General features: G+C 42.2%; 102 protein-coding genes, 1 pseudogene and 1 riboswitch (2 of these 104 only partly in view). Of the genes and pseudogenes, 48 read left to right on the top strand and 55 right to left on the bottom strand.

Annotation, left to right across the window (positions count from 1 at the left end):
• Both NVS78_RS07870 and purB read right to left on the bottom strand, forming a co-directional pair.
• Positions 1-950: the 5' portion of an ABC transporter ATP-binding protein gene (locus NVS78_RS07870; RefSeq protein ID WP_286358697.1), read on the bottom strand. The gene continues 874 nt to the left of window position 1, outside the view; only the first 950 of its 1,824 coding nucleotides appear in the window; the start codon lies at positions 948-950; its stop codon lies off the left edge, out of view.
• Positions 951-994: 44 nt separating this feature from the next.
• A complete protein-coding gene (gene purB, locus NVS78_RS07875) occupies positions 995-2,332 on the bottom strand; it encodes an adenylosuccinate lyase (protein ID WP_286358698.1) in 1,338 nt (445 codons plus the stop codon).
• A gap of 156 nt (positions 2,333-2,488) precedes the next feature.
• On the opposite strand from purB, the gene NVS78_RS07880 reads away from it, so the two are divergent.
• Positions 2,489-3,283, top strand: coding sequence for an EI24 domain-containing protein (locus NVS78_RS07880; RefSeq protein ID WP_286358699.1), 795 nt, complete (start codon positions 2,489-2,491; stop codon positions 3,281-3,283).
• Positions 3,284-3,308: 25 nt separating this feature from the next.
• On the top strand, positions 3,309-4,697 hold the full coding sequence (locus NVS78_RS07885; protein WP_434802126.1) for an NfeD family protein: 1,389 nt from the start codon (positions 3,309-3,311) through the stop codon (positions 4,695-4,697).
• A 355-nt stretch (positions 4,698-5,052) separates the two neighbouring features.
• On the opposite strand, the gene NVS78_RS07890 is transcribed toward NVS78_RS07885, so the two are convergent.
• Together NVS78_RS07890 and NVS78_RS07895 are read right to left on the bottom strand one after the other, a co-directional pair.
• Complete coding sequence (locus tag NVS78_RS07890; protein ID WP_286358701.1) at positions 5,053-6,003, bottom strand: 3-oxoacyl-ACP synthase III family protein; 951 nt, start codon at positions 6,001-6,003, stop codon at positions 5,053-5,055.
• A gap of 9 nt (positions 6,004-6,012) precedes the next feature.
• The gene (locus NVS78_RS07895; protein WP_286358702.1) at positions 6,013-6,555 is read right to left on the bottom strand and encodes a TetR/AcrR family transcriptional regulator; all 543 of its coding nucleotides are present in this window, start codon (positions 6,553-6,555) and stop codon (positions 6,013-6,015) included.
• A 268-nt stretch (positions 6,556-6,823) separates the two neighbouring features.
• On the opposite strand from NVS78_RS07895, the gene NVS78_RS07900 reads away from it, so the two are divergent.
• The 5 genes from NVS78_RS07900 to NVS78_RS07920 all read left to right on the top strand — a co-directional run bounded on the left by NVS78_RS07900 (position 6,824) and on the right by NVS78_RS07920 (position 11,551).
• Positions 6,824-7,753 (top strand): YitT family protein, encoded by a 930-nt coding sequence (locus tag NVS78_RS07900; RefSeq protein ID WP_286358703.1) that lies wholly within the window; start codon positions 6,824-6,826, stop codon positions 7,751-7,753.
• A gap of 235 nt (positions 7,754-7,988) precedes the next feature.
• The gene (locus NVS78_RS07905; RefSeq protein WP_286358704.1) at positions 7,989-9,203 is read left to right on the top strand and encodes a hypothetical protein; all 1,215 of its coding nucleotides are present in this window, start codon (positions 7,989-7,991) and stop codon (positions 9,201-9,203) included.
• Complete coding sequence (locus tag NVS78_RS07910) at positions 9,200-9,685, top strand: RNA polymerase sigma factor (RefSeq protein WP_286358705.1); 486 nt, start codon at positions 9,200-9,202, stop codon at positions 9,683-9,685. Before NVS78_RS07905 ends, NVS78_RS07910 begins: the two co-directional genes overlap by 4 nt.
• 10 nt (positions 9,686-9,695) lie before the next feature.
• Positions 9,696-10,625, top strand: coding sequence for a hypothetical protein (locus NVS78_RS07915; protein ID WP_286358706.1), 930 nt, complete (start codon positions 9,696-9,698; stop codon positions 10,623-10,625).
• A gap of 35 nt (positions 10,626-10,660) precedes the next feature.
• Positions 10,661-11,551 carry an outer membrane beta-barrel protein gene (locus NVS78_RS07920; protein WP_286358707.1) on the top strand — a complete coding sequence of 297 codons (891 nt, stop codon included), beginning with the start codon at positions 10,661-10,663 and terminating at the stop codon, positions 11,549-11,551.
• 38 nt (positions 11,552-11,589) lie between these two features.
• Here NVS78_RS07920 and hydF read toward each other — a convergent pair whose 3' ends face one another.
• Together hydF and NVS78_RS07930 are read right to left on the bottom strand one after the other, a co-directional pair.
• The gene (gene hydF / locus NVS78_RS07925; RefSeq protein WP_286358708.1) at positions 11,590-12,795 is read right to left on the bottom strand and encodes a [FeFe] hydrogenase H-cluster maturation GTPase HydF; all 1,206 of its coding nucleotides are present in this window, start codon (positions 12,793-12,795) and stop codon (positions 11,590-11,592) included.
• Positions 12,796-12,801: 6 nt separating this feature from the next.
• On the bottom strand, positions 12,802-13,953 hold the full coding sequence (locus NVS78_RS07930) for a sigma-54-dependent transcriptional regulator (RefSeq protein WP_270516614.1): 1,152 nt from the start codon (positions 13,951-13,953) through the stop codon (positions 12,802-12,804).
• Between the two features lie 232 nt (positions 13,954-14,185).
• Between NVS78_RS07930 and NVS78_RS07935 the strand changes: the two genes are divergently transcribed.
• The 4 genes from NVS78_RS07935 (at position 14,186) to NVS78_RS07950 (ending at position 20,555) form a co-directional block, all read left to right on the top strand.
• A complete protein-coding gene (locus NVS78_RS07935) occupies positions 14,186-16,375 on the top strand; it encodes a patatin-like phospholipase family protein (protein ID WP_286358709.1) in 2,190 nt (729 codons plus the stop codon).
• A gap of 9 nt (positions 16,376-16,384) precedes the next feature.
• A complete protein-coding gene (locus tag NVS78_RS07940; protein WP_286358710.1) occupies positions 16,385-17,374 on the top strand; it encodes an FAD:protein FMN transferase in 990 nt (329 codons plus the stop codon).
• Between the two features lie 21 nt (positions 17,375-17,395).
• Positions 17,396-19,291, top strand: coding sequence for a BamA/TamA family outer membrane protein (locus tag NVS78_RS07945; RefSeq protein WP_286358711.1), 1,896 nt, complete (start codon positions 17,396-17,398; stop codon positions 19,289-19,291).
• A gap of 130 nt (positions 19,292-19,421) precedes the next feature.
• Positions 19,422-20,555, top strand: a complete 1,134-nt coding sequence (locus NVS78_RS07950) for a cation:proton antiporter domain-containing protein (RefSeq protein WP_286358712.1) — start codon at positions 19,422-19,424, stop codon at positions 20,553-20,555.
• A 171-nt stretch (positions 20,556-20,726) separates the two neighbouring features.
• On the opposite strand, the gene NVS78_RS07955 is transcribed toward NVS78_RS07950, so the two are convergent.
• From NVS78_RS07955 to NVS78_RS07980, 6 genes are read right to left on the bottom strand one after another with little or no spacing between them, the layout of a single operon-like run.
• Complete coding sequence (locus NVS78_RS07955) at positions 20,727-21,974, bottom strand: efflux RND transporter periplasmic adaptor subunit (RefSeq protein ID WP_286358713.1); 1,248 nt, start codon at positions 21,972-21,974, stop codon at positions 20,727-20,729.
• A 2-nt stretch (positions 21,975-21,976) separates the two neighbouring features.
• Positions 21,977-23,044, bottom strand: a complete 1,068-nt coding sequence (locus tag NVS78_RS07960) for a TolC family protein (RefSeq protein ID WP_286358714.1) — start codon at positions 23,042-23,044, stop codon at positions 21,977-21,979.
• 27 nt (positions 23,045-23,071) lie between these two features.
• Positions 23,072-23,452 (bottom strand): hypothetical protein, encoded by a 381-nt coding sequence (locus NVS78_RS07965; protein WP_286358715.1) that lies wholly within the window; start codon positions 23,450-23,452, stop codon positions 23,072-23,074.
• Between the two features lie 14 nt (positions 23,453-23,466).
• Positions 23,467-24,627, bottom strand: coding sequence for an ABC transporter permease (locus NVS78_RS07970; protein WP_286358716.1), 1,161 nt, complete (start codon positions 24,625-24,627; stop codon positions 23,467-23,469).
• Entirely contained in the window at positions 24,624-25,850 is a 1,227-nt protein-coding gene (locus tag NVS78_RS07975; protein ID WP_286358717.1) for an ABC transporter permease, read from the bottom strand. The genes NVS78_RS07970 and NVS78_RS07975 overlap by 4 nt, the downstream gene beginning before the upstream one ends.
• Complete coding sequence (locus NVS78_RS07980) at positions 25,847-26,509, bottom strand: ABC transporter ATP-binding protein (RefSeq protein ID WP_286358718.1); 663 nt, start codon at positions 26,507-26,509, stop codon at positions 25,847-25,849. The genes NVS78_RS07975 and NVS78_RS07980 overlap by 4 nt, the downstream gene beginning before the upstream one ends.
• Before the next feature lie 144 nt (positions 26,510-26,653).
• Here NVS78_RS07980 and NVS78_RS07985 point away from each other — a divergent pair, with 144 nt between their 5' ends.
• Together NVS78_RS07985 and NVS78_RS07990 are read left to right on the top strand one after the other, a co-directional pair.
• A complete protein-coding gene (locus NVS78_RS07985; RefSeq protein ID WP_286358719.1) occupies positions 26,654-27,892 on the top strand; it encodes a sensor histidine kinase in 1,239 nt (412 codons plus the stop codon).
• A 91-nt stretch (positions 27,893-27,983) separates the two neighbouring features.
• Entirely contained in the window at positions 27,984-28,679 is a 696-nt protein-coding gene (locus NVS78_RS07990) for a response regulator transcription factor (RefSeq protein ID WP_286358720.1), read from the top strand.
• Here the strand turns inward: NVS78_RS07990 and NVS78_RS07995 are convergent.
• Entirely contained in the window at positions 28,673-28,942 is a 270-nt protein-coding gene (locus NVS78_RS07995; protein ID WP_286358721.1) for a hypothetical protein, read from the bottom strand. The two genes, NVS78_RS07990 and NVS78_RS07995, sit on opposite strands and share 7 nt — an antisense overlap.
• Before the next feature lie 11 nt (positions 28,943-28,953).
• Entirely contained in the window at positions 28,954-31,302 is a 2,349-nt protein-coding gene (locus tag NVS78_RS08000; protein ID WP_286358722.1) for a transglycosylase domain-containing protein, read from the bottom strand.
• A 210-nt stretch (positions 31,303-31,512) separates the two neighbouring features.
• Here NVS78_RS08000 and NVS78_RS08005 point away from each other — a divergent pair, with 210 nt between their 5' ends.
• On the top strand, positions 31,513-32,085 hold the full coding sequence (locus NVS78_RS08005) for an adenylate kinase (RefSeq protein ID WP_286358723.1): 573 nt from the start codon (positions 31,513-31,515) through the stop codon (positions 32,083-32,085).
• Positions 32,086-32,348: 263 nt separating this feature from the next.
• Complete coding sequence (locus NVS78_RS08010; RefSeq protein ID WP_052634698.1) at positions 32,349-33,386, top strand: hypothetical protein; 1,038 nt, start codon at positions 32,349-32,351, stop codon at positions 33,384-33,386.
• A 57-nt stretch (positions 33,387-33,443) separates the two neighbouring features.
• Here the strand turns inward: NVS78_RS08010 and NVS78_RS08015 are convergent, their stop codons facing one another.
• Positions 33,444-34,541 carry an MFS transporter gene (locus NVS78_RS08015; RefSeq protein ID WP_286358991.1) on the bottom strand — a complete coding sequence of 366 codons (1,098 nt, stop codon included), beginning with the start codon at positions 34,539-34,541 and terminating at the stop codon, positions 33,444-33,446.
• Positions 34,542-34,832: 291 nt separating this feature from the next.
• Here NVS78_RS08015 and NVS78_RS08020 point away from each other — a divergent pair, with 291 nt between their 5' ends.
• Complete coding sequence (locus NVS78_RS08020; RefSeq protein WP_041503815.1) at positions 34,833-35,741, top strand: phosphate acyltransferase; 909 nt, start codon at positions 34,833-34,835, stop codon at positions 35,739-35,741.
• Positions 35,742-35,820: 79 nt separating this feature from the next.
• On the opposite strand, the gene NVS78_RS08025 is transcribed toward NVS78_RS08020, so the two are convergent.
• Complete coding sequence (locus tag NVS78_RS08025; protein WP_041503814.1) at positions 35,821-36,258, bottom strand: peptidylprolyl isomerase; 438 nt, start codon at positions 36,256-36,258, stop codon at positions 35,821-35,823.
• A gap of 168 nt (positions 36,259-36,426) precedes the next feature.
• On the opposite strand from NVS78_RS08025, the gene NVS78_RS08030 reads away from it, so the two are divergent.
• The 5 genes from NVS78_RS08030 to uvrA all read left to right on the top strand — a co-directional run bounded on the left by NVS78_RS08030 (position 36,427) and on the right by uvrA (position 41,921).
• Positions 36,427-37,683 carry a 4Fe-4S binding protein gene (locus NVS78_RS08030; protein WP_286358724.1) on the top strand — a complete coding sequence of 419 codons (1,257 nt, stop codon included), beginning with the start codon at positions 36,427-36,429 and terminating at the stop codon, positions 37,681-37,683.
• A 100-nt stretch (positions 37,684-37,783) separates the two neighbouring features.
• Positions 37,784-38,026, top strand: coding sequence for a 50S ribosomal protein L28 (rpmB, locus tag NVS78_RS08035; protein WP_286358725.1), 243 nt, complete (start codon positions 37,784-37,786; stop codon positions 38,024-38,026).
• Between the two features lie 11 nt (positions 38,027-38,037).
• Entirely contained in the window at positions 38,038-38,226 is a 189-nt protein-coding gene (gene rpmG / locus NVS78_RS08040) for a 50S ribosomal protein L33 (protein ID WP_041503811.1), read from the top strand.
• A 6-nt stretch (positions 38,227-38,232) separates the two neighbouring features.
• Positions 38,233-38,385 (top strand): DUF4295 domain-containing protein, encoded by a 153-nt coding sequence (locus NVS78_RS08045; protein WP_082027486.1) that lies wholly within the window; start codon positions 38,233-38,235, stop codon positions 38,383-38,385.
• 695 nt (positions 38,386-39,080) lie between these two features.
• A complete protein-coding gene (gene uvrA / locus NVS78_RS08050) occupies positions 39,081-41,921 on the top strand; it encodes an excinuclease ABC subunit UvrA (RefSeq protein WP_286358726.1) in 2,841 nt (946 codons plus the stop codon).
• A 124-nt stretch (positions 41,922-42,045) separates the two neighbouring features.
• On the opposite strand, the gene NVS78_RS08055 is transcribed toward uvrA, so the two are convergent.
• Entirely contained in the window at positions 42,046-42,306 is a 261-nt protein-coding gene (locus tag NVS78_RS08055; RefSeq protein WP_286358727.1) for a hypothetical protein, read from the bottom strand.
• Between the two features lie 257 nt (positions 42,307-42,563).
• Here NVS78_RS08055 and NVS78_RS08060 point away from each other — a divergent pair, with 257 nt between their 5' ends.
• Together NVS78_RS08060 and NVS78_RS08065 are read left to right on the top strand one after the other, a co-directional pair.
• Entirely contained in the window at positions 42,564-43,076 is a 513-nt protein-coding gene (locus NVS78_RS08060; RefSeq protein ID WP_286358728.1) for a GNAT family N-acetyltransferase, read from the top strand.
• Positions 43,073-43,588, top strand: a complete 516-nt coding sequence (locus NVS78_RS08065) for a GNAT family N-acetyltransferase (RefSeq protein WP_286358729.1) — start codon at positions 43,073-43,075, stop codon at positions 43,586-43,588. Before NVS78_RS08060 ends, NVS78_RS08065 begins: the two co-directional genes overlap by 4 nt.
• 36 nt (positions 43,589-43,624) lie before the next feature.
• Here the strand turns inward: NVS78_RS08065 and NVS78_RS08070 are convergent, their stop codons facing one another.
• From NVS78_RS08070 to NVS78_RS08120, 11 genes are all read right to left on the bottom strand, one after another.
• A complete protein-coding gene (locus tag NVS78_RS08070; RefSeq protein WP_286358730.1) occupies positions 43,625-44,392 on the bottom strand; it encodes a TIGR03915 family putative DNA repair protein in 768 nt (255 codons plus the stop codon).
• A gap of 3 nt (positions 44,393-44,395) precedes the next feature.
• Positions 44,396-45,655 carry a putative DNA modification/repair radical SAM protein gene (locus tag NVS78_RS08075; RefSeq protein ID WP_286358731.1) on the bottom strand — a complete coding sequence of 420 codons (1,260 nt, stop codon included), beginning with the start codon at positions 45,653-45,655 and terminating at the stop codon, positions 44,396-44,398.
• A 412-nt stretch (positions 45,656-46,067) separates the two neighbouring features.
• Positions 46,068-46,712, bottom strand: a complete 645-nt coding sequence (locus tag NVS78_RS08080) for a SagB/ThcOx family dehydrogenase (RefSeq protein ID WP_434802127.1) — start codon at positions 46,710-46,712, stop codon at positions 46,068-46,070.
• Positions 46,713-46,728: 16 nt separating this feature from the next.
• Entirely contained in the window at positions 46,729-47,496 is a 768-nt protein-coding gene (locus NVS78_RS08085) for a sulfite exporter TauE/SafE family protein (protein WP_286358732.1), read from the bottom strand.
• Positions 47,497-47,595: 99 nt separating this feature from the next.
• On the bottom strand, positions 47,596-48,549 hold the full coding sequence (gene metF / locus NVS78_RS08090; protein WP_286358733.1) for a methylenetetrahydrofolate reductase [NAD(P)H]: 954 nt from the start codon (positions 48,547-48,549) through the stop codon (positions 47,596-47,598).
• A gap of 120 nt (positions 48,550-48,669) precedes the next feature.
• Positions 48,670-52,191: a methionine synthase gene (gene metH, locus NVS78_RS08095; protein ID WP_286358734.1), complete on the bottom strand. Its 3,522-nt coding sequence runs from the start codon at positions 52,189-52,191 to the stop codon at positions 48,670-48,672.
• Between the two features lie 181 nt (positions 52,192-52,372).
• Positions 52,373-53,131, bottom strand: coding sequence for a UPF0280 family protein (locus tag NVS78_RS08100; protein ID WP_286358735.1), 759 nt, complete (start codon positions 53,129-53,131; stop codon positions 52,373-52,375).
• A gap of 2 nt (positions 53,132-53,133) precedes the next feature.
• A complete protein-coding gene (locus NVS78_RS08105; protein WP_286358736.1) occupies positions 53,134-53,550 on the bottom strand; it encodes an NIL domain-containing protein in 417 nt (138 codons plus the stop codon).
• A 28-nt stretch (positions 53,551-53,578) separates the two neighbouring features.
• Positions 53,579-54,721: a homocysteine biosynthesis protein gene (locus NVS78_RS08110; protein ID WP_286358737.1), complete on the bottom strand. Its 1,143-nt coding sequence runs from the start codon at positions 54,719-54,721 to the stop codon at positions 53,579-53,581.
• A gap of 322 nt (positions 54,722-55,043) precedes the next feature.
• Positions 55,044-55,146, bottom strand: a riboswitch (SAM riboswitch).
• Between the two features lie 235 nt (positions 55,147-55,381).
• Positions 55,382-55,951 carry a porin family protein gene (locus tag NVS78_RS08115; RefSeq protein WP_286358738.1) on the bottom strand — a complete coding sequence of 190 codons (570 nt, stop codon included), beginning with the start codon at positions 55,949-55,951 and terminating at the stop codon, positions 55,382-55,384.
• A gap of 50 nt (positions 55,952-56,001) precedes the next feature.
• Complete coding sequence (locus tag NVS78_RS08120; protein WP_286358739.1) at positions 56,002-56,766, bottom strand: RNA methyltransferase; 765 nt, start codon at positions 56,764-56,766, stop codon at positions 56,002-56,004.
• Between the two features lie 56 nt (positions 56,767-56,822).
• Between NVS78_RS08120 and tamL the strand changes: the two genes are divergently transcribed.
• The 4 genes from tamL to NVS78_RS08140 are packed head-to-tail and all read left to right on the top strand — an operon-like array spanning position 56,823 to position 61,551.
• Positions 56,823-59,144, top strand: a complete 2,322-nt coding sequence (gene tamL, locus NVS78_RS08125; protein WP_289623360.1) for a translocation and assembly module lipoprotein TamL — start codon at positions 56,823-56,825, stop codon at positions 59,142-59,144.
• Positions 59,145-59,180: 36 nt separating this feature from the next.
• Positions 59,181-60,128 (top strand): sensor histidine kinase, encoded by a 948-nt coding sequence (locus NVS78_RS08130; RefSeq protein WP_286358741.1) that lies wholly within the window; start codon positions 59,181-59,183, stop codon positions 60,126-60,128.
• A 4-nt stretch (positions 60,129-60,132) separates the two neighbouring features.
• Positions 60,133-60,783 carry a response regulator transcription factor gene (locus tag NVS78_RS08135; protein ID WP_286358742.1) on the top strand — a complete coding sequence of 217 codons (651 nt, stop codon included), beginning with the start codon at positions 60,133-60,135 and terminating at the stop codon, positions 60,781-60,783.
• A 36-nt stretch (positions 60,784-60,819) separates the two neighbouring features.
• Positions 60,820-61,551: a nucleotidyltransferase family protein gene (locus NVS78_RS08140; protein WP_286358743.1), complete on the top strand. Its 732-nt coding sequence runs from the start codon at positions 60,820-60,822 to the stop codon at positions 61,549-61,551.
• Here the strand turns inward: NVS78_RS08140 and NVS78_RS08145 are convergent.
• The 8 genes from NVS78_RS08145 to NVS78_RS08180 form a co-directional block, all read right to left on the bottom strand.
• The gene (locus NVS78_RS08145; RefSeq protein ID WP_052649366.1) at positions 61,525-61,914 is read right to left on the bottom strand and encodes a DUF6146 family protein; all 390 of its coding nucleotides are present in this window, start codon (positions 61,912-61,914) and stop codon (positions 61,525-61,527) included. The two genes, NVS78_RS08140 and NVS78_RS08145, sit on opposite strands and share 27 nt — an antisense overlap.
• A 116-nt stretch (positions 61,915-62,030) precedes the next feature.
• Complete coding sequence (locus NVS78_RS08150) at positions 62,031-62,408, bottom strand: RidA family protein (protein ID WP_286358744.1); 378 nt, start codon at positions 62,406-62,408, stop codon at positions 62,031-62,033.
• Between the two features lie 124 nt (positions 62,409-62,532).
• Entirely contained in the window at positions 62,533-63,105 is a 573-nt protein-coding gene (gene rbr / locus NVS78_RS08155; protein WP_286358745.1) for a rubrerythrin, read from the bottom strand.
• Positions 63,106-63,298: 193 nt separating this feature from the next.
• A complete protein-coding gene (locus NVS78_RS08160) occupies positions 63,299-64,801 on the bottom strand; it encodes a potassium/proton antiporter (protein ID WP_286358746.1) in 1,503 nt (500 codons plus the stop codon).
• Between the two features lie 12 nt (positions 64,802-64,813).
• Positions 64,814-66,085: a DEAD/DEAH box helicase gene (locus NVS78_RS08165; protein WP_286358747.1), complete on the bottom strand. Its 1,272-nt coding sequence runs from the start codon at positions 66,083-66,085 to the stop codon at positions 64,814-64,816.
• Positions 66,086-66,233: 148 nt separating this feature from the next.
• Positions 66,234-67,634 (bottom strand): alanine/glycine:cation symporter family protein, encoded by a 1,401-nt coding sequence (locus tag NVS78_RS08170; RefSeq protein ID WP_286358748.1) that lies wholly within the window; start codon positions 67,632-67,634, stop codon positions 66,234-66,236.
• A gap of 92 nt (positions 67,635-67,726) precedes the next feature.
• Positions 67,727-68,269: an HD domain-containing protein gene (locus NVS78_RS08175; protein ID WP_286358749.1), complete on the bottom strand. Its 543-nt coding sequence runs from the start codon at positions 68,267-68,269 to the stop codon at positions 67,727-67,729.
• A gap of 53 nt (positions 68,270-68,322) precedes the next feature.
• Positions 68,323-69,009: a superoxide dismutase gene (locus NVS78_RS08180; protein ID WP_286358750.1), complete on the bottom strand. Its 687-nt coding sequence runs from the start codon at positions 69,007-69,009 to the stop codon at positions 68,323-68,325.
• Between the two features lie 181 nt (positions 69,010-69,190).
• Between NVS78_RS08180 and NVS78_RS08185 the strand changes: the two genes are divergently transcribed.
• Genes NVS78_RS08185 through NVS78_RS08195 form a run of 3 tightly spaced genes read left to right on the top strand, consistent with a single transcriptional unit; the run spans position 69,191 to position 70,145 of the window.
• A complete protein-coding gene (locus NVS78_RS08185) occupies positions 69,191-69,472 on the top strand; it encodes a YtxH domain-containing protein (RefSeq protein ID WP_041503788.1) in 282 nt (93 codons plus the stop codon).
• A gap of 6 nt (positions 69,473-69,478) precedes the next feature.
• Complete coding sequence (locus tag NVS78_RS08190) at positions 69,479-69,874, top strand: phage holin family protein (RefSeq protein WP_286358751.1); 396 nt, start codon at positions 69,479-69,481, stop codon at positions 69,872-69,874.
• Complete coding sequence (locus tag NVS78_RS08195; RefSeq protein ID WP_286358752.1) at positions 69,831-70,145, top strand: hypothetical protein; 315 nt, start codon at positions 69,831-69,833, stop codon at positions 70,143-70,145. The genes NVS78_RS08190 and NVS78_RS08195 overlap by 44 nt, the downstream gene beginning before the upstream one ends.
• Before the next feature lie 13 nt (positions 70,146-70,158).
• Here the strand turns inward: NVS78_RS08195 and NVS78_RS08200 are convergent, their stop codons facing one another.
• Positions 70,159-73,356, bottom strand: a complete 3,198-nt coding sequence (locus NVS78_RS08200) for an ATP-binding protein (RefSeq protein ID WP_286358753.1) — start codon at positions 73,354-73,356, stop codon at positions 70,159-70,161.
• 154 nt (positions 73,357-73,510) lie between these two features.
• Here NVS78_RS08200 and NVS78_RS08205 point away from each other — a divergent pair, with 154 nt between their 5' ends.
• Positions 73,511-74,866 (top strand): MATE family efflux transporter, encoded by a 1,356-nt coding sequence (locus NVS78_RS08205; RefSeq protein WP_286358754.1) that lies wholly within the window; start codon positions 73,511-73,513, stop codon positions 74,864-74,866.
• Between the two features lie 186 nt (positions 74,867-75,052).
• On the opposite strand, the gene NVS78_RS08210 is transcribed toward NVS78_RS08205, so the two are convergent.
• The 6 genes and pseudogenes from NVS78_RS08210 to NVS78_RS08240 form a co-directional block, all read right to left on the bottom strand.
• Positions 75,053-75,655, bottom strand: a complete 603-nt coding sequence (locus NVS78_RS08210; RefSeq protein WP_041504947.1) for a response regulator transcription factor — start codon at positions 75,653-75,655, stop codon at positions 75,053-75,055.
• Positions 75,636-76,343 carry a hemerythrin domain-containing protein gene (locus tag NVS78_RS08215; protein ID WP_286358755.1) on the bottom strand — a complete coding sequence of 236 codons (708 nt, stop codon included), beginning with the start codon at positions 76,341-76,343 and terminating at the stop codon, positions 75,636-75,638. The genes NVS78_RS08210 and NVS78_RS08215 overlap by 20 nt, the downstream gene beginning before the upstream one ends.
• A 189-nt stretch (positions 76,344-76,532) precedes the next feature.
• Positions 76,533-76,847, bottom strand: coding sequence for a hypothetical protein (locus tag NVS78_RS08220; protein ID WP_052634689.1), 315 nt, complete (start codon positions 76,845-76,847; stop codon positions 76,533-76,535).
• Between the two features lie 85 nt (positions 76,848-76,932).
• Entirely contained in the window at positions 76,933-77,304 is a 372-nt protein-coding gene (locus NVS78_RS08225) for a hypothetical protein (protein WP_286358756.1), read from the bottom strand.
• A 77-nt stretch (positions 77,305-77,381) separates the two neighbouring features.
• Positions 77,382-77,869 (bottom strand): annotated as a pseudogene (locus NVS78_RS14195) (YbhB/YbcL family Raf kinase inhibitor-like protein).
• Between the two features lie 148 nt (positions 77,870-78,017).
• Complete coding sequence (locus NVS78_RS08240) at positions 78,018-79,514, bottom strand: IMP dehydrogenase (protein ID WP_286358758.1); 1,497 nt, start codon at positions 79,512-79,514, stop codon at positions 78,018-78,020.
• Positions 79,515-79,682: 168 nt separating this feature from the next.
• On the opposite strand from NVS78_RS08240, the gene lgt reads away from it, so the two are divergent.
• A complete protein-coding gene (lgt, locus tag NVS78_RS08245; protein WP_286358759.1) occupies positions 79,683-80,516 on the top strand; it encodes a prolipoprotein diacylglyceryl transferase in 834 nt (277 codons plus the stop codon).
• Here lgt and NVS78_RS08250 read toward each other — a convergent pair.
• Positions 80,513-81,511 (bottom strand): PCMD domain-containing protein, encoded by a 999-nt coding sequence (locus NVS78_RS08250; RefSeq protein ID WP_286358760.1) that lies wholly within the window; start codon positions 81,509-81,511, stop codon positions 80,513-80,515. The two genes, lgt and NVS78_RS08250, sit on opposite strands and share 4 nt — an antisense overlap.
• 362 nt (positions 81,512-81,873) lie before the next feature.
• Between NVS78_RS08250 and NVS78_RS08255 the strand changes: the two genes are divergently transcribed.
• A complete protein-coding gene (locus tag NVS78_RS08255) occupies positions 81,874-82,941 on the top strand; it encodes an NAD(P)H-dependent flavin oxidoreductase (RefSeq protein WP_041503776.1) in 1,068 nt (355 codons plus the stop codon).
• Positions 82,942-83,113: 172 nt separating this feature from the next.
• Positions 83,114-83,686, top strand: a complete 573-nt coding sequence (locus NVS78_RS08260; protein WP_286358761.1) for a flavin reductase family protein — start codon at positions 83,114-83,116, stop codon at positions 83,684-83,686.
• A gap of 1 nt (position 83,687) precedes the next feature.
• Here NVS78_RS08260 and NVS78_RS08265 read toward each other — a convergent pair whose 3' ends face one another.
• Positions 83,688-84,956, bottom strand: coding sequence for a uracil-xanthine permease family protein (locus tag NVS78_RS08265; RefSeq protein ID WP_286358762.1), 1,269 nt, complete (start codon positions 84,954-84,956; stop codon positions 83,688-83,690).
• A 150-nt stretch (positions 84,957-85,106) separates the two neighbouring features.
• On the opposite strand from NVS78_RS08265, the gene cas6 reads away from it, so the two are divergent.
• Positions 85,107-85,886: a CRISPR-associated endoribonuclease Cas6 gene (gene cas6 / locus NVS78_RS08270; RefSeq protein ID WP_286358763.1), complete on the top strand. Its 780-nt coding sequence runs from the start codon at positions 85,107-85,109 to the stop codon at positions 85,884-85,886.
• Here the strand turns inward: cas6 and NVS78_RS08275 are convergent, their stop codons facing one another.
• Positions 85,887-86,582, bottom strand: coding sequence for a phosphatase PAP2 family protein (locus NVS78_RS08275; protein ID WP_286358764.1), 696 nt, complete (start codon positions 86,580-86,582; stop codon positions 85,887-85,889).
• A 51-nt stretch (positions 86,583-86,633) separates the two neighbouring features.
• Positions 86,634-87,080: a thioredoxin family protein gene (locus NVS78_RS08280; protein ID WP_286358765.1), complete on the bottom strand. Its 447-nt coding sequence runs from the start codon at positions 87,078-87,080 to the stop codon at positions 86,634-86,636.
• 149 nt (positions 87,081-87,229) lie between these two features.
• Here NVS78_RS08280 and ispE point away from each other — a divergent pair, with 149 nt between their 5' ends.
• A complete protein-coding gene (ispE, locus tag NVS78_RS08285) occupies positions 87,230-88,045 on the top strand; it encodes a 4-(cytidine 5'-diphospho)-2-C-methyl-D-erythritol kinase (protein ID WP_286358766.1) in 816 nt (271 codons plus the stop codon).
• Between the two features lie 82 nt (positions 88,046-88,127).
• Here the strand turns inward: ispE and NVS78_RS08290 are convergent, their stop codons facing one another.
• The 4 genes from NVS78_RS08290 to bcp form a co-directional block, all read right to left on the bottom strand.
• Positions 88,128-88,676 (bottom strand): HdeD family acid-resistance protein, encoded by a 549-nt coding sequence (locus NVS78_RS08290; protein WP_286358767.1) that lies wholly within the window; start codon positions 88,674-88,676, stop codon positions 88,128-88,130.
• Positions 88,677-88,784: 108 nt separating this feature from the next.
• The gene (gene dpp5 / locus NVS78_RS08295) at positions 88,785-90,863 is read right to left on the bottom strand and encodes a dipeptidyl-peptidase Dpp5 (RefSeq protein WP_286358768.1); all 2,079 of its coding nucleotides are present in this window, start codon (positions 90,861-90,863) and stop codon (positions 88,785-88,787) included.
• A gap of 64 nt (positions 90,864-90,927) precedes the next feature.
• Positions 90,928-91,947 carry a recombinase RecA gene (gene recA / locus NVS78_RS08300; protein WP_286358769.1) on the bottom strand — a complete coding sequence of 340 codons (1,020 nt, stop codon included), beginning with the start codon at positions 91,945-91,947 and terminating at the stop codon, positions 90,928-90,930.
• A 41-nt stretch (positions 91,948-91,988) separates the two neighbouring features.
• Positions 91,989-92,459, bottom strand: coding sequence for a thioredoxin-dependent thiol peroxidase (gene bcp, locus NVS78_RS08305; protein ID WP_286358770.1), 471 nt, complete (start codon positions 92,457-92,459; stop codon positions 91,989-91,991).
• A gap of 261 nt (positions 92,460-92,720) precedes the next feature.
• Here bcp and NVS78_RS08310 point away from each other — a divergent pair, with 261 nt between their 5' ends.
• The 5 genes from NVS78_RS08310 to NVS78_RS08330 are packed head-to-tail and all read left to right on the top strand — an operon-like array spanning position 92,721 to position 95,431.
• Positions 92,721-93,032 (top strand): DUF4491 family protein, encoded by a 312-nt coding sequence (locus NVS78_RS08310; protein WP_286358771.1) that lies wholly within the window; start codon positions 92,721-92,723, stop codon positions 93,030-93,032.
• A 14-nt stretch (positions 93,033-93,046) separates the two neighbouring features.
• Positions 93,047-93,463: a PaaI family thioesterase gene (locus tag NVS78_RS08315; protein ID WP_286358772.1), complete on the top strand. Its 417-nt coding sequence runs from the start codon at positions 93,047-93,049 to the stop codon at positions 93,461-93,463.
• Positions 93,463-94,512, top strand: coding sequence for a winged helix DNA-binding domain-containing protein (locus tag NVS78_RS08320; protein WP_286358994.1), 1,050 nt, complete (start codon positions 93,463-93,465; stop codon positions 94,510-94,512). The genes NVS78_RS08315 and NVS78_RS08320 overlap by 1 nt, the downstream gene beginning before the upstream one ends.
• Positions 94,513-94,523: 11 nt before the next feature.
• Entirely contained in the window at positions 94,524-95,123 is a 600-nt protein-coding gene (locus NVS78_RS08325; protein ID WP_286358773.1) for a hypothetical protein, read from the top strand.
• A complete protein-coding gene (locus tag NVS78_RS08330) occupies positions 95,123-95,431 on the top strand; it encodes a nitrous oxide-stimulated promoter family protein (RefSeq protein ID WP_286358774.1) in 309 nt (102 codons plus the stop codon). The genes NVS78_RS08325 and NVS78_RS08330 overlap by 1 nt, the downstream gene beginning before the upstream one ends.
• Before the next feature lies 1 nt (position 95,432).
• Here the strand turns inward: NVS78_RS08330 and NVS78_RS08335 are convergent, their stop codons facing one another.
• On the bottom strand, positions 95,433-98,114 hold the full coding sequence (locus NVS78_RS08335) for a MutS-related protein (RefSeq protein ID WP_286358775.1): 2,682 nt from the start codon (positions 98,112-98,114) through the stop codon (positions 95,433-95,435).
• Between the two features lie 454 nt (positions 98,115-98,568).
• Between NVS78_RS08335 and abc-f the strand changes: the two genes are divergently transcribed.
• The 4 genes from abc-f to NVS78_RS08355 all read left to right on the top strand — a co-directional run bounded on the left by abc-f (position 98,569) and on the right by NVS78_RS08355 (position 105,409).
• A complete protein-coding gene (gene abc-f, locus NVS78_RS08340) occupies positions 98,569-100,155 on the top strand; it encodes a ribosomal protection-like ABC-F family protein (protein ID WP_286358776.1) in 1,587 nt (528 codons plus the stop codon).
• 260 nt (positions 100,156-100,415) lie between these two features.
• Positions 100,416-102,191, top strand: coding sequence for a DNA methyltransferase (locus NVS78_RS08345; protein WP_286358777.1), 1,776 nt, complete (start codon positions 100,416-100,418; stop codon positions 102,189-102,191).
• 3 nt (positions 102,192-102,194) lie between these two features.
• Positions 102,195-104,936 carry a DEAD/DEAH box helicase family protein gene (locus NVS78_RS08350; protein ID WP_286358778.1) on the top strand — a complete coding sequence of 914 codons (2,742 nt, stop codon included), beginning with the start codon at positions 102,195-102,197 and terminating at the stop codon, positions 104,934-104,936.
• A gap of 14 nt (positions 104,937-104,950) precedes the next feature.
• Positions 104,951-105,409 carry a GNAT family N-acetyltransferase gene (locus NVS78_RS08355; RefSeq protein ID WP_286358779.1) on the top strand — a complete coding sequence of 153 codons (459 nt, stop codon included), beginning with the start codon at positions 104,951-104,953 and terminating at the stop codon, positions 105,407-105,409.
• A 141-nt stretch (positions 105,410-105,550) separates the two neighbouring features.
• Here the strand turns inward: NVS78_RS08355 and uvrB are convergent, their stop codons facing one another.
• From uvrB to NVS78_RS08370, 3 genes are all read right to left on the bottom strand, one after another.
• A complete protein-coding gene (uvrB, locus tag NVS78_RS08360) occupies positions 105,551-107,557 on the bottom strand; it encodes an excinuclease ABC subunit UvrB (RefSeq protein ID WP_286358780.1) in 2,007 nt (668 codons plus the stop codon).
• Between the two features lie 18 nt (positions 107,558-107,575).
• Positions 107,576-107,953, bottom strand: coding sequence for a thioesterase family protein (locus NVS78_RS08365; protein ID WP_286358781.1), 378 nt, complete (start codon positions 107,951-107,953; stop codon positions 107,576-107,578).
• Between the two features lie 319 nt (positions 107,954-108,272).
• Positions 108,273-109,850: a peptide chain release factor 3 gene (locus tag NVS78_RS08370; RefSeq protein ID WP_286358782.1), complete on the bottom strand. Its 1,578-nt coding sequence runs from the start codon at positions 109,848-109,850 to the stop codon at positions 108,273-108,275.
• 277 nt (positions 109,851-110,127) lie between these two features.
• Between NVS78_RS08370 and nfo the strand changes: the two genes are divergently transcribed.
• From nfo to NVS78_RS08385, 3 genes are all read left to right on the top strand, one after another.
• A complete protein-coding gene (gene nfo, locus NVS78_RS08375) occupies positions 110,128-110,976 on the top strand; it encodes a deoxyribonuclease IV (RefSeq protein ID WP_286358783.1) in 849 nt (282 codons plus the stop codon).
• 148 nt (positions 110,977-111,124) lie between these two features.
• On the top strand, positions 111,125-112,348 hold the full coding sequence (locus NVS78_RS08380) for a metallophosphoesterase family protein (protein WP_286358784.1): 1,224 nt from the start codon (positions 111,125-111,127) through the stop codon (positions 112,346-112,348).
• 21 nt (positions 112,349-112,369) lie between these two features.
• Positions 112,370-115,343, top strand: partial view of an AAA family ATPase gene (locus tag NVS78_RS08385; protein WP_286358785.1) — the 5' portion only. Its footprint extends 98 nt past the window's final position; only the first 2,974 of its 3,072 coding nucleotides appear in the window; its start codon is at positions 112,370-112,372; the stop codon falls past the right edge of the window.

Below are 115,343 nucleotides of genomic sequence, written 5' to 3' on the forward strand. Positions count from 1 at the left end.
AATAAGGCGATATAGGCGATAAAGGCTTCTGCATCTAAGGCTCCCCGGTGCTCTAATACCAATGATCCCCCGAACCAAAGGACGATAACAATGACAATGGTACCTAAAAATTCGCTGACCGGATGGGCTAACGACCGGCGGCGCATCAACCGGTTTTGGATGCGACGGTAGGACTCGTTCTCTTCCGAGAATTTGCTTTTCATTTTTTTCTCTGCACTGAAGGCCTTGATGATACGTAATCCCGATAAGGTCTCTTCCATTAATGATAATATTTCTCCCATTTTGTTTTGTCCTTCCCAGGAGTGACGCTTGAGATTCTTACCGATTTTACCGATCAATCCTCCCATGATAGGGAGTAAAACAAAGACAAATAGAGTCAATTGCCAACTCATGATCAGCATGGTTGTTAGGTATACTATAATCAGAATGGGACTTTGAAAAAGCATATCCAAAGAGCTCATCACGGAAGCTTCCACCTCTTGCACGTCTCCCGTCATACGGGAGATGATATCCCCTTTACGTTCTTCCGAGAAAAAAGGCAGAGGCAGGGATAATATTTTGCTGTAAATTTTACGGCGAATGTCTCTCACGACACCGTTTCGGATATAGATCAATTCGTAGGCTGCCAAATAAGCAAATCCGGTTTTTAGAGCAGTCGCTATTACGGCGAGAAGACCGACAAAAATCAAGGTCGTCGAAGGGCCGAAGGCGTGTTTGATTTGCGTGATATAATAATAGAAATTATTACTGACGGCCTCTTTGGTGAGCGCATACGGAACAAGCTCGTGTACGTCCTTTTGATTGTCGAAAATAATTCCCAATACCGGCATAAGCATAGCGATAGCCAGACTACCGAAAAGGGCATGCAGGAAATTGAAAAGAATACTTTTAGTCAGCTTCAGTTTATAGGGAGGAATAAACCTTTTGAATATAGTGAGTAGATCGTGCATAATTACGGAGTTATATATTACCGGATTCAATCCGGTAATATGATTCAGATTCCTGTATAATTCGAAGGAGTGATTCGTTTTAGCTTCTCTTTCAATTCCGGAGATACCTCTAAGGTATCGATAAATTCGGCAATCGATTGTTGTGTCACCTTACTATTCGTTCGCGTCAGGGTTTTCAGTGTTTCATAAGGGTTCGGATAGGCTTCGCGGCGCAAAATCGTTTGTATGGCTTCAGCAACGACCGCCCAGTTTTCCTCCAGATCGGCTTCTATGGCCGTCTGGTTGATAATCAGTTTGTTCAATCCTTTAAGGGTGGATTTGAACGCGATAACCGTGTGGGCTAACGGAACACCGATATTCCGAAGGACGGTGGAGTCGGTCAGGTCCCGTTGTAAACGGGAAATCGGTAATTTATTGCTCAGGTGATCCAGTATGGCGTTGGAGATTCCCAGATTCCCTTCCGAATTTTCAAAATCGATAGGATTCACCTTATGAGGCATGGCCGACGATCCGACTTCTCCTGCTTTTATGCGTTGTTTGAAATAAGCCATAGAGATATAGGTCCAGAAATCCCGGTCCAGATCAATGACGATATTATTGAGTCGTCTCAAATTATCGCACACGGCAGCGAAATTATCGTAGTTTGAAATTTGAGTTGTATATTGTTCTCTTTCTATTTTCAATTTTCTGGTCAGGAATGAATTGCCGAACTCCGTCCAATTGATTTCGGGGTAAGCGATGTGGTGGGCATTGAAATTGCCGGTAGCTCCTCCGAATTTTCCCGAACAAGCGATTTTTTTCAGCAGATCCAGTTGTTTGGTCAGACGATAAACAAATACTTTGATCTCTTTTCCCAAACGGGTAGGAGATGCCGGTTGACCGTGCGTTTTGGCTAACATGGGAATCTCTTTCCACTCTTCGGACAGCTCTTCCAGTTTGGCGATCAGTTCGTCAATCAAAGGATAATAAATATCGTGTACGGCGTCCCTGAATGAACAGGGAACGGCGGTATTGTTAATGTCCTGGGAGGTCAATCCGAAGTGAATGAATTCTTTATAATGTTGTAAATGGAGTTCATCGAATTTGGATTTGATAAAGTACTCCACGGCTTTCACGTCGTGATTGGTTACTTTCTCGATCTCTTTGATTTGTTCCGCGTCTTTAACGGTAAAATTAAGGTATATCTCTTTTAGATTATCGAATAACGTGTGATCAAAGTCTTTTAATTGGGGAAGAGGGAGTTCGCATAAAGCGATGAAATATTCGATCTCGACCATTACTCTGTAGCGAATTAAAGCGCTTTCAGAAAAATAGTTTGCCAATCCTTCTACTTTATCTCTATATCTTCCGTCAATAGGTGAAATCGCTGTTAATGATTGCATAGTATAATTTATTTTTTAAATGAACACATCTGTAATGGAATTGAGGAAAAACTCTTGAATGCAAAAGTATAAAAAAATGGGAATTGTTGCTTGAAAATAGAGAATAATCAAAAAAATAGCATAGATTTACGGTAGTTTTTTAAGGATTTTGAGCGTATGGCTTTTTTTCAAGGGTTATGGTTCGGTATAAAAAGTTACGGCGAAGCGGGACGTATATTATTTAGCCGTCCGTTCCGTTGGTTTATGGTTTTTCCTTTGGTAGCGGCCTTTGTTTTATTTCTTATCGGAAACTATTTTGCGGTCTCTTGGGGGGAGAGTTTATCTGATGTTGTACAACGGCAAGTTACCGCTTGGATTGCCGGAATTTCCTGGTTGGACTGGTTGAACAAAGGGGTCGGTTTTATCATTCGCTTTTTGATCCGGGTGTTCTATTTCTTTTTGTTTGCTGTCTGGGGAGGGTATATCGTCATGGTAGTGATGTCTCCGGTGTATTCCTGGTTATCGGAACGTGTCGAGTCCCGCCTTTCCGGAGTTCGTTATTCTTTTAGCTTTAAACAATTGCTATGGGAAATCGGGAGGGGAATATGGGTTGCCGTGAGGTGCATGTTGTTTCAAACCGTGTTGATGCTCTTTTTGTTTTTCGGGTCGTTTCTTCCCGTGATCGGTTTGGTTACTCCCGTTTTGACCTTCATCGTGTCCGCTTATTTTTATGGTTTTGCCTTTATGGATTACGCGATTGAGCGGAAGCGTTTCAAGGTAAGAGAGAGTATGTGTTATATGAGACAAAATGCCGGGGTCGTTATCGGGATCGGGGCTATTTTTGCATTATCGTTGGCGATTCCTTTTTTACGGGTGCTCGCTTGCAGTATAGTTTCTATGTTTTCCGTGGTTGCAGGGACCGTTGTGGTTGAAGAGTATATAAATACTGGAAATCGAATAAAAGGCAGGTAGCCTATTTTGAAATTTATAATAATAAATGATGAGAAAATTCGTATTGATTATCGGTTTGTTGTGTTGGTTCTTTTCCGGTATGGCAGAAGAAAAGAAGAGTATCATTTTTAAAGTGGATATAAAGGATGAGATCGGGCCGGGTGTATGGCGGTTGGTAAAGCGTTCCTACGAAGAGGCGGACAAAGCGAATGCCGATCATATGTTGATACACATGAACACCTATGGCGGAATGGTTGTTTATGCCGATTCGCTGCGGAGCCTGATACTGAATGATAAGCGTCCGAGCTGGGTTTTTATAGATAATAATGCGGCTTCGGCTGGAGCTTTGATTGCGTTGGCTTGCGACCGGATATACATGCGGGAAGGTGCTAATATCGGGGCAGCTACGGTTGTAAATCAAACGGGGGAGGCTATGCCCGATAAGTATCAGTCTTATATGCGTTCCATGATTCGTTCAACGGCTCAGGCACACGGTATGGATACGATTGTGAACGGAGGGGATACGGTCGTGCGTTGGAAACGGGATCCCCGGATCGCGGAAGCTATGGTGGACGAACGGATTGCGATAAAGGGGGTAACCGATAGCGGTAAGATTGTGACTTTTACTCCTCACGAGGCGATAAGATTCGGTTTTTGCGACGGGATTGCGGAGAGCGTAAGCGAGGTCGTTAGGAGCGAGGGAATATCCGATTACGAGATAAAGGAGTATCACGCGACGGGAATGGACAAATTGATCGGTTTTCTGATTCATCCGATCGTGCAGGGTATTCTGATTATGATCATTATCGGAGGAATCTATTTCGAATTGCAGACTCCGGGAGTCGGTTTCCCTTTGGTAGCGGCTTTGACGGCCTGTGTACTCTATTTTGCTCCTTTGTATTTGGAGGGATTTGCCAATAACATCGAACTGATCCTGTTCGTGGTCGGGGTGATCCTGCTTTTGACTGAGATTTTTGTCATTCCCGGGTTCGGAGTTACCGGAATATCGGGGATCGTCTGCATAATAGCCTCTTTGGTATTGGCCGGGATCGATGACGTATCATTTGATTTTTTCCATGATTTCATTCGTGCGATTATTCGTTCCATCTTTTTTGTCATAAGCTGTTCTTTGATCTCCTTGTTCGGTAGTATATGGTTGAGTCGTAAATTATTTGCTTCCCGGAGGTTGGGATGGTCTTTACAGGCCGAAGAGACGACGGATTCCGGGTTTGTCGGGGTGGATATGACGGCGAAACAGGAGTTGGGTAAGGAGGGCATAGCCGAAACCGATTTGCGTCCGGCGGGTAAGGTGTCTGTCGACGGTGAGCAATACGATGCAGTTTCCAATTTGGGGATGTATATCCCTAAGGGGAACCGGGTAAAGGTCGTAAAATACCAGGCAGGACAGCTTTACGTGGAGTCGGTGAAAGAATAAATTTTCCTTGTCTTTTTTTATTTTCACATCATACTGTTTCAATCCTTCGCGAGTCATGAAGATAATTGAAAATAATACCGGAAATTAATTTTTTTATATCTAAAACGGATAACCGATGAAAACGAATCGGCAAGAACATCCGTTTTAGATGCTGTGTTGGATGATGAAGCGGGAGTTTTTGTTTGTTGCGACAGCTTATTTTCGATCGTCGATACTTTATTGAAATTTGCGAAGAGGAATTCGATAATGGAGGAGATAATCCGTAGTTTTACTCCTTTAAGAAAAGCTCTGAATTGAAATACAAAAACGAGGTTCTACGGAAACCTCGTTTTTTTTTGATTAACGGTATTTAAAATCAAAATTGCAGTAAAACGGCACCGCAGGAGTATCCTCCGCCGAAAACGGTAAGGGCGACGAGATCACCGGTTTGAACCCGGTGCAGGTTTTGGGACAGGGCGATGGCGCAGCTCGGACATCCCGTGTTACCGATCTCTTCTATATTGGAGAGGATACGCTCTTCAGGAAAATCTATTTGACGGGCGATGCTATTCATGATCCGTTTATTGGCCTGATGGGGAGAGATAAAAGCCAGATCGCTTATCTTCTTTCCCTGGCTGGATACTATCTCTTGGAGAGACTCTATCATATAATGGCAGGCGTTGATGAACACGTCTCTTCCTTCCGGCATGCCGATGCCCCCGTGCCGGGGCCGGAGGTAAACGGCCGTGTCGGCTTTGCTTATATCTCCCATACCGCAGGTATATATATTCAATATCTTTGCATCTTTCCGGTTATAATTATTGGGGGAGATGGCGATGGCAACGGCTCCGTCTCCCCAAAGATGACCGCTTTGAGGACAGTTTTCGTTACTATATGCCGTGTTGTGCTCGGAAGCGATAATCAGGGCCTTGGATGCTTTCTTCATGGCGAAGTAGCCTTCTGCTATTTCCATAGCGTTGATAAAAGAGGAACAAGCGGCAGTAACGCTTAGACACCTGGCATTGTGTATTTTAAATTCCCTCTGTACCATATGGGCTGCTGTGGCTACCGTATCATAGGGTGAATACGTGGCGGCAACGATCAGGTCGACCTCTTCAATCGAGTAAGGAAGGGTTCGTTGTAGGTTCCTGACGGCTTCAATCGCCATGGTGTTCGTGTTCTCCTCCGCGTTTGCCTTGCTTCGGTTTTTTATCCCTGTTCGAGTATAAATCCACTCGTCGTCCAAACCGTTTACAGGTTTGAAATAAGAGTTGGGAACTCTTTCCGTAGGTATATAATGTGCAAAATTGTTGATAAATAATTCCATGTAAAATAATTATTTCTTTATGATACCGTAAAATAGAATACGAGTATATTCATTAATAATCTGATCTATAGGTTCATGTTCATATCTTCGGATAAAACCGAATTCGAGACTTTTAAGAACGGGTTGTAAAAAAGCGGCGAATGTTTTCGAATCGCTAACGTTAAAAATTTCACTTTGAACCCCTTCCTTAAAAATATCTTCTAATAATTCCAGCTCCTTTGCATCTATATTTTTCCTTAAAATTTCAATTCGACTGTTGTTATATAAAAATGTTTTTTTGATATATTCACTATTACACATTAATTCGGCGATCAAATGAAATCTTTCTTTAATATATAACTTTAGTCTTTTATCGGCTGGCAAGGCCGTTGCTGTTGCCTTTATCAACTTTTGATGAATCATTTCTATTTTTTGATCGACAATCTGATTGAAAATATCCTCTTTGCACTTGTAATAAGTGTATAGCGTGCGGCGACTGATTTTAGCGGCACTTGCAATATCTTTCATTGTTGTTCGATAAAAACTTAATTCTGCGAACAACTTCTGTGCCACGTCAATGATTCTTGCTTGAGTTATTTGTAATCTCGATCTCAATTAATACACACTTTTGATAATGTGTGCAATTATAGCTCTTTTTTCGAAGATATAAATAAAAAAATGGGGAAATATTATTTTTCTATTTGAGATAAATTCCTTACAAGGTATGACAAAAGTCATGTTTTTGTAGCATTTCGCCTCCTATATTCGCGGCCTGATTTAGAAGGCGCTGTTTTTTACAGGCCGTGATGTTTGTAGTAGTATAATTAAATTAAAAATTCGAATGACATTTTCGTTGATGAAAGAAAAACCTTTCACGAAAGAATGGTTTAAAACGTATGCTTTGTTAGTCGGCGGAGCATTTGTTTTGGCATTGGGATACAGTTGTTTTATGGCTCCTTACAAGATTGTCCCGGGGGGAATATACGGTATTACCATCGTATTGCAGCATATGTGGGGATTCCCGATCGGTATGGCGGCACTCTGTTTTAATCTGCCGTTGAGTCTGTTGGGGATGAAAGTTTTAGGACCGCAGTTTGGTGTTAAAACGTTTGTTTGTTTTATTTTGGTGGCTGTATTTGCCGACAGTATACCGGCTATACTTTTAACGTTGATGGGAGAGCCTATTCCGATTAACGGATTGTTGGATCCGTTTAAATTGGGAGATGAAGTTCTGTTAGCTTGTATTTTCGGCGGTGTCGTTATGGGAGTAGGAGTGGGAATGATATTGAAAACCAGGGCCTCGAGCGGAGGTACGGATGTGCTTTCGAATATATTGCACAAATGGACGCATCAGCCGTTAGGACAACTTCAGATGACCGTGGACTCCTGTATTGTCGTGTTCGGTTTCCTGATGTTTCAGGATTGGAAGGTACCGATGTATTCCTGGTTAGCTATATTTCTGATGGGTAAAACGATAGACGTCGTGTTGCAAGGATTTGCGAATGAAAAGACCTTTTTTATTATATCGGATAAGGTAGAAGATATCCGTCATTTTATTCTGACCGATATCAAACGAGGGGGATCGATCGTTCCGATTCAGGGAATGTATAACCGGACGGAAAAAGAGATGATCATGACTATGGTTAACCGTCGTGAAATGGCGACTCTGCAACGGGCTATTTACCAAATCGATCCGAATGCTTTTGTGACGATTTTGGATGCGAAAGAGATATTGGGAAAAGGATTTAAGAAATTGAATTCCGAGTCGTAAAGTTTTTGTAAAAAATTAATAATCAGTATATAAACGTCGTTTTTCCATAAAAAACGACGTTTCTTTTTTATTTAGGTTCATCTCGTGCGTTCCGGATAATCCGTTTGGAGGCTTGTTGTGTCTGGTATAAATGATCGGATCACTCCTGTACGGATTTTGTTTTAGTTAAAATTATTTTTTGCTTGTAACTATTCACGATATTTGTCCGTCATAGGGTTGAATTAAAATAAAGCGTATGATGAAATCAGGAGTATTGATCGTATTATTCGTCTGTATGTGGCAAGGGATACGGGCCGGAGTGAATGAGGTGAGAATATTCGGGGAGGTTACCACGGTAACCAATAGAAAGGTTGTGGGATATATTTCTTGGGGGAAAAGTAACTTATATTGGGTGGATTTATTCACGGCTATGAAAATAAATAATCCGTATACCTCTTATTTTAGAGGAAAAGATTCTGTTTTATTAAAAAACGAGGTCCATGCGGAGCCGGGGATTCATATTTTCTCTTGCCGTTTTGGTAATATAAAAAGTATTCGTCCGACAGCTACCGATCGAATTGAATTGCAAATAAAAAATGGAGATATCATCGAGTTACAAAAAGGTTCATTGCATGATATAGGAGAGGATATTGGGATTGAGAAAAAGAACGGAGAGTTCGAAATTCTTTCTTGGGAATTGATAAGTGAGATTAAATTCTACGCGGCTCCGGAAGATTTTTCGGCTCCCCGGGATGTGCCTATTGCCGGTATTGTAGCGACTCCATATGGAAAATTTAAGGGAATCGTCCGGTGGAATAGAGATAAAAATTCTTTAAGACAGACTATTAGCGGGGTAATTGGAGAGTATGGCGCAAGAGTCGCTTTTTCCAATGTCGTGTCTGTTCGAAAAACGGGTTCGGTAAGTATCGTAAGTTTAAAAAGTGGCAGGGAGATAAGTATGTGGGGGGAAGGTGATGTGAATGATGAAAATAGGGGAATTTTTATCAATATGGCATCTGTAGGACAAGTACGCGTGGAGTGGCCTGATTTCGTCTCTTTTGAAACGGTTGCTTTGGAAGATATAAAACAAATGGAATATGAGGATTTCTCGGAACCTGTTCGATTGAGAGGAAGTGTAAAAGATCGTGACGGTAGGATAATAGAGGGGATTTTGGTGTATGATTTGGACGAAGCGATGGATTTTGAATTATTGGAAGGGAGGAATGGGAATACGGTTTATGCGTTGCCTTTTCGTTATGTGAAAAAGATTGAGCCGAAAAATTATGAATACACTTGGGTGGAGTTAAAGAACGGGATAAAATTGATCTTGGGAAAATATAGCGATGTGAATGCTAATAATGAAGGTGTGTTACTTTTCAGAAAAGGAGAGAAACCGGACTATTTTCGCTGGCGAATGATAAAGCAGATTGATTTTTGGGGAAGCGATATACCTGAAATGAAGATGAAATGACAAGAGTAGAGTATAATCGATCGGTAGATGATATCTCGGATGGTTTGTTCCGTTTTCTTTATAAGGCATGTCGTTCGAAGGAGATGGCGCAGGATATCGTGCAGGACAGTTTCCTGAAATTATGGGAAATGCTATCTGTGATTGAAAAGAGTAAGGCGAAATCGTTTCTTTATACTACGGCTTACCACCGAATGATAGACCTTCTTCGGCGAGAATATAAATATGGCGATATTGAAGAGATCGATAGTCGGTTTTCGGAAGAGAGTAATAATCCGCCCGATTTACAGGATGTGTTGGATTCGGCGTTGGCGAAACTACCTACCATACAAAAGACCGTGGTGTTATTGCGGGATTACGAATCCTATTCTTATCAAGAGATTGCGGAGATTACGGGATTGAACGAGACGCAGGTGAAAGTATATATATTTCGAGCCAGAGCCTATATGAAAGAGTTTATCCGTAGACCTGATTTGGTAATTTAAGGAGGGAGATATGATAACAAAAGAGAATTACGAGAGTTACTTTATTGACTACCTGGAGGGCCTATTGCCGGAGGCATTACAAGAAGAATTGGACGATTTTTTGTTCAGGCACCCGGATTTACGCGAGCAGATGGAGGGAATAGAACAGGCAAGATTAACGCCTCCTTTGTTAAAATGGGAGAAAAAATCTGCCTTGAAACAAGAGAATCGGAACGGGAGGATGGATTATTATGCTATTGCTGTTTCCGAGAATGTTTTAACTGAGGATGAACGGAAAAGGGTAGAGAAGGAGATGGGTGAAGAGAAGTTTCGTGAGGTGGCGGCTGTTTATTCTCGATTAAAAATGATTCCAGATCTCTCTATCCGTTATCCGGAAAAGAGAAATTTATACCGGTGGTCCGGGTGGCTGTACGGAGTGGTGCGTTACGGGGGTGTTGCTGCCCTTGTAGTGATCCTGTTCGGGATTATATTCTATTGGATGGGAGAGGATAAAGCGAGAGAAAGTCACTCTTCTCCGATTGTTGCTCGTTTAGAGAGTAGAGAAATTGCGCATAAAGCGCCTGCTATACCGGCTATACTTAAAGATAATTCCTTGGCAAAGCCCGAAGCGACGGTTCCCGTCAGGTATTTGCAGAAGCGGACCCCTCCATTTGTCGATAAACCGATACAAACTGTTCAGCGGATTGTGGCCATGTCGACAATTCCGGCTGATGGAGATATGGCTATCGGCCGGGAGATCATTTTGATCCCTAAAGCGGATTTGCAGGCGATGAAACCTGAGATTACCTTCGATCGAATTGCAGAACGGGACAAAAAAGACTACGCGTTGACACCGGATTTGAAAATTGAGGATAATTTTCTGTCTAACTTGATTCGGGCGGGAAAAGACTGGAAGGAACGTTTCAAGGATAAGGATCGGAAAGAGTATGTTTTGTGGTAGATAACACGATTATAAATAAGATAAAAATTTGAATTATGAAACTGATAATTATTGTCTGTGTGTTTTTGTTGGAGTGTATTACGGCTTCTGCTCAAAAAGATTCCGTTGTGATACGTGATTCCTGGCATAAAAGAGATTCGGTTAAAGAGAGAAGTCAATCCAACGATTCGATCGGGAAAGAGGAGGAGATGATCGTCTGGGATACACTCGTAAGGCGTCCCAAAGAGAGTGTTCGGATCTTTGGAACGACCTATGAAATAGAGATGTTTGATGATAATCAAAATGACAATTCTCGTTTTACCGGGCATTGGAGAGGGTTTTATTTCGGGTTTGTAAATTTTGGGAATACCGATTATTCCGAATACGGAGGGGATCGTTTTCTGACGTTGGATTGGGCCAATTCTTTTACGATACAATTTAATCTTTCTCAGTTTTCATTGCCGGTGAATTTGAATTTCGGTTTTGTTACCGGTTTGGGTTTAGAGTACCAGCGCTTGCGTTTTGACCGTAACATTACCCTGCATAAGGATGAAATGGGGCAGTTACAACCCCTTCCTCTATCGGAGTTAGGAATCGATCGTCCCAAGAGAAGTACATTTAAAATTTTATACTTGACTTTGCCTATCCTTATGGAGTATCAATACCGTCTGAAAAATAAAAATATATTTTACGTGTCTACCGGATTTATGGGGGGACTTCGGCTTCACTCCAAGACTAAAATCGTTTATAAAAGCGATAAGGGAAATAAACGGATACGAAAAGATTCGGGAAGTTACGGAATGGCTCCGGTTAAGGTGGACTATGTGTTGAGAATGGGTTTCCGGGGGATCAGTCTCTGGGGCGGTTATACTTTGACTCATCTGTTTAATGCCTCTACGGCTCCCGGGGTTCACCCGTACTCCATCGGATTTGGTTTTATATTATAATTGTAGCGATTCTTTCATATTAAAAATCGGGAAGTTTTTCAATTTCCCGATTTTTTAAATACCTCTATGGCCCGGTTAAAGATACCGTGCAGGTAGGCGATGGTCATGCCGTAATTACTGACCGGTATTCCAGCGTCGATGGCGGGTTGAAGTCTGTTTTTTAATTGTTTACCGGTAATCATGCATCCTCCGCATTGGATGACCATGGCGTAGTCCGTGACCGGCCGAGCGATGTTATCCAATCCCACGATAAAATCAAAGGTAAATGTTTTACCGGTATATGTTTGTAGCCAGTGCGGGATTTTATGGCGTCCGATATCCTCGCAGGAGACATGGTGAGAGCAGGATTCCAGCATGAGTATGCGGTCTCCTTCTTTCAGATTCTCAATTTGTCCCGTTCCTTGCAAGTAAGCTTCGAATTGCCCCTTATGTCGGGCTAAGACTATACTGAAACTGGTCAGGGGAATCTCTTCGGGTACGATGGCTGCTACTTTTTTAAAAACCTGGCTGTCTGCGATGGCTAATCGGGGACGTATCCCTGTTTTTTGTAGAAAAGTGGCTATCTCCTCGGGTTGCAAAACAATGCTTGTACAGTGGTTGTCCAAGATATCCCGGATCATTTGTACTTGCGGTAAGATTAAACGTCCGGCCGGAGCTTCGGAGTCGATAGGTGTTATCAATAAAACGACATCTCCAGGGGAGAGTAAATCCCCGATTAAGGATTCCGGTCCTTGCTGTTGACTTTTCCATACCTCTTTCAATGCTTCGATAACGCGATGATTTTGTCGGGAAAGCGTGGAAAAATCAATAACAGGGCAGCGATATGCTTTTACTAATTTGTTTTCAAGTGCGGGAAGCAGGGATTCTTCATCACTTTTGTTATGGAGAATGATAAAAGGTATTTCTAACTTTTGTAAATCGTTGATTAACGACTCTTCTTCCTGTCCGAATCGGTTATGGGCGATTACGACTATGGCGATATCGGCTTGAGTAATCGCGTTTCGGGTTTTTTCTACTCTTTTTTTTCCGAGTTCTCCGGAATCGTCAATTCCTGCCGTATCCATAAAAATAACGGAGGCGAAGTCCGGAATTTCATAACTTCTTTTAACCGTATCGGTTGTGGTTCCTGCAATTTCAGAAACAATAGCTATCTCTTGTCCCGTTAACAGGTTAATGAGAGAACTTTTCCCATTATTTCTGCGTCCTAACAGGACGATATGTAGTTTATTTTCTTTTCCCATCATGTTTTATTACCTATACATCTCAACATCTTCTTTGGTAATGGTCTGACCGCATAAAATGATCAAACGTTCTACGACATTGCGTAGTTCCCGGATATTACCCGTCCAATCGCATCCTTTTAAGGCTTTTATGGCATCCGGGGTAAGCGTTTTGGTGGCAATACCCATTTCCGAACAGATCTCACTGATAAAATAATTGGTTAAGGGCTCGATATCTTCGATTCTTTGGTTCAACGGCGGAACGTCTATGATAATGACACTGAGGCGGTGGTACAGGTCTTCCCGGAAATTTCCTTTTTCAATTTCCTGCTTCAGATTCTTATTGGTAGCGGCAATTACCCGTACATCTACATTGATATCCGTGTCTCCTCCGACCCGTGTGATCTTTTGTTCTTGCAGGGCACGTAGTACTTTTGCTTGGGCACTTAAGCCCATATCTCCTATTTCGTCCAGGAACAGGGTTCCCTCGTTAGCAAGTTCAAACTTTCCCTTTTTTTGTTTAATGGCAGAAGTGAAGGCTCCTTTTTCGTGTCCGAATAATTCGCTTTCGATCAATTCGGAGGGAATTGCGGCACAGTTGACCTCGACAAAGGCGTTATTCCGGCGATTACTGAGTTCATGGAGTTGACGGGCAACCAGTTCTTTTCCGGAGCCGTTCGGGCCGGTAATTAAAATCCGTGCATCCGAAACGGCTACTTTCTCGATCATCGAGCGAACATGATTGAGAGCTTCGGAATTTCCGATCATCTCGTATTTTTTACTGACTTTATTTTTCAGCGTTTTGGTCTCGTGTATGAGCTGATGCTTGTCGGTCGCATTTTTGATTGTGATCAGTAGACGGTTCAGATCCAGAGGTTTCTCGATAAAATCATAAGCGCCTTTTTTAATCGCCTCGATGGCTGTGTCTATCGTACCGTGTCCAGAGATCATGATAACAGGGGTATCGACGGAAAATTCCTTGATGCGTTCCAATACCTCTATCCCTTCCATCTTCGGCATTTTAATATCACAAAAAACGATGTCCGGTTTTTCCGATTTCACGGTTACCAGTCCTTCCATGCCGTTTTCTGCTAAAAGAACTTCATGTCCTTCATACAGTAATATGTCTTTCATTGAATTCCGAATGCTACGTTCGTCATCAATTACCAATATCTTTGTCATATTTTTCGTTATTTTTTCCACAGTCTTGGCAAAAATAACGAAATAAAACGAATCGTCGGTAAAAGCCTTTTTATTTTATTGTAAAAATGTAAGGATAAATGTTTACAGGTAGATTTAATTTATGAGTGATGGAATGTTTTTTAACCGGGTACGATGGTGAATTCAGGAGAAATAACTACATTTGGGAAGATTGAACGGAGGGGTAATGGAAGGCTGAATTAAAAATGTTTCTATGAGACGATTGTTATTGTTGCTTATCGTTTTTTTTGTTGTAATGGATGGGAATGCCCAGCGTAAAAAGGTGGGTTTGGTATTGAGTGGGGGTGGTGCTAAAGGTGTGGCTCATATTGGGGTGCTGAAAGTGTTGGAAGAGGCCGGGATACCGATAGATTATATTGCGGGAACGAGTATGGGGGCTATCGTGGGAGCGTTATATGCCATCGGGTACGATGCTCATATCATGGATAGTTTGGTACGGAAGCAAGATTGGATTTTTTTATTGAGTGATAAGGTATATCGTTATAATTTGCCTTTTTCTGAGAAGGAGGTAAATGAAAAGTATTTGATTTCGATTCCGATTAACAATAACCGGGAGATAAAAATGCCTTCTGGTTTTATTAGCGGGCAAAATATTTATAATCTTTTTTCCGATTTGACGATCGGTTATCATGATTCGTTGAATTTTGATCGGTTACCGATCCCTTTTGCCTGTGTTGCCAGTAATTTGGTGGACGGTAAGGAAGTTGTTCTGGATAGAGGTAGTTTGCCCTTATCTATGCGGGCAAGTATGGCTATTCCCGGCGTTTTTGCCCCGGTACTTAAAAATGGTATGGTATTGGTTGACGGTGGAATCTCCAATAATTTTCCGGCAGATTTGGCTAAGCGAATGGGAGCAGATATTTTGATAGGAGTGGATGTACAAGCCGAGTTGAGGGATGCTAAAGGGTTGGAATCTGTAACGGGTATTATCGATCAAATGACCTCTTTTTTGGGAATTCAAAAGTATGAAGAGAACAAGAAGTTATTGAACGTGTATATAAAACCGGATGTGGCTCCTTATTCGGCGGCGAGTTTCTCCCGGGAGGCTATCGATACGTTGATCATGCGCGGGGAACGGGTCGCCAGAAGTCAGTGGGATGAGTTGATTGCATTGAAGAAAGAGATAGGAATAGGGGAAGAGGCAAAGGAGGAAAAAGAGATAGAGAATAAATTACTTGAAAGCGATACGATTTGGGTGAATCGGATCATCATTAAAGGTATTGATGAACGGGATGAAAAATGGCTGAAGAGAAAAATACGATTGAAAAATTATACCCGTATTACTACGCGTGATATACATCAGGCTATTGCGGAGTTATACGGGACGGGAGCGTTCGCTCATGTCAGTTACCGTATAACCGATGCTCCCAACTGTAATTTGGAATTGATTCTGAAGGAAAAATCCATGAGTTCGTTGAATCTCGGATTCCGTTTCGATACGGAAGAGATGGCGGCTATTTTATTGAATACGACCATCAGCCACCGGACCTTGAGAGGTTCTCGTCTCTCTTTAACCGGTCGGCTGAGTAAAAACCCGTACGTACAATTGGATTACTCTTTAGGGAATACTTTTTTAAGACGTTTTAATATTTCCTATATGTTTAAATACAATGATTTGAACATATATGTAAAAGGAAAGAAAACAGATAATATAACTTATACGTTTCATCGGGGAGATTTGAGCATTTCGGATATCTATTTTAAGAATTTAAAGTTTCAATTGGGGTTGCGGTATGAATATTTTGATTATGACGCCTTTTTGTACGCGGATCGGGAGCATAACATAAACGTGGAACCGGAAGGATTTTTCATTTATTACGGGCTGGCTCACGTCGAGACTTTTGATAAGCGCTATTATCCCACGAGAGGGAGTTCTTTAAAGGTGGATTACTCTTTTTACACGGATAATTTTGTGACTTATAATGGTGGGACTCCTTTCTCCGCTTTGGGGTTTGATTTTACTTCGGTTATTTCAATTACTCGACGGGTAAAGATGTTACCTTCTATTTATGGTCGGATTTTGATAGGAAAGAATGTTGCTTATCCCTATATGAATGCCATGGGGGGAGAAGTTGCCGGAAGATATGTCGCGCAGCAATTGCCTTTTTATGGAATACAAAACTTGGAGCAATTCGAAAATTCGCTTGTCGTGGCTAAACTGCATTTCAGGTATCGTTTGGGAATGAATCATTATGTTTCTTTGATTGGAAATTATGCCAAGCAAAAAGATAATTTCTTTGATATTTTGAGTGGTGATGATGTATGGGGTGGCGGGGCCGGTTATTCTTATGACAGCATCGTGGGACCTATAGATGTCACTTTTAGTTTGTCGAACTGGACGAAAAAATTAGGTTTTTACTTTAGTTTAGGATATTATTTTTAATTGAATAAAATGAGGAACTGGATATTGATTGTCGGATTCCTGATGGTTGTCGTCGGTTGTCGTCATCAGGAATATAAATTTATGGAGGGGAAAATATACGGGACTTATTATTCTATCTCTTACGAGAGTGTGCTGAATTACGATACTGTTATCATAAAAGAGATGGAACGGGTAAATTATTCTCTTTCTATGTTTAACCCTCATTCCGTGATTGCGAAGGTCAATCGCGAAGAAAGCGATCAGGTCGATTCGCTTTTTGTCAGGATGTTTATTCAAGCTCGAAAAGTGTATGATGCGACGGAAGGAGCCTTTGATATTACCGTGGCTCCGTTATCCAATGCTTGGGGATTTGGATTTAAGAATGAGCGTTTGCCTTCGGCAGAGAAAGTGGATTCTTTATTGCAATATATCGGAATGAATAAGTTGACTTTGAATGGCATGCAGCTTATAAAGGCCATAGAGGGGGTACAACTTGATGCAAGTTCTATCGCTAAAGGATTAGGAGTCGATTTGGTGGCCGATTTTTTAGATAAAAAAGGAGTAAAGAATTACATGGTCGATATCGGGGGGGAGATCCGGGTACGGGGAATAAGCAGTAAAAAGCGTGCCTGGAGGATAGGGATAGACAAACCCGTGGATGATGTGAGTGCTTCCACGAGGGAATTACAGGCGGTGGTCGCCATAGAGGGGGGAGCTTTGGCAACCTCTGGCAATTATAGAAACTTTTATGTGGTAGACGGGAAAAAATATGCCCACACGATCAATCCGAAAACGGGTTATCCGGTTCAACGGGATATATTGAGTTCTTCCGTGTATGCCCCTACCTGTATGGAGGCGGATGCTTATGCTACGGCTTTTATGGTTTTAGGGAAAGAAAAAGCTCAAAAAATTATAGAAGAAGATACAAAATTGGAAGCTTGTTTCGTATATTTGGACGATAGGGGAAAACAAGAGGTATGGATGTCCGATGGGTTTAAAAAATTGATCGTCTCGGAGTAAATTTTCAGAGAAAAAGGAGTAATGGTTAAGATTCTGATTTTGGTGTTAGTGTGTGTAGTGGTCGTGGGGCAAGGTCATGCACAACCTTCGTCGGAAAATGTTCGTGTGGAGAAAAGGATTTCGCGGGATACAATCGTGGAGAGCGGTGTGTTTCAGCCGGACAGTCTGATTCGGGATACGCTTCGCTACGAGTATACGAAAATAAAGAATGCGGCTTATCGTTGGAAATGGACGAAAGAGTTGTATAAAATGATTTTTGTTAATCCCAAAAAATATAATATCGATGTTGTACAATCGGAAAATAGCGAGGATCGGTATAAGAAGTACAAGGGGAAAAAAATTCGGGAGATTGATGTTAAGATTCTTCCGCCATTCGGGACGAGTGTCAGGGACACGATATACGAACGGGATAGTTTGGATTGGTTGCGAATGATGGGTAATAATGTACACCAGAAAACTTCGGAACGGATCGTGAAGAAACAGTTGACGGTAAAACCGGGCATGACGGTAGATCCTTTCGAGTTAGTAGAGAATGAAGTTTTATTAAAACGTCTTTCTAATATCGACGATGTTTTAATCGAGATAGAGGAGATACCGGGAGATACCGATGAGGTGGATTTGTTGGTTATCTGTAAAGATGAATTTTCTTGGACGGGAGAGGTTTGGAGTAATTTTTTAAATGCGGCGGATATCGGTATAGAGAGTAAAAATTTGTTTAGAAGGGGACATCAGGTACATTATCGGGCCAGCTACCGGGGGCGGAAAGAACAGCGTTGGGGTAACCTTATCGAGTATCAGGTTGATAATTTGTTTTCTACCCGGGTGGATTTTTATGGCAGTTATGAGAATACTTATGTCCGGGATATGTTGACCCTCTCTTTGAATAGATCTTTTCAAACCTCTCGCACAAAGTGGGCGGGAGGTGTCGGTTATAGTCGGGTATACTCTTCGTCGACTTTGGTAGACCGGGATATTACGAAGCCTGTGGAGTTATTCAATTATCGCTTGTTCGATACGTGGGTGGGGAGATCTTTTTATTTGGGAGAAAAATACAGTTTTACTCGTAATCTTTATTTGACCGGTCGATATATGGGAACGCAATTTGTCAATCGACCGATTGTGACCAGCGATTCAAATTCTTACTATTATAACCGAAGTACTTTTATCGGGGCAATCGCTTTCATGAAATTGAAATATTTTAAAGCTAATCTGATTTATGATTTCGGTCGGACGGAGGATATTCCTTCCGGTTTGTATGGAGCTTTGCTTTATGGATACGAGAGAGGCGATTTTACAAAAAACGGTTATATAGGAACGGAGTGGTATTATTCCTGGTTTAATAAATATACGAATCGTTTTTACGCGTTTCATGCGGCTTTGGGATCCTTCATGGATGGGTATGATTTTGAAAGTGGAGTTTTTAAATTAGGAGCCAGTTATTTCAGTCGATTGTATCACTTGTCCAAACACCGTCTGCGTTTTTACAGCAGTATGGAGTATGTGAAAGGAATCAAGCGAAGCAACGATGATTACATCTATTTCGAGGATAGTAAGATTACAGGTTTTGATGCCGATACGTTACGAGGAAATCAAAGGCTTTCTGGTTCTCTATCGGCAACGCTTTTTTTGCCTTATATTAAGCGGGGATTCCGTGCTTCGCTTACCGGTTTCGTCGATGCCGGCGCTTTGGCAGAAGGAAATAAATCCATTTTGAAAGCTCAGACTTATTGGGCAGTCGGGGTTAGCGTGAATTTGCGGAACGATAATTTGATATTTAAAAATGTGAGTATTCGTTTAACCTATTATCCTAAGGTTCCACCCGGTTTTCACTCTTTTGATGTAGATATTTCCAGTCGACGTAGAACCGGATTTTTCGATTACCGTATATCTAAACCGGAGACTATTAAATATGAATAGCTAATGTTTAAGTTTTATCAATATTTGTTATTTATATTTTTAGACTCTACTGTTTTTTAATTATCGGCTTACGTGGAGGATTTCATTATCTTCGCGTGGGTTTAGAGGAATTATGTAATATATTGACCGGATGAAGAAAGTTTTTTTGTTTTCTGTTTTTTTGTTGTGTGGTTTATTGCTTTCCCAGGTGTTACCTTCGGAGATGGGGGCGACATATGGGATAGTATCAGGAGTGTCCAAATGGCTCATGTTTATATGCCTTGCTTTTATCATGATCAATGTTGGACGGGAGTTCGAGTTAGATAAAACTAGATGGAAATCTTATACTGCCGATTATTTTATTGCGATGGCTACGGCTGCTGTTCCTTGGATTTTTATTGCTATCTATTATATCTTTTTTCTTGATTCCGGTTTATCCTGGGATAAAAATTTATTGATCAGTCGATTTGCAGCTCCGACTTCTGCCGGAATTTTGTTTACCATGTTAGCGGCTGCCGGTTTAAAACAAGAATGGATTTACAAAAAGACACAGGTATTGGCTATTTTCGACGATTTGGATACCATATTGTTGATGATTCCTTTACAGATATTGATGATTGGTTTTAGATGGCAATTGTTTGTTATCGTATTGGTCGTTTGTCTTCTGTTGATTTTCGGCTGGAAAAAGTTGAGTTCTTTGGATATTCCGCAATCCTGGAGAGCGATCGTGATCTATTCCGTTTGTATTGTGGCCGCTTTTGAAAGTATCTATTTGTTGACGAAGTATTGGATGGGGCAGGATGGAGCCATTCATATCGAGGTTCTATTACCGGCTTTTGTGTTAGGAATGGTAATGAAAGCCGTACATCATACCTCTGTTATCGAGGTGCGAGTTTCCAGTTTTATCTCTTATCTTTTTATGTTCTTGGTAGGGTTGAGTACGCCGTTGTTCATAGGATTGGATACGAGTGGAGAGGCTATGCCGGGTTGGGGAATGCTGATTTTTCATGTAGTCGTTGTTACTTTCCTTTCCAACCTGGGGAAGATGTTCCCTTTGTTTTTCTATCGTGACCGGAATATATTGGAACGTTTGGCTCTTTCCGTGGGAATGTTTACCCGGGGAGAGGTCGGTGCCGGGATCATCGTTATTGCTATGGGCTATCAATTAGGCGGACCGGCGTTGATTATCTCTATTCTCAGTTTGGTACTGAATCTTGTATTGACAGGATTCTTTGTCGTGGCGGTAAAATATCTATCCCAGAGAGTGTATGGAGTTAGAGAATAACAATATAGGGATTTAGTGATTCTGGGATTTTGTGATTCTGTGATTTACGATTTAAAGATGGCAATATTGGAATTTTAATCATAAATCGTAAATCATAAATTAATTGCAGATTCTGTGATTCAAAATCAATCACTCAATCATCTAATCGTTTAATCTCTGAATTATCGGTTGTCAGTTTTTGATGCGGATTTTTTTGTCGTTTTGGTAGCGGGACATATCCGATACGATGACTTGCTCTCCGGTTGCCAGCCCGTTGATGACTTCGATTTGTTCGAAACTGCCTTCTCCCAATATCACTTTCTTTTTGATTGCCTTCCCCTCTGAAACAATCCATAAATCGTATTCTCCCGGACCTATATAGTACGATCCGTTTCCGATCCGCAGAACCTCTTCTTTGAGGGCATGGGTGACATAGGTATCTACCTTTAGGCCGGAACGTAGTTTAGGATGATTGTTTTCCGCGAGTAAAACGGAGAATTTGATCATGCCGTTTTTTACGGATGGAGTGACATTGCTTACGGTACCGGAGAGTTTATCGCTTCCTATTTTTACGGTAACCCGATTTCCTGAATTGATTTTATCGGCATATCCGTCGGCTATTTCGGCTTCTATTTTGAAACGGGTAAGATCGGAAATGATGGCTACGTCCGAACCTTGATTGACGGAAGAACCGACCTGATCATTGATCCAGGTTAAGGTAGCGGAATGCGGCGCTCGTATTTGGGCTTCGCCCAAGGTCTTGAACATCAAATCGATGTTTTTTCGGGCAATTTTATAGTCTAACTCCAAAGATTTGATCTCGGCTTCCGAAGTCCGTTGTTGATTGGCGAATTTGCGTTTGAATTGTTCTAACTGCATCTGCTTGACTTTGTAGTCTAATTCCGTCTGTCGGACTTTGTCGGCGGTGCTGGCCCCTATACTGTCCAAGTATTTTTCGTTGTACAACATTACCTCCGATCGTTTGAGCTGCATCTCGTCAATTGCTATCTGCATTTGCATTTCAGAGAGTTGGTTTTCAAAGGTCGCTTTCTGGAGTTCCAATTTATTTCTTTTCATTTGAAGTTCTTCCTGTTTGGTTTCGTATTCCGTTTTTATGGTTTCCAGATCGAGTTTTAGCAAGGCTTCTCCCTTTGTTACCTTTTCTCCCGCTTTTTTATATACTTCCAGAATTTTGGAAGATACGGGGGAGGTAATAACCTGTTCTTCTTGAGAGACTATTTTTCCAACGGCATAGACCGATATCTCTAAGGGGCCTTTATCGACGGAATATACCCGTATATTTTTAGCTGCAATGCCGGGTTGAAACAAATACATCAGAGAATAAAAGCCTATCCCGGTAAAAAAGGAGATTACGATGATCTGCAGTATCCGTTTTTGTTTTCGTCGTTTTTTTATTTCGGGTGAAATTGCTCTGTCCATGATTAGAAATTTAAGGTTTTAAATTCGTCGTAGGTAATCTCTTTATTTAATTCAAAATCAAAAAGGGTCAATTGCCTGAGGGTATAAAATTGAGTCCAAGAAGAGGATAGTTGATGGATGTAATTGCGTTTAGCATTATCCCTTTCTACTTGGGCCGCGTTAATGTCCAGTACGCTTATTTGTCCCATCACGAAGGTTTCGTATGCTGTTTTATAGCGTTGCTGGGCTATGGTATCGGCCAACTGGACAATTTCATTTAGTCGTCTTTGTTCCTGGTATTGCCTGACGATGGTAATTACGTTTTGTTCGAAATTCAGTCTTGATTGCTGTACCTCGTTTTTCGTAATCTCTTCCCGGGAGCGAGCCATTTCGATCTTGCCTTTTCGTTTTCCCCAGTTTAGAATGGGGATGCTGATCCCTAAACTGACAGCTTCCCGGTTTTGGAGATTTTGATACGTTCTTTTGAAAGTCGTATTGCTTCCAGTATATCCGATTGTCGCGTATATGTCTGCCTGAAAACCGCTTTCTGCTTTTGCTTGGGCTATTTGTTGCTTGGCCTCCAATAATCGGCAAACAATATCATAACGGAATGGATTATTTTTATTTGCTATTTCCATTACCCTTTCTATGGAAATCTCGATATCTGGACATGCGGCAGGAATTTCCGGTTTAATATCGATTTGTTCGTTATAGCCGAGGTAGTTGCGAAGAGCGAACATTTTTTGTTCATACTCCTGCTGGGTCTGTATCAATGCGGAGGAAGCATTCAGTTGATTCAGTTTTAATTGCAATAGTTCGTTATCCGAAATAAGCCCCATGTTTTTTTTACTTGAGGCAATCTTTACTAATTTAGAGGAGTGTTCCAGATTTTGCTGGGCAATATCCACGTTTATTAAGGCTAACAAAAGATTGAAATAATGATTGATTGTTTGAATCGCTACCTTTTCCATCTCTACCGCAAATTGTTGTTTGGCCTGTTTGAATCTTTCCGGTTCAATGCGTTTATCCCATTTTAACGGATGAGAAGAGAGCAGGGGCTGATTTAAAGAGATACTGATGGGAATACTCATATAATTGGTCTTTTTTTCTCCGTCTAATTAATCTACTCTCTCTAATTCGGATTGAAGGGAGATACGCCCTCCGGTCAATGGAATATTCTGAGAGATAGACAACGAGAGCTGCTCGGACAGGGAATTGTTGGAAATAAAGGTATGGCTGCCGTCTTCTTTTAAGTAACTTGATAAGGTACGGTTAAAACTCGGAAAAGTACCTTTCAGCGTGATATTAGGTAATAGATCTGCTTTAAAATTCCGGTATTGCCAGTACGCAGCCTGAAATCGGTTTCTAACAATCATAGCATCAGTAGATTGGCTCTTTGCTAACTCTATGGCTTCGGATAAAGAGATTACCTTGGTTTCCTTTTGTCCCATGGAAGAGAGACAAAGGAAACCGAATAATACGGTCCATATTGTTTTCATAGTATCAGATGTTGTTATTCATAATGTAAGGTTTCCGCGGGATTTATTTGACTCACCGTATAAGCCGGATACCAAGCACTGAATAAGGCAAATGTTAACATGATGCATACCGTGATTCCCATGGCGAACAAATTGCCCGGGGTAAAATCCGAGATATAGCAGAAGAGGATTAAACCGGGTAACATAGCTAAACACGTGATAACCAAACTCTCCATAATTACGAGATAGATCATTCGGAAACGAGTGGATCCTATCGCCATGCGTAGTGCGTATTCGGATTTTCGTTTTCGAGAATAGGCCCAAAACAAGCCGAAAGTGCCGATAAAAGCGAAGACCAAAAGAAAAAGGGTCGGAATAGCCTGTAACGAGACCGATATGATCGTTTCTAATATTTCACCTATTTTCCATTGTTCGATCCGGTCTATTGTCGGGGTGTCAAGAGGATCTGGGAACTCTTTCCGAAACTCTTTATATAAATCCTGAACGTATGTATCGATATCGCTATCTATGATTTTAACATCGAATCCGCCGAAACTTACATTTTGTTTATCGTTTATCGGCAAGACGATTGTCGGGGTCGAAGGGGTAAAAGGATTGTTTTTAATCCCGGAAATGACCCCCGTGACGGTATAGGTATAGTTACCGTACTGGATTTTTTTCCCGATAGGATGCTTTAGACCTGACTCTTCCAAGAATTGCCGGCTAACGATCAAAGGTAGGCTTCCGTCTTCCGGAAAATTGCCGGAAAACCATTCTCCTTCTTCTATTTGGGGCTGATAGACGGCCAGACCGTTTTTGTCGGACCTATAGATCTTGGTGAGTATTTTGCGGTTGTCCACGACGACAGAGTCTCTCTTTGTGAATTGTCCTCCGTTTAAATAAGGGGTTAAATCTCCGTGTGATATGATACTGGAGGGATATTTTTGTCTCATCTTCGCAACGAGACTTTGTATCTTTTCGCCCACCTCCTCCGGAGAGTGGTTGTTTGTGTTGTTCAACCAAAAGATAATGGTGTTTTCCGTATTTAAGTTTCCGGGAGATAAGTAGAGACGGACTTTCTCGCTAAAAGAAAGAATACAGATAGTCAGAATGATAAAAACTAAAATCTGTTCGATGAAAATTCCCGTGTAGTGCTTTCTTTGATTCCAGATTAATTTAAGGATATGTGCGATCATTTTTTACCTCCTTTCAGCGTTTCTGCTATATTACGTTGTGTAATCATATAAGCCGGTAGGCCTCCGGCAAGAAAACTAAAGACGATGGACAAGGGTAGTACTTGAAATAAAACGATGTTTATTTTCAATTCAGGAAACAGAATGCTTCCTTCACAGACGAAAGCCGTTAACAGAGTGCTATTGATAGCATTGAAAATAGGGTATACAATCAATACACCCCATAGTGTTCCCGTTAACACGAGAAGAATATTTTCAGTCATGATTTGTAGGAAAGCGGACATTTTTCCGGCTCCCATGGCTCTTCTGATGCCGATTTCTTCCGAGCGGTTTGCCGTATTGGCGATGTTAAGGGTAATGATATTTACTGCCGGAATAACCAATAGAAGAAGAATCATGAGGTAATACTCATAATCCATGCCTGTTATGCCTTTACTGTTTGTTCTACCGTTTAGTACCGTGTTAAAATCTTCGGGGTAAATTTCGATTTCCCGGTTTCGTTCTTTATTATAGGCAACAAAAGCGTTGGCCACGTTTTTACGCATTTGGGATTCCGGCATCTCCCGCGGAAACATAATGTAAAGGTCATAAGATCGGGTTCTGTTGGGCCAAAAATGGTTGAATGTATAAGGAGCCCAGATCGTGGCGACCGGGTTCACGACGATGAAAGAGAAATCTTTCACAACTCCGATGACTTTGTAAGTTATCCCTTGTGCTTCCATCGTTTGATTTAGGGCAGAACCGTTTTTGAAATAGAGTTTGGCGCAACTCTCGGTAATGACTGCCACGGGAGTCTGGAGTTCTTTTTCCGTGAAAGGACGTCCTTCTATGAATTGAAATTGATAAATGTTCCAAAAATCATGATTCACATAGTTTATATAGTTTGATTTTAACTGATCGTTGATCAGAAGATTCAACGGCTGTCCCTGAATAAAAGAATACGTCTCGTATCCTTTCACGTGTTTCATGATATTCGGAATCTCTTCTTGCGTGAAATATCCCAGGTATCGACCTTGGTGATCTTTTTTCCAGCAGGAGATCATGACGGTACGATCGACATTGATACCCGGAGGCGTGTTATTGAGAAAGGTATTTCCGAATTGCAATATGATCGTTACAAAAATAAAAGTTAGTGCCGTACCTAATATGCAAAATAAGGCATAGACCTTGTTTTGTCCTATATTATAGAGCGCCGACTTCAGGTATAGGGCTATTTTCTTTTTCATATGATTTTACCGTCGGAAAATTGAACAATACGATTGGTTTTTTGAGCGATCTTTTCATCGTGAGTAACCATAACGATAGTCATACCGTCCTGATTTAATTGTGTAAGTATATCTATGATTTCAGTCCCCATCTTACTGTCGAGATTGCCCGTGGGTTCATCGGCGAGTAAAATTTCCGGTCCGCCGATCAGTGCTCTCGCGATGGCAACCCGTTGACATTGTCCTCCGGATAATTGGGTAGGAAAATGTTTTAATCGATGGGATAACCCGACTTTTTCCAATACTTCCATGGCTTTTTTTCGTCTTTCCGAAGAGGTTGTACCGTTGCGGTAGAGTAAGGGAAGTTCGACGTTATCCAACACGTTCAGAGCTTGGATCAGATGGAAATTTTGAAAGACAAATCCCAACTTCCGGTTTCTGAGTTTCGCTTTCACCTTATCGGATAGCCCTGTCGTTTCCACCTTTTCAATCAGCAATTGACCGCGGGTAGGATTATCAAGTAAACCGATAATATTCAATAACGTGCTCTTACCGCAACCGGAAGGTCCCATAATGGAAACAAACTCTCCTTTTTCAATGGAAAGGTTTACGTTTTCAAGGGCTTGCGTTTCGACCTCTTTTGTCCTGTAAATTTTATTAATATCGACGAGGGTGATCATAACCTCATTTTTTATGTATTTATTATTCTTTATCTTTGTTCCGGGAGAGATAGTGGTTATCTCCGGTACAAATGTGCGGTATTTTTTCGGATAGTCCGGTAAAACAATATAGTAAGAGTGTAGTAAATTTTTAAAAAGGGTAGGATGGTTATTAAAAAATTGTTCGGAACGATAGGTGGAATCGTGCTCGTTATGTTGTTTCTGCTTATGGTGAATCAAGCTATTATTTGTCACCGTTTGTATCGGGCCGAAAGACTGCATTGGGGGAGGGAGGTAACGGATATTCTGACGGAAAATATGGATTCGCTCGTTTGTGTTATTAATAAACAAGTTCCTACTGAAGCTTGCCGTTATTCGGAGCAGACGGAGGCAACGTTTTTTTTCTCTTCTTTGGATCGTTTGGTAAGAGAAGAATTGCCGGAAGATTTGAAGGGAGTGGAATTTTATTATGTAGCTAAAAAATTAGCGGGAGGGCTCATATCGTTTTTTCCCGATGTGAAAAAGGATACGGCGAATAAGATAGCTACTCCTGCTTTTTTATCTAAAGAGGGGGAGATATTTAGGATCTATTTTGATCTGCCTTTGGCTCTGTTTGGGGAGCGCTTCTGGCAGCAATTGGGAAGTATTTTTATTTCGTTTTTATTATTGTTGTTTCTTTTGGCTGGAATTGTTTATCTGAATCGACGGCAAAGAAAATTGGTTTCTTTGCAGGAGGGAATGATGCAACAAATTGTTCATGACTTTAATACTCCTTTGAATAGCGTGAGTACCTTACTTGAGTTACTTCGGGAAAATACGAAAGGGATTGTTTCGGAAGGGGAACGGAAAAAATACGACCTTATGGAGTCGGAAATGAACAATATGCGACGAGCCAGTACCTCTTTATTAAGTTCTTTGAGTCAGATTTGCGATGCCGATATCGAAAAGAAAATGTTCGATTTGAGAGAAGGGATCTTTTTGTTAATAAAGGAGCAACAATGGGCGAACAGGAATAAGAAGGAGGTACGTATGGAGCTGGATTATCGTATACCCGTTCCTATGATTTACGCTTCCCCCGTTCATCTGTTTTGTGTCATTCGGAATCTTTTGGATAATGCGGTAAAATATTCGGATGAGATCGTCGATGTTACTATACAATGCTATGTGAAAGGCAATGGAATCGTGATCGCCGTTTCGGATAAGGGAAAGGGAATACCTAAAAAATGGCAGAAAAAGGTGTTCATGAAGTATTACCGAGGAGAGGATCGCAAAAGACGGGTAAAGGGATTTGGTTTAGGATTGGCTTATGTGAAGAGAATCGTGAAAGCACATGGGGGAAAGATAGGGTTGGAGAGTACACCGGGAGAGGGATCCGTGTTCAGTATTTATTTGAATGAATGGTAAATAAGCAATTGTAGTAAGATTGTAGCAATTTCACTTCTTATAAAAAAGAATTTCTATTTTTGTCCGGAATATTCTGTTTAAATGGAAAGTTATGGAGAAGAGATGGAGAATGCTGTACGCGGAAGATGATTTGGTAGCGGCCGTTGCTTATACCGAGGTTTTTGAAAAAGCGGGATTTGAAATACATATGGTTCGGGATGGGGATGAAGCTTGGGAGGTTTATCTGAGTGCGGATTGGGATATTTTGGTGTTGGATATGGACTTACCTGGCAAAGACGGGTATGAATTGATTAAATTGATTCGAGAAAGAGGAGATGTCGTGCCTATTGTTATTTTGAGCTCCTTAAATCATTATAATGCGTTGTACGAAGGGGCAGATGAATATTTGGTGAAAGGAATGCGCGTGGAAGAGATCTGGGCCAGGTTGAATAAGACTATCGAACATGCCAGACATAAAAAATCATCGAAAGAATTAAGTATATGTGCCATTTCGTCTCGGACGACCTTTGACCACATGACTCGTCTGTTGTCCATATCCGGGGAGGAGTATAAATTAAAGGCCACCGAGAGTCGGGTATTGCGTTTACTTTCTATGCGTTTGAACGAATTATGCCCCAAACAGGAGATGTGTGAGAATATTTGGGGAGTACATAACGAAACCAAAGAGCGGGAGTTGGCACGCTATATTTCAACGTTAAGGAAAATTCTTTCGGTCGATTCTTTTGTTGCGATAGAGAACGACTATGCCGACGGTTACCGTTTGACCGTTAAGGAAAAACGTCATTGACGTCTTCTGAACCGACCGACTAAAGCGTAGATCCTCCACCATAAGTAAGCGATAAGGAGTACCGTGAGGGAGTAATTAACCCACGCATTTACGCGTATATAACGATTGAACATATAGAATACGCCTTTTACCGTATTCCAGGGATTGATTCCGGCCCAGCTGAAACGTATGTCGGCTGGAGAGGTAATCATGGATATGATACTAAAAGTGATGATCAAAACCAGTAGAGCGATAAGAATGGTTATTTTATTTTTATTCTTCATGGGATAGGGAATTAATTCTTATTTTTCTTTTTAAACAAATTGCCGATGCGTCGGAAAAATCCTTTTTTCTCTTTTGGGGGCGTAATCGTATCGTTTCTTTTTATTTTTTCAATTTTTTGATTGGCAATCCTTTCCAAGATGTTCATGTGATCTTTGAATATAGGCTTTTCCAGTTCTTCTTTTTTATACAATACAGGCATGGGAAAACTCGTTTTTTCCCAGTAGGCATATGTATTGCTCTTCAGACATTTTTGCATGAACAAGCCGAAAATGGGTAGAGCCATATTCGCTCCCTGGCCTAACGCGATAGAATTGAAGTGAATTTGGGCGTTATTGGCTCCGACCCGGATACCCACGACAATCCGCGGATTGTAACCGATAAACCATCCGTCCGCTTGATTTTGAGTCGTACCTGTTTTTCCGGCGATAGCCATGCTTAATCCGTAGTTTGTAATTAGTCTTCTTCCCGTTCCTTCCCGAATGACGTCCGAAAGCATATAAGACATCAATCGGGCTTCCTCTGCCGATATGACTTCTTCCTTTTCCGGTTCGGGGGCTTTGTAAATAAGACGTCCTTCACGGTCTTTGATCTCCTGTAAATAATAGGGAGTAACTCGTGTTCCGTTGTTCGCGTAACATATATAAGGCAAAATCATTTCGTTAAGTGGGATATTCGCTGTTCCGAGTGCAATGGATGGGACGGACGGAAGATCGCTTGTTATACCGAGTCGGTGGGCGTGCCGGATGGTATTCTCTATACCTGTTTGTAGCAGAACTTCAACGGCAATGGTATTGATGGATTGGCTCAGTGCTCCTTTTAACGTGTAGAAACCTCCGTATTCATTATTGGAGTTACGGGGTGTCCAATTGTCGTAAGCCGGGTAACTTTTCTGTTCGTTTTTATAGTAAGCGTCTATTTGTGCCCCCTGATGGACGGCAGCGCTATATACGACCGGTTTAAAAACGGAACCCACCTGCCGTGGGGCGAGTACCTGATCATACTGGAAATACTTAAAGTTCAATCCTCCTATCCATACTTTGATTTTACCGCTTCGAGGCTCTACGGCGATGACTCCCGGGTGCAGAAATTTTAAATAATGTTTTATGGAATCGATCGGCGAGATCTCCATCTTCGTTTCACCCTGGTATGTACTGTAAATAATCGTGGGTCTTTTTTTACCCATCTCTTTTAAAATCTCCTTTTCGGATAATCCCTGTTGTCGGAGGGATTGATATATTTTGCTTTGTCGGATGGCATTGTCCAGCACCGATTTATCTTTGTACCAGGGCTCTTGCTTTTCCCAATGGGTATAAAAATCATTTTGAAGTTTTTTCATATGTTGCAGAACGGCTTCTTCGGCGTAACGTTGCATCTCCGCGTCTAACGTGGTTGTGATTGTTAAACCGTCCTTGTAAAGATCGTAAGAGGTTCCGTATGTCTCGTTGTATTTTTTGATGATTTGAGCTGCATCTTGTCTGATACGTTCCCGTAGATAAGGGGCAGGTCCGGAATAATGGTTAATGGGTCTGTACTCCAGTTCCAATTTTTCTTTCTTAAAGTTATTTCCTTCTTGTTCAGTAAGATAATCGTATTTAACCATCTGATTGATCACCGTGTTGCGACGTTGTAAGGCTCTTTCGGGATGGAGACGGGGATTGTAGTAGGAGGGTCCCTTTAACATCCCGATCAATGTTGCGGCTTCCGGGAGCGTTAGATGCATTGCTGTTGTTGAAAAGTATTTTTGAGCGGCACTTTCAATACCGAAAGTATCCTCTCCGAAAGAGACGGTGTTTAAATAAAGGGTCAGTATCTCGTCTTTTGAATACAATTTTTCCAGGCGATGAGCTGTAATAATCTCTTTGATTTTGATGACGGGAAGCATAAAACGGCTTTTGGTGTCTCTCGGGAATAGGTTTTTGGCTAATTGTTGACTGAGGGTGCTGCCCCCGCCCGAGCTGCGGTCTCCCAATAGCAGAGTTTTGACGACTACCCTTAACATGCTGATTTTATCAAAACCGTGATGTTCGTAAAAACGAACATCTTCCGTGGCAATCAATGCATTGATCGCGTACGGGGATATGCTGTCAAACATGATGTTCGTTCGGTTTTCGATGTAGTATTTGCCTAATAACTCTCCGTCGTCGCTATACAACGACGAAGCTTCATAATTTCGGATTGCTCGTAAATCCCGGTAATCCGGAATCTTTCCCCAAGTTCCGAAATAGACGCAACAGATAAATAAAGCTAATGACATTCCGCAAAATAGAAAGGCAAGAAAAATATTTTTGAGGAAACGAGCTGAATTGTTTTTCTTTTTTTTGGGTGGCGTTGTTTTGCGCTTTACTTTTTGAGGGCTCATATCTCTTTATTTTTGCGAACAAAATTACGAAAAAAAAGCTATCTGCAAGGTAGTTTGCAGTGGTAAATGTTTTGTTTTGTCATTACTTGTTTTGTTTAGAAATTAATACTAAAATATTTCCGAAATCGTGTTCGGTAATTTAGATTAAAGTATACCTTTGTACACGGTAAATTATGTTGTAATCGATTAATATATTAATAAATTATTATCATGTTAAATATTGCTTTGTTTGGCCCTCCGGGTGCAGGTAAAGGAACTCAGGCAAAAAAGATGGTGGAAAAATACAATTTGGCCCATCTTTCGACGGGGGATATGATCCGTAAAGAGATTGCCGCTGGCTCGGAATTCGGTAAAATGGCTGCCGGAATTATTAATAAGGGAGAGTTGTTATCCGATGAGTTTGTGGTAGCGTTGATCGAGAATAGCATCGCTCATATTGATGGAGTGAACGGATTCTTGTTCGATGGTTTTCCTCGTACGGTAGCGCAAGCTGAGATTTTGGACCAGATGTTGGTTAAGACGGGGCACCCTTTGAATGCATTGATCAGCATAGAAGTGCCTCACGAAGAGTTAATGCGTCGGATGCTGGAAAGGGCGAAGATAGAGGGACGTGCCGATGATAACGAGACGGTGATTGAAAATCGTTTCAGGGAATATCAGGCAAAGACGTTACCCGTTGCGGATCATTATAAAGCATTAAAAAAATGTTATTCCGTAGATGGTCATGGAACCGTCGAGGAGGTGTTTAAATCATTGACGGAAATCATTGAAAAGATAAAATAGAGAAAAAAGATTTTCTTGTAAATCGACCGTAAATTCATTTTACGGTCGATTTTTTTCGTTCCTATGGTAAATCAGGTCGTTGGAAATAAATAGTTATATCATTTTTTATGAAAAAATGATAATTCTTATGGTAAGAAGTACCTCTGTGAAAATAAATTTAATTACCTTTGTATTTGTATAAATTTATGCTATATAGGATATAAAAGGATTTCTTTGTGTGAAAATTTTTTTTGTCAAAATTTATTGTTTTAACGGCTAAATCTATGAAGAAGAATTTGTTCTTGCTATGCTTGATGATACTATCGATATCCTGTATTAAGGAAAAAAATATGGGGTCTAAAACTTCTCCCCAAGATATTGATGTCAATCATTTTATTACAAGCGAATCTTATGAGGTTCCGGTTAGAGAGGGACATGTTACTGTGGTGAAGTGTTCAGGTGTGACGATTGCGGAAGCCAATACTCCGATGACTATATGGGTTCCTAAACAGTCTCGGGCTAAAACGGGCAGTATATCCACTTCTTTTGTGCCTGATAACCAATATCCTAATTTTACCGAGAATAAATCCCAAATGTTTCAAGTGATTTGTTTCGAGGATTCCAAGAATGCGGATTATGATTATAACGATCTGGTGATTCATGTCCGTTATCAAACGAAAGGTTCTATTTTTGCTTTCGGAGTGCAACCGGTAGCTCTCGGTTCTACGAAACCGATAAAGTTGGGATGTGTCGTGTATAAGGGTGAGAAGCAGGTGTTTAAAGGATTAATTACTCCCGTGGGGGCGGATTGTCGTTCTCAGTATTTCAAATCTCAAGAAGGGTTCATCAATACGGTTGGAACGACGAGCAATCAAAAAGGGGAAAAAAATGGTTATCTGGGGTCGACCATACGGAACTGGGATATATCTAAAATTGAAGGCAGTGGGCTTATGCGGGTTGAGTGGTATATTGAGGTGGATGGCGGTACGGAGTTGTACGCGATTTCGACCGATTATTTGAGTCAGTCATTTGATAAAAACGGATTACCTTACGGTTTGGTAATAACAACTACCGGAAGCGAATATACGGCGGAAGAAGGATATGTATGTGGTTATGATTGGTTTAATTATCCGAAGGAAGCTAAACATATTAAGGATGTTTATCCTGAGATATGGGTGTGGTTGACGACCGATAGTGTTTATGATTTTGCCAGTATTTACGATGGCCACAATCCGCCGAGAAATGCTTTTCCCGCGAGTGATCTGGGGTTATTTGAAGCCAAAAGTTTCGATATGACAGATGAAAAGTATAGAGTAAAATAGAAAGGAAGACGATAGAGAGAATCCCTCCCCTGGAAAAACAAAAATTCCGGGGGATTTTTATTTTTTATAATGCCATTCGAGAATAAGAAATAAGAGGCCTGGGATAAAGATAATAGCGGCAGTGGTTTGTAAGGCCACGGAGAGAGAGTAAGCATCGTTAAGCCATCCGACAAGTGGAGCTATGGCTGCAAATAGGAGACGAATTACAAAATTGCGGATAGAGAGTACCGTTGCTCTCATTTCAGAGAAGGTGATTTGATTGATATACCCTTTCAGTATAGGGGTAGCGAGTCCTCGTACGATGTAAAACAGGAAGAGAAAAACGAGGGCGGTATAATCGATACGCAATGAAACGGCTACATAGCCTCCCACGATGAAAAAGAGGATGAAAGCATACATTTTACGTGTTCCGATGTACCTATCCAGTTGATCTGAATAGAGGGCTGCTATACCCACCGTGAGATTGAGTACCGTCCAGATAATTCCGAACCAAGAAGTCGGGGTAGCGAGTTCGATCAACAGGGGTTGAACGAACCAGGCCATGGTTAAAGTTGCCGCCCCGATGACTCCGGAGAACAGGATGTTGTAGCAGAGTTGTCGATTCGTGAATAGGGAGTATCGTATGATTTTTGAAATGTTGGAAAGAGAGTTCGTGATTCTGGTTTTAGCGGCGTATTCGGTAAGAGAGAATGCCGCCGGAATCCCGATAAAAGCGACAAGAGATTGAGCGTAAAAAGGAAAGCGTAGGGAGTAGGCTGCCAATAAACCGCTGAAGATACCCGCGAAGGCCTCCGAAAAATTGCCGATCATCGTTACTCGTCCTTCATATTTCAAATAGGATTCTTCTTTTCTATAATGAATCATCGTGTCGTATAGCAGGGCCGAGTCCGCTCCCGATACGAGACTTTGGCCGAACCCAAGCATGATTTCAGCCATGAAAAAAGCTGAAAACGTATCGGAAAAAGAGTAGCAGCTGAATCCACCGAATCCTAAAATGCTACCTGCAATCAAACAGTTGCGTCTTCCCCAAACATCCGCAAGGTAACCTGTCGGAATTTCCAAGGAAACCATAGCGATTGAATAGATGCTTTTAAGAGTAAAAATATCCGTCATATCCAAACCGCAATCCTTGTAAAACAGCACGATGGCAGGCATGACAAGGGTAAACCATTTGGAGATTTTAATGAGGTAAAGAGCGATTATATTTCGTTTGAACGACACGTTACGATGCACTTCTTTTATTTCATCACAAAGGTATTTTTTTATTGTGAAATTTGAATTTGGGGGACGCAGAATTTAAAAAGAAAACTCCTGATGGTCGGGAATCGTTTCCGTATTTTCAATTTCTTATTAAAATGCTTTTTTTTGTTTCTGTTTCTCGTAAAAAGAGTTACTTTTGCTTCCAAATTAGAAAAATACATTCACAGAACTAAAATTTTATAAGTTATGGCAATAACTAAGATTGATGACATTTACGAATTATTGAAGGGTAATACCCGGAAGAAACGGTTGGTTGTAGCTTTTGCTAATGATAGCCACTCTATCGAAGCCGTTCATAAGGCAGTTGAAATGGGAATTGTTGAGGCTACGTTGTGTGGTGACGAAAACGAAATTAAAAAGGTATGTACAGAGCACGGATATGATATTTCACAATTTAAAATTGTTCACGAACCGGTAGATACGAAGGCTGCTGCCTTGGCCGTAAAGATGGTGCGGGATAAAGAAGCTGATATTATCATGAAAGGGTTGGTAAGTACGGATAAGTATATGCGTGCTATTCTAAACAAAGATTGTGGATTATTACCTCCGAAAGCAACGTTGTCTCATGTGGCAGTTATGGAGTGTCCGAATTATCATAAGCTATTGATCGCGAGTGATGCCGCTATCATACCGGCTCCGGATATGAATCAAAAATTGGCTATCGTGAAATACGTGAGTCAGATTGCCAACGCGTTGGGAATAGCTCGTCCGAAAGTAGCCTTGATTTCCGCAACCGAGCAGGTTTTGCCTAAGGTGGAATCGACTATGGATGCTGCCGTGATTGCAAAGATGGGAGAGAGGGGGCAATTAGGAAATATCGATATAGACGGACCTTTGGCATTGGATGTCGCTATCGATAAAGAGGCTGCTCAGATAAAGAAGATTACTTCTCCCGTAGCCGGAGAGGCCGATTGTTTGGTTTTCCCGAACATTGAGGCTGGTAATGTATTTTACAAAACCAATACTAAATTGGCAAATGCCCGTCAGGGAGCGATCTTGGTAGGTGCTACCGCTCCGAGCGTACTTTCATCCCGGGGAGATAGTGTGGATGCTAAATTGAATTCCATCGCTTTGGCTGCTATTTTTGCAAAATAAGTGAGGTGCTGATCGATATAAGTAAATAGCCGAAGTCTCTTACGAACTTCGGCTATTTGATTTATTTAAAAACAACTAACTATTCCTCGATGATTACGATTTTAGTGATCACGTCTCGGGGACGAATGGCATCGATCACCTCCAATCCCTCGTACACTTTCCCGAAACAGGTATGTTTTCTATCCAGGTGTGCAGTATTTTGGCGGTTGCAACAGATGAAAAATTGAGATCCGCCGGTGTCCCGTCCTGCGTGGGCCATGGATAAAACTCCCCGGTCGTGGTATTGATTATCCCCATCAAGTTCACATTTAATCGTGTACCCCGGTCCTCCGGCACCCGTACCATCCGGACACCCTCCTTGAATGACAAAATTAGGAATTACCCGATGGAATGTCAATCCGTCGTAGAACCCGGATTTGGCCAATTTCACAAAATTGGCGACGGTATTCGGGGCGTCTTTTTCATAAAAACGAACTTTCATAACTCCTTTTTCTGTGTGTATTTCTGCTCTGTACATACGTAAATTAAGTTTGATTTTTCATGACAAAAGTAGAGGAATAAAAAGAGGCTCGCAAATCTATTTCGGTATTTAACTCTTAGAATGGCATCTTATCGAATTTTCATTTTTACCGGGAAAAACGGAATAGAAAATTAGTTATTTTTGTGCCGAAAAGTAAGTTGAATTATGGAAGTGAGAAGAAATATTGAAGTTTTTGTGGCGAAATTGCCCCGGATTATTTTATTATGTGTGGTGCTGTTTTTAATTTCTCGCAATTTTAAAGAAGAAAAAAAAATAAATAACGGTTCGAGAGAAGAGAAACAAGAGATTCGGATTCCGGAAGATTCCATACGAAAATATTTTCCTCGTTATACGGGATTGGAACGAATCTCCCCGGTGGAATACGACGTAAAAGAGGGAGAGAAAGAAGTGGGGAAACTAATACTGACCACGCCCGTTGCGGATGATTTGATCGGGTATGCCGGCCCGGTACCTTTATTTTTAGCTGTATCCGACGAAGGTATCGTATCAGGGTTGACTTTATTGGAGAATAGTGAATCCCGAGGTTTTGTGAGACGTTTGGAGAAAAGAGGTTTTTTTGATAGTTGGAATGGGAAGCGGATAGAAGAGGTAGGAAAAATGGAGGTTGAAGCCGTTAGTGGTGCGACCTTAACCAGTGAGGCCGTTCGAATGGGGATCAAGAGAGCCGTGGGAGAATATTTGAATGAACAGGATCATCGGGGAAATGGCAACGTGTTGACTTTATTGCGTCATGTGTTAGGAGGCGTGGTAGTGCTCTTGGCTATCGTCAGTTTGTTTCGGGGAGCAAGCATGAAAAAATACAGATCGGCTTTACAAGTTGCGTCTATTTTAATACTTGGTTTTTGGAGCGGTAGCTTTATATCTTTAGAACTATTATACGGTTGGTTGCTGAATGGAATTCCGTGGGGGGTACGCGTGTTGCTGCCGGTAATTGCGTTGTTAGCGGTGATATGCCCGCTATTTTTTAATCGCTCTTATTATTGTGCTTATCTATGTCCTTTCGGGGCTGCACAGGAATTAATGGGGAAGGTACGGAGAAAAAAAATAGCCTTCGGGAGAAGAGTGAAAAAGGTTTTAAAATATACCCGGATTACATTCTTTTTGGGTATTATGGGCTTATTGTTGTGGGGTATTCCATTGGATTTAACCTCTCTTGAACCGTTTTCTGCTTTTCTGGTATCGGTCGCATCAGGAGGAATGATCGCTTTTGCACTGACTTGTCTGTTAATTTCAGTCTTCATTAGCCGTCCTTGGTGTAACTATTTTTGTCCTACGGGGGAATTTTTGGATATTTTAAGGCGAACCCCGGGAAAAGAAGAGGGGAAACGGCGAAGGGAAACGTGGCAGGAATGGTTGTCTATCACTGTTTTCTTGCTTCTTTTATGGTTTGTATTAAGCTAAGAAAAAAAATAGAAACTTTTTTATCGAAACATTTGATAGTTTGAATAAAAAGTGCGTTATTTGCATCCTGTTTGGAAAGCGTTTATAAAAATATTGAGAGATGTCAAGAATTTGTCAAATAACCGGAAAAAAGGCGATGGTTGGTAACCATGTATCTCACTCTAAAAGAAGAGTTAAGAGAACATTCGCGATCAACTTGTTTCAGAGAAATTTTTATTGGCCGGAAGAGGATAGATGGATACGTTTAAATGTATCTGCTGCCGGATTGCGCCTGATCAACAAGAAAGGCTTGAGCCATTGTTTGAGAGAGGCTACTGCCAATGGTTTAATTAAGAACATATAAAATTAAAAGAAATGGCAAAGAAAAGCAAAGGTAACAGAATACAGGTGATTCTGGAGTGTACCGAGCAGAAAGAATCCGGGGTTCCGGGAATGTCTCGTTATATCACTACCAAGAATAGAAAAAATACCACCGAGAGATTGGAATTACGTAAGTATAATCCCTATTTGAAAAGAGTAACTTTACACAGAGAAATAAAATAATAGACTATGGCAAAGAAGGTTGTTGCAACATTAAAGACAGGAGATGGTCGGGGATTTGCAAAAGTTATCAAAATGGTAAAGTCTCCCAAAACCGGTGCATACACGTTCAAAGAACAAATGGTTCCTAATGAACAAGTAAAAGATTTTTTAAAGAAATAAATCTTTGTGATTAATATATAAAAAAGAGCATTCGTAAGGATGCTCTTTTTTGTTGACGGAATGAAAATAGCTTGTCTGTGTTTTTTTATGAAAAAGTTGTGAAATTAATTTGAGGTATAGGAATAATACTTTTGATGAGAAATATTTGGTGTTTATAATCAGTTAGTTATTAGTCGGTAAGAAAAAAAAGAGTGTTTTTCTTCATTTTTTTCCCTTGAAGCTGTAACCTTTAGCGCTTCGATTCCGTTAAAGATGGTATATTAGATGATGATATAAGACTTATGATTTATTTTTAGCTGTTATTAGATTGAATCATCTAGCATAAGAGAGGGGATAGCTTTGACGGAGGTTTAAGCTGATTTTCCGATTGAGTTCTTGAAAATACTGAAATATATACCGCGGGACACCACGCACACACACCACACACACAGACGCACGCACACACATACAACATCTTTTCGTCAGTCCCATTATATTTCATTTCGAGAGGAAACGGAAAATCCCTCCCATTTTTTATTTCCCATAAATATAGAAATCTTTCATTTATTTACGATTAGGCAGTCAAAAAACATTGCGATCGAATGATTCATTTAAAATTTACGATCTACAATTTAGAATTGTCAATTATCACTTATTCTTTTCCTTTTTCAATTGTTTCCTGTATTTTTGTAAGTTATTTATATTGGAGAGCAAGTATGGGATATAAAGAAGAAGGCGAGAATATAGTTATATATGGAGCGCGGGAACATAATTTGAAGAATATAGATGTAGTGATTCCCCGTAATAAATTGACGGTAGTGACAGGCTTGAGTGGGAGTGGCAAGTCTTCCTTGGCTTTTGATACGATATACGCGGAGGGACAACGGCGTTACCTGGAAACTTTTTCTGCCTATGCCCGCCGTTTTTTGGGCGGGATGGAACGTCCCGACGTGGATAAGATAACGGGATTGAGTCCGGTTATCTCTATCGAACAAAAGACAACCAACAAGAATCCCCGCTCTACTGTGGGGACGACTACTGAAATATACGACTTCTTCCGGTTGTTATTTGCCCGGGCGGGAGTAGCTTATTCTTATGCCACCGGTAGCAAGATGGTAAAATATACGGATGAGCGGATTCTGGAATTGTTGCAGCAGGATTTTGCCGGTAAAAGAATTCTTTTATTGGCTCCGGTGGTGAAGGGACGTAAAGGACACTATAAAGAACTATTCGAGAATTTAAGGAAAAAGGGATTTATTTCTGCACGAGTGGACGGGAAGATTATGGAGATTCTTCCGGGAATGAGTGTGGACCGTTATAAAATTCATGATATCGAGATCGTTGTCGATAAAATCGTTATGCAGGATGTCGACTTGAAGCGCCTGAAGGCTTCCGTGGCGACAGCAATGAAAAATGGAAAAGGAGTCATGACGGTGAAGGACAATGAAAGTGACGAATTAAAATATTATAGTCGTCATTTAATGTGTCCTGACACGGGAATTTCTTATAAAGATCCGGCTCCCCACACGTTTTCTTTTAATTCTCCTCATGGTGCTTGTAAAAAGTGCAAAGGCTTAGGGTATATTAATTCTGTTGCGATAGAGAAGATTATACCTGATGATTCGTTGTCTATCTACGCCGGGGGGATATTGCCTTTGGGAAAATATAAAGGATCTTTGATATTTTATCAAATCGATACGATTTTAAAAAAACATGGTGCGGATATAAAACAACCGATTCGCGAGCTTCCAGAGGAGGCTTTGACTGATATATTGTACGGCTATCCTGGACAGTTCCGTTTGGAAAATACGGAAATAGGAGTCTCTTCCAATTTTTTAACCACCTACGAGGGTATTTTAAAATACGTCACGATACAGGAGGAGAATGCCACCTCTAAAAAAGCAAATAAATGGGCAGAGCAGTTTATTTCGGTAACGACTTGTGATGTTTGTAACGGTCAGCGTTTAAATCAGGAGGCTTTGCATTTTTATATCGGCGGGAAGAATATATCCGAGTTGGCCAATATGGAATTGGATGATTTGTACGTTTGGGCATGTAATGTTGAACGACACCTGGAATTAAAACAAAAACAGATTGCCGGAGAGATATTGAAGGAGATACGGACTCGTTTGAAGTTTATGTTGGATGTCGGGTTGGAATATCTTTCTTTAAACCGTCAGTCGATGACTCTTTCCGGAGGAGAGTCCCAGCGTATTCGATTGGCTACACAGATCGGATCTCAGCTGGTAAATGTACTTTATATATTGGATGAGCCCAGTATCGGCTTGCATCAGAAAGATAACAGGAAATTGATTCGTTCCTTGCAAGAGCTGCGGGATGCGGGAAATTCGGTGATCGTGGTGGAACATGACAAAGAGATGATGGAAAATGCCGATTATATTGTGGATTTGGGACCTAAAGCCGGAAGAAAGGGGGGGGAGATTATGGCGATAGGTACATTCGATGATATTAGGAGGAGCAGTAGCCTGACGGCTCAGTATCTAAAGGGTATTAGAGAGATTACCGTACCGTCTGAACGTCGGCAGGGAAACGGGAAAAAGATCAGTCTGAAAGGGTGTACCGGAAATAATTTAAAGAATGTGGATGTCGATTTCCCTTTAGGGAAGCTGATCTGCGTTACCGGGGTAAGCGGTAGCGGAAAGTCCTCTTTGGTGAACGGAACACTTCATCCCATTTTGAGTGCTTATTTTTATTATTCGTTAGCAGAGCCTTTGCCTTATTGTGCTATTGATGGCATAGAGAATATAGATAAAGTCGTGGTGGTAGACCAAAGTCCGTTAGGAAAAAGCCCCCGATCTAATCCGGCGACCTACACGGGTATTTTCACCGATATCCGTAAAATATTCGAAAAATTGCCGGAGTCTCAAATCCGGGGATATACGGCGGGCCGCTTCTCGTTTAATGTGAGTGGTGGGCGTTGTGAAGCTTGCAAGGGTGCCGGGGTAAAAACGATAGAGATGAATTTTTTACCGGATGTTTACGTGCATTGTGATGAATGCGATGGAAAACGGTATAATAAGGAGACTTTAGAGGTGCGTTATAAAGGGAAGTCTATCGGGGATGTATTGAATATGACCATCAATATGGCGGTGGAATTTTTTGAGAATTTGCCTCATTTGCAGGCCAAATTGAAGGTATTGCAAGATGTCGGTTTGGGATATGTTCAGATCGGACAACCTTGTACTACGTTAAGCGGTGGTGAATCGCAACGAATAAAATTAGCGGCGGAGCTGTCTAAAAAAGAGACGGGAAATACGTTGTATATATTGGATGAGCCGACGACAGGCCTGCATTTTGAGGATGTAAATATTTTGTTGGGAGTATTGCAGAAATTAGTGGATAAAGGAAATACCGTGATTGTGATCGAGCATAATCTCGATGTAATAAAGGTTGCCGATTATTTGATTGATATGGGGCCCGGCGGGGGAAAAAACGGGGGAAAAGTGGTGGTTACGGGGACCCCGGAAGAGGTGGCCTTAAGCCCGGACTCCGTGACAGCTCCTTTTTTGCGGAAAGAACTACATGGTAAGGATTAACTATTAAAAAATTAAGCGATTCTGTGATTTTAGATTTCGTGCTTGGGTGATTATTTGCTAATAACCTAATCACGGTATCACTGAGTCATAGAATTATATTCTGATTCGCAATTTACAATGGATGCTAGTACCTGGGATTGACAATCAGATCGAGGGTAAATCCATCGATGTATCGGTTTAATTCATCTTCGGCTTTTTCAAGCGAATCAACTCCCCATCCGGGTTGTGTATAGTCGTGGTCTCCGTATTTTTTGTACCAGTGACTCAATATAACACCGTAATGGTTTTCGTCTCGTTTTAAAATCTTGGCTTTGATTTTATGGGTAAGGTCTTCCACCGTATATTCGAATTCCTTTATTACCTCGGCTTTTTCTATCTTAAGCATAATTCTTGTTTTATTTAGGTGATCCGTAATTTTTTATTTGTCGGTCTTATGAATGACCGCTTTGATAAAATATACGCTTTGGAACTTTTAAACGTTTCGTTTTGTTTGTTTATTTTCAAGCGGAATGAAAATTATTCTCCGATACGAAGCTTATATTTAAAAAGTCATATATATTTGTGATTCAATGGGAATTTTGCATATTTGAATGTTCCGGATACAAAAGTGTTTCCAGTGATAAGAATCTATATGAAAATACGATGGTAAGAATCAGACAGGAAGAAGAGAAAGACTTTGCAAAGATTTATGATTTGGTAGAAGAAGCTTTTAAAACGGCAAAGGTTTCCGACGGGGACGAGCAGGATTTTGTCGACCGTTTGCGGGCGGGAGATCATTATATCCCGGAGTTGGCTTTTGTGGCGGAAGAGAGCGATCGATTGGTGGGGCATATTATGTTGACCCGTTGTCGGGTTATGATGAAGGAGGGGACTTTTGATGCTCTTTTGTTGGCTCCGCTTGCTGTCGTTTTAGAGTATCGTAACCGGGGTGTGGGAGCAGATTTAGTTAAAGAGGCACTCCGTTCCGCAAAGGAAAAAGGACATAAGGCTGTATTTTTGACGGGAGATCCTGTTTATTATGGTCGATTTGGTTTTAAATCCGTGGCGAATTACGGGATTGGTTGTGCGGAGGAGATTCCTTTGGAATATGTATTGGCCTGTGAGTTGATTCCGGGGAGTTTGGAACATGTGGATGGTAAATTGAGTTGGGAATGAATAAAAGGTATGAATTGAGGCCATGGAGCTTATCCGATTGCCGGTCGCTGGCCGAATATGCCAATAATATACATGTATGGAATAATTTGCGGGATAGTTTTCCATCCCCTTACACGGAGGAGGATGCACGGGTGTATATAGCAAATACCTTGACGAAAGATTGTGTTCAGGATTTTGCTATCATTGTTGATGGGAAAGCAGTTGGGGGTATAGGTTTTATTCCGCAGGTCGATGTGGAGCGATACAGTGCGGAAATCGGATATTGGTTAGGAGAACCTTATTGGGGATGCGGAATTATGAGCAAGGCGGTGTCCGAGGTTGTGGAGTATGTATTTGCCACGACGGAATTGGTTCGATTATACGCTTCTGTTTTTAAATCTAATCCGGCTTCCCGAAAAGTTCTGGAAAAATGTGGTTTTCGGTTGGTGGGAATTATGCATAAAGCGGTTCGGAAAAATGACCGATGGGTGGATATGTGTTGTTACGAGATTCTTAAGTCTTCGGAGAAGTGAGCCCGGAAGAACGATCCCCGGTACGGAATGAGTGATTTAGGATTGTTTTTCCGTGAGGTATTTCCAGAAACGGGCAGGTAGATTCTTACGATGGAGCTTGGGATTCAATCGTTCTTTAATCGTGATCGATTGAAAGTACTCCCTCCAAAGACGTTGGATCAGTTTTTCGTCCCGGTCCATTGATTTTTCATCCAGTATTCCTGTGATCAGATGATATTCTTTGGTATCGAAACGTACTTCGGTAACAGTAGTTAAATCATAATAGTAACCGTATTCTCTTTTCAGATCGTAGATCAGCCATCTTTGATCGGAAAAACGGTCTTGAAGGTGTTTTAAGGTTAATGAGAGTACGTTATAGAGCGGTTTTAAGGCTGCAAAGAAAGTGCCGTCTGCGGCTTTTTGAAATCGTAAAAATTGAATGACCCGGAGACGTTCGTTGTTTACTTTTTTAGCATTTTGGGTTATTTGCAATACATCCGGGTCTCCGAAGTTTAATTCGATGGAAACGGGTGCATCGATTGTTTTACATATATAGCGGAATAGTAAAAGATCGATTTCCGGTAGTTCGGACAACCAGTTCATGACTAATGTCGATAGGGCGGGTGCTGAGAGTTTTTTTAGGAGGGCGTTCCATACCCGGTTACTTCTTTTCTCATCGGTAACGACAGTGTAAGTCTCGTCGTAAAACAGGGGTAGGGATTCGACTTCTCCTTTTAGCATATCGGGGAACGAATGTCTGCTGTAGGCATCGAATACGGCGGTAAGAAGACCTTCGAATGTTTTATCGTATATATAAATAACCATCGTTTAATACTGAAAGGGGATTACCAGTTGACGATCGTCTATTTTACGGTTGGATGGCCGGGTTAAAATACGTCGTACGGTTTCCGGTTGCATTTCATGAATGGTCTGCATCGGTAATTCGTGGCAGGTAATAAAATACTGGGCCTTTTTCATCACGACTCCGATTTGTTTCAAGTGGGTGGCACCCAGTCGGGAGTGGCGTCGTGCCGTGATAATCATTTGAGCCGATTTTACTCCTAAGCCGGGAACCCGGAGTAACATTTCATAGTCGGCCCGGTTGATGTCGATAGGGAATACTTCCGGATGACGTAAAGCCCACGATAGTTTGGGATCAACTTCCAGATCCAGGTCAGGATAGGCATCGTTGACGATCTCGTTAACGGAGAAGTGGTAGAAACGAAGCAGCCAGTCGGCTTGATACAGACGATTCTCCCGTACCAATGGAGGCTGTTTTAACATGGGGAGACGACTATCGTAACTGTTTACGGGGACATATCCCGAATAATACACTCTTTTCATCGTGGGACGTTTGTACAAGGCGGAAGAGAGATAGAGGATATCTTTGTCGCTGTCGTCTGTTGCTCCGATAATCATTTGCGTACTTTGTCCGGCCGGGGCAAAATGCGGCGCATGGCGAAATTTTTTTCGTTCTTCCGCGTGCTGGAGTACTCCCTGCTGGATATAGCGCATGGGAGTGAAGACACTTTGAAAATCTTTTTCCGGGGCTATAATCTTCAGACTCTCTTCTTTCGGGATCTCGATATTTACACTTAACCTATCGGCATAGAGACCGGCTTCGTTTACCAGTTCCCGACTGGCACCCGGGATACTTTTCAGATGAATATACCCGTTGAATCGGTATTTTTGTCTCAGATCCTTGACTACTCTCACCAGGCGTTCCATGGTGTAATCGGGATTACGGACGACTCCCGAACTAAGAAAAAGTCCTTCAATATAGTTTCTCCGGTAAAATTCTATCGTTAGATTCACAAGCTCCGTGACGGAAAAAGTGGCCCTTTTCAAATCGTTGCTGCGACGATTGATGCAATAAGCGCAGTCGTACATGCAATTATTCGTCAACATGATCTTCAATAGAGAGATACAGCGTCCGTCTTCCGCAAAACTATGACATATCCCCCAACCTTCGGCACTTCCGATCTCTCCTTTTTTGTGCGAGCGGGAGGTACCGCTGGATGCGCAGGATACATCGTATTTGGCAGATTCTGCCAGTATTTTTAGTTTTTCGAGAACACTTTCCTCCATAATAACGGTTTTCTATCTCCGGTTGATCTTTTACAAAGATAAATGCTTACCGTTATTTCGGTAGATAAAAAGGAAGAATTAACGTTAAAATAACCCACAGGGACGGGTACAATGTGCTATTTAATTGTAAATTTTAGATTGACAATTGTAGAGTAAAAAATTCTGAGATTAGGAGATTGAGTGATTTTGTGATTGGATAGTCATAAATTGTGACCATAAACCTAAAGGGAAGGGGAGAGGCATAAATAATGAACAGCGAACTGATAATTATAAATTGTGGATTAAAAGAATTCAACGATTTTGTGAATGGGATTGTAAAACACCTTGATAGCACTTAGGGACGGGGCAAAAGTGCTATCAAGGTGCGTTTGATTATTCGATTGCTATATCTGCAATCGTTAATCTACAATTGTCATTTCTTTTGGGGATATCCTACCGGGTTATTCATCAGAAGCAGTTGATGCTCCTTTAAGTTGAGGACTTTTTTCAATTTATCTTTGTCCATAGAGGCCCGGGGAACCGTAACCAAGTTGTTGGCTGCACAGAACAGATTGATATTTTGTGAAACGATTCCGGCATCCATAGCTGCCATTAACCGGACTTGTTCGTTATCGCCCATTCCGAAGCGGGAGATATCCGAAACCAAGATAAGGGAAACGGGAGCTGTCTGGACGAAATCCTGCTGGCCTCCGACTGCGGCCCGATGATCTCCTTCTGCTACGGGTTTTAAACTGTTTTTTTCCGCATCGTATAGATAAATTCCCTCGGGAAGGCAAACATAGATATCGACATCTTGTTTATTAAGGGCCGATGGGGCGGTACGTTTTTTTGAATCCGGTCTGTTGATGCCATTCGCGGCCCATAAAAGATCGCTTAAATCCTGAGTGCTTAACGGCTTATTAGAAAATTCCCTGACAGATTCCCGATCGTTCAAAGCTTGCATTAGGCTTGCTCCTCTTGTTTTATTCGGAGCATTTAGTTTAATCTCTTTCATGTTTTGAGCATTTAGCGTGTTAGTCATGAATAAAATACCGATAAAAAAAAGATAATGTTTCATGCTTTAAGGTTTTTAGTTAGGTAAAATAAAGCCGGATGGCCACAATAATTAAAATAACAAGTAGGAAATATCGAATGTACTTCGCTCCCCATTTTATGCTGAAACGGACTCCGAGCCAAGCACCGAGCATATTTCCACAAGCAAGTATCAGTCCTGTTTTCAGATCGACTAATCCATAATAGAAAAAAATACCCAAGGCTATAATGGTATAAAATAGAACGATAAATAATTTGATCGCGTTGGCTTTTATTAGATCGTAACCGCATCCTAATACCAATCCCGCCAATAGAAAGAAGCCAATTCCAATCTGAATAAAACCTCCGTATATCCCGATGATAAAAAATACCAGATGGCGCAACCAGGGGTTTTTTACTTTTGCCCGTTCCGCGTTGGCTTTTACCCAGGAATTAGGATCCAACCATATCATAAAAAACATAACGATCAATAGCCCGGCAATTACTTTGCGGAATATCTCTTCATTGATATCCACGGCAATGAAGGCTCCGACAATACTACCTATGGCTACTGGCAATACAAGCTTCGAATCGGTTTTAAAGTCGAGTATCTTTTTATGTTTAAAGCTACCTACGGATACGATGTTTTGTAATAGAATGGCGACACGGTTTGTCGCATTGGCTACGTTAGCCGGTAATCCAATGAAAATTAAGAATGGAACCACTAACATGGAGCCTCCCCCGGCGAAGGTATTGATAAACCCTGCTGCCGTACCGAGTAAAATAGTAATCAAAGCTTCCGTCAGACTCATGATCATCGTATTTGCCATACAAAGTTAGGATTTTCCGGGGAAAAGAATTAATAATTCGAGGGTATTATCAGGTAGGTTTGAATCTAAAGAGAAATCGAAAGTTTTATTCGAACGGTATTAAAAGACCCGTTTGACAATTTCTTGAATATTGTCCGATTTTCCCATGGTATAGTAGTGTACCGCCGGTGCTCCTTGTCGGATCAGTTCCTGGCTTTGGGCAATACACCATTCGATACCTACCCGGTAGACCTCTTTATTCGAACGACATCGCCGGATGGCTCGTTCTAACTCTTCCGGAATATCGAGATTGAAAGAGCGGGGGAGGTTTTCCAAGTGTTTAAAGGAGGAGATCGGCTTTAGTCCCGGGATAATGGGCACCGAGATGCCGATAGCCCGGCATTTTTCGACAAAAGAGAAATAGTTGTCGTTATCGAAAAACATTTGCGTAACAATGTAATCCGCTCCAGCGTCTACTTTTCGCTTGAGGTTTTCGATATCACTGACCGGATTAGGTGCTTCGTAATGTTTTTCAGGATAGCCTGCCACACCGATGCAAAAATTGGTGGGGACGGCATCGGTAAGCGTGTCGTCCAAGTATTTCCCTTGATTCATCCTTGCGATTTGTTCTACCAGTTCGCAACTGTATTTATGTCCGTCTTCTTCGGGGGTAAAATGGCGTTGTCCGGAAACAGGATCTCCCCGTAGAGCCATAACATTTTCAATATCGAGAAAATTTAAATCGATCAAATCGTTCTCGATCGAATGACGGGTAGCTCCCCCGCATACGATATGAGGGACGACTTCCACGGGATAGCGTTTCATAATGGCTGCGGATAAAGCAACTGATCCCGGGCGTTTGGTGACTGTTACCTTCACGATGGAACCGTCAGCTCGTTCCCGGTATTCTTGCTCGTCCCGGTGAAAGGTTATGTTGATAAAAGGTGGAGCGAATTTTATCAATGGTTCAATGGCTTCGTATATTCGGTGTATGTCTCCGCCTCTGAGAGGAGGTACCAGTTCAAAAGAAAATATCGGGCGGTCGGATTTTTGGAGTATATCGATGACTTTCATGGTCGTATCATTTAAGGGTTGAGATGTCCCTTTGGAAGTAATCTTACATTTTTCATTCGTAAGATCGCTTCTCAAAAGAACTCAAAATAGATTACGTTACGTTGCTTTCTTTTTATACGTTTATCTGTTCAATAATTTTTTGCCTTCTTCGAGTGAGATCCCTCTACGTCGGCAATAGTCCGCGAACTGATCGTCTCCGATTTTACCGATACTGAAATAACGGGCTTCGGGATGGGCGATCAGTAATCCGCACAGACTTGTCGTGGGGGTTATGGCATACGAAGAGGTCAGGTGAACTCCGATCTCTTCGGTTGCATTCAGTAGTTCGAACACATCTTTTTTTAGCGAGTGGTCGGGGCAAGCCGGGTAACCGAATGCGGGGCGAATCACATGTAATCCTTCGTTGAGTTGTTCCTGCATCCATTCCGCGCAGGCTTCTGCGATTCGTGCGGCCAGACTTTCCCGCAGCAATTGCTCGAACTCGCGACACGAACAGGAGGGATGTAAATCGGCCACCTTCAAACAGAAGAGTCCGATACTGTTTTTCCCCTCGGCTTTAGGCGTAATAAAATCGGCGAGGGAGATGCATTCGCTTCGCGGGGCCTGTTGGCGTAGCATCGGGAGACGATGTCCACCGTCTAAAACAATGTCGTCGTTTTCCGAATAGGCATCGTAAAAGCGTGCGATTAGGGAGATATCAAACTCTTTTTTAACGATAATTTCTTCCAACATCTTCATGGCTGCCTCGTAGGTTTTTTCAGCCTCTTCATTGGTAAATAGGATTTCGGGATATTTCCCTTTGAACCCCCAGAAATGAAAGAAAGGGGTCCAATCGATGCGGTTGACGAAATTTTCCACGTTTATGTGTTTTCCGGTCAAATGGTGTTCTCCGAATTCCGGTGGAGGATAAGAGTTCCTGTCAAAGAGCGGAGCTTTTCCTCTGGCCTCCTGCAAAGATAGTAACGGGGCGGATTTCGAATTATAGTGCTGTCGTATCTCTTCCTGCTTTTCTTTAATTTTTGCTATTGTTTTCTCCTTATCTTTTAGGAGTTGTTTTAGGATGGTTACCGTGCGGGAGGCGTCTCCGCCTTCCGTAACGCAATAATCGTATAAAGGTGCTAATTTCACCGCCGTGTGTACCGATGAGGTAGTTGCTCCCCCGACGATTAGCGGTATTTCCAATTGCTCTTTTTGCAATAGCTTGCATAACTCTTCCATCTCTCCAAGGGAAGGCGTGATCAATCCGCTAACCCCGATAAAATCGGCTTTTTCCCGTTTGGCAGCTTCCACGATGGTAGGGTGATCGATCATAACTCCCAGATCGATCACATCGATGTTGTTGCAGGAGAGTACGGTATGTACAATATTTTTACCGATATCGTGTACGTCTCCTTTTACTGTCGCGAGTATAATCTTAGGTTTCCTTGCGGATACCCGGGTATTATTCGTGTTGTAACGCTCGATTTCCGGTTGCAAACGGGCGACGGCCTCTTTCATAACTTTGGCGGATTTTACGACTTGGGGTAAAAACATTTTACCTTCCCCGAATAATTGGCCTACCCGTTCCATTCCGTTCATCAAGGGTTTCTCTATAATTTCTATCGGAGAAGTATAGCAACCGATAGCCTCTTGAAGGTCTTCTTGTAAATAGTCGGTAATTCCTTTACTTAAGGCATAGGCCAAGCGATCTTCTAATGAATGGGAACGCCACTCTTTTGCTTCGTGCTGTTTGATTGTCGTGTCTGACATTTTGTACTTCTCCGCAATGGAAATCAGGTTTTCTGTGGCTTCCGGTTTCCGGTTTAGTATCACGTCTTCTACTGCGTTTAAAAGTTCCGGCTCGATCTCGTCGTATACCCGTAACAACGAGGGATTGACAATCGCCATATCCAATCCTGCTTGAACGGCATGGTAAAGGAAGACCGAATGCATGGCTTCCCGGATCGGATTGTTTCCACGAAAGGAGAAAGAAAGATTGGATATTCCTCCGGAAGTATGAGCTCCTCTTAGATGATCTTTTATCCATCGTACCGCTCGGATGAAATCTACCGCGTAGTTGTTGTGTTCCTCTACTCCGGTTCCGATAGCTAAAACATTGACATCAAAGATAATATCTTCGGGAGGAAATTGTAGTTGTCGTGTTAATAAACGAAATGCTCGGTCTGCGATAGTAATTTTCCGTTCGAAGGTGGTGGCCTGTCCGGCCTCATCGAAAGCCATAACAACGACTGCCGCACCCAAGCGGTGTATTTCCCTTGCTTTGGTTAAAAACTCGGTTTCTCCCTCTTTCAGACTGATAGAATTGACAATGCATTTCCCTTGAGCATTCTTTAATCCGGCCAGAAGAGTATACCAATCCGAAGAGTCAATCATAAAAGCAGCTTTGGCGACATCCGGTTCGTTACCGATGATTCGAACGAAACGTTCCATCTCGGTAACACTGTCGAGTAGAGCATCATCCATGTTGATATCGATCACGGAGGCTCCGTCGGCGATTTGCTCACGGGCGATAGAAGCGGCTTCCTGGTATTTTTTCTCCCGGATAAGGCGGGCAAAGCGGGCCGATCCGGCCACATTCGTACGTTCGCCGATATTGGTAAAATTAGTTTTGGATACATCGATCGTGACGGAATCCAACCCGCTAACCTTAAGGAGGGGATGTACTAATGGCGGTTTTCTGGGAGGAACTGTTCCCAGTGCAGTGGCGATAGCCCGGATATGCTGCGGGGTGGTTCCGCAACATCCACCTGCAATATTGATTAGCCCTTCTTCTGCCATTTTTCGGAGTTGCTTGGCTGTATAGTCCGGCGATTCGTCATACTCACCCGTTTCGTTCGGTAGGCCTGCATTCGGATAAACACTCAGGAAACAGGGAATCTTGTTGGCCATTTCCTTTAAAAAAAGATGCAGGTCTTTTGCCCCGAAAGAGCAATTCAATCCGAAGCTTAGGATCGGGTAGTGGGAGAGTGCGATGAAGAGAGCTTCTATGGTTTGTCCGGTTAAGGTTCGTCCACTGCGATCGTTTACGGTAGCTGAAAGCATGACCGGAAGTTTACTCCCTTTTTCTTCTTGTACTTTCTTGATGGCATAAAGTGCTGCTTTGGCATTTAATCCGTCGTATATGGTTTCGACCAATAGCAAATGTACACCACCGTCAACGAGTCCTCGTACCTGGATCTCATAAGCGGCTGCTAAGGTATCAAAATCGATACTCCGGAATTCGGGTTGTTCGGGATCAGGCGATAGCGTTAAGGATTTTGAAGTAGGACCGATACTTCCGGCAACGTAAATTTTCCGTTCCGTGTGGTTCTTTGCCACCTCGACCGCGATACGTGCTCCCTCCGCGTTGAGTTGATATACCCGGTCCGAGCACCCGTAATCTTCCTGCGATATGGCGTTTGCGTTAAAGGTATTGGTTTCAATAATATCGGCTCCAGCCTCTATGTAACTCTCGTGTATTTCTCGAATAATATCCGGGCGGGTAAGGTTTAGGATGTCATTGTTGCCTTTTAATGGAAGCGGATGATCGGTGAATAGCTCTCCCCGAAAATCTTTTTCACTCAAACGGTATTGCTGTAGGGCAGTTCCGGTTGCTCCGTCCAGTATCAGTATTCTTTTATGTAGTTCTGTTCTTATATCCATGATAAAGAATGGTTTATTTGCATGAAGCCAAAGAAACGGTCAGTATGGTCGAACATGGCCTTAGCTTTTTAAATTTTGTTCTTCTGTCTTCAAATTTACATAAATTTATTGGTTTATGATGTCTGTAAAGCCAATAAGGCTGTTCTGTTTAGACTTATAGACTTAGCGAACCTCATTTGTTTTATTTCCAAATTTTGAAATCGAATTTTCCCGAGATACCGATCTGTGTATCCTTGATGCAGATTGCTGCCAAAATCTTCGGTATATCTCCGATTTTTTCAATGCAAGGTTCTATATCGGCTGTCGTTTGAATTTGATTGGCAAACGCTGTGGCATAGGTGTCAGCCAAAGCGCAATCCTGACAAACGATCATGACGGCATCCGCTTGACCAAAGCTTAGGGAAGGCCCAACCGTACCGGAGGAGGTACAAATTCCCAAGGGAGAACGGTCGGCACGAATCGTGAATCCTACTTTCTCGGATAGCGGAGAAGATCCCGCAAATACGGCGATATCGATATCCTCGTGAATATCTGCATAGATATCGCCGCCGTTTTCGATGATGATTTCCCGGATGGGAAAAGCCGTTTTCAGTTCTGCTGCAATTTGTCCGGCAACGGCTCCTGCAACGGCACTCATAGGCCCAATACCCGAACGGAAGGATACATCGGACATCCGTTGAAAGATGAGCGGAGCTTTTCTTTGAGGCGTGTAAGGGATCAAAGCTTTTCGGTACTCGGGATCTTGGTTTAGATAAGTATCCATCTCTTGTCGCAATCGTATGACACGGGAGAGGGCGTAGGCTCGTATCTCCTCCCGGTAGGAAGCCTTATCGATGCCGATCCATAAATCGGTTTCCTTATGAACGATCGTGAACGTACACCAACGCTCTTGTCTCAGATGTTGTCGGTAGGTACGATTCGTGTATTCCCTGTTGTTCATGGTCATTGGATTTCGGAAAATTCAATTTTAAAGAGCTTCAAAGGACAAGCCTTCAGACATAGTTTACAGGCAATGCACTTTTCAGGATTAAATCGGAGTTTCCAGTCCGGAGCTCCGATTGTCAACGCATGAGAGAAACAGGCGGAAACACAATTTCCGCAGTTCAAACAACGATTTTCGTCGTGTGAAACTTTGCTGGAAACCGGATTTGCAATGACTCCGTTTTGCCTTAAAAAGGCAATGGCCTGTTCGATTTTCAGTTCGTCGGCATCAAATTCAGCCAATAAAGTTCCTGTTTTTCCAGGTTGAATTTCAGCTTTTAATATATTGATTTTTATATCATAAATGCGAATAAGGTCGTATACCAGAGGTCTATCTGTGGCGTCAACCGGAAATGATAGTATTAATTTTTGGGCCATAATTTGTTTTTTTGTCTGTTCATACTTGCTATTCTTGTTCTTTCAGGCTTTTTAATGAAGTGCCGACAGGCATCGGACGAACCGGCTCTGTCAATAGAAAATCGCCTTTTCGAATCCATTCTTTTAGTATGTTAGCGATCTCAATAGCCTTGGAGAGACTCGAGACGGGGGCTGTTCGAATTTTCTGTCCATCGATTTCGATCTCTCCGGATTGTAAGGCTGCATAATTCGTTTTTCCCAGTATTTTATTACCATCTCCATAATCAACGATAGTGGTTTCGATTTGTTCGTTTCGGATGGAAACCCGTCGGGCCATCTCTTCATCTAATATCGGTATGGGAATGCCGATTCCCACGAAAAGACTTACCCCGTATTTTTCGTAGTATACTCCTCGTAAAAACTCCGTACTCATCTTTTTCAGATCTCCGATAACGGCTAATGTACGGGCATTGCTTGTCGGTATACCATAAGCATTTACCTTTTTCGTGGAGTGGAATTGCGTACCGTTCCAGGCAACATAACCTTCCGCTCCGCAAAGAAAGATTCGGGTTCCTAAGCCGATGGTACGACATTCCGGATCGTTTATCAGGGGAGAGAGCTCTCCGGCCGTACTATAGGCGGCATTACGTAACTTGGGTAGTAACGTACCCATATAGGTATATTTGATTTGATCCGTTGAGTTTGTGGCTACATTGTAATTTTGATAAGCGTTTCTCGGGTTATAGAGATAGGCTTCGTTGATGGTTTCCTTGGATATTTTGGTTTTAATATGTTTTCTCGGGTAACAATCGGTGCCCTTGCCCCATGCTTCCAAGGTTATTTCTTTTCCGGCAATCAGATCTTCTATCAGATGCGCTCCTCCGTAAGAGGGTATTTCCGGGTTACAATCGGTAGCTCCGATATAGGTGTCCACGGCAGCCAGTCCCCCGCAAACCCGTATCCCGTTTAATTCAATTTTTTCCATGCGGATGGGAGGATTGGCATGTCCGAAATTTAGGAAAGCACCGGAAGAGCACATAGCACCGAATGTTGCTGTGGTTACTACATCTACTTTCTCTGCAATTTCTTTGGGAGAGCAAGTCTTTGCCAATTCGGAAACTTCTTCTGCTGTTAGGACAACAGCTTTTCCGTTTTTAATTTTTTCATTTATTTCCGTATATGTTTTTGTCATGATCGATTCTTTTATGAATTTATAAGATAAAACAAAGATTTTAGGGTAACTGCCTGGCAATTACCATGATTATAAGGTGGTCGTGAATAGATTGCGATATGGATATTTATCGGGAAGTGTATTAATTAACTTCCTATTGAAAAAACTTTTCAATACTACCTTGAAATCAAAAAATCGAAAAAAGTCTGGGGTAAAAGAATATTAGCGCATGCAGCGCATACGCATAGACATGACGAAAAGAGGAGAGAAGGAATTTTGACTGTTAAGGGCGATTCCGTTCCGGTACTGATTTTTCTTTTCTGTTTTCATGCTTTTGGGTTTTAAATTATAACTCCTGTATTCAGGTCGGGTTTTGGCACCTTTCGAATTTTCGCAGGTTGCCGGAGTTTCCATGAGCCCGTTCTCTCTACTCCTCTTTATAATTCAAATAATCTTTTGAAGATTGAATTGATAGGACAAAGAAAAAGATAAAAATAGAATAAAACAAATCTTTTCGTGATTTTTGATGGTAGGAATTGAATGATTCTGTGATTTAGGGATTTAGAGATTCAGTGATTGGGTGGTTAGTAAAATGAACGTAGAATTTTTTAATGATGTTTTTTTATGAAAAAACACACTGCCTGGTTTTTATTTCAGGCAATGTGTTTATGTTCTTTTTCATTATATGATTCTGAAACCGAGAGTCAGATTAACAGTACTCGGAGCTTTTACTCCGTCACCGAATTTTTTTAAACCGAATTCGTAATCCACATCGAAGGTCACTTTCCATACATCGACTCCGGCTCCGACCTTTCCGTTCCACATCATCTTATCGGTATCGAAATAATCTTTAGAAAGTCCTTTGATCTTCACGTCTTTGGTTATGAATGAAGCGACCGGACCTACAAATCCGCGTAACTTCACGACGGGCAACTTTAGAAGATAATAACCGACCATGACAGGAATATCTATGGAAGAGTATTTTAAATTCCGCTTCTCATTCGTTGCCTTGTCCTTTGCCTGCGTTTCCTTGTGTGCAAAATTCAAAGCCGGTTCCAAGTAGATTTTTCCGAAATTGACTCTGACAAAGGCTCCAAACATATAGCCACCATGAGATTCAACTTTTAAGTCTTTTACCTTAATTTTCGTGTCGTTCCAACCTCCATGAATTCCGATACTGATAGGAAGCGATTGTGCCATTGTCACTACACTGAAGAGACAAAATAAAGATAATACTACCAATTTTTTCATATTGCATTTCATTTTAGTTCCGGTGTAAAAATATGAATAATTTTTAATTTTTAAATCTGTTTACGTTTAAATTCAGATAGAATAATGCCGGTGGCAACACCTACGTTTAGGGATTCTGTCGAATAAGTACCATCAGCAAAACTGGGTATGGTCAATTTCCGGCTTACGAATTGTTCTATTTCGGGGGATATGCCTTTACCTTCGTTTCCCATCACGATAAACCCTCGCTCTTCCAAATGGGAGCGGTAGATGTTTTCACCGTGGAGGAAAGTACCGTAACATTTGAAATCATCTTTCACGAACTGAGGGATAAACGAAAGCAAATCCACGTAATAAACGTTTACGCGAAAAATAGCTCCCATACTGGCTTGAACGCATTTGGGATTAAAAATGTTTGCACAATCGTGATCGCAAAATACGGAATGGATGCCGAACCAGTCACATACTCTTAGGATGGTTCCCATGTTACCCGGATCTTGAATACCGTTTAATATCAGAGAGTGTGTGTTGCTGATTTTTTCCGGTTGATACGTTTTATCGGGAATTTCAGCCAAAGCAATCACTTCCGGTAAAGATTTGAAATTGGATAGAGTCTTCATTTCAATCTCGTTTACTTCTATGGTCCGGCATTGTCTTGAGATTCGGGGATGACGATCTATCCATTCCGGATAAGCGACAATGGTATCGATTTTCAGATCGGACAAAAGTAATTCACCTACTAATTTTTCACCTTCTGTTTTAAAGAGATTATATTTATCCCTGAATTTCTTTTTTTCGAGGTTTTGGATTACATTTGTTAGATGTTTGCTAAGCATATTTTAGGCTTGCTGGTTAATAAAATACAAACATAATATTTTTTTGAGATTTGAGCATGGGTGCGGTGTGTAAGATAGGTATTATTTTGTCTATATTTTGTTTTTTCTATTCTTGTTCTCCAACCAAGTATGTGGGAAAAGATGAGTATTTGTTAGATCGGGTACGGGTAAAGGTGAGCGGTCACCGGGCGAACAGGAGTGATATTAAGCGGAATATACGCCAGAAACCGAACACCCGTATATTAGGGGCAAGTCGTTTTCATTTGGGGTTATATAATTTAAGCGGACGAAACGAGAAGAGATGGCTGAACAGGTTGTTGCGTCGTATAGGAGAAGCTCCTGTAATTTATAATCCTTTTTTGACGACCAGAAGTAACGAACAAATTAGTTTGTATCTCCGTAATAAAGGTTTTTACAAAAATCAGGTGAAAGATACCGTGTACTATAAAAAGAAGAAAGCAATTGTAGAGTATCAGATAAACACGGGTCCGCAGACGAAAATAGACGATCTCTCTTTTTTGCAAAAAGAGGAAAGGAACAATAAGGAACTGACGGGGAAGAGCAATCTGGTGGAAATGTATTATCAGGATACGCTGAAAACCTTATTGCATAAAGAGATGCCATTGGATATGGATGTGCTGGATAGTGAAAGGGAGCGAATAACGCGTATGTTGCGGGAAAAGGGATATTTCAATTTCTCCAAAAATTTTATTCAGTTTTTTGCCGATACCTCTTCGGTCAGTCGGGGCGAGACGGCAAAACTGTTTGTCCATATCATTCAGACGGTTGCGGATAGTGCTGCCTTTCAACGTTATTTCCTGAGAGATATTCATTTGGATTTCGATTACGATCCTTTGTTGAACGTGGGTGGGAGAGACTCCTCTGTCAGGCATATGGAATACGACGGATATAAAATTACCTACCGGGATCGGCTGAAGATAAAACCTAAGGTCATTACGGAGACCATTCAGATGGAACGTATGGAATTGTATAACGTGCAACGGGTGTTGGAGACTTATTCCCGTTTGCAAGCGTTGAATTTATTCAAATTTATTAATATAGATTTCAAGGAGGTCGAGACGGACGACGAGGTAAAAACCTTGGATTGTTATATTCAATTGTCACCGGTCAAACGGCAATCCTATAATGTTTTTTTGGAGGGTACCAATAGTTCCGGCAATTTGGGTATCGGGGGGAATTTCACCTATAATCATCGTAATCTTTTCAAGGCAGGAGAGAATTTTTCCGTAAGCGTATGGGGAACATTGAAAAAAGAACAAATTGACGAAAAAGGAAAGATTTTTAATACGAAGGAGATCGGGGCGGAGATCAAGTTCGTTACTCCTCAGTTTTGGATGCCCTTTTTCAAAATGAAGGATTTCAGGCGTAATTTTGCCCCGAAAACTTCTATCTCTTTTTCATACGGGTATGAATATACGCCTTATTATACCCGTTCCGTTGTGAATGCCCGTTTTGGTTATCTCTGGAGGCTTTCCAATAAAAGATGGAGGTATAATTTCGATTTAATCGATTTGAATTACGTGTTAATGAAGAATGTAAACCGGAGTTTTGTCGATAGTTTGAAAAACGAATACATTAAAAATACGTATACCGACCATATGATTTTTTCAGCTGTTTTTTCAGCGACTTACACGGATCAGATCGTTAATTCAAAGGAGATGAATTACAATTATTTCCGGGCTAATTTAGAGTCTTCGGGTAATTTGTTATGGGGTATCGACCGATTGTTCGGGGAGAGGAGAAAGGGAGAGAATCTGGATGATAAATATTACAAATGGCTGGGTGTACGTTATGCCCAATTTGTAAAGGCGGATGCCGAATACCGTTACCACTGGTATATTAATCGGGCCAACTCCATCGTTACACGGTTGTTTATAGGTTGTGGCTATCCGTACGGAAATATGAAGGTATTGCCTTTCGAAGAGTCCTATTATTGCGGGGGGGCAAGTGATATCCGGGCGTGGCAGACCCGGACGTTAGGACCGGGCTCTTATGATGTAGGGAATAAATATCCCAACAGCGTGGGAGATTTTAAGTTGGAGGCCAATATAGAGTATCGTTTTAAGTTAATTTGGTTGTTGGAAGGGGCATTGTTTGTGGATGCGGGCAATATCTGGAATATAAATCCTAAAGAAGACAGACCAGGGGCGCAATTGAACACGGAATTTTTTAATCAGGTTGCCATAGGCACGGGTGCGGGGTTGAGGATCAATGCCAATTTTTTCCTCTTGCGTTTTGATTTGGGTATTAAAGTGAAAGACCCGGCGTTGCCTGCCGGGAATCGTTTTGTGATGTTTAATTCGAAAGGAGGGTTCCGGCGTTCCGTGTTTAATATCGCTATCGGTTATCCTTTCTGATGGAAAGTGTAGAGTATTAATTGAAATATAAAGGTAATGGTTTCTCAAATTGTGGTTTATCTCTCTCTGTTGTTTCAGGTCGTGGCTATGGGTTTTGCCATTAGTTTGTTTAAACGGACTAAATTCAATGCAGCCTGGATTCTTATTTCTACCGGTTTTTTTCTGATGACGATTTATCGGGTGATCGAATTGTTCCCTTCCATGAGACGAGGCGAATACGAGGAGCTTTATTTGACGAAAGTATGGTTATCGTTTATAATCTCTTTAGCCTTTGCTATCGGTGTATTTTATATCCGTAAGGTTTTTCAGTTTTTGCGTCGTTTGGACGAGATCCGGGACGAATCTGAAAAGCGGGTGGTTTCGGCGATCATTCGTACGGAAGAACAGGAGAGACAACGTTTTGCCAAGGAGTTGCATGATGGATTGGGACCTTTATTGAGCGTCATCAAAATGTTGTTATCCGGGTTTAATACCCAAAATAAGGAAGAGGTAAACGAACGGATAAAAAATAACCTGAAGCAGGCAGTTGACGAGGCAATCGTGAGTGTTCGGGAGATATCGGCCAATATCAGTCCTCACATATTGAATAATTTCGGATTGAAGGATGCAACGGATTCTTTTATTCGTAAATTGCGTCCTGCAGAAGGAATCGATATTCAATTTAAGACCAATATTGCCGGAAGACGGTTTACCTATAACGTGGAAGTGATCATGTATCGGGTGATTTGTGAATTGATAAATAACACGTTACGTCATGCGGAAGCTACTAAGGTACGAATCGATCTTCGATATAGAAATGATATACTTTATTTGGAATACGAGGATAATGGCTTGGGATTTGATATGCAACAGATCGAGAATGAAGGAGGAATGGGGTTAAGCAATATGCGTTATCGCTTGAATTCGGGAAATGGAGATATAGAGATATTCAGCTGTCAGGGAAAAGGGATGAAAGCTACTGCTTTTATTAAATGTAATGTGTAAGACTATGGATAAATTAAGAATATATTTGGTCGACGATCATAAATTATTTCGGGAAGGGTTGAAATTATTGCTTTCCAATCAGGATTTCGTACATCATATTTATGAAGCCTCTAATGGTAGGGAATTTATAGAAAACTTGTCGTTTGTGGACTGCGACGTGGTATTGATGGATATTGAAATGCCGGAGATGAATGGGATAGAAGCTACGATTCAAGCCATGAAAATGAAGCCGGAGCTGAAAATTATTGTACTTTCCATGTACGGAGACGAGCAATATTACTATAAAATGATTGATGCCGGAGCTAAGGGGTTTATGCTTAAAAATTCCGGTATCGATAAGGTCGTAACCGCTATCCAAAAGGTTTCCGAAGGGGAGAGTTTCTTTTCCGAGGAACTTCTTGTGAATATTCTGAATAATATGCGTGATAATAAAGCGGACAATCACGACGTGGTTGATAATGACATATCCGAACGGGAATTGGAAATTCTTTGCCAGGTATGCCGGGGATTATCTAATCAGGAGATTGCAGACAAGCTGTTTATCAGTAAACGAACGGTGGATAAGCATCGGGCTAATTTATTGAGTAAAACGGGATGTCGGAATACCGCGGCTTTAGTCATGTACGCGATTAAAAATAAATTGATTCAGGTGTGAATATACAGGGTAACGGTTCTTTAAAATGGCGATATAATGAATGGAATGATATTTGCGGCAGGCTTGGGAACTCGTTTGCGACCCTTGACTAATGATCGGCCTAAAGCGTTGGTGGAGATTAACGGAAGGACTCTATTGGAACGGGTTATCGGGAAGATGAGGTCGGCAGGAGTAGAGCGTTTGGTCGTTAATATTCATCATTATGCGGATCAGATTGAAACTTATCTGAGGGTACATAATTGTTTTGACATGGATATCCGCTTGTCGGACGAACGGGAGTTATTGTTAGATACAGGAGGAGGGGTTAGGAAAGCCCGTGAACTGTTTATTCCGGAAAAAGCGGTATTGATTCATAATGTGGATATCCAGACGGATGTGGATCTTTTGGAATTAATCGCTCAACATGAAGACCGGAAAGCGTACGCGTCTTTAGTGGTACAAAAAAGTGAAGCCGACCGGGTGTTGAAATTCAATCGGGAAGGAATACTGAAAGGATGGGAAAACAAGAAGACCGGAGAACAAAAGATTGTTGACGATGATTTCTATTGTTCCCAAGAGTATAATTATTGCGGTATACAAATATTAAGTCCGGAGTATTTGGATCGTATGATTCATTCGGGCGTATTTTCTATTATTGACGAACATCTGGAACAAGCGAAATCACATTCGCTCCAAATGTTTTTATACGAGGGGCGATGCTCGGATCTGGGAACTCCCGAGGCTATCCGGCAGGCTTCTTTGTCAGAGCTTTCCGCTTCCCGGTATTAACTTGATCTTATTGGTATCTTCGAAGAATTTGAAATACATGTAAAGCTTGTAATTGAAATCAAAGCCGTAATCTATTCTCATACTGTAATCGATGTAACTATTCACGCGAGGATCTCCGCTTGCGTACCTGCGATTCCATTCCTGGGCGTAACGATAGTTGGTGAATTGATAGTATTCGTTGCTGTACTGATTTACGATGCTTTTATGGGTGGCCATCCAATAATCGAAACCGGGGTCGAATACAATAAGTTCGTAACGTGTAGAATCTTTGATTCCGAGACGTCCCGTTTTATTCGTCATATGCTGTCGTGATGCACAAGAGAAAAAGAGTACTGTTAATACAAGAATACCTAACGTTTTCATCGGATAAAGATTTAATTTATAAATTATTATCTCCTAAGTTACGAATTTTATGTAATATAACCATAAAAAAGGGGAACAAAATATCTTGTTCCCCTTTTTTTCCTGTTCCGATAGAATTATTTGACCGCGATGGTTTCGATCTCAACCATGGCTCCCATCGGAAGGGCTTTTACGGCAAATGCAGCTCGTGCGGGACAATCTGTCTTGTAATATTTGGCGTATATTTCATTCATATCCGCAAAATAGGACATATCTCCTAATAAACAAGTGGATTTGACCACGTTTTCAAAAGTATATCCAGCCTCTTCGAGAATATAACCGATGTTTTTTAAACATTGTTCTGTTTGTTCCTTAACTCCTCCTTCCACGAACTTTCCCGTGTTTACATCAATGGGAAGTTGTCCGCTGATATAGAGTGTTCCGTTTGCTTCAATCGCCTGACTGTATGGACCGATAGCTTTGGGGGCCAGGGCCGAGTTAATAACTTTTTTCATAATGATTATTATATCAATGTTTATAAATTACTGTAATATACGCGAATATACATAATTTGTTTAAAAGAAAACGAAGCTATCGGAAAACTCTACGACAGCTTCGTTTTTTAATGATAAAGGAATATCAATAGTTATTCTTTTTCTCTTCAAAATAGGCTTGTGGATGGGCACAGGCGGGACAAGCCTTGGGAGCCGTTTTGCCTTTGTGGACATAACCGCAGTTCCGGCATTGCCATAAAATCTCCTCCTCTCTTTCAAATACTTTTCCGGCTTCAACCCTTTCCAATAGTTTCCGGTAACGGGTTTCGTGTTCGGCTTCTACGGTAGCGATATTACGGAAAACAGCGGCAATAGCGGTGAATCCTTCCTCTTCGGCTACTTTTGCGAATTCAGGATACAACTCGGCCCACTCTTCGTTTTCCCCTTCTGCGGCAGCTTTCAGATTTTCTGCTGTCGTTCCGATTTTTCCGGCGGGATAGGAGGCCGTGATTTCGAGCATTCCGCCCTCTAAAAATTTGAAGAAACGTTTCGCGTGTTCTTTTTCCTGCTCGGCTGTCTCTGTAAATACGGCTGCAATCTGTTCAAAGCCCTCTTTTTTAGCTACACTCGCGAAAAAAGTATAGCGATTTCTTGCCTGTGATTCTCCTGCAAATGATTTCAATAGATTTTGTTCTGTTTTAGTTCCTCTGATACTCATAAATTTTTTGTTTTGGTGTTTTTGATTCTATTTTGATGATACAATTGTACAATAAAATACAATGAAAAACAAATCTTTATTTTTTATAAATGAATAAATAAAATCTATAAACATGAAACTCTTTTCGAAGGCAAAAGCAATGTCCAAAAAGGTACGCACTCTCCGCGTATCTGAATAATATCGGATATATCCGTTAACTGTTTTTTTGCATGGAATAGTTTTCTATGCCCAAACTTTCATAGGTTTTCTTGAGCTCTTCGTCATTGTCCGTGATCACGAGGAGTTTATCTCCTTCGTGGAGCTTTGTTTTGCCTTTGGGAACGCAGAAAGATCCTTCTACCCGTTTGACCATCACGATTAGCGTATTATCAGGTAAGACAAGGTCCATGAGGAGCTCTCCTTTGGCAAGCATCGAAGGGGTGACTTCAATTTCAGACATGGCCGTTTTGATATCTTCGGGGAGTTCCAGATTGAATGCTGCTTGCTCCGGTTCGGGAGTCGATAATCCTAAGAATTTTGCCATATAGCTGACGGTAGTTCCTTGAATGACTAAAGAGAGGATGGTGATAAAGAACACGACATTGAATATTAAAGAGGCGTGTTGAATGTTGGCGATTAGCGGATAAGTCGCAAAAATAATGGGAACAGCCCCTCTTAGACCGACCCATGAAACGTATACCCTGGATTTGGCACTCATCTTCCGGAAAGGAAGCAGGCAAAGAAATACCGTTAAAGGGCGAGCCACGATAATCATGAAGATACCGACCAGTATACCTAATCCGGCTATCGGTATCAAATCGGCGGGATTGACCAATAGTCCCAACGTGAGGAACATCACAATCTGGAAAAGCCAGGTAAAACCGTCAAAAAAGGTCATTAAACTCTTTTTGTGTACCATCTTGTGATTTCCGACCATTAATCCGGCAATGTATACGGCTAAATAACCGTTTCCCTTTAACAAATCGGTAAATGAGAATATAAAAAATACAAATGCTAACAGCAGTACGGAATATAACGATTGGTTGATGTTGATCTTATTGATCGTGAAACGAGCTAAATGCCCTAATAGATAACCGGAAACGGCACCGATGCTCATTTGCATAATAAATTGCAAGACCGTACCGCTTATACTGGATTCTCCGGATTGAATGACCTGTATCAACAATATCGTAAGCATGTAGGCCATGGGGTCGTTACTACCACTTTCCAACTCCAAAAGGGGACGAAGATTTTCTTTTAGCCCTTGCCGTTTGGATCTTAGAATCGAAAAAACGGATGCCGAATCGGTAGAGGACATAACCGCGGCTAATAAAAGAGATTCGGTAAATGTCAGAGAGATAAAGTCATTCGTCAGCCCTGTAATCTGGTATATAAAGTAACCTGTTATAAGTGCTGTTATCATTACTCCAAAAGTGGCTAACACTATGCCTTGTCCTACCACGGGTTTTATTTCGGACATTTTGGTGTCCATACCACCCGAAAATAGAATAATACTTAAGGCGATAACTCCGATAAATTGAGCGATTTCCGGGTTGTTGAACTGGATACCGAGTCCATCATTACCGAATAACATTCCGACTCCTAAGAAAAGTAACAGTGCAGGTACTCCGAATTTGAATCCGGCTTTCCCGGCAATTATACTTGTAAATAATAAAATGGATCCGATAAGTAAGATATTTCCTGCATTGAGAATCATAAGGTAGTATTTTTAAGGATTAGTGATCGAGTTCGGGTTATCTTTGCGCTTCGAGAAATTTTTCTTTTTTACGAAAGAAGGTTTCTGGGATTTACGGTTGAATCGTTTTTTAGGTTTGCCTTCAAACGCCTGCGGGTTGTAGATAGGTGCTTCACCCAATTCGGAGGGAAGTGGAATCTTGTATACTTCTTCTTCTATGAATTCTTCGATTCGGTGGAATTTGCCCTGCTCAGAATCGGAGACAAAAGTAATGGCCACACCATCTGCACTGGCTCTTGCCGTACGGCCTATTCGATGAATATAATCCTCCGGATCGTGGGGTACATCGAAATTGATGACCAGACCGATTTCATCGATATCGATACCCCTGGCGACGATATCGGTGGCAACCAACACGTCTGTTTTACCGTTTTTAAAGTTCAACATGACCGATTCCCTTTCGGGTTGTTCCAAATCCGAATGCATGGCAGCCACGTTAAATCGTTTGCGTTTTAGGGTATATGCCAGGTCTTTTACTTTTTGTTTGGAAGAGGCGAAGATGATTGTTTTGTTTTTCGTGGGTTTATTGAATAACTCTTCGATAATACCCATTTTTTGTCCTTCGTGACAAATATAGGCAGCCTGTATGATGGCTTCGTTCGGTTTTGAAATGGCAACATTGATCTCTTCCGGATTCCGTAATACCTTTTGTGCCAATTGTCTGATCTTCGGTGGCATGGTCGCTGAAAACAAGACGGTTTGCCTTTCTTTGGGAAGCTTTTCGACGATTTGCATAATATCGTCAAAAAATCCCATATCCAACATCCGGTCGGCCTCGTCCAACACGAAATATTCCACTTTGGAGAGGTCGATATCACTATGCTGAATATGTGAGATTAAGCGCCCGGGAGTTGCGATGGCTATGTCTGCTCCTAACCGGAGTCCTTTCTTTTGTTGTTCCCACAAGGCTCCGTCACCTCCGCCGTAGACGACCACCGTGGATACGGGTAGAAAATAGGAAAATCCTTCGAATTGAATGTCGATTTGTTGTGCCAACTCTCTCGTCGGAGCCATAATGAGTGCTTTCACTACATCTTCGGGGTGGTCTTTTTCGGCCAACCGATTCAATATCGGTAGAATATAAGCCGCTGTTTTTCCGGTTCCGGTTTGTGCACAGGCAATCAGATCTTTCCCTTCCAGTATGACGGGTATGGTTAATTCTTGTATAGGCGTTGTCTCTTGAAAATTCATTGCATCAAGTCCCTCTAATACAGGGGATGCCAGTTCGAGCTCATCAAATCTCATCTTCCAATAGTTTCTTTTGTTTTTATATGCTTTCTTGCATTAAATTAAGTGCTAACCGATAATTGGTTAATAGTTAATATTAAACACCTTAAATTTCTAAGCAAAGTTAATAAAAAAATTATTTTTTTGATTATTTATTAATGTAATATCATTGCCATTCGCTCGTAGAATCTTTTAATTCCGGAATACTCTTTGATTTGAATGCGGGGCTATGTATGCCGGATTTCTTTTGCTGGTGATAATCCTTTAAAGCTTTAAGGGCTATTTTGCCGAGTAACACGATTGCAATCAGGTTAATAATTGTCATAACAGCCATCGCCAAATCCGCCAAATTCCAGACCAGGTCCAAAGCGGCCCAAGAACCGAAAAGTACCATGAGTCCGACGGCTACCCGGTATAATTGCAAGTAGACCTGTTTGGGAGAGATAAATATCATGTTCGTTTCACAGTAGGAGTAATTACCGACGATGGAGCTGAAGGCGAATAATAGAATGCTGATGGCGATAAATTGTCCCCCCACGGGACCTATTTGATGGGAGAGAGCCATTTGTGTCAATTGAATTCCCTTGGTCGTACCGTCCAAGGGAATGTCCGAAAGGAGGATGATGAAAGCCGTACAACTGCAGATAATGATGGTATCCGTGAACACGCTTAGGGATTGAATTAATCCTTGTTTGACCGGATGGGAGACATCGGCGGTGGCAGCGGCGTTCGGGGCGGAACCCATACCGGCCTCATTGGAAAACAGACCGCGTCGGATTCCCTGCATGATCACGACTCCTAAACCTCCTCCGGCGAATTGTTCGAAACCGAAGGCATCGGCGAATATGGTGGTAATAAGATGAGGTATACTCCCGGCGTTCATGAATAGGATAAAAAGCGCGACCAATATGTAAGCAATGGCCATTAGGGGAACAAGAATACCCGATATGACGGCAATCCGATGGATTCCTCCGAAAATGACTAATAGAGTGAATATCGTTAATAAAATGCCTAACCAGGTACGGTCTATGCCAAAAACCTCGTGAAAGGCAAGTGTAACCGTGTTGGCTTGTACGGAATTAAACACAAGCCCGAATGTAATGGAGATAATAACGGCAAATAAAATACCCATACTCCTTTTTTTCAATCCTTTCTCCATGTAGAAGGCGGGTCCCCCGATGAAGGTACGTTCTCCTTTGGCTTTGTATATCTGGGCTAATGTCGATTCTATAAATGCCGAGGCAGAGCCGATAAGGGCTATCAGCCACATCCAGAAGACAGCTCCCGGACCTCCTAAGGCTAAAGCCGTTGCGACGCCGGCTAAATTTCCGGTTCCGACCCGGGATGCGGTGGCGATGCAGAATGCTTGAAATGAAGATACCGAATTTTTACTTTTTCCGCTTGTTATGCCTTCTCCCAAGAGTCGAAACATCTCCCGGAAATTCCGGAACTGCACGAACCGACTGAGAAATGTGAAATAAAGCCCGATGGCGATTAGGGGAACGATCAAAAAATAGGTCCAAATAAAATCGTTCGAAAAGATAATCCAATTGTTAAGTTTATCCATAATCGTTATTTTTGCTTACGGATATACGTAACCAAGTGTAGATCGGTTGTAAAGTAGTCTTATTTTTATGGCTTATCCATTCCCGTGCGGGTTTATTTCAGAAAGAGGTCGTACAACTCTTGCAAACGGGAAATTGCTTCCGATCCGAAAGCCTCTATCTCCTTGCTGATTTGCTGAACGGATTTTTCCCGGGTTAAGTCTTTGCTTTTAGAAAAGAATTTGTCTGCTAAACATATTAATTTTTCTTCTTTACTTAAAGGGAGCATCTCCCTTTCCGGAAGGGGAAGATGTCGTTCCCGGATCATTTCCGAGCTTATTCCGGATCCGGTATGGCGCTCGCACACTAAAGCGTGTCGGGGAAATCCTTCCTGACGTAACAATTCGGCTCCTAAATAACCGTGGCATATGTAAGGTTTATCTCCGTGACAACCGATCTCTGGAGCATTTGTGAGAAAGATGCCGATATCATGCAGCAGGGAGGCTTCTTTAATAAATGACGTATCCAACTCCATTTCTGGATGGAAACCGGCGAGTTCCAAGGCTTTTTCCATAACGGCTTTACTGTGAGAGTACAAAATAGAGTAAGCCTTGGAATTCGGATCGTAATATTTATGAAGTAATTCGATGGGATTCATGATCTGCTTTTTGTTTTGACAAAAATATAAAATCCATCGATAATTATTACAGATTATTTATCATATCTGCTTTTGACGGTATTCCAATCTATGATGGTCCAGAGCTTTGCGATATGATCTGCCCGTTTGTTTTGGTAATCGAGATAGTAGGCGTGTTCCCATACGTCGATGCCTAATAATGGCGTATACCCTTTGGTGATCGGATTTCCGGCATTGCTTTCCTGAAGAATGAGCAGTTTCCCGTTTTTGTCTTTGGCTAACCAAACCCAGCCCGAACCGAATAAGGATGCTGCTGCCGTTGAAAATGCCTTTTTAAAATTGTCGAAAGATCCCCACTCTTTTTCGATAGCAATTAAAAGTGCTCCGGAAGGATATAGGGTCGCATGTGGTGAAAAGGTATTGAAATAGATGATGTGATTCAGCGTTTGTGCCGCATTGTCAAAAATAGCTCCGTTTGAGTTCTTGACAATGGTTTCCAGATCGCTGCTTTCAAAAGGGGTTCCGATGATTAATTTATTCAGGTTCGTGATATACCCCTTCAAATGTTTTCCGTGGTGAAGGTTCATGGTCTCTTCACTGATGACGGGGGATAGAGCGTTTACTTTGTAGGGAAGCGGAGGTAGTGTAAAACGTTCTGACGTCTCTTTTTTCTGTGTTTGTGCCTGTATATACGGATTTCCGTTCAATAATACGGTGAAAACCAGAAAAAGAGCAAAGCGATGATAATGTGTAGTTTTCATTTTGTAAAAGTTTGTTTATGGATTAAATTCTATTCTCTTTTGTTTACGGATGAGACGCGGAATTGGTTGCCGGAGTAGGAATATCTCTATCGATTGAATCGATTTTATAAAATATTGTTAAAGAACCAAACTTTTTAATGAGGTGATTCGTTTCTTATAAACAAAACTAAAAATAGAAGAAATGAAACACGCGAATGTAAAATTACTGTTGGGTCTGGGAATCGGAGCCGCGGTAGGAGCTGCCATAGGATATTATATGGCATCGGATAAGGGCAAATTAAAAGAAGATGTTCGTCATGCGGTAGATGAAGTGAAAGAGGGGGTCAAATCCGCTTATTCAAAAGTCAAAACGAAAGCTGAAAATATCCGGGAAGAGATGACGGACAAGGCTAATGAAGTTTCCCGCAAAGTAGCAGACAAGGTAGAAAACGTGAAGGAAGAGGGAACGGCTAAAAAACAATAGTCATCCATGGAAAAAGCTGCTGAAAAGATATTCGCGAGGTTGAAGGAAGATCTTTTAACTTACGCGGAGTTGAAGCTGGAACTTTTGAAATTACATACCTACGAGAGAGTCTCTAAAGTGATAGCGATTCTTTCGTACGGTATCGTATTGATTTTGCTCGCTTTTTTTACCGTATTGTTTTTATTCTTGGGATTAGGTTTTTATTTGGGAGAACTTTTAAATAGTACGGCACTTGGATTCATTGTGGTGGCAGGAATATACCTGATCTTTTTTGTGATCATCGCCTTTTTTAAAGAAAAGATTCGAATGAAGGTGGTGAATGAAATATTAATATCGATGATGGCTAAAGACGATAAAGATGAAGATGACGAAGTTGACACCTCTGGAAGAACTGATAGCTGAGAAAAAGGAAGTGCGTTCCCGGCTTCGGCTTCAGGAAAAGAAATTGGGTGAGGATTTTTCTTATGTTCGGCAACATGCTGGAAGTTTGTTTTTGTCCGGGCTTTCCCTGCTGTTTTTTCCTTCTTCATCCGAAGATACGAAGAAAAGCGACTCTCCTTTCAATGGTTATTTTTCGGCTTTAAAGTCGGTTATGCCTTTTATTTGGGACGTGACCTTACCGATACTCATCCGTTGGTTTGTAAAAAAAATAGTTTCTCTCTTTCGAAAATGATCCGGTGCTACTTCTAATAAATAAAGCTTTTTACCATCTCTTTCAAAAGAGAAGCCTGTATGGGTTTGGTGATGTATTCGTTACATCCGGCTTCTGAAGCTTTTATTCGATCCTTGTCGTAAGCGAAAGCTGTTAAGGCAATAATCGGTACGTGTATATGTTTTTCCCGTATCCGTCGGGTGGCTGTCAGACCGTCCATTTCCGGCATTTTTATGTCCATAAGAACCAGATCTGGATGACTCTCTTCCACCATTTTTATTGCTTCCAAACCATTCAATGCCCTGAGTACGGTATATTCTTTTTTGAGAATAGTGGAGATCAATATATAATTGCTATCCGTGTCTTCTGCTACTAAAATAGTAGGTTTATTCAAATTCTTTTCCGGTAGTATTGTATTGGTAAGCGTAACTCCCGTTTCGGTCGCTTGGGACGAAATGTAAGGAATGGTAAACCAGAAGCGCGACCCGACTCCTTTTTCGGAGTCGACGCCGATAGTTCCTCCCATTTGTTCCACGATGCTTTTGCATATGGCTAATCCTAATCCGGTCCCGTGGATGAACGTGTCTAATTTCACGAAGCGGTCAAAAATAGAGTGGATGTGTTCTTGGTCTATACCGATACCTGTATCTTGTACATAAAATTCGATCTGGTCTCGAGTAAAACGATAACCTAACGTGATGCTTCCCCGAGAGGTGAATTTTATAGCGTTATTGATGAAGTTGGATATGACTTGATGCAAACGATTCCTGTCACTGAATAGATGGCATCCCGGTTGATGACTCCCGAAAACGAGTTGGATGTTTTCCGGTGTTTTCAGTCGTGACGAACGAATGATTTCCTGACACAACAGATTCACGTCTACATCTCCGTTTACGAATTCGAATGTGCCAGCTTCTATTTTCGAGAGGTCGAGAATATCAGATATGAGTTGTAATAAGAGATCCGTATTTTCTTGTATGATATTTATGTATTGTTGTTTCTCGGCTCGCTCGGAGGTATCCAGAAGAAGATTGGAAAAGCCGACGATGGCATTTAAAGGTGTCCGGATTTCGTGGCTCATGTTGGCCAAAAAAGCAGATTTTAATTTGTCTAATGTTTCTGCCTTAATCTTGGCTTCCGTTAATTTGGCTTCGATTTCTTTCATCTCGGTGATGTCGAAATTGATACCGGTCAATTCAAGATAACGTTTGTTTTCCAACACTCTCGAAGCAATGTCGCTTCTGATCCATTTCCATTTACCGTTATCGTCTTTTACCCGTACTTCTTTGTGCATCCGGTTTATCTTTCCGCTCAGGAGATCCCGGTACAATTTTTTTATTTCCGGTCTGTCTTCGGGATGGACGTGCGGATATACCCCAATGATATTTTCGAATTGAGAATCTTCGGATGCACCCCAGTTCTTAAACCATTGACTGATAGCAAATCCTTTTTGCTCTTCTTGATTCCAACGGCAATAACCGATTTTTGCATAGTCGGCGATGATGGAAAAGAAATTTTCGAACTCTTTAATTTTATTGTGGGCTGTCAAGATTTCCGTGTTATCGATAACAATAAAAAGATAATTCTGAAATTGATCGTTATTATCGTATAGAGGAGTTATTCTGATCAATAAATTCTTTATCGCGTTTTGATAGTTGGTCTTGTAATATTTGTGAAGGTTGACTTTAGAGAAATCATACCTGACAACATAATTCACTTCTTGCTTGGCCAGAACCTGAGCTTTGACCTCTTCCGTGAAGTTCGGATTATCAAGAAAATTGACTCCCAGAACATCCTCTTTACGTGTTAACCCGAATATCTCCAGATCTTTGTTGTTGATATCGATAGCAATTCCGTTTTTATCATAAATCTCTATGCCCACGGGAATGTTTTTATATATGTTTCGTAACATTTTTTCGCTCCGATCCAACGCTTCGTGAGCCTTAACGGTTTCTGTGGTATCGGAGAAAAGAGCGACGATCTCTTCTTTACCGGGAGAATAGATAATGGTTCGGCAATACTTATTACCGTTATTTACAGAATAATTGGCCTCGTAATAATTTTTGACGGAAAGAGTATCGGTTATTTCTTTTAAAGAGGGGCCGGAACTTATCGGAAAGTTTAAAGAACTGGCGTTTTTACCGATAATATGATGACGATTTTTACCCGTGATTTCCTCAAAAGCCGGATTGGCGTCAAGGTAGGTGTAGTCTATAGGCGTTCCTTCGCCGTCGTATATCAGTTTCATGCGTATGTAGCCTATGGGCATGTATTGATAGAGATTTTCAAAATATTCTCTTTCTTTATGTGCGATTTGTTCGGAATTATGTAATTGTATACAAATGCTGATGATGTTCCCCATGGAAGCAAACCATTGGTAATCTTCATTGCTCCAGGAACGGTACTCCGTCATTATATTGATGCCTAAATACCCCCATACCCGGTCTTTGGATAGCATGGGAACCATCATCATGGATTTTATATGCTGGGCATCCCAGTGCATTTTCTCTTTTGAACCTTGTTGCGGAATTTCATCCAGGTTAGATAATATAATGGGAATGGAATTCATCAATTGCCGATTTTTCCAAGGAGTCTCGTCGATATGCAGCGACAGCTCGGTCTGTTGATCTTGCGGTAATCGATCGTTTAAGACTTCATACAAACAATGTTGGGTCATGTTTTTTGGGTCGTATTCGATAATATATACCCGATCCCCGTTAAATTGTTCCTGGATATCGTATAGTATTTTTAGAATGACACTTGAGATTTCTTCGGTTTGTAAAAATGTGAGTAAGGAACGGGAAATACTGTTTTGTTGGTACAACAGGTGATTGACCTTGTTTAATGCTTTTCTGTCGGTGTCTTTTTCTTGGTCCTCAATACATTGCAGGAATCCCCACGCGACGAGATGCCCTCTTTCGTCTCTCTCTTTTAAACCTAATTGGGAGTGAATCCATCGTATGCCGTATTTGGTATGAATGGGAAATATTTGTTCGTACACGTCTTGGGCCAATATGAAAGCAAATTCATTGGTAATGCGTGCTTGATAATCTTCTCGTATAAACTCCTTGAAATCATAGAAAGGGAGGATATCGGATTTTAGGTCCAGTAGATCTATGATGAAATTGGAGCAGGTATATGTCTTGTCATGAAAATCGGCTTTCCACCATCCCCATTTTGCCATATTTAAAAGAGCTTTCAGTTTATCCGGTACAATTTCGTTTTCTTTCATATCACCTTTATATAATTTCCCGACTAAATTAGGTAATATTCGTGAAATAGTGAGTCAGTTTTCCTGTTATTTTCATTATCTTTACACGCTTTTTGGGATAATCGTTTCTTGAATATCCAAATACTTTTCAGATTCGAAATATAAAAATGAACATATGTCAGTGGCAAGTACTCCTCACATATTGGAAGCCAAGCCGATTGGTAAGCTACTATTGCAATATTCAATTCCGGCAATTATCGGAATGACGGTCACGTCTTTATATAATATTATAGACAGTATATTTATCGGGCATGGGGTAGGCCCTTTGGCTATTTCTGGATTGGCGATTACCTTTCCATTAATGAATCTTGTCATTGCTTTTTCTACTTTGGTCGGAATCGGGGGAGCTACGATCACCTCGATTTATTTGGGACAAAAAGATGTGGATAAAGCAACTCGTGTTTTGACTAACGTATTATTGCTTTGTATCATCAACGGATTTTGTTTCGGGGGAATTACCTTGTGGCTTTTAGAGCCTATTTTGCATTTCTTCGGGGCGAGTCAGGATACGCTTCCTTATGCCAGGGATTTCATGCAGGTGATTTTGCTTGGAAATCCGATATCGTTCGTTTTTATCGGTTTGAATAATATCATGCGGGCGACGGGATATCCGAAGAAAGCCATGCTCTCGTCTCTGGTGACGGTATTTGCCAATATCATTCTGGCACCTGTATTTATATTTCATTTCGATTGGGGAATTCGTGGGGCGGCGACAGCCACGATCCTTTCGCAATGTTTGGGGTTAGTCTGGATTTTAAACCATTTCCTGAGTAAATCGAGTTTTATTCATTTTAAGTCCGGTTATTTTAAATTACAGAAACGGATTGTCATGAGTATTTTTTCTATTGGAATGTCTCCTTTCCTGATGAATGTTTGTGCGAGCACCGTGGTCATTATTTTGAATAATAGTTTTAAGACATACGGGGGGGATTTGGCTATCGGGGCTTACGGTATTGTAAATCGGGTGTTGACTCTTTTCGTGATGATCGAGTTGGGATTGACACAGGGAATGCAACCTATCGTGGGGTATAATTATGGCGCAAAGCACGGTGATAGGGTGAAAAAGACGTTGAGAATCGCTTTGTTTGCCGGAGTTTCCATTATGACCTTCGGATTCCTGATGAGCGAAATTTTTCCTCATGCGATCGTGGGTATGTTTACCGGGCATGAACAGTTGATCGAACTGGCTAACACGGGATTGAGAATTACCTGTCTTATGTTTCCCTTCGTGGGAGCTCAGATCGTTATTACGAATTTTTTCCAGTCTATCGGAAAGGCTAAGGTTTCTATCTTCCTTTCCCTTTCCCGTCAACTGTTATATCTATTACCCTGTTTGTTGATCTTGCCTCGTTACTGGGGTATTACCGGCGTGTGGGGAAGTATGCCCATCTCGGATTTTGTCGCTTTCGTGACGGCTGTAGGAACGTTGATTTATTTTAAGAGGCATGCGATTTTTCTGAAAGAGGTGTAAAAAGGAACGAACCGGAAATGAGCTAAACCGGTTCGCTTGAGAGTGTTATCTCTTCCAAAATATAGAGGGCTTACTAAAATTCGACATATCGTATTATTTTCTGGTGACAAAGATGGGGGAATTCCCGTTGCGATGCTATCCCTATTTGTGGGGAAAATTTATTAGGACTATCCCCAATTGTGGGGATTATTCGATTTCGTTTTGATCCAGGAGATTGTGCAAGAGAGCGTAGACCGTAAGACCGGCGATGGATTTTATACCCGTTTTGCGGGATATGTTTTTTCGGTGGGAAATAACCGTATGTATTGAAATGTGATGCTGGTCGGCTATTTCTTTGTTTTGTAAACCTTTAACGACTGAAATGAGTATTTCTGTTTCCCGGTCGGATAGCTCGTAGTTGTCGCTACTTCCGGGGGTCGCTTCCTGATGCTCTATCGCTTGTTGTAATTTCTTATTGATCTTCGTTCCGTCATCATATATGGAGATCATTCCGTCGTATTGTTTTAGATTGTCAGCATAAACATAATGATACAAAAGGGCGATGAATAAAGTTTGAGAATATTGAGAGAATATGGATTTTATGGCATGTTGGCGATGAAAATCCATGACGATCGGGTTGAGTATAACGATATCCGGAAGTGAAGCAGTCGGATGTTCGGAAAAATGAAATAAGTCTTCAGAGCAATGGAGAATTTCAAATTCAGGAAGGGTTTGAAAAATCTTTTTTAAACCTTCCGTGACGATAGGTGAGGGCTCTATAAGGGTTATTTTATATTTTTTCCTGTTCATTGTTGTGGTTTTCTAATCGTTGGACAAACGGGACCAATATCTTATCTTCAAATAACGAGTGTTTGTTCAAATCTTCTTCCAATAAAAAAAGATTGAAAAGAATCTTGTTTCGCAGATCGGACTGACAATTACCCGGTAAGTATTTGATGATGATGTTTTTTAGGTCATTCAATTTATCTTCGATATTACTGTGATTTGCTTCAAATTGTTCAATGGAATAATTACCCGAGGATTTGCCTTTTAATAAATCCAAGATATAGGGAAAGACCGTATTTTCTTCGTAACTCAGGTGATTGGCCACTTCGGCCCGGTAATCTTCGAAAAAGCGAGTCAACAGAGCACCCTGCTTGGGATCGTAACAACGAACGAGTTCTGCGAGTTGGGCCTGAATAGCGGGGATTTGGTCTTTTATGTAATGATCGTGTGATTTTTGTAGATAACAGGTCAGATCATCGATATGAATCTGACTTAACTCCCCTTGGTTCGGAAAGTATTCATCAAAAGTATAGATATTGCATACCAATAAGAATAGTTCCGTCGATGTTCCCTGTTGTTCGCATACTTCTGCTACATTTTTATCCCCGAAGCCTAATTTTATATCGAATCTGGGCAATACTAACAACAATTTGAAATTGATATGGATCAAGTCGGCCAGTTTCTGCTTTTCAGAAAATAATAAATGTTTCATACGTTAAAATTTGAGACAAATATAAGTATTTATTTAGAATAAATAAAAAGAAAAATATTCGATTTTAGTCGAAATGAAGAACGATTTTGTTTTATGGACGGGAAAGGTCTGAAAACGTCTCGTGGGCATGTTCTGTTTAGACCCTGTTGAAAGTTATGGGTGAAATCTTTCAGACCTTTCCCTATTTTATTATTTATCGGTTTCCGGAATGACAGCTCCGGAGAGAGCGATAGCTTCCTTGTTACGGAAAGTCATGACGGGTGATACGGCTACATACGAGAGTACGATGTATTCGAAGAGTTGTACGGTAGCGCGTTTCCCTCTATTCGTCAGGGAAATCTCAAGTTTTATTCCCGTGTTGTCTTCTGCGTATTGGCTCAGTCTGGAAAGATTAATGAATTGTTTGGTCTCCAGAAGGTATTGCAAACGAGGTAATTCGTCCGGCTCGAAGAACAAGGCATAATTTTGTTCTTTCCGGCTTTTTGAAAATAGATTTGTTTTCATATCGGCTTTTATAGTGTGTGTTGTTAATAAAAATGGATCTTTTTCTCCTAAAGGAAAAAGGGCAATACGAACAGAATAAAAACCTTCAAATCAGTAGTTTGCATAATTCGTGAAAATGGTGTTTGTAATCACGATCTTGTGATGTTTTAATGTAATTGTGAGAGAAATTATGATCATTATTATTTATACACGCGTACTCCAAGGGAATTCCTTCCAAAAGAATACGAATCTGAGATGGTAATTGTGAACGGCGTAAAGACATCCCGTTTTGTTGCGGAAGAATACAGTCGCTATAATGATTTTGATAATGTTCTTGGTCATGAACGGATCTCTCAGCCTGAATGAGTATTTGCTGAAAATGCTCTTGCTCGGATTCAGTCATCACCAATCCCATGACTACGTTGGTTAATTGGGAAACCACCAGGATCAGAATCGTATGTAGTATAAATCTGACCATAATTTTGTATTTGTTCCAAATATAAAAAATAAATAACACAAAACCAATGATTTAGATCGACTTTGTGTTATTATATATTAAATCTTGTAATAAAAAACAATAGATGCTTTTTCTAACGTATGTTTCCATAGTTCTAAGCCGACCTGTGCCGGAAGGGCCTCTTTATCCGATTGGAGTTTCTGGATGTCGAGAGCGTACACTGTAATCACGTAGGCGTGCCAATTATCTCCCGGAGGAGGGCATGGGCCGCTATAACCGTAACTTCCGCCGTCATTCCGGCTTTGTATGGCATCGCCGGGAGCTATATGCTTGGATGTGTTTCCCGCGTCAGTCGGTAATTCCCGGGTCGTGGGGGAAGATCGAACAGGAGCCAGTGCCAGAATCCGCTTCCGCTGGGAGCATCTTTGTCGTACATGGTAACGGCAAAACTTTTCACTCCTTCCGGTGGATTGATCCAATACAGTTGAGGGGATTTATTTTCTCCTCCGCATCGGGGATGGGCTTGTTCCAGTACGCCTATACCTCCCAAGTCATTGCTTCTTAATGTAAATGTTCCATTTTTCATATGATTCTTTTTATGATTCCGTATATAGATACTTATCTGGAGTGAAAATGTTACGTATGGGTAAGAAGAAGCCGGGAGATAGTTATAAAATGATATAAAAAAAACAGCTCTGTTTCCAAAGCTGTTTTTTATCGTATAATTGATTTTATCAATTGTGTTCTTTTAAGATCACGTCGTGGGCTCCGCCTTCCACGATACTGGTGGAAGAGACCAGGGTTATTTTGGCTGTCCGTTGTAGTTCCGGTATAGTGACGGACCCGCAACTGCACATGGTGGCTTTGATTTTTCCCAATGTTACGTTTAAGTTGTCTTTCATTTTACCGGCATATGGAACGTAGCTGTCTACTCCCTCTTCGAATTTCAACGATTCGCTGCCTCCCATGTCGTAACGTTGCCAGTTGTGGGCGCGGTTTGAACCTTCTCCCCAATACTCTTTTACGTAGTTATTACCGATTTTCAGCTTTTTGGTGGGGGATTCGTCGAAACGGGCAAAATAGCGTCCCATCATAAGGAAATCGGCTCCCATGGCCAATGCGAGTACCATGTGATAATCGTGTACCAATCCCCCGTCGCTGCATATGGGAACATATATACCGGTTTCTTGGAAATAACGGTCCCGTGCCGCGGCTACGTCGATAATGGCCGTGGCCTGTCCGCGACCGATACCTTTTTGTTCGCGGGTGATACAGATCGAACCTCCCCCGATACCCACTTTTACGAAATCGGCTCCGGCATCTACCAAATAACGGAAACCCTCTTCATCGACTACATTTCCGGCACCTACCAATACTTCTCCGTTGTATTTCTCCTTGATCCATTTGATGGTATCCGACTGCCATTCGGAAAAACCGTCTGAGGAGTCGATACATAAAACATCTACTCCGGCTTCAATCAGGGCAGGAACCCGGTCCATGTAATCTCGGGTGTTTATTCCGGCGCCAACCAGTAATTTTTTATCCCGGGTGTTTAGAAGTTCGTTCGGATTATCCTTATGGCTGTCGTAGTCTTTCCGGAAAACAAAATAGGCCAGATGCTGATCTTTATCTATAATCGGCAAGGTATTCAGTTTATGTTCCCAGATAATTTGATTGGCTTCGGAAAGCGTCATGCCGACTTCACCTACGGTTAATTTGGAAAAAGGAGTCATGAACTCTTTTACTTTTCTGTCGGCAGGATCTTTTTCAGCCCTGTAATCCCGACTGGTTATCATGCCCAGTAGTTTTCCGTTAGGAGTACCGTCATCCGTAACGCCCATGGTGGTATGACCTGTTTTTCTTACCAGTGCAACAACGTCGGCTAACGTGTTTTCGGGTGTAAGGTTGGAATCGCTGGTAACGAATCCGGCTTTGAATTTCTTCACTTTTCTAACCATTTCCGCTTGAGACTCGATGCTCTGGGAACCGAAAATAAACGATAATCCACCATTACGAGCTAATGCGATGGCTAATCCCGAATCGGAAACGGATTGCATGATGGCCGACACAAATGGAATGTTCAATTCGATCGCTGACTTTTCGCCTTTTTTGAATTTCACCAAAGGTGTTTTCAAAGAAACATTAGTGGGAATACACTGTTTCGTGGTTAAACCGGGAATAAGTAAATATTCTCCAAAAGTTCTTGATACATCGTCTAAATAGATTGCCATATAATTCTCTTTTACGAAATGATTAAAAATTGTGCAAAGATAGTCAATACAAGGGATTTTTCAGCATTTTGCATGAAATGTTTTTAAGTGGTGAGGATTTTTTTTAGATATAGGGGAATAGATTGGAAATTTCTTATATTCGATTTTTGAAATGAAATTTTAAAAGGGATGAGTTATATACATTGGGATGCAGACCCGGTTTTTATCCGTATAGGGGCTATTCCTATCTATTATTATAGTTTGTCGTTTATTGCCGGAACGGTGTTGTCCGTGTGGATTTTAAAAAAACTTTTTCAAGAGAACGGTATTTCGTGGGTAAACTTACAATTGTTGGTCGTATGGAGTACGGTAAGTTTATTTATCGGGGCTCGTTTGGGACATTGTTTATTTTACGAACCGGATTATTTTTTAGCCCATCCCTTGGAGATTTTTTTGCCGATAACGGCGAAAGCGGATGGCGGATACCTGTTTACCGGGTATCAGGGGATGGCCAGTCATGGGGGAGCCTTGGGATTGATCGTGGCCTTAATTCTTTATTCCGTTTGCCGGCACCAACCGGTCATTCGAACCTTGGATCATATCGCTATCGTATTGCCTTTGGCTGCGGCTTTCATCCGGATCGGAAATTTAATGAACTCCGAAATGATCGGAATCCCGACGGGAATGGCGGGGGCTTTTGTGTTCGAACGGGTGGATGCCATACCTCGTCATCCGGCCCAACTTTATGAGGCCCTGGCTTACTTAGCTGTTTTTTTTCTGAATATAGGACTTTACCGGAAAACAGGTATGGGAAAATATCCCGGATTATACTGGGGCATGATGCTGTCCTTAGTATTTATCGCCCGTTTTGGTATCGAGTTCGTCAAAGAGAAGCAGGTACCGCTCGAAGAGGGGATGATTTTGGATCTCGGACAGGTGCTGAGTCTTCCTTTTATTCTTATCGGAATCTTTTTTTTGATTTATGCCTTTAAGAAAAGACCGCTTTCCGGTCGGACCGCTTAATAAGCGAATCTGACATTGTCTACCCAAAACGTGTTTCCTAAGGATCCCACGTAGGCTTCTCCGTGACTGGAAGAGATTTTCAATATAAGGTGTGTAGGGGTGTCGTCGGGATCTCCCCAACCTTCCTCTATGATGGGGACCGATTTCCCTTTGCTGTTTAGGCAGTATTGGTAATTGTCTGCCGGAATCAGATCCATATAAGGTTGGAATCCGGAATCTTTGGAAGCATCCCCGTAAATCAGTTTGATCGAGTGATTGTTAACCCAATCCGGGGTCGTTTCGGAGAAACGCTCTACACCCGTGGCTATTCGTTTGGCATGCACGTTTCCTTTTTCGTCTTCCCATCGCTTTTGCAAGATAATAAACACTTCGGCGCAATCTTTTCCCGGAACTTTTGTCGTTCTTCCGAAGCCGGGAGCTTTAATTCGGTCCGGATCACCGTTGGTTTTCATTTTGTAATCGAGTACCATCGTCAAAGGACGTTCGGTGAACGGAATGCCCATGTTTAATTTGGCCTGGGGATTTTTCGTATCTTTTATGGGCTCTAGCATTTCTCCTAAAAATATGGTTCCTGAAGCCAATACCGTAATGTTCACGATGCCGAATACCTTGCAATTTTCCATACGGGTTTCTAATCGGGCACATTGCCCTTCTCCTCTTTTTTCGGGAAAAACCGTATTGCTGCATTTCGTGATTCCGCTCACGTGAGCCATGACATTGGAGGTCCTCCACGGTGACTGTGGAGAGTGACGGTAGGCGATGGTTCCCCTGATCGTATCGGCAGGGGCTATTTCGTGAAGAGTTTTGGTTTTTCCTCCGATAACGAATGATTCTTCGATAACCCTTACTAACCAGTTATCCATGTCTCCGAACGGAATTGATTTTATACGAGCACTGTCTTGGGCCTTCCCGACGGCAACTCCCCCAAGAACGAAATTTAAACACAAAATACCTTTTAGTACACGGCTCGTAAAACAGCCTTTAATTCTTCTCATAATGGTCCCTAATTAATGTCTCCTTTTGGTCTACGAAAAAATGAAATTACTTGTTACTTGAGCAATATTCGTGCCGTATTAACACAAGTAAACAATAATATCCATTTTATTTTCCCGGTAAGATTGCCTTTATCGTATCTGTTTCTGACAGGTAGATTGAAACGGGGATAAATAGTAATGTTTATAGAGAGTTGAATCATAATTTGGGGATGAATTAAAGAATCTTTGAATATACGTTTCGAAGGAGAATAAATGCAAGAGAGTATAAACATAGTTAATAATATGTTATAAGTGAGCGAGAAAATACAATTAAGCGAGATTTTATTGTACATTCGTCAAATATTATTTAATTTTTTAGTAAAATGCGAACATTAAAAATTGGAAATTTATCCATTTCGATACCTATCATACAAGGTGGAATGGGTGTTGGAATTTCGCTTTCTGGATTGGCGTCTGCTGTTGCAAATGAAGGAGGAGTCGGGGTTATTTCGAGTGCCGGGTTGGGGTTGTTGTATCGGAATTTATCGAAGGATTATATTGAAGCAAGCATATTGGGATTAAAAGAAGAGTTGCGTAAGGCAAAGGAGAAAACGAAAGGAGTAATCGGGGTAAACGTAATGGTCGCCATGTCTAATTTTGCGGATATGGTGAAAACGGCTGTTGCCGAGAAAGCCGATATTATTTTCTCCGGGGCAGGTTTGCCTTTGAATTTGCCGAGTTTCTTACCGAAGGGGAGTACCACGAAATTGGTTCCTATCGTTTCTTCGGCTCGGGCAGCCCGGGTAATTGCCGAAAAATGGAAAAGTTTATATGATTATTTGCCGGACGCCTTTGTCGTGGAAGGCCCGAAAGCGGGAGGGCATTTGGGATTCAAAGACGAGCAGATTAACGATGAGCATTACGATTTGGAACATATTCTTCCGGAAGTGATCGGAGAAATAAAGGAGATAGAGAAGCGTTATCATCAGGAGATTCCGGTCATCGTTGCCGGGGGAATATATACCGGAGAGGATATCCGGCATTTTATGGATATGGGAGCCGCGGGGGTTCAGATGGGGACACGTTTTGTGACCACGAAAGAGTGTGATGCTTCGGATGCTTTCAAACAAACTTATATTGACGCAAAACAGGATGATATTCAGATTATAAAAAGTCCTGTAGGAATGCCGGGAAGAGCGATATTCAGTAAGTTTATTCAAAAGGTGAAAGAGGGACAAAAACAACCTAAAACTTGCATGTGCAAGTGTATTAAGACCTGTGATATCAGTAAGAGCCCTTATTGTATTATTTCGGCTTTGTATAATGCTTTTCGTGGAAATATGGATAACGGTTACGCTTTCGCGGGAGCCAATGCTTTTCGGGCGACTTGCATTACTTCGGTAAAAGAGACTTTTAAAGCTTTGATAGAGGAGTTTAATAAGACTAAGTAGCAGCTTGAAAAATAGAAGGGAGATAGGTATATGTCATATACCTGTCTTTTTTTTCGGGAAAAATTTTAATAGGAAAGATACGTTTTTCTTGTCTTAATGCCGGTAGCAATGTCTGTTTTATGCTATGTAAACTTTCTCTATCTTTGCCGGAAAAATAGTAAAGTCTGTAAATATGAAACATAATTGGAAACCGGGGACGATGATATACCCGCTGCCGGCCGTATTAGTGAGTTGCGGAAATACGCCGGAAGAGTATAACATTTTTACGGTTGCTTGGACAGGAACTCTTTGTACGAATCCGCCCATGTGTTATATTTCCGTGCGTCCGGAACGCCATTCGTACCCGATTCTGAAGAAAAACCGGGAGTTTGTCATTAATTTGACTACGGCGGATATGGCTTACGCGACCGATTGGTGCGGGGTACGTTCGGGCAAAGACTACAATAAGTTTGAAGAGATGAAGTTGACACCCGGACAGGCTACAGTCGTTCAGGCTCCCACGGTGGAAGAGTCTCCCGTTTGTATCGAATGCCGGGTGAAAGAAATTATTCCTTTAGGATCCCATGATATGTTTATGGCAGAGGTGGTGAACGTGTTGGCCGACGATAATTACCTGAATAAAGAGACCGGTAAGTTCGAATTATCAGATACTACCCCGTTGGTTTATGTACACGGGGAGTATTTTGGTATCGGTGAAAAGATCGGTCATTTCGGTTGGTCGGTTCGGAAAAAAAAGAAGAAATAACCTATTTTTCTTTTCTGAAAATAAGGTGTTCCAATATTAAGACCGAAATGACTCCCATGACAAACCCGTTACCGATGATCGGGCGGATAAGGGGAGGAATGGAGTTTAGTGCGCTATCCGGGGCAAAAGAGAGCAGCAATGCTACCATGAGCGGAAAACCGATTACGATACCGCTATTAAAGTTTTTCACGGCGGTTTCATGGACCGTCATTTGCAAACCGGCAGAAAGTTGTGCTGCCATCAGGTAGAGTAGAACCGCTCCCATTACGACATGGGGAATATGTCCCATTACGATTATCAATTCGGGGAAAAAAGCACTTATTACAAGGCCTATGCCTGCCGGGATCAGGGTATAACGGGAAGCACATCCGGTGGCTGATATGATACCCGGACTCATGGAGTAATCGATAGGGCCTACAATACCGACTAAACCGGAAAGTATGTTGGTGATACCTACAACGCCGACTCCTTGGGTCGTTCGTTTTTCCATTTTGTCTGCACCTATGAGCTTTCCTACGGCCTGAATAGAACCTAATTCGTTTACGATAAGTGCAATGAAACAAAAAATAAAGGAGAGAATGACACCTGCATCGAATTCCAAAGGAAAATTGAAAAAAGAGAGTCCTGCTTTTGAAAAGGCAGAGGAGGGAAATGAGGATTTCGGGAATCCTTGTACTCCGTAATACAGTAAACTGCCTATAAGAAGAGCCCAGAGAACAACGGTGGATTTCCATATGCCCCGAAATACCTGATTTCCTATGATCATGGCAAGGGTGAGCAAGATGGCGAACGAGAGATGGAACAAGGTATGTCCCGCTTCGCCGAACAGAAGTTTCAGAATAACCGGGGAGAGCGTAATGGCTATCAGGATGAGGATAACCGTGATGATTCTGGGAGTGAATATAAATTGTAACTTAGAGAGTAATCCGCTATAAGCGAGTAAGGATAGAAAAATTCCTCCAATCAGAATAGCCGTGTACACGGCGGAAACGGATGCCGATGCGGATGCCAGGACACCGATGAGCAGAACGGAAGCAGGTCCTATGATAAGAGGTAAACGGTGTCCCCATAATACTTGTATAATTAAGGCAATGCCCATTATTCCGAAAATTTTTTGCATATAAAATGTTTGGGCGATCGCGTTGCTATAATGAATTTGCGATACGATAACCCCCAGAATGATGATGGAAGGAATGGATACGACAAACCATTGGAGTCCATACATAAGTAAAGGTAGCAGAGAGGGTTTGTCATTCAACGCGTATTTCATGGCTTTTTGTTTTAAGAACAAACAAACTTACGATATAAATGCGGGTCAAACAAATGGTACGGAAAGTTTATTAAAATGTTGGTAAAAAAGGGGTATGACTGGTAATATGTAAAATTATTTTTATCTTTAAAACGGATTAAAATAAGAAACATGAGGTTTAGATTGATTCTGAAAGTCGATAAAAATGTGTGGGGTACGATATTGCCTTGCAATTATTTATATCCTCTGAGCTCCACCATTTATAAAATATTGAACGAAGGTAATTCCGAATTTGCCGCTTGGTTGCATGATCACGGGTATATAACGGGGGAGCGTAAACAGTTTAAGCTTTTTACCTTTTCGAATTTATATATACCCCGTTTTCAGATTTTGGGAGACCGAATGAATATCTTGTCGGAAGAGGTATGCCTGATTGTCTCTTTTTATCCGATCGATGCCATCGAAGCTTTTGTCGTCGGGTTGTTTAATAATCGTCATATCGTTATCGGAGATAAGCAAACCCGGGTTTCTTTCGATGTGGTTTCTGTCGAACGTCTGCCGGAGCCTTCTTTTAGCGAAACGATAAGGTTTCGGACGATTTCGCCGGTTTTTATAGATGAGAAGCGGGAAGGAGGAGGTACTACCCGTCATGTATCTCCCGATGAACCTGTTTTTTTGAGGTTGCTGGAGTATAACCTACTCGAGAAATATCGTGCGTTCTATTGTCAGGAACCATTGCCAGAATGGCATTTGGATCGTTTGCAGGTATTGTCGCCCCTTAAGGCTAAGACGATTACTATAAAGGAGGGGACTTCTCAGAGGACCCAATTAAAAAGTTACCTGTTCGGGTTCGAGATCACGGGAAATCCGGAATTGTTGAAATTGATGTATGATAGCGGAGCCGGTAGGTTGGGCAGCCAGGGGTTCGGGTGTATCGAGGTCTGGACATGATCAAACGAAAAGAGCGTATATTCCGAAAGCGAAAATCGTAATAAGGCCCGTGTAAATGATGGTAAGCGTGTATTTTATACCGCCTGGATGTTCTATTAGGTAGCAATCGCGTTCGTTGCGGACAAATTCTCTTACACGCGTACAATGCAAGGCGAATCGGTAGAGTAGGTAAACGATACTACCCGCCGTTATACCGACAACCATGCCGAAAAGAAGGTCTCCGGGATAATGTACTCCCACGTAGATTCTCGAGTAACAGGTAATAACGGCCCATAAAATGAAAAAGACGGAGAGGGCTTTATTCCTGAAAAACCATAGGATAAAAAAAGTTAAGGCAAAGGTATTGGAAGCGTGACAGGAGGGAAATCCGTACATTCCTCCTCTTCTTCCGTTTATCAGGTGTACGATGTCTGCTATCTCTTGATTATGTGAGGGACGGGGACGTTCGAATAGGGGACGGAGGATGGAACTACAGGTTTGATCCGCCAAGGTTATGACCAAAGCAAAGGCTATTGTCGTCAAAATGACCGTGCGCCAGTTGAAATTCCTCCATAAAACATAAAGAATGGAAGCATACATGGGAATCCATATTAATTTCCCCGTATATATGGACATGAAAGTATCCCAATAAGGAGAATGTATGGAGTTGAGGTTTAAAAATAGCTCTTTGTCCAGTTCTTGAAGCGTTTCCAGCATGTTTTCAAATTTAATTCCGTAAATAAATCAAGCAAATTTATAATTTACAAATCATTTTTTACGATGTAGGCTTACTTTATTTACTTTGAGAACCTTCAAAATAATTTTTTCCAAGTCATTTTTGGAATGCACACCTAATACTTTTACCGGGTTTTCTTTTTTAGGGATAAAAAGCATCAATGGAATTTTTTTAATCTCCAGCACCTTTGCCAGATCTTTCTCTTTTTCTATGTTCACTTTATAAATTTGTAGCGAATCGCCGTACTCTTTCTGGATCTTTGTCAGGATCGGTGACAATCGGTGACAGGGAGGACACCAATCGGCATAAAAATCCACGATGACCGGTTTATCTCCTTTGTAACGCCATTCTTTATCCTTCATGTAGTCCCATATCAACTCCTTGAACTCTTTCGTGGTAATGGATTTTACCCTCGGTTCTTCGGGTGTTGAACTTGTTGTTAAAAGCAGGATGATCGTGAAGAAAGATAGTGCTTTCATGTTTTTAGTCGTTAGGTAATTGCAAATGTACGTGTTTTGTACGGGATTGATTGCCTTGTGGATGAAAATAATTTATTTTATGGATGTTTGGAAAACATAAAGAGATTCCCCGTAAATTAATTAATTTTGAGCCATCAAATAGGTAATGTATGGTACTGTTTCCAAATGCAAAAATAAATATAGGGCTTTTTATCACGGAAAAGCGGCCGGATGGTTTTCATAATATAGAGACGATTTTTTATCCGATAGGTTTATGCGATATATTGGAATTACATAAAAAAGAGAGCGGGGCGGGGGAGTGTGTTTTTCACACCTCTGGGATACCGATTGATTGCGAGCCGGAAAAAAATTTGGTTATAAAGGCTTACCGGTTATTGGCAAAAGAGTTCGATCTGCCTTCGGTTCGGGTACATCTGCATAAAATTATTCCTTTCGGTGCCGGTTTGGGCGGGGGATCTGCCGATGCCGCTTATATGCTGAAAGGATTAAACGAACTTTTTGTATTGGGATTGTCCGACTCCCGTTTGGAAGAGTATGCCGTTCGTTTAGGAAGCGATTGTGCGTTTTTTATTCGAAATAGACCCGTTTATGCCCGGGGCAAGGGAGAGATGATGAGTTCGATAGATCTGGATTTGAATGATTATAGCCTTGTACTGGTAAAGCCGGATGGCGGAGTAGCGACACCGGAAGCGTATGCCGGAATTACTCCGCGTGCTGCGACGTTCGATTTGCGGGAAGTACCTTATTGTCCGGTAGCGGATTGGAAAGAACGGGTACGTAATGATTTTGAGAACACGGTAAATAAGAAACTACCCGAGATAAACAGGATCAAAGAACGGCTGGCCGAGGCTGGGGCTTTGTACGTTTCGATGACGGGAAGCGGTTCTGCCGTGTATGCCTTGTTTAATCGTAAAGTTGAGGTAAAGGAGTATTTTCCGGACTATTTTACTTGGCAAAGCGAATAGTTGTGGATAAGTGACAAAAAGATCGAGGAGGCATGACAGCCTGTTCGATCTTTGATGACTAAAATACGATAGAAGATGAATCTTACCGTTTGTCTATAAAAGCATAAATGAATGACGAGATACCCGCGAAAATAAAACAAAGTCCCGTCCAGATAATGATATTCAAAGCTCCCCAAACCGGATAGAAAATAATCATAAAGGAGAAGATCAACGTGAGTATTCCTCCGGTCAGTATCCAACCCCATCCTCCGATTTTCAGCGAAGACATTTGGAGCGAATCACTGATAAAATCAATGCTTTTAAACAGTAGAATAAAGCCCACGATGTATGGCAGAATATCTTCCGTTATGCCGGGATTGGTAAGTAACACGAAACCGATGATTAAATCGATGATACCGAGCGTAAAACCCCATCCCCAATGTCTGGCATGCTTGCCGGAAAAAGCGTTCAGAATTTCTCCGATACCGATAATCATGATAATGATACTGAAATAAAGGGCGAGTCCTAAATAAGAAATTACCGGATGGCGTAAAATACCGATCCCGAAGACAAAGAGTACGATTCCTAAAATAATGTATAGCCACCGGAATCCTTTGGGACGTGTTGAAGTTGAAATTGTAGATGTTGTCATAACTGTTTTCGTATTAATATTTTGTTTTATATACGATACGGAACGAAAAAGTTATGGCTTTTAAGTAAAAATGTAATAAAAAAGTCGTCCTACTGGACGACTTTTTATTTATTGTTTTAACCATCGGTCTAACCAAGCGGCAAACGTGCGTTGCCATAGGATACCGTTCTGGCAGCCTAAAACCCAATGGCACTCTTCCGGGAAATAGAGGTATTGAGCCGGAATACCCCGCATGCGGGCGGCATTGAAGGCTCCCATGCCTTGAGATGCATCTATACGGAAATCCTGTTGTCCGTGGATGACTAAAATGGGAGTATCCCACTCGCCAACAAATTTATGCGGAGAGTTGTCGAATGTACGCTGAGCTATTTTGTTGTTTTTTTCCCAAGGTGCTCCTCCCATATCCCAATTGGCAAACCACATCTCTTCGGTGTTGTAATACTGCATCTCCATATTGAAAATACCGCAATGGGCAATAAATGCCTTAAAACGTTTGTCGTGGTGTCCTGCCAGGTAATATACCGAGAAACCGCCGTAGGAAGCTCCGACACAACCCAGACGGTTTTCATCGATGTAGGGCTCTTTCTTCATTTCGTCGATGGCGGACAGGTAGTCTTTCATATTTTGTCCCGTGTAGTCACCGCTGATTTGTTCCAGCCACTCCTGTCCGAAACCGGGCAATCCCCGGCGATTCGGTGCCACGATGATGTAATCGTTGGCTGCCATCATCTGGAAATTCCAGCGGTAGCTCCAGAATTGGCTGACCGTACTTTGCGGTCCTCCTTCGCAATAAAGGATAGCGGGGTATTTTTTATTCGGATCGAAATGGGGCGGATAGATGATCCAGGTTAGCATCTGTTTGTTGTCCGTCGTTTTGATCCAACGCGCCTCTACCTTACCCATAGTCAGTTGATCCAGTATTTTTTTATTGATAAAGGTGAGTTCTTGGTCTTTGCCGCTTACCGGATCTACTTTGTATAGTTCTGCCGGCTTACTCATGGAAACCTTACCGGCTAACAAGAAGTCGCCTACCGGAGTCACGGAAGTATAGTTATGGACTCCTTCCGTCAATTTCTTGATGACTCCGTCGTTGAGAGTCAATTTGTAGATTTCGTCGGTAGCATGATAATCGGAGATAAAATAGATGGTATTGTTGTCGGCCCAATTCAATCCTCCCACGTTCTGGTCGAAGTTTCGCGTATACTCTTTTTTCTCTCCCGTTTGCAGGTTCATGACGAAAAGCCGGATCTTGTCGGCTTCATAGCCGTCGCGCTCCATACTTTCCCAAGCCATTAGCGTACCGTCGGGGGAGAGTACCGGGTTATTGTCATATCCCATCATGCCTTCGGTTAAGTTGCGTGTTTTACCGCTGCTTAAATCATAAAGGTATAGATCCGTATTCGTGGACGAGGCATAAGCTACTCCCTCTTTTTTACGAGCCGTGTAGATGATGCCTTTGTTGTCTTTGGTCCATGCGATTTGTTCCGTACCGCCCCAGGGACGAACGGGAGACTCCCATTTTTCGCCTTCCATGATGTCTTTTCCGGTCGTGATCGGTTTGCCAGGGGTATACTCTGCCACGAACGGGTGTGTGTAGGTCTCTACCCATTGGTTCCAGTGACGATACATCTGGTCGTTGATCAACCGGGCATTGGCTTTGGGGAGATCCGGGTGCAGGTCGTGTACGTCTTGCTCTAACTTCACCTCTTTTAAAAAGAGTAATTTCGATTTATCCGGAGAATAGATATAACCTCCTATACCGCCTTCCACGTCGGTAATCTGCTTCAGGTTGCTACCGTCCGCTTCCATTTCCCATAATTGGACGGAACCCGATCTGCTCGACATGAAAGCAATCTTTCCGTCCGGGGTCCATGTTTCTCCGAACTCTTTGTAATCGGTATCGGTTAATTGCGTACTTTTTCCATCCGCCAGATTCAGTAGATACAAATCGGAATAAGAACGATCTTCTTCCTTGTTGAAATAGGTTACGTCGTAAACGACGGACTTTTGATCCGGAGAGACCTGGAAACTTCCGAGTCTTCCGAAGGACCATAATATTTCCGGGGTCATAACATCGGATGCAAGCTTCATATCCGGAGTTTTATAACTGGGTTTTACGATTTCTTTCTTGCTGTCGCATGCGATAACGGACAACAAAATTAAAGTAGAATAAAAATATCTTTTCATTCTTTTAGCTGTTATGTTATTAAATAAAAGAAAGGGATACGCACACCATCCCTTTCATTCGCTCTTATGCCTGTTTGTTTTGAATTTCATCCATGGCTACGACAATCTTTTGCTTTAGCTCTTCGGCTAACTCGGGATTGTCCATCACCAATTGTTTCACGGTTTCGCGTCCCTGGCCTAATTTGCTTTCTCCGTAGGAGAACCAGCTACCGCTTTTCTTGATGACGTTGTATTCCACGCCCAAGTCTACGATTTCGCCCGATTGAGAAATTCCCTCGCCGTACATGATATCGAATTCAGCCTTTTTGAATGGAGGAGCGACTTTGTTCTTCACTACCTTCACGCGGGTATGATTCCCGAACACCTCTTCTCCGTCTTTGATTTGCCCGATACGACGGATATCCAGACGTACGGAGGCATAGAATTTTAAAGCGTTACCACCGGTTGTCGTTTCGGGGTTACCGAACATGATACCTATTTTGTCCCGTAACTGATTGATAAAGATACAGCAAGTGTTTGTTTTGCTGATCGTTCCGGTTAATTTCCGTAAAGCTTGCGACATAAGGCGGGCTTGCAATCCCATCACGCTATCACCCATCTCTCCCTCGATTTCGGCTTTGGGAGTAAGGGCGGCCACGGAGTCGATAACAATGATATCGATAGCTGCGGATCGGATCAATTGCTCGGCGATCTCCAGGGCCTGTTCTCCGTTATCCGGTTGAGATATAAATAGGTTATTTACATCTACACCCAGTTTTTCGGCATAGGTGCGATCGAAGGCATGTTCTGCATCGATGATAGCTGCAATACCTCCTAATTTTTGTGCTTCAGCAATAGCGTGGATGGCTAAAGTCGTCTTACCGGAAGATTCCGGTCCGAAGATTTCAATAACCCTTCCTCTGGGGTATCCTCCGACGCCTAAAGCCTTGTCTAAGGCAATGGAGCCGGTCGGAATTGCCGGGATATTTTCCACGACATTTTCGCCAAGTTTCATAACACTTCCCTTGCCGAAATTCTTCTCGATCTTATCGAGGGTAAGTTGTAGTGCTTTTAACTTGTCTTGATTGGTTTCATTTGTTGCCATATGATTGATTTAAAATTTGAATTTTCAATACAATATGCTGGTTAACCTTTTATATCCAACTCTTTCAATATCTGGTTAGCATGGTCCTTCGTGTTAACCTTGGTGATTATTTTCTCGATAATGCCGTTCTGGCCGATAACGAAGGTGGTACGGATAACCCCCATATAACTTCTCCCATACATTTTTTTCTCGCCCCATACGCCGTATGCTTCCATGATTGTTTTGTCCGTATCGGCAATCAGATTGAACGATAAATTGTATTTCGCGATAAATTTCTGGTGGGAGGATGCCGGGTCCGGACTTACTCCGATCACTTCAAAACCTTGAGAGGTAAGTGACGCGTATCCTTCGTTTAAACTGCATGCTTCCGCCGTACAACCGGACGTGTTATCTTTCGGGTAAAAGTAAAGTATGAGCCTTTTTCCTTTAAAATCATCAAGGGTTATCTCCTTGCCGTCCTGATTCTGCCCTTTGAAATAGGGGGCTTTTTCTCCTTCTTTTAACTGTGTCATTGTTTTTCGAGTACTATGATATTTCTACAAAAGTAGGAATATTTTGGAGATTTCAGAGGAAGTCGAAAGAGAAAGTTTGAGGAAATTGAAGATTCCGGAAACAGAGGTGTTACGGCGGAAAAGATTTCTTTTTGATCCAGCACGATGATATGACAAACGTCGGGTCGGATAAAGGGAGCCTTCCGAATCCTCGGACGTTTTTTTATTCTTTGATAAAACGCTTTTTATCCGTAGTTTTGCGGTCAATAAAAATGAATTACCATGGAATTTATAGAGACCTATAATTTGACGGGCTTGATTATCGGGATATGTACGTTTTTGATCATCGGCCTGTTTCATCCGATTGTCGTAAAAGCGGAGTACTATTGGGGAACGAGATGTTGGTGGATATTTTTGCTCTTGGGGATAGGGGGAGTTGTTGCGGCATTATTGGTAAGGGAAGTCATGTGGTCTTCCCTGTTAGGAGTCTTTGCATTCTCTTCTTTTTGGACGATCAAGGAGATTTTCGAACAGGAAGAGCGGGTAAGGAAGGGATGGTTTCCCAAGAATCCGAAGCGGAAATATAATTTTTAGATTAAAAAACGGAGATGAAAATTGAAGAGGTATTGATACAAATGAACCGGGAATGCCGGGGAACCTTGGTGGAACACTTGGGAATAGAGTTTACCGGAATCGGAGAAGATTGGCTGGAAGCCCGGATGCCGATAGATGAACGTACGATGCGCCCGGGAAGTTTGCTGCATGGTGGAGCTATTATGGCCTTGGCGGAGACAGTAGGTAGTGGTATTACGTACGTTTCGGTTCCTCGGGAGGGATTTCACGTGTTCGGTATCGAGATAAACGGAAACCATATCCGGAAGGCTCAAGGGAGTTATGTTACGGGGCGTGCCGAATTTATTCATAAAGGACAACGTACTCATGTGGTGAGTATCAACGTGACGGATGAATTTGGGAACTTGGCTTCCGTATGTCGGATTACAAATGTCATTCTTCCCAAATCATGATGATAGAAGAGGTTCGCGTATATAGCCAACAATTGTCGGAAGCCGTATTTGATAAGCCCGGGGAGCTTGTTCATTGGATGGGGGCCGTACAAGCCCAACATTATCAGATGGCCAAATGGGCTGTTGGTCTCCGCTTAAAGTCCGCCACTTTGCAAACGGTGGAAGAGGCATTGAGGAGGGGTGAGATATTGCGTACCCATGTGATGCGTCCTACCTGGCATTTCGTGGCTGCCGAAGATATTCGTTGGATGTTGAAGTTATCTTTTTCACGGATAAAGTCTGCCAATGAATCGTTTGCAAAGAGTAAAAATTTAGGTATAACGGAAAAGTCGTATTTGTGCTGTAACCGCTTGTTTGAAAAAATATTGGAAGGAAATAGAAGTCTGACCAAGGAGGAGATCGGGACGGAGCTGATGAAGACGGGATTGGTTGTCGATTTTGCTCGGTTGACCCATTACCTGATGCGTGCGGAGGCGGAAGGAATCGTATGCAGTGGTGTCGATAAGGATAAAAAGTCGACTTATGCTTTGTTGGAAGAACGGGTACCGCCTGTGAAAGAGTTGCATAGGGAAGAGGCCTTGGCAAAGTTGGCCGTCAGCTATTTCAGAAGCCATTCGCCAGCCAGTTTGCAGGATTTTGTATGGTGGTCTGGGTTATCGATCGGCGATGCCCGGCATGCCATGGATTTGATACGCTCGGAATTGATTCCGGATCGTTTTGCCTCATACCGATTATTCGTGCACAGTTCATGTGATAAAAACATGAATATCGATAGGATATTGCATTTTCTACCTGCTTTTGACGAATACCTGATCAGCTACAAGGAGAGAGAGGCGATCTTGGACCGGGAATATTATTCCAAAGCCTTCAATCGTTGGGGAACTTTTTATCCGGTTATTCTCTATAATGGAAAAATTGTCGGGAATTGGAACAAAGAGGTCGCAAAGGGACAGGTTTCCGTTGAAACCTCTTTTTTTGAACGGATAGAGTTGGATCATAGCCTGTTAAAAGCGGCAGAGAAGAGGTATAAGGAGTTCATTATGACGTAAACGAAAGAGAGATGGCTTCGGTAAAAAAGGCGTTTGAATGGCATTGTTCTTCCGCGAGTTGGGCGGAGGCGAACCGTAGGGCCGGTATACGTATCAGGTCCGAATATAGGCGGGATGTCCGGCTGGACGTGCCGCAACGGATAGAGAAGATCGCTATCGGATATATCGGGGAGTTTGCTTTTGATGAGTGGTGTCGGTTGAAAAAGCTCCCGGTTGTTTATTTGGGAGAAAAGATTGGGGATACGCCCGATCATGGTGATTTTTTGAGTGCTCGGAACGAGATAATCGACGTTAAAACACAAGAAGTATTTTATTTTCCTCACGATGACTGGAGGTGTGAGGTTACGGACGAACAGGTCAAAAGAGTAGTGGATATCTATGTGTTTTCCAAACTGTATACTCGCGGTCACGAGCGGGTGTTGTTGTCGATAGGGTGGATATCCAAAAAAGATTTTTTGCAAAAAGCCGTTTTTAGAGCACCCGGAACGATATTACGGGGCAAACCGGTTCATTACGCGAAGTGGGACGTGACGATCGAAGAATTGAACGATATGGACCGGCTGGCGAGTGTGTTGGGAGCAGATGCTGCCGTATTACGAGATAATAGATAATGGACAAAAGTAAAGTTTTCCGCGTGGAACGGGAAAAGAAAATTGTAGAGACGATGATTCGCCTCTATTGCAGGAAAAAGGAGGGAAATAAGACCTTGTGCCCGACTTGTGCGGAGTTATTGGAATATGCCCGAGCGAGGTTGGAACATTGTCCTTTCGGGGAGGATAAAACTTCTTGTAAACATTGTCCCGTTCATTGTTATTCCGCGAAAATGAGAGAACGGATCCGGAGAGTGATGCGTTTCTCCGGACCCCGAATGTTATTGTATTCGCCTCGGGCGGCGTTGGAACATTTATTTCGGAAATAATCTAACGGCTGTTGTTGATGGTTTCTATAATCTCTTCATTGTTGATAATACGCATTCCGTGACGATCGGAGGTTATCCCTTCTTCTAACAGATAGGGATAGACCGGACGGGATTCCTCGATTCTCGTGGGAAAATAGAAGAATTGGACATTCCGGTAATACTCCTTTAATTCGTTAGCTGCTTCTATGATATGGGTAGATAGGAGGAAAAGACTGTCTCGACTCTCCGCGAAGCCCATGGATACGGCAACGGTTGCGTCGAAAGCGTCTTTCACGTTGGTTCCTTTAAATAGTTCGTCCATAATCAGCACCAGCCTTTTTCCCCGGTTCAACTCTTCGGCGACAGTCTTTACCCGTAAGACTTCCGAGTAGAAATGGCTGTATCCTACCAGCAGGTTATCGGATAAGTTGATGGAGGTGTACATGCCTTCCTGGATGCTAAACTCCATCTCCCGTGCGGGTACGGGAAAGCCTAAATGAGCCAGGTATATAGCGATGCCGAAGGCTTTCATAAAGGTGGATTTTCCGGCCATATTGGCTCCGGTCAGGAAGAACACGTTTTGTTCCGTATCTATTCGAATGGAATTGGCTACCGGAGACTCTACGTGGGGATGGTAAAGCCCTTCCATTCGAACGAAATTCTCTTTTTTCTCGCGGAGAAGCGCGTGGGTAAAATGTTTTTCGTTTGCCACGTTTGCCACGGACAGGTAAGCATCCATTTCGTAAATCATCCGTTCCAATGTTTTCATTTCCATAAAGACGGTTCGTCGTAACCGATAATCCAAATGGGCCATTTTAAGATAGGAGAGACGTTTTTTGTCCTTTTCCTTTTTCCACCAACGTATGTTTTTACTTTCCAGAATCGTTCTGAATACGGATCTCTCTTCCTGATAAACGGAAGTGTTGTCGTCAAGCGTTTGCAGGAAGCTATTCAGAGAGTCTAACATTTTTACAGAGGAAAGAATACCGTCTTTGACAAAATCGAATTGGGCATCGTCCATGAAAAATTTTAAGATTCTCCATTTTATTATCCTGTAAAAGGAGAGAAGTTTGAAACGGGGAATCGGGACGTTAAAATAGGTGTTGACCTCCTTCATGATAAAACTACCTACCGGGAGTTTTTTGTCGATACGTTGAAAATAACGGATGGTCTCCCTTCTCCTCTCGATCTCCTTTGCATCGGTAGTGGGATTCATAAACAGAAGTTCGAGTGTCTGGCTACCTCCCTGAGTTACCGTTCGGTTAAACGTGTTGAAAACGGATTCGTCTTTAAACTTGCCGAATAGCTCTAAGTCGTTTATCGTCTGTTTATCGACAAAAAAACGTCCTTCTTCTCTCGGGGAAGGAGGAACCTTCACCTTGCCTTGAATAGTCTCGATGATCCGTTCATTGTTGATGATTCTCATTCCGAAACGGTCTTCCGTTATACCCGGTTGCAAGGTATGCGGAAAGACGGGTTTTTCTCCCTCCATTAACGTGGAGAAGTAGGTAAACAAAATGTTGTCGTAATGTCCTTTTAAAGCGACTCCGGCTTCCGTAATATGAGTGGATATCATGAAGATCGCTTTTTTGTATTTGGCAAATGCTTCCGTTACGGCATAAGTCCCGTCATAGGCGTCTTTCACGTTCGTTCCCCGGAAAAGTTCATCGAAAATAATAACCAAGTCGTGTTGACGGTCTAAAAGTTCTGCTACTTTTTTTACCCGTTGAACTTCCGTGTAAAAATGGCTGTAACCCCTTTTTAATTGGTCGGGAAGGTTGATGGTGGTATATAATCCTCCCCGGAGAGAAAATTCCATAGACCGGGCAGGAACCGGAAATCCCATATGTGCCAGGTATAGAATAACGCCGAAGGCTTTCATAAAAGTAGATTTTCCGGCCATATTAGCCCCGGTTAAAAAGATGATCTGCTGGGAGGGGTCAATGGTCAGGTCGTTCGTCACGGCATTTTCCACGAAAGGGTGGTAAAGTCCTTTTATATCTATCAGCTTCTCTTGCTCCGGTAGGGGAATCGGAAAGGTAAAGTTGCGTGCGATGGCGGTTTGAGCGACAGCGATGTAGGCATCGAGAATAGAAAGATGAGTCATTAATCGGGACAGTATATCCCGGGCCCTGAAACGAAATATAGTATCGCAAGCAGCTGTTTTTTCATAATCGAATGTCTTTTGCCCGTTCTCCTTAAGAGTCCAAGCCAAACGTTCGTCGTCGACGATTTCTTTCATCTCCTCTATCATCGTTTTCAAAGGAGCTTCTTCTATCGAATCTCTTTCTTCCGATACGAAGTTACGGACGGAGTTGATCAATCTGATTGTCAGCATGATTCCTTCCTGATTTCTCTTGTAATCCAAATCCATGCCGGATCTTCGTTTTAAATTTCCTTGTATGCTTGTGCTATTCGGGTCTATTCTGCTTTTTTCGCTTTGTTCCCCCAGGTAATTTTCCACGTTATTGATCAAGCTGCCCATAAAAGGGAAACTGCTTTTTTTATCATGGAAATAACGTATTACGGCTAAGCGTTTTCGGATTTCCTCCAGATCGGATATCGGTTGTTTAAACATGCTTTCCAGCAGTCTGGCTCCCGCGTTTGTACAGGTTTTGTTGAATAAACCGTATATGCTGCTTTTTTTGTTTTTTCCGAATATACTCAGATCGTTTAAGGTTTGGTTATCTGTGTAAAAAGTCATAAGTCGGATTTATGGTTATTGATTGGTATTAGTTTGTATATTAAAGATTTTTTAAAGTTATGATGTTAAATTGACAAAAGGAATATATTTCTTTATTTTTAATTATTTGTAACTATTGTAGTTGATTGCGATTATTTTGACCCGGTTTACCTCTAATTTTGTTTGTTTATATTCTTCGTTGCCGCGAAAAAACAGTTGAAAAAGCGTATGTTCCTATTCATTTTGAATATAGAATAAAATGTATTACTTTTGTTTCGAACATATCATTACTCGAATGAAGATCTAATCATTACTTTTCAAAATCGGGGTTTTACCTATGCCGTTAAACGGTTTAAATAAGGAACCGGGCAGGTTTTTTCGTTTAGAAAGTTGCTATTCGTGAATTTGATTCTTGCTATCGCTTTTGCCCCATGATTTCAACTATTTGAGTATTAATTTGAGTAATTTATATAGAATGAGCATAGTTGTACGACGACTTACTTATCGACATGCCGACAAAGAGATGCTTTTTCAGGATCTTTCTTTTGCTGTAAAACGAGGCCAAAAAGTGGCTTTTGTCGGGAATAACGGAACCGGGAAATCGACTTTAATGCGTGTTATTAACGGGGAGCTTTCGGCCGTGTCCGGGGAGGTTACTTGTGCCGGAACAACGTATCATGTGCCGCAGCATTTCGGGCAATACGACCATCTGACGGTAGCGGAGGCTTTGCGGATCGATAAAAAACTGACGGCCTTGCGGGCCATTACGGGAGGCGATGTTTCGGAAGAACATTTTACGGTGCTCGGAGAGGATTGGGATATAGAGGAGAGGGCTCGGACGGCTTTGGAAATTTGGGATTTGGAGTATGTTTCGCTCTTCCGGCCGTTGGCAAGTCTTAGCGGAGGAGAAAAGACCCGGGTGTTGCTTGCGGGTATTCATCTGCATTCGCCTGAGATAATTTTGTTGGATGAGCCCACCAATCACTTGGATAGCGAGTGCCGTGAACGGTTGTATGAGCTTATACGAAACGCTGAGACGACCATTGTCGTGATAAGCCATGACAGGGTATTGCTGAATCTGTTGTCATCGATTTACGAATTGGATAAAAGGGGGATAACTTACTACAACGGGAATTATGATTTTTATAAAGCTCAGAAAGAGTCTCTTATTCATACGCTTTATGCCCAATTGGACGAGAAGGAAAAAGAATTGCGTCTGGCCCGTAAGGTCGCTCGGGAAACTGTCGAACGCAAGCAGAAATCAGATGCCCGGGGAGAAAAAAGAAGTGCTAAAAAAGGGATAAGCCGTATGGCGATGAACACTTTAAAAGATAAGGCTGAAAAGAGTACTTCGGCCATGAAGGGGGTTCACGAGGAGAAGCGGAGAAGTATTGCAGAGAAGTTGACCGGGGTACGGGCCTGCCTGCCGGATATAAAATCCATGAAGATAGATTTTAATGCCTCGTCGTTACATACGGGAAAAATTTTAATTACGGCTCGGCGTGTTAATTTCGCTTATTCGTCTGTTCCTTTGTGGGAGAAGGATTTGGATTTCCTGATAAAGAGCGGTGATCGGGTACTTATCCGGGGAAAAAACGGTTCCGGAAAAACAACCTTACTGCGTCTGATGACCGGAGAGTTGAATCCTTCCAGAGGGGCATTGACCCTTGCGGATTTTAAATACGTTTATTTAGATCAGGAGTATTCGATCATTAAAAATGATTTGTCCGTGTTTGAGCAGGTACGACGGTTTACCGCCGTGCGACAGGAACATGAAATCAAAACGATTTTGAATCGTTTTTTGTTTCCCATGCCGGTGTGGGAGAAAAGTTGCAGAAAGCTGAGCGGGGGAGAGAAGATGAAATTGGCTCTTTGTTGTCTGATGGTCAGTGCCGATACCCCGGATGTTTTTATTCTGGACGAACCGACCAATAATATCGATATGCAGAATGTTGAGATTCTGACCGCTACCGTAAAGGATTTTCGGGGAACCGTGTTGGTGATTTCACATGATCCTTATTTTGTTGAACAAATCGGAGTAGACTACACGATAAATCTTTAATGAAAAGCATAATGCTTCTATAACTCCGGATAACATGTATATTATCATTTTGAATTTAAAATACGAAGTTTAATTTTGTAACCGGAAAAGAGCGGAAGAAATTATTTCTTTTGTTTTCTTCGATGTCGTCGTATCTTAATTTATATTTGTAAAGGAATGATATTGAACCTGAATCAATCGAATGCGATTGATAATGGAGAGGTTAGAGAAAGGATGGGGAACTCTTACTAATAATAACAGAAGATAATACATATAGTGGAATGAGTAAATTGATCGGTTACGCGGATGTGGTTTTTGATATATTGAGAACAAAAAATAAGTGTTTGACGGATAGCGGTGAAGTGGATGTGAATGCGCTTAAGAGAGCGGTAGATGAACAAGAGGAGTGGTTGATCTCTTCTTTGTTGGAGAATGAGACATGCCGGAAACGTTTTTTTATTCGATGCGGTGCGGTTTATGTATTTAAGCAGAGAGATTTCGGTTTTTTTCTGGAACAGGATATGCTGGATCACAGTTATACGAAATTTGAGAATAAAATCGGGTTGGCTATCGGAAGAGGTAAACTATTGAAAGATTACGGAGAGGTGGTTTTGTACTTTCCGTTTAAAGATTGTGTACTCGAAGGGGGGCAAAGCACGGAAGAGGGAGTGGACATTTATTTTGAAGCGAATGCCGATGCATCCGATTACGTGGAAAAAAAGGCGAAGAGGAAAGAGGTGTTTTTCAATGCGGTCATAGGTAGTGAGGAGATAGATCGGTTGTTGGAGCCCAAGGCTTTTGAAAACGTAAGGCGTAATACCGGAAACGGAGAGAAACGATTTGCAGGATTTCAATACGATGAACGAGGAGTGATCAAGGATAATCTGGTCATAAAGGGAAATAACCTGTTGGCTCTGTACAGTTTGAAGGAACGTTTTTTGGGGAAGGTCAGGTTGATTTATATCGATCCCCCGTACAACACGGGAAACGATAGTTTTGGTTATAATGACAATTTCAACCATTCGACCTGGCTTGCTTTTATGCGTAATCGATTGGAGGTAGCCAAGGAGTTGTTGGCTGATGACGGAAGCATTTTGGTTCAATTGGATTGGAATGAGGTACATTATATGAAAATCCTGATGGATGAGGTATTCGGGAGAGAGAATTTCCGGAATGAAATTATCTGGTGTTATAATGGCCCGGGTTCACCTAAAATGAAACAATTGAACCGGAAACATGATAATATATTATGGTATAGTAAAACCGGCAACTGGATTTTTAACGGGGATGATGTTAGGATGAAATCCGAAGTGCACGTGGGAGGTTTTAACGGGGAGATGAACAGTGACGTGAGTGAGGGGTACACGGAGAAGGGAAAAATTCCGGAAGATTGGTGGGAATTGTTCCACACGGAGGAGGATTTCGTGGAGGAGATGAAACGGATATTTGCCGAATACAAATTGAATTCCGATGCCGATTGGCTGAAGGCGGCGGTAGCGGCCCGAATAAGGGTGGACGGAGAGAAGAGGACTGGATATATCACGGAAAAACCCTATAAGTTAATGGAACGGTTGATTAAAATGACCACGAACGAGGGGGATATCGTTCTTGATTTCTTTGCCGGAAGTGCTACAACAGCTTATGTTGCCGACTATCTCAACCGTCGGTATATTGCCGTGGAACAATTGGAAGAGACGCAGGAGAAAATCAAGACACGTCTGAAAAATACGGAATACGTCTATATCGAGTTGGCCAGAAATAACCAGAGAGCTATTGAGAAAATCAATGCATGTAAAAATTACGATGAGTTGTTGGCTTTTTTTGAACAGATGTGCGAGCGTTATTTTTTGGATTACAACTTGAAGGTAAGAGAATTTAGGGAAAACGTCAGCCGGGAAGAAACTTTCATGGTTTTGCCTCTATGGAGGCAGAAAGAGATTTTCTGTAAGATGCTCGACTTGAATCAGCTTTATATCAATTACGCGGAGTTAGGGGATATCCGGTATACCGTGAAGGAGGAGGATGTTTTTGCCGCGAATGAATTTTATAAAAGATAAGATATGACCCATAAGAGTTTAGGGAATCCGGCGGAGATCGATTATTTGTATGAAGAGTTGGAAAAGAGTAAGAAATATGTCGAGAACCCTATTGTTATACCTGAATACATCACCCGGAATCTGAAATTCGATCTGTTTTACTGGCAACGGGAGGCCCTGGAAAATTTTTTACTGAACGAGAGGAATAAGGAGAGAGGAAACCACCTGATGTTTAATATGGCTACCGGTACGGGTAAGACCTTGTTGATGGCGGCTTTATTGCTCTATTATTATAAGCAGGGGTATCGTAAGGTGATCTTTTTTGTTAATCAGAACAACATTGTAGGTAAAACGGAAGATAATCTCTCCAATCCCGGACATAACAAATACCTGTTTCAGCCGATGATCACGATTGATCAGGAGACCGTGAATATAAAGAAGGTGGAGGTGTTTTCGGATCGGGATGATGTATTGGAGATAAAGTTTTGCAGCATACAAAAATTGCATAACGACGTCTATAATATAAAAGAGAATGCCACGACCTTGCAGGAGTTGCAGGAGCGGGATATCATCATGATAGCGGATGAAGCTCATCATCTGAATGCCAACACGAAAAACGAAACAGGGTTATTGTATGGTCCGGATTTTAACACGAGCATATCGGAAACAAACGCGAAAGAGGAAGATATCGAAAGGGGATGGGAAAATACGGCCATACAGTTGCTGTTGAATAAATACGGTTATAGGGGTGACAGGCCGAACAAAAATATACTTTTGGAATTTACGGCTACTATCCCGGAGGTCAGGAGCGTGTTGCAAAAGTACGCGGATAAGACGGTTTATAAATTTCAGATTGAAGATTTCCTTCGGGCCGGATACACGAAAGAGATTCATTTAGTCAGTTCTTCTTTCGATAAACGGTTGCGAATATTGCAGGCATTATTGTTTAACTGGTACAGACAGGAAATTGCTATTAAGTTCCATTTATATGATTTTAAATCGGTTATCCTTTTCCGGAGTAAAACTATTGAAGCTTCCCAGGCGGATTTTGTCTTTTTTAGAGAGTTGATTGATAATTTGAGTATTTCCGATTTCGATTTTATCGGGACGGTAAAGGAAGAGGAGCTGGATAAGATGAAGGAGGTTTACCGAAGAGGCCAAAGCCGGATTATGGATATCAGGCGTTATATTGCGGATAACCGTATTGAAGTTCAAAGTATAATCGAGTTTTTGCAGACCCACTTTAAGGTTCAAAATTGTATTATAACCAATTCTTCCGATAAAACGGCTAAGGGGAAAGGGAAAGGAGAAGAGAAGACCACGGAAAGCCAGGATCGTTTATTGAACAATCTGGAAGATAGAAATAATATCATCCGGGCTGTATTTTCCGTGCAAAGATTGACGGAAGGATGGGATGTTTTAAACCTGTATGATATCGTACGATTGTATGAAGGACAGAATACGGGGGGCAGCAATGTAAAGAAATCGGCAACCAGCCGGGCGACGACCCAGGAGGTACAGTTGATAGGTAGAGGAATAAGGTATTATCCGTTTTCTTATGGAGATAAGGAGAGGGGAAGACGGAAATTTGACGATGATCTGACCCATGAATTAAGGGTATTGGAGGAATTTTATTTTCATAGTGATAACGATGAGCGCTATATAGGGGACCTGATTCAGGAGTTGAAACGGAAAAATTTGATAGAAGACAGGAAGATGCGTAAGGTGTTTGGACTGAAAGAAACGTTCCGTGCCGGCGAATTTTACCGGAAGGCGAAGCTGTTTAAGAACGAACGGATAGTCAATCCCTTCAGGCAGAAGAAAAGTCTGGATCAGATCGAAAAGGAGTGGTATTTTGCCTGTACAATCATAGAAGAACAGAAAGAGGCTAAAATTCTTTTTGATGATAACCGGGACGATGAGGATAAATATGTCGATCATGCTGAAGCCAAGACACTACTGATAACGATTCGGGATATGGAACGTCATATCGTTATGAAGGCGATCAATCGATTGTCTAAGCAGATGGATTCCGTCTATCGGATAGGAAATTTGTCTAAGGAATTGAAGGTCGAATCTATCGATGAACTGTATGATAGCGGCCTATTGGCGGGACTTCCTCTCTCCGTAACGACGAATCGGGCATTGACCCATAACGACTATCTGAAGATTGCAATCCGTTTCTTCGAACAGCTGGAACAGGAGATAAAAAAGTATTCGCAACCTTATACCGCCACCTGCTTTAAGTCGGTTGCTTTAGCGGATGTATTTGAAAAATCTAAAGAAAAGCTGGTTGAGGCGAATTATGATAAGGAGTACGAGAAGAGTGTGGTTGCGAACGATTGGTATGTGTTGGATGCGTTTGTGGGGACAGATGAAGAACGTGATCTTTTGGATTTCATAAAAGGATACATCGGTAATTTGAAAAGTCGTTACGATGAGGTATACCTGTTGCGTAACGAAGAGGTATATAAAATATATGATCGCGAGGGACGAGGGTTTATGCCTGATTTTCTGTTGTTGCTGAGAAAGGGAAATGACTATTTTCAGGTATTTGTGGAACCCAAAGGGAGTGATCACCTGAAAACGGATCAATGGAAGAATGATTTTTTGCAAGCCATAACGACAGAGGATCAAAATTATATAGATCGAACTTTGATGCGACAAGGGAATAAAAGTTATCGGTTGATAGGTATACCTCTTTATAATTCGACGAATACAAAGAAAGAGGTGGAAACTTGTTTTGTCCGCCATCTTTTGTCTTAAATAAATAATTGACGATGAGCGAGATTGTACGACCTGCAGTTTGTGATTACGATGAATTGACCGACCTCTGGGAAGCCTCGGTTCGGGCTACTCATGATTTTCTTGCGGAGGAGGATATTCGTTTTTTTAAGCCTTTGGTACGGAATCAATATCTTGATACCGTATCACTCTATGTCATTCGGGGGAATGAGGGGCGAATTCTGGCTTTTATGGGAATTCGGGAAGATATGCTTGAAATGTTGTTTGTCCATCCCGGAGCACAAAGAACGGGATTGGGGCGACGGTTATTGCATTATGCCGTGCAATGCAGAGGAATTTCTAAGGTTGACGTAAACGAGCAGAATGAAAATGCGCTCTGTTTTTACGAGCGGATGGGCTTTGAAGTAATCGGGAGGGATGCAACGGATGCTTTTGGAAAACCGTTCCCTATTCTGCATATGAGTTTAAAAAGCGAAGACTCTTCGAGAGGATAGGGGTAATTCCGTCGGATATTTAGAGGTTGGTGAATGTTTTAATTTACGATTGAATCCGATCTCACCCTCTTTAAATCGCCAACCCCTCAATCTCAGAATCCCTCAATCTCAGAATCCCTCAATCTCAGAATCCCTCAATGGTTAATTCGTTAATTTCCTTAAATGTTCCTCCAGTTTAAACATTTCGTCCCGTAGACGAGCGGCTTCCAGAAAATCTGTTTCTTTAGCCGCTTTTTGCATGGCGGCTTTGGTTTTTTGTAGCATTTTTTCTATTTCCGGTTTGCTCATATAGGCGACGACTGGATCGGCAGCCGTATTTACGTGCTCTTCTTCGACATAGGCGTGAGAAGTCTCTTTTAAGACCGATTCGGTAGTTTTATGAACTTGAGTCGGTGTAATACCGTGCCGGCTATTGTATTCCGTTTGCTTCTCCCGGCGGTATGTTGTTTCGTCGATGGTCTCCTGCATGGAGCGGGTAACGGTATCGGCATACATGATGACCTTTCCGTTCAGATTACGGGCAGCCCTGCCTGAAGTCTGGATCAGAGAACGGGTAGACCGCAGGAAACCCTCTTTATCGGCATCCAAAATGGCGACTAAAGAGACTTCCGGCATATCCAGTCCTTCCCGTAACAGGTTTACGCCGACGATGACATCGATGACTCCTTTCCGAAGGTTTTCGATGATTTGTACCCGTTCGAGCGTATCTACGTCCGAATGAATGTATTGACATTTGATGCTGATACGGTCGAGGTATTTGCTCAGCTCCTCCGCCATGCGTTTGGTGAGGGTCGTGACCAATACCTTCTCGTTAAGCTCTATTCGTTTCTGTATTTCGTTTATGAGATGGTCTATTTGATTCTTACTGGGTACGACCTCTATTTCCGGATCCAGGATGCCCGTCGGGCGGATGATTTGCTCCACGACGACCCCGTCGCATTTTTCCAGTTCGTAATCGGCGGGTGTGGCACTGACGTATATGGTTTGTCCCGTGTTGGCCTCGAACTCTTCGAACGTGAGCGGCCGGTTGTCGAAAGCGGCCGGGAGACGGAATCCGTATTCCACCAAAGTCTGTTTACGGGAGTGATCTCCCCCGTACATGGCCCTCACCTGAGGAAGAGTGACATGGGATTCGTCGACCACGAGTAGAAAATCCCGGGGAAAGTAATCCAGCAGGCAAAACGGACGTATGCCTGCGGCTCTTCCGTCGAAATAGCGGGAATAATTTTCTATTCCGGCACAATACCCTAACTCGCGTATCATCTCCACATCGTATTTTACCCGTTCTTCCAATCGTTTGGCTTCAAAATGTTTTCCGATGGATTTTAGAAAATCGACCTGTACGATCAAATCTTGCTCTATATCGTGTATGGCTTTGGTAACGGTGGCCTTGTCCGTCACGAAAAGATTGGCGGGATAGATGTTTAAGGTTTCTAAAGTATCTATTGTTTTTCCGGTTTGAGGACTGAAAGAGGAGATCCGGTCGATCTCATCCCCCCAGAATTCAAGTCGGTAAGCAATGCCGTCGAAAGTTTCAATCGAAGGGAATATGTCTACCGTTTCCCCTTTGGCACGGAATGAGCCTCTTTTGAATTCCAATTCGTTATTGGCATATAGGGCATCCACCAACCTGCGAAGCAGCTGGTTTCTTGCAATCTTCATCCCGGTTCGCAACCTGATCGTGTTGGCTCCGAAAGCGGTCGGATCTGCCATTCCATATAAACAGGAGACGGAAGATACGACAATCACATCCCGGCGTCCGGATAGCAGGGAAGCGGTAGCCCGTAGACGGAGCTTATCTATTTCATCGTTGATGGCAAGATCTTTCTCGATATACGTGTTGGTTACGGGTAAATAGGCTTCCGGTTGATAGTAATCGTAGTAGGAAACAAAATATTCTACGGCATTTTCCGGAAAAAAAGCCTTGAATTCCCCGTATAACTGGGCCGCTAACGTCTTATTATGGCTCAGAATCAGGGTCGGGCGTTGTATTTTTTGGATTACATTGGCAACGGTAAATGTTTTTCCCGATCCGGTTACTCCGAGTAAGACCTGACACGGATCACCCCCCTCGATGCCTTTCACGAGTTGCTCTATTGCCTCCGGTTGGTCTCCGGTCGGCGTATATTGTGACGTTAGCTTGAACATGGATCTGTGCGATTGATGTTAACCGAGTTTACTCAAAAATTTCACGGGATTGATGATAAAACGATCATGAACAGCCGTACCGATTGTTGCGGTTTCATCCCATGCCTCGATTTCAAAGCGAATGCGACGTCCTTCTGTTTCCGTAATGGTTGCCTTACATCCTACTTTTTTACCGACGGGAGTGGCTTTCACGTGCTTCACGTTGATTTCTATACCGACCGTGTCGTTGTCGGCTTCCAACATGCCTTCTAAACATTTGATAGCGGTATTTTCCATTAAACCGACCATAGCAGGAGTTGCGAACACCTCTAATTTACCCGATCCGTACACGGCTGCGGTATCTTCGTGTCTCACGATAATCTCCTGAGTAAAAGAGAATCCTATCTTTATTTCCATAACTTATTTGTATTTGACATACAAAGTTACTGAATAATCCGGCTCGTATTGTATTTTTGAGGGTTAATCTCTGCTTTTATCGAATGGAAACGGACCGTTTGTTTCTATTCCGGTTATTTTTCTTCTTTACAGTATGGTATTTGATTCGTACTGTAAATCTTTTCCAATGGTTTTCGGTCTGATTGGAGATGAATGAGAAGTTCGTAATAGTTGCGTATATCGTCCGTATACTCGTTTATGCCGGAAAAATCGAACACGTTTTCTTCTTTGAAAATTTCCTGACTCTTTTGACGAGATTATAAAGAATTTTAACCTCGGATTAAAATTCCGAGGTAAAGTGGAAAAGCAAATTTTTATAGTTATTCTGTGCCATTTGAAGCATGTATTGCGATTCGGCTAAGAATACGTCCCGTCCCCACTTGTCTTTAGCCAAATACTGGGCTTTATGGAGCTTAAAGTCTTCTAACTCTTTGTAATCTAACGCTTCGATCCAGCACGCTTTGTAAAGGTTGATATTTTCCCAGCGACAGGCGGCACCGTACTCGTGGAGTAAGCGGTATTCTATTACCTCGAATTGTAAGGCTCCCACTGTCCCGATGATTTTTCGGTTATTAAATTGGTTGACAAATAATTGGGCGACACCTTCATCCATTAATTGATCGATTCCTTTGGCTAACTGTTTGGATTTCATCGGATCGGCATTCTCGATGTATTTAAAGAGTTCGGGCGAGAAGCTGGGAATTCCTTTGAAATGCAGTTTTTCTCCTTCCGTCAGGGTGTCTCCGATCTTAAAATTACCCGTGTCATGCAAACCGACGATATCACCGGGATAGGCTTCGTCGATGATGGACTTTTTAGAAGCCATAAAAGCGGTAGGGGTAGAGAATTTTAAATTTTTTCCCAATCCCACGTGCAGGTAATTGGTGTTCCGCTTGAATATGCCGGAGCATACCTTCACGAAAGCAATGCGGTCCCGGTGGTTGGGGTCCATGTTGGCGTGGATCTTAAAGATAAATCCGGTAAATTTCTCCTCTTCCGGGCGGACTATTCGTTCTTCCGTCTCCCGTGGAAGCGGTGAGGGGGCTATTTCGATAAAACAATCCAGCATCTCCCGGATACCGAAATTATTTAAAGCCGAACCGAAAAAGACGGGAGCCACCGTGGCATCCAAGTACTCCTCGCGGTTTATGCCCGGATATACTTCCCGAACCAACTCTAAATCGTCCCGCAATTGTCGGGCACTTCGTTCACCGATGTACTCGTCCAGTTCCGGGGTATCGATATCGTTCAGTTCGATACCGTCCTGTATGGTTTGTACGCTGGCGGAATAGAGGCATAAATTCTGTTTGTGGAGGTTATAGATACCCTTGAAGGTATCACCGCTGCCGATAGGCCAGCTTAAAGGGTTTACCTTGATTTGCAACTCCTTTTCGATGTCGTCCAATATATCGAAAGGATCGTTTGCCGGCCGATCCAGTTTATTGATAAAAACAATAACGGGAGTTTTGCGCATCCGGCATACCTGCATCAGTTTGCGGGTTTGGGTTTCCACACCCTTGGCGGCGTCGATCACGATAATCACGCTGTCGCAGGCCGTCAACACCCGGAAAGTGTCTTCGGCGAAGTCTTGGTGACCGGGAGTATCCAAGATATTAATTTTGACGTCTTTGTATTCGAAACCCATCACGGAGGTGGCCACAGAAATGCCTCTTTGTCTTTCGATTTCCATAAAGTCCGAGGTCGCCGTTTTTTTTATCTTGTTCGATTTAACCGCTCCGGCAATATGAATGGCACCCCCGAACAGGAGTAATTTTTCCGTTAAGGTCGTTTTACCCGCATCCGGGTGGCTGACAATGCCAAAAGTACGTCTTCTTAATATCTCTTCAGTAAAACCCATGTATCTCCGTGTGAATATTTACGACTATTTTTTGCGGCTGCAAAGATAATGATTTGAGTGTTTAATTTAAGGTTTAAGGTAGAAAAATTCGATACAAGAAAAAGATCCAACGATTTTTATCAGATTTTAATTAGCAATTTGTACCCGTCTTTTTGGTTTTCTTTTATTAATTTTTCAATTTACTCCCTATCTTTGTATACGAATTATAACTTCTTGTGATTTTTACCGTTTGAAAAAATATTACGGAACTTGTACGGAGAAATTAAAATTTAGAGTAATGAAAAAATATGTCGGAGCGCACGTAAGTGCATCGGGAGGTGTGGAAAATGCACCCTTGAATGCCCGTGAAATCGGGGCCACGGCTTTTGCCCTCTTTACGAAAAATCAGCGGCAATGGAAGGCGGCACCGCTTTCGGCTGAAAACATAGCCCTTTTTAAGGAGCGTTGCGAACAATGGGGATATATGCCTAAGCAGATATTGCCGCACGATAGCTATCTGATCAACTTAGGACACCCCGAGGCGGGTGCTTTGGAGAAATCGAGAGAGGCGTTTTTGGACGAGATGCAGCGTTGTGAGCAGTTGGGACTGGATCGGTTGAATTTTCATCCGGGAAGTTCCTTAAAAGAGATCACCGACGAGGAGTGCCTGCAACGGATTGCTGAATCCATCAATTGGGCGTTGAGCAAGACCAATGGGGTAAGTGCCGTTATCGAGAATACGGCCGGACAAGGCTCTAATTTAGGTTACCGGTTCGAGCAAATCGCTTACGTCATCGACCGGGTGGAAGATAAAAGCCGGGTGGGGGTATGCATCGATACCTGTCATGCTTTTGCCGCGGGATACGATTTGTCGACATCCTCCGGTTTTGCGGAAACTTTCGAGCATTTCGACCGGGTGATCGGTTTTAAATACCTGATGGGAATGCACTTGAACGATGCTAAAAAAGGATTGGGCTCACGGGTGGACCGCCATGAAAGTATCGGTAAAGGCGAGTTGGGGATAGAGACGTTTAAGATGATTATGCAGGATCCTCGTTTCGACGATATTCCGCTTATCTTGGAGACTCCCGACGAATCGTTATGGCCGGAAGAGATAAAGATGTTGAAAGGATTTGTAAAGGATTGATCGATTTAGGGATTAGGTGATTGGGTGATTAAAAGATTCGGTGATTGAGAGATTGTATGGTTTTGGGATCGGATCTCCTAAACGATGGATTGCAGAACTGTTTTAAAGGTGTGTACGGGTGCGAAATAACGAATAAGACAGATAAAGTATGAAGATTTTGCATACTTCGGATTGGCATTTGGGAAAACGTTTGAACGAACGGGAACGGATGGCCGAGCAGGTAGAGGTAATGGACGAGATTGTACGTATTGCCGGAGAGGAGCGAGTGGATGCCGTCGTGGTGGCCGGAGATCTTTTCGATACTTACAATCCTCCGGTGGAAGCCATCGAATTGTTATACCGTACCCTCTATCGGTTGGCAGACAGGGGGCGTCGTTTGGTGGTGGCCATTGCCGGAAATCACGATTCGCCGGACCGGATCGACTCTCCCGACGTGCTGGCTAAGGAGTGCGGTATATTTTTCGTGGGTAATCCCATGACGGAGTTAAGGACCTCCGTTATCGAAGGAGAGGTAAGCCTGATAGAAGCTGACCGGGGATACGCTGCTTTCCGTCTTCCAGGGTTCGATTATTCGTTGCGGATTATACATACTCCATACACGAATGAGCAACGACTGAAGAAGTTTTTAGGAACAGAGGATCGACCTGCCCGTTTACGGGAAGAGTTGGCCGAATACTGGCAGGAAACAGCCAAACGCTATTGTGACGATTCGGGTGTAAATCTACTGATCGCCCATCTTTTTGTAATGAGGGAAGGAGGCGAGGTCCCTGAAGAGCCTGAAGATGAACGTCCTATTCAGGTGGGAGGTGCCGATGCGGTATATTCCTCCATGATCCCGGCTGTCGTGCAATACGCGGGATTGGGCCATTTGCACCGGTATCAGATGATCGATACGGTTCCCTGTCCGGTAGTTTATAGCGGTAGCCCGTTAAGTTACAGCTTTAGCGAGGCGGAACAACAAAAATATGTTGTGTTGGTGGAGGTCGCACCCGGAAAGGCTCCATCGGTCGAAAGAAGGGTTTTAAAAAGCGGTTGTCCGCTGGTCAGGAAAAGATTTTATGGGGCCGGAGAAGCCACCCGGTGGTTGAATGAAAATCCCGATGTATGGGTCGAGTTGACCGTGGTAACGGATACTTACCTGACGGCGGCGGAGACAAGAGCCATATATGCCGCTCACGACCGGATCGTATGGTTGATTCCGGAAGTGAAGAACGAGTCGGTAACGGCAGCCCGTGCCGCTTCGATCCATGAATTGCGTTCGGACGTGAACGCATTGTTTGCCGAGTATTTTAAAAGCCGGAAGGGACAGGAGCCCAACAAGGAACTGATGACACTCTTTCGGGAGGTACTGGCTAAAAATAAAGAACGATAACGTGCTATTAATTATATTTATATGATTCCCGTAAAGCTGATATTGGAAGGAATTTATTCGTACCGGGAGCGGCAAACGATTGATTTTACCCGACTGACCGGGGCTAAACTGTTCGGTATATTCGGTCCGGTAGGAAGCGGTAAGTCGACTATATTGGAAGCGATGATATATGTCTTATACGGAACTATCGATCGTTTGAATACGGAGGTGAAATACAATCTGATGAATTTGCAGGCCGATCGACTTTTCGTGGATTTTGAGTTTGTTGCGGGAACGGAAGGGAGAAGATACCGGGCTTCCGTGGAGAGTAAACGTAACCGGAAGAATTTTACGGATGTTTCTTCTCCGAAGTTCAATTATTATTTTGAAGAGAAAGGAGAGTGGCAGCCGTTTACCCGGGAGGGATTGATCGGTATCATCGGGTTGACCGTGCAGAATTTTAAACGGGTCGTGATTATTCCGCAAGGAAAGTTTCAGGATTTCCTGATGTTGCGGGACAAGGAGCGAACGGAGATGATGATGGAACTTTTCGGAGATCTGCGTCAATACGATCTTTCAGAAAGCGTGACGACATTAGAGACCGAGACCCGGCAACAAGTGACGGATTTTCGGGGCCGGATCGTCGGATTGGGAGAGGTCGCCCCGGAAACGATACAAGAAAAACGGGAGAAACGGGAAGAGTTGAAAACGGAGGAGGAACGATTGAAAGGGGAGATACGGGAGATTTTATCCCGGGAAGAGAAGCTGAAAACGACAAAACTGCTTTTGGACGAATTGGCCGTGAAAAAAGAGACGGAGCGGCAGTTGGTTGATATGCAACCGGAAATGGAGCGGTTGCAGGCCGAACTGACGGAATATGAGTTTTGTCTTCAGCATTTTCAACAACCGGTAGGAAACTTGGAAGATCTCCAGCATCGTTCGGGACAGGTGAGCTTTGCTTTGGAAAACCTGCGGAAAATCGGGGAAGAGAAAAAAGAGATTTTACTCTCCTTTATGAAAAATTTTGAAGTTCTTCAGGAGAGATACGGGGAAAAAGAAGAGATAAGAAAACGAATGGAGCGTGTAGATGCCTTTATTCGTCGCTTGGAGGTAGAAAGAGAATGCCGTGATTTGGAAGGACGGAAAGCAAAAGGCGAAGAGATAGTCGTAAAGACCCGTCAGGAGATTGATAAACGACAGGAAGAGTTGAAACGGGAGAAGAAGGAGTTGGAAGAGTTGATACGGGTTACCCCCGATATGAGGGTTTTGTCAGATATCCGGGAGTGGTTTTCCGTTCGTCAACATTTGTTGACGGATCGGGAAAAAAGCGGGAAAGAAAAAAAGAAAATCGAAAAAGAGAAAGAGGAACTTATCGGGGAGTATATCGCGTTGCGGAAAAAGTATACGGTTATACGACATTTGGATAAGGTGGAAGGAGAAGTATGGCTAAAGGTATGCAGAGAACAGACGGAGTCGGTTGCCGAGCGGTTGAAGTTTTTGCGAAAAGAGGCGTTGCGTTTGGGAACCCGTGAATGTTTGGCGACTTTTGCCATGGAGTTGTCGGAAGGAACTCCTTGCCCTTTATGCGGTGCTTTGTCGCATCCCTATCCTTTGCGTGCGGAGGCTGTGGAGGGAGATGTTAAGGAGAATACCGATTTGATCGTGCAGTTGGAGAACGAAGAGAAAGAGCTTTCGGTTTTAATTTCCCGTTTGACCTTGCTGAATGAACGTTACCGGGTATGCCGGGAACGGGAAGATCAGCTGGAGGCTGCGATGAAAGAGACAGAAGAGGCAATGAAAAAACATTCGGATCTATTTGGCTGGAAAACCTATTCCCCGGAGTGTCCGGAGAAGGTAGAGGAGGAGATGAAACGGGCGGCGGAGTTGAAGGTCCGGCGGGAAAGGCGGGAGGACCGGATCGCTCGAATCGGCGAGCAGATTGAGCTTCAACGGGAAAACTTGGAAAAATACAGGCTCAGGTTGGATGAGATCGACCGGTTGTTGGCACAGAGAAGGGCGCAGGTGGAGTTATTGGCGGTACAGATCGAAGGACTCGATACGAAAAGATATGAATCCTACGGTTTGGAGCAGTTGAACAAGGTGTTGACGGAAGGAAACAGGGAATTGGAGAAATTGGAAAAGGATTACGCGGGAGCCGTGGAAAAACGACGGGAAATGGAGTTGGAAAATCGCAAATTGGAAGGAAATATAGAGGAAAAAGAGCGGGAATTTATCCGGTTAAGAGGGGAAGAGGAGAGTGTGAGAAAACAATTGAGCTCCCTTTTAAAGGATACGGATTATTCCGGTATAGAACCCGTGAAAGAGGTATTAAAGAAAAAGATACATATTCAAGAATCCCACGAAAAAATAAATCGGTATAATCAGCAACTTCATGCGGTAAGGTTACGGAGAATCGAATTGGAAAACTTATTGAAAGGCGTTGTCTATGATGAGGATCAGTACATGACCTTGCAAAAAGAAATTTCCGCAAAACAGTTCCGCGAACGGGAGTTGGTAGCGGAATCAGGGGCTTTAGACAATCATATTTCGGATTTGGAGAAGCGCTATGCCTCCCTGCTGGAGATCCGGAAAGAGTTAACCGTTTTGGAGGAGCGTCTTCAGAATCTCCAACTGTTGAAAGGACTTTTCCGGGGAAACGATTTTGTCAAATTTGTCTCTTCCATTTATTTGCAGAACTTATGTAATGCGGCGAACGAGCGTTTTTTTCGGATGACCCGTCAACGATTGAAATTGGAGTTGAGTGAAGATAACGATTTCCTGGTGCGTGATTTAATGAACGAGGGGAGGACCCGGAGCGCGAGAACTCTTTCCGGCGGGCAAATCTTTCAGGCTTCCCTCTCTTTAGCTTTGGCTTTGACGGATAACATCCGGCATCTGTCGGGGATCAAGCAGAACTTTTTCTTTTTAGACGAGGGGTTCGGTTCCCTCGACAAAGAGTCGCTGTCTATCGTCTTCGACACCCTGAAAGCCTTACGGGATGAAAACCGGATCGTGG

It is taken from the genome of Gabonibacter chumensis, from assembly GCF_024741215.1.
Lineage (GTDB): Bacteria > Bacteroidota > Bacteroidia > Bacteroidales > Marinifilaceae > Gabonibacter > Gabonibacter massiliensis.

Excerpts from the sequence above, each read along its gene's own strand:
- purB (WP_286358698.1), bottom strand. The coding sequence starts at position 2,332 with ATGCAATCATTAACAGCGATTTCACCTATTGACGGAAGATATAGAGAT.
- NVS78_RS07880 (WP_286358699.1), top strand. The coding sequence starts at position 2,489 with ATGGCTTTTTTTCAAGGGTTATGGTTCGGTATAAAAAGTTACGGCGAA.
- NVS78_RS07885 (WP_434802126.1), top strand. The coding sequence starts at position 3,309 with ATGATGAGAAAATTCGTATTGATTATCGGTTTGTTGTGTTGGTTCTTT.
- NVS78_RS07890 (WP_286358701.1), bottom strand. The coding sequence starts at position 6,003 with ATGGAATTATTTATCAACAATTTTGCACATTATATACCTACGGAAAGA.
- NVS78_RS07900 (WP_286358703.1), top strand. The coding sequence starts at position 6,824 with ATGACATTTTCGTTGATGAAAGAAAAACCTTTCACGAAAGAATGGTTT.
- NVS78_RS07905 (WP_286358704.1), top strand. The coding sequence starts at position 7,989 with ATGATGAAATCAGGAGTATTGATCGTATTATTCGTCTGTATGTGGCAA.
- NVS78_RS07910 (WP_286358705.1), top strand. The coding sequence starts at position 9,200 with ATGACAAGAGTAGAGTATAATCGATCGGTAGATGATATCTCGGATGGT.
- NVS78_RS07915 (WP_286358706.1), top strand. The coding sequence starts at position 9,696 with ATGATAACAAAAGAGAATTACGAGAGTTACTTTATTGACTACCTGGAG.
- NVS78_RS07920 (WP_286358707.1), top strand. The coding sequence starts at position 10,661 with ATGAAACTGATAATTATTGTCTGTGTGTTTTTGTTGGAGTGTATTACG.
- hydF (WP_286358708.1), bottom strand. The coding sequence starts at position 12,795 with ATGATGGGAAAAGAAAATAAACTACATATCGTCCTGTTAGGACGCAGA.
- NVS78_RS07930 (WP_270516614.1), bottom strand. The coding sequence starts at position 13,953 with ATGACAAAGATATTGGTAATTGATGACGAACGTAGCATTCGGAATTCA.
- NVS78_RS07935 (WP_286358709.1), top strand. The coding sequence starts at position 14,186 with ATGAGACGATTGTTATTGTTGCTTATCGTTTTTTTTGTTGTAATGGAT.
- NVS78_RS07940 (WP_286358710.1), top strand. The coding sequence starts at position 16,385 with ATGAGGAACTGGATATTGATTGTCGGATTCCTGATGGTTGTCGTCGGT.
- NVS78_RS07945 (WP_286358711.1), top strand. The coding sequence starts at position 17,396 with ATGGTTAAGATTCTGATTTTGGTGTTAGTGTGTGTAGTGGTCGTGGGG.
- NVS78_RS07950 (WP_286358712.1), top strand. The coding sequence starts at position 19,422 with ATGAAGAAAGTTTTTTTGTTTTCTGTTTTTTTGTTGTGTGGTTTATTG.
- NVS78_RS07955 (WP_286358713.1), bottom strand. The coding sequence starts at position 21,974 with ATGGACAGAGCAATTTCACCCGAAATAAAAAAACGACGAAAACAAAAA.
- NVS78_RS07960 (WP_286358714.1), bottom strand. The coding sequence starts at position 23,044 with ATGAGTATTCCCATCAGTATCTCTTTAAATCAGCCCCTGCTCTCTTCT.
- NVS78_RS07965 (WP_286358715.1), bottom strand. The coding sequence starts at position 23,452 with ATGAAAACAATATGGACCGTATTATTCGGTTTCCTTTGTCTCTCTTCC.
- NVS78_RS07970 (WP_286358716.1), bottom strand. The coding sequence starts at position 24,627 with ATGATCGCACATATCCTTAAATTAATCTGGAATCAAAGAAAGCACTAC.
- NVS78_RS07975 (WP_286358717.1), bottom strand. The coding sequence starts at position 25,850 with ATGAAAAAGAAAATAGCCCTATACCTGAAGTCGGCGCTCTATAATATA.
- NVS78_RS07980 (WP_286358718.1), bottom strand. The coding sequence starts at position 26,509 with ATGATCACCCTCGTCGATATTAATAAAATTTACAGGACAAAAGAGGTC.
- NVS78_RS07985 (WP_286358719.1), top strand. The coding sequence starts at position 26,654 with ATGGTTATTAAAAAATTGTTCGGAACGATAGGTGGAATCGTGCTCGTT.
- NVS78_RS07990 (WP_286358720.1), top strand. The coding sequence starts at position 27,984 with ATGGAGAAGAGATGGAGAATGCTGTACGCGGAAGATGATTTGGTAGCG.
- NVS78_RS07995 (WP_286358721.1), bottom strand. The coding sequence starts at position 28,942 with ATGAAGAATAAAAATAAAATAACCATTCTTATCGCTCTACTGGTTTTG.
- NVS78_RS08000 (WP_286358722.1), bottom strand. The coding sequence starts at position 31,302 with ATGAGCCCTCAAAAAGTAAAGCGCAAAACAACGCCACCCAAAAAAAAG.
- NVS78_RS08005 (WP_286358723.1), top strand. The coding sequence starts at position 31,513 with ATGTTAAATATTGCTTTGTTTGGCCCTCCGGGTGCAGGTAAAGGAACT.
- NVS78_RS08010 (WP_052634698.1), top strand. The coding sequence starts at position 32,349 with ATGAAGAAGAATTTGTTCTTGCTATGCTTGATGATACTATCGATATCC.
- NVS78_RS08015 (WP_286358991.1), bottom strand. The coding sequence starts at position 34,541 with ATGCCTGCCATCGTGCTGTTTTACAAGGATTGCGGTTTGGATATGACG.
- NVS78_RS08020 (WP_041503815.1), top strand. The coding sequence starts at position 34,833 with ATGGCAATAACTAAGATTGATGACATTTACGAATTATTGAAGGGTAAT.
- NVS78_RS08025 (WP_041503814.1), bottom strand. The coding sequence starts at position 36,258 with ATGTACAGAGCAGAAATACACACAGAAAAAGGAGTTATGAAAGTTCGT.
- NVS78_RS08030 (WP_286358724.1), top strand. The coding sequence starts at position 36,427 with ATGGAAGTGAGAAGAAATATTGAAGTTTTTGTGGCGAAATTGCCCCGG.
- rpmB (WP_286358725.1), top strand. The coding sequence starts at position 37,784 with ATGTCAAGAATTTGTCAAATAACCGGAAAAAAGGCGATGGTTGGTAAC.
- rpmG (WP_041503811.1), top strand. The coding sequence starts at position 38,038 with ATGGCAAAGAAAAGCAAAGGTAACAGAATACAGGTGATTCTGGAGTGT.
- NVS78_RS08045 (WP_082027486.1), top strand. The coding sequence starts at position 38,233 with ATGGCAAAGAAGGTTGTTGCAACATTAAAGACAGGAGATGGTCGGGGA.
- uvrA (WP_286358726.1), top strand. The coding sequence starts at position 39,081 with ATGGGATATAAAGAAGAAGGCGAGAATATAGTTATATATGGAGCGCGG.
- NVS78_RS08055 (WP_286358727.1), bottom strand. The coding sequence starts at position 42,306 with ATGCTTAAGATAGAAAAAGCCGAGGTAATAAAGGAATTCGAATATACG.
- NVS78_RS08060 (WP_286358728.1), top strand. The coding sequence starts at position 42,564 with ATGGTAAGAATCAGACAGGAAGAAGAGAAAGACTTTGCAAAGATTTAT.
- NVS78_RS08065 (WP_286358729.1), top strand. The coding sequence starts at position 43,073 with ATGAATAAAAGGTATGAATTGAGGCCATGGAGCTTATCCGATTGCCGG.
- NVS78_RS08070 (WP_286358730.1), bottom strand. The coding sequence starts at position 44,392 with ATGGTTATTTATATATACGATAAAACATTCGAAGGTCTTCTTACCGCC.
- NVS78_RS08075 (WP_286358731.1), bottom strand. The coding sequence starts at position 45,655 with ATGGAGGAAAGTGTTCTCGAAAAACTAAAAATACTGGCAGAATCTGCC.
- NVS78_RS08080 (WP_434802127.1), bottom strand. The coding sequence starts at position 46,712 with ATGAAACATTATCTTTTTTTTATCGGTATTTTATTCATGACTAACACG.
- NVS78_RS08085 (WP_286358732.1), bottom strand. The coding sequence starts at position 47,496 with ATGGCAAATACGATGATCATGAGTCTGACGGAAGCTTTGATTACTATT.
- metF (WP_286358733.1), bottom strand. The coding sequence starts at position 48,549 with ATGAAAGTCATCGATATACTCCAAAAATCCGACCGCCCGATATTTTCT.
- metH (WP_286358734.1), bottom strand. The coding sequence starts at position 52,191 with ATGGATATAAGAACAGAACTACATAAAAGAATACTGATACTGGACGGA.
- NVS78_RS08100 (WP_286358735.1), bottom strand. The coding sequence starts at position 53,131 with ATGAACAACAGGGAATACACGAATCGTACCTACCGACAACATCTGAGA.
- NVS78_RS08105 (WP_286358736.1), bottom strand. The coding sequence starts at position 53,550 with ATGGCCCAAAAATTAATACTATCATTTCCGGTTGACGCCACAGATAGA.
- NVS78_RS08110 (WP_286358737.1), bottom strand. The coding sequence starts at position 54,721 with ATGACAAAAACATATACGGAAATAAATGAAAAAATTAAAAACGGAAAA.
- NVS78_RS08115 (WP_286358738.1), bottom strand. The coding sequence starts at position 55,951 with ATGAAAAAATTGGTAGTATTATCTTTATTTTGTCTCTTCAGTGTAGTG.
- NVS78_RS08120 (WP_286358739.1), bottom strand. The coding sequence starts at position 56,766 with ATGCTTAGCAAACATCTAACAAATGTAATCCAAAACCTCGAAAAAAAG.
- tamL (WP_289623360.1), top strand. The coding sequence starts at position 56,823 with ATGGGTGCGGTGTGTAAGATAGGTATTATTTTGTCTATATTTTGTTTT.
- NVS78_RS08130 (WP_286358741.1), top strand. The coding sequence starts at position 59,181 with ATGGTTTCTCAAATTGTGGTTTATCTCTCTCTGTTGTTTCAGGTCGTG.
- NVS78_RS08135 (WP_286358742.1), top strand. The coding sequence starts at position 60,133 with ATGGATAAATTAAGAATATATTTGGTCGACGATCATAAATTATTTCGG.
- NVS78_RS08140 (WP_286358743.1), top strand. The coding sequence starts at position 60,820 with ATGAATGGAATGATATTTGCGGCAGGCTTGGGAACTCGTTTGCGACCC.
- NVS78_RS08145 (WP_052649366.1), bottom strand. The coding sequence starts at position 61,914 with ATGAAAACGTTAGGTATTCTTGTATTAACAGTACTCTTTTTCTCTTGT.
- NVS78_RS08150 (WP_286358744.1), bottom strand. The coding sequence starts at position 62,408 with ATGAAAAAAGTTATTAACTCGGCCCTGGCCCCCAAAGCTATCGGTCCA.
- rbr (WP_286358745.1), bottom strand. The coding sequence starts at position 63,105 with ATGAGTATCAGAGGAACTAAAACAGAACAAAATCTATTGAAATCATTT.
- NVS78_RS08160 (WP_286358746.1), bottom strand. The coding sequence starts at position 64,801 with ATGATTCTCAATGCAGGAAATATCTTACTTATCGGATCCATTTTATTA.
- NVS78_RS08165 (WP_286358747.1), bottom strand. The coding sequence starts at position 66,085 with ATGAGATTTGATGAGCTCGAACTGGCATCCCCTGTATTAGAGGGACTT.
- NVS78_RS08170 (WP_286358748.1), bottom strand. The coding sequence starts at position 67,634 with ATGGATAAACTTAACAATTGGATTATCTTTTCGAACGATTTTATTTGG.
- NVS78_RS08175 (WP_286358749.1), bottom strand. The coding sequence starts at position 68,269 with ATGAATCCCATCGAATTACTTCATAAATATTACGATCCGAATTCCAAG.
- NVS78_RS08180 (WP_286358750.1), bottom strand. The coding sequence starts at position 69,009 with ATGAAAACTACACATTATCATCGCTTTGCTCTTTTTCTGGTTTTCACC.
- NVS78_RS08185 (WP_041503788.1), top strand. The coding sequence starts at position 69,191 with ATGAAACACGCGAATGTAAAATTACTGTTGGGTCTGGGAATCGGAGCC.
- NVS78_RS08190 (WP_286358751.1), top strand. The coding sequence starts at position 69,479 with ATGGAAAAAGCTGCTGAAAAGATATTCGCGAGGTTGAAGGAAGATCTT.
- NVS78_RS08195 (WP_286358752.1), top strand. The coding sequence starts at position 69,831 with ATGAAGATGACGAAGTTGACACCTCTGGAAGAACTGATAGCTGAGAAA.
- NVS78_RS08200 (WP_286358753.1), bottom strand. The coding sequence starts at position 73,356 with ATGAAAGAAAACGAAATTGTACCGGATAAACTGAAAGCTCTTTTAAAT.
- NVS78_RS08205 (WP_286358754.1), top strand. The coding sequence starts at position 73,511 with ATGTCAGTGGCAAGTACTCCTCACATATTGGAAGCCAAGCCGATTGGT.
- NVS78_RS08210 (WP_041504947.1), bottom strand. The coding sequence starts at position 75,655 with ATGAACAGGAAAAAATATAAAATAACCCTTATAGAGCCCTCACCTATC.
- NVS78_RS08215 (WP_286358755.1), bottom strand. The coding sequence starts at position 76,343 with ATGAAACATTTATTATTTTCTGAAAAGCAGAAACTGGCCGACTTGATC.
- NVS78_RS08220 (WP_052634689.1), bottom strand. The coding sequence starts at position 76,847 with ATGAAAACAAATCTATTTTCAAAAAGCCGGAAAGAACAAAATTATGCC.
- NVS78_RS08225 (WP_286358756.1), bottom strand. The coding sequence starts at position 77,304 with ATGGTCAGATTTATACTACATACGATTCTGATCCTGGTGGTTTCCCAA.
- NVS78_RS08240 (WP_286358758.1), bottom strand. The coding sequence starts at position 79,514 with ATGGCAATCTATTTAGACGATGTATCAAGAACTTTTGGAGAATATTTA.
- lgt (WP_286358759.1), top strand. The coding sequence starts at position 79,683 with ATGAGTTATATACATTGGGATGCAGACCCGGTTTTTATCCGTATAGGG.
- NVS78_RS08250 (WP_286358760.1), bottom strand. The coding sequence starts at position 81,511 with ATGAGAAGAATTAAAGGCTGTTTTACGAGCCGTGTACTAAAAGGTATT.
- NVS78_RS08255 (WP_041503776.1), top strand. The coding sequence starts at position 81,874 with ATGCGAACATTAAAAATTGGAAATTTATCCATTTCGATACCTATCATA.
- NVS78_RS08260 (WP_286358761.1), top strand. The coding sequence starts at position 83,114 with ATGAAACATAATTGGAAACCGGGGACGATGATATACCCGCTGCCGGCC.
- NVS78_RS08265 (WP_286358762.1), bottom strand. The coding sequence starts at position 84,956 with ATGAAATACGCGTTGAATGACAAACCCTCTCTGCTACCTTTACTTATG.
- cas6 (WP_286358763.1), top strand. The coding sequence starts at position 85,107 with ATGAGGTTTAGATTGATTCTGAAAGTCGATAAAAATGTGTGGGGTACG.
- NVS78_RS08275 (WP_286358764.1), bottom strand. The coding sequence starts at position 86,582 with ATGCTGGAAACGCTTCAAGAACTGGACAAAGAGCTATTTTTAAACCTC.
- NVS78_RS08280 (WP_286358765.1), bottom strand. The coding sequence starts at position 87,080 with ATGAAAGCACTATCTTTCTTCACGATCATCCTGCTTTTAACAACAAGT.
- ispE (WP_286358766.1), top strand. The coding sequence starts at position 87,230 with ATGGTACTGTTTCCAAATGCAAAAATAAATATAGGGCTTTTTATCACG.
- NVS78_RS08290 (WP_286358767.1), bottom strand. The coding sequence starts at position 88,676 with ATGACAACATCTACAATTTCAACTTCAACACGTCCCAAAGGATTCCGG.
- dpp5 (WP_286358768.1), bottom strand. The coding sequence starts at position 90,863 with ATGAAAAGATATTTTTATTCTACTTTAATTTTGTTGTCCGTTATCGCA.
- recA (WP_286358769.1), bottom strand. The coding sequence starts at position 91,947 with ATGGCAACAAATGAAACCAATCAAGACAAGTTAAAAGCACTACAACTT.
- bcp (WP_286358770.1), bottom strand. The coding sequence starts at position 92,459 with ATGACACAGTTAAAAGAAGGAGAAAAAGCCCCCTATTTCAAAGGGCAG.
- NVS78_RS08310 (WP_286358771.1), top strand. The coding sequence starts at position 92,721 with ATGGAATTTATAGAGACCTATAATTTGACGGGCTTGATTATCGGGATA.
- NVS78_RS08315 (WP_286358772.1), top strand. The coding sequence starts at position 93,047 with ATGAAAATTGAAGAGGTATTGATACAAATGAACCGGGAATGCCGGGGA.
- NVS78_RS08320 (WP_286358994.1), top strand. The coding sequence starts at position 93,463 with ATGATAGAAGAGGTTCGCGTATATAGCCAACAATTGTCGGAAGCCGTA.
- NVS78_RS08325 (WP_286358773.1), top strand. The coding sequence starts at position 94,524 with ATGGCTTCGGTAAAAAAGGCGTTTGAATGGCATTGTTCTTCCGCGAGT.
- NVS78_RS08330 (WP_286358774.1), top strand. The coding sequence starts at position 95,123 with ATGGACAAAAGTAAAGTTTTCCGCGTGGAACGGGAAAAGAAAATTGTA.
- NVS78_RS08335 (WP_286358775.1), bottom strand. The coding sequence starts at position 98,114 with ATGACTTTTTACACAGATAACCAAACCTTAAACGATCTGAGTATATTC.
- abc-f (WP_286358776.1), top strand. The coding sequence starts at position 98,569 with ATGAGCATAGTTGTACGACGACTTACTTATCGACATGCCGACAAAGAG.
- NVS78_RS08345 (WP_286358777.1), top strand. The coding sequence starts at position 100,416 with ATGAGTAAATTGATCGGTTACGCGGATGTGGTTTTTGATATATTGAGA.
- NVS78_RS08350 (WP_286358778.1), top strand. The coding sequence starts at position 102,195 with ATGACCCATAAGAGTTTAGGGAATCCGGCGGAGATCGATTATTTGTAT.
- NVS78_RS08355 (WP_286358779.1), top strand. The coding sequence starts at position 104,951 with ATGAGCGAGATTGTACGACCTGCAGTTTGTGATTACGATGAATTGACC.
- uvrB (WP_286358780.1), bottom strand. The coding sequence starts at position 107,557 with ATGTTCAAGCTAACGTCACAATATACGCCGACCGGAGACCAACCGGAG.
- NVS78_RS08365 (WP_286358781.1), bottom strand. The coding sequence starts at position 107,953 with ATGGAAATAAAGATAGGATTCTCTTTTACTCAGGAGATTATCGTGAGA.
- NVS78_RS08370 (WP_286358782.1), bottom strand. The coding sequence starts at position 109,850 with ATGGGTTTTACTGAAGAGATATTAAGAAGACGTACTTTTGGCATTGTC.
- nfo (WP_286358783.1), top strand. The coding sequence starts at position 110,128 with ATGAAAAAATATGTCGGAGCGCACGTAAGTGCATCGGGAGGTGTGGAA.
- NVS78_RS08380 (WP_286358784.1), top strand. The coding sequence starts at position 111,125 with ATGAAGATTTTGCATACTTCGGATTGGCATTTGGGAAAACGTTTGAAC.